General features: G+C 69.6%; 104 protein-coding genes, 7 pseudogenes and 1 riboswitch (1 of these 112 running past the window's edge). Of the genes and pseudogenes, 34 read left to right on the top strand and 77 right to left on the bottom strand.

From position 1 onward, the window contains the following. The 18 genes from ABZ453_RS29715 to ABZ453_RS29630 all read right to left on the bottom strand — a co-directional run. On the bottom strand, nt 1-1,011 hold the 5' end (the start) of the coding sequence (locus ABZ453_RS29715) for an SDR family oxidoreductase (protein WP_359019527.1). It extends 1,332 nt beyond the left edge of the window; only the first 1,011 of its 2,343 coding nucleotides appear in the window; its start codon is at nt 1,009-1,011; the stop codon falls past the left edge of the window. A gap of 2 nt (nt 1,012-1,013) precedes the next feature. Further along, on the bottom strand, nt 1,014-1,955 hold the full coding sequence (locus tag ABZ453_RS29710; protein WP_359019525.1) for an aromatase/cyclase: 942 nt from the start codon (nt 1,953-1,955) through the stop codon (nt 1,014-1,016). Between the two features lie 45 nt (nt 1,956-2,000). After that, nucleotides 2,001-2,786, bottom strand: a complete 786-nt coding sequence (gene fabG, locus ABZ453_RS29705) for a 3-oxoacyl-ACP reductase FabG (protein WP_359019523.1) — start codon at nt 2,784-2,786, stop codon at nt 2,001-2,003. Nucleotides 2,787-2,925: 139 nt separating this feature from the next. Next, the gene (locus tag ABZ453_RS29700; protein WP_359019521.1) at nt 2,926-3,195 is read right to left on the bottom strand and encodes an acyl carrier protein; all 270 of its coding nucleotides are present in this window, start codon (nt 3,193-3,195) and stop codon (nt 2,926-2,928) included. 66 nt (nt 3,196-3,261) lie between these two features. Then, the gene (locus tag ABZ453_RS29695) at nt 3,262-4,476 is read right to left on the bottom strand and encodes a ketosynthase chain-length factor (protein ID WP_359019519.1); all 1,215 of its coding nucleotides are present in this window, start codon (nt 4,474-4,476) and stop codon (nt 3,262-3,264) included. Next, nucleotides 4,473-5,744: a beta-ketoacyl-[acyl-carrier-protein] synthase family protein gene (locus ABZ453_RS29690; protein ID WP_359019517.1), complete on the bottom strand. Its 1,272-nt coding sequence runs from the start codon at nt 5,742-5,744 to the stop codon at nt 4,473-4,475. The genes ABZ453_RS29695 and ABZ453_RS29690 overlap by 4 nt, the downstream gene beginning before the upstream one ends. Further along, nucleotides 5,741-6,070 (bottom strand): TcmI family type II polyketide cyclase, encoded by a 330-nt coding sequence (locus ABZ453_RS29685; RefSeq protein WP_359019515.1) that lies wholly within the window; start codon nt 6,068-6,070, stop codon nt 5,741-5,743. The genes ABZ453_RS29690 and ABZ453_RS29685 overlap by 4 nt, the downstream gene beginning before the upstream one ends. A 77-nt stretch (nt 6,071-6,147) precedes the next feature. After that, the gene (locus tag ABZ453_RS29680) at nt 6,148-7,638 is read right to left on the bottom strand and encodes an FAD-dependent monooxygenase (protein ID WP_359019513.1); all 1,491 of its coding nucleotides are present in this window, start codon (nt 7,636-7,638) and stop codon (nt 6,148-6,150) included. Between the two features lie 281 nt (nt 7,639-7,919). After that, nucleotides 7,920-8,624 carry a class I SAM-dependent methyltransferase gene (locus ABZ453_RS29675; protein ID WP_359019511.1) on the bottom strand — a complete coding sequence of 235 codons (705 nt, stop codon included), beginning with the start codon at nt 8,622-8,624 and terminating at the stop codon, nt 7,920-7,922. Further along, the gene (locus tag ABZ453_RS29670; RefSeq protein WP_359019509.1) at nt 8,621-10,954 is read right to left on the bottom strand and encodes a hypothetical protein; all 2,334 of its coding nucleotides are present in this window, start codon (nt 10,952-10,954) and stop codon (nt 8,621-8,623) included. The genes ABZ453_RS29675 and ABZ453_RS29670 overlap by 4 nt, the downstream gene beginning before the upstream one ends. Before the next feature lie 100 nt (nt 10,955-11,054). After that, a complete protein-coding gene (locus tag ABZ453_RS29665) occupies nt 11,055-11,177 on the bottom strand; it encodes a hypothetical protein (protein WP_359019506.1) in 123 nt (40 codons plus the stop codon). Nucleotides 11,178-11,340: 163 nt separating this feature from the next. Next, on the bottom strand, nt 11,341-11,991 hold the full coding sequence (locus ABZ453_RS29660) for an antibiotic biosynthesis monooxygenase (RefSeq protein WP_359019504.1): 651 nt from the start codon (nt 11,989-11,991) through the stop codon (nt 11,341-11,343). An 85-nt stretch (nt 11,992-12,076) separates the two neighbouring features. Further along, nucleotides 12,077-13,657 carry an MFS transporter gene (locus tag ABZ453_RS29655; RefSeq protein WP_359019502.1) on the bottom strand — a complete coding sequence of 527 codons (1,581 nt, stop codon included), beginning with the start codon at nt 13,655-13,657 and terminating at the stop codon, nt 12,077-12,079. 68 nt (nt 13,658-13,725) lie between these two features. Continuing rightward, entirely contained in the window at nt 13,726-14,703 is a 978-nt protein-coding gene (locus ABZ453_RS29650) for a DUF6081 family protein (protein WP_359019500.1), read from the bottom strand. A gap of 2 nt (nt 14,704-14,705) precedes the next feature. Next, the gene (locus ABZ453_RS29645) at nt 14,706-15,863 is read right to left on the bottom strand and encodes an acyl-CoA dehydrogenase family protein (protein ID WP_359019498.1); all 1,158 of its coding nucleotides are present in this window, start codon (nt 15,861-15,863) and stop codon (nt 14,706-14,708) included. 46 nt (nt 15,864-15,909) lie between these two features. Further along, nucleotides 15,910-16,494 carry an NAD(P)H-dependent oxidoreductase gene (locus ABZ453_RS29640; protein WP_358607142.1) on the bottom strand — a complete coding sequence of 195 codons (585 nt, stop codon included), beginning with the start codon at nt 16,492-16,494 and terminating at the stop codon, nt 15,910-15,912. A gap of 190 nt (nt 16,495-16,684) precedes the next feature. Next, a complete protein-coding gene (locus ABZ453_RS29635) occupies nt 16,685-17,149 on the bottom strand; it encodes a nuclear transport factor 2 family protein (protein ID WP_359019496.1) in 465 nt (154 codons plus the stop codon). Nucleotides 17,150-17,257: 108 nt separating this feature from the next. Then, nucleotides 17,258-17,941 (bottom strand): response regulator transcription factor, encoded by a 684-nt coding sequence (locus ABZ453_RS29630; RefSeq protein ID WP_359019494.1) that lies wholly within the window; start codon nt 17,939-17,941, stop codon nt 17,258-17,260. A 451-nt stretch (nt 17,942-18,392) separates the two neighbouring features. On the opposite strand from ABZ453_RS29630, the gene ABZ453_RS29625 reads away from it, so the two are divergent. Next, nucleotides 18,393-18,959 carry a TetR family transcriptional regulator gene (locus tag ABZ453_RS29625; protein WP_359019492.1) on the top strand — a complete coding sequence of 189 codons (567 nt, stop codon included), beginning with the start codon at nt 18,393-18,395 and terminating at the stop codon, nt 18,957-18,959. Between the two features lie 138 nt (nt 18,960-19,097). Here ABZ453_RS29625 and ABZ453_RS29620 read toward each other — a convergent pair whose 3' ends face one another. After that, a complete protein-coding gene (locus ABZ453_RS29620; RefSeq protein ID WP_359019490.1) occupies nt 19,098-19,778 on the bottom strand; it encodes a ScbR family autoregulator-binding transcription factor in 681 nt (226 codons plus the stop codon). Between the two features lie 168 nt (nt 19,779-19,946). Here ABZ453_RS29620 and ABZ453_RS29615 point away from each other — a divergent pair, with 168 nt between their 5' ends. The 3 genes from ABZ453_RS29615 (at nt 19,947) to ABZ453_RS29605 (ending at nt 23,755) form a co-directional block, all read left to right on the top strand. Then, nucleotides 19,947-20,933, top strand: coding sequence for a ScbA/BarX family gamma-butyrolactone biosynthesis protein (locus ABZ453_RS29615; RefSeq protein ID WP_359019488.1), 987 nt, complete (start codon nt 19,947-19,949; stop codon nt 20,931-20,933). A 238-nt stretch (nt 20,934-21,171) separates the two neighbouring features. Next, nucleotides 21,172-22,422: an NAD-dependent epimerase/dehydratase family protein gene (locus ABZ453_RS29610; protein ID WP_359019486.1), complete on the top strand. Its 1,251-nt coding sequence runs from the start codon at nt 21,172-21,174 to the stop codon at nt 22,420-22,422. Nucleotides 22,423-22,492: 70 nt separating this feature from the next. After that, nucleotides 22,493-23,755: a cytochrome P450 gene (locus ABZ453_RS29605; protein WP_359019484.1), complete on the top strand. Its 1,263-nt coding sequence runs from the start codon at nt 22,493-22,495 to the stop codon at nt 23,753-23,755. A 194-nt stretch (nt 23,756-23,949) separates the two neighbouring features. On the opposite strand, the pseudogene ABZ453_RS29600 reads toward ABZ453_RS29605, so the two are convergent. Next, nucleotides 23,950-24,495: pseudogene (locus tag ABZ453_RS29600) on the bottom strand (glycoside hydrolase family 43 protein); the annotation flags it as partial. Between the two features lie 101 nt (nt 24,496-24,596). Continuing rightward, on the bottom strand, nt 24,597-25,139 hold the full coding sequence (locus ABZ453_RS29595) for a hypothetical protein (protein WP_359019482.1): 543 nt from the start codon (nt 25,137-25,139) through the stop codon (nt 24,597-24,599). Between the two features lie 218 nt (nt 25,140-25,357). Here ABZ453_RS29595 and ABZ453_RS29590 point away from each other — a divergent pair, with 218 nt between their 5' ends. Together ABZ453_RS29590 and ABZ453_RS29585 are read left to right on the top strand one after the other, a co-directional pair. After that, nucleotides 25,358-26,041, top strand: a complete 684-nt coding sequence (locus ABZ453_RS29590) for a hemerythrin domain-containing protein (RefSeq protein WP_359019480.1) — start codon at nt 25,358-25,360, stop codon at nt 26,039-26,041. An 84-nt stretch (nt 26,042-26,125) separates the two neighbouring features. Then, entirely contained in the window at nt 26,126-27,034 is a 909-nt protein-coding gene (locus tag ABZ453_RS29585) for a TIGR03619 family F420-dependent LLM class oxidoreductase (RefSeq protein ID WP_359019478.1), read from the top strand. Nucleotides 27,035-27,039: 5 nt separating this feature from the next. Here ABZ453_RS29585 and ABZ453_RS29580 read toward each other — a convergent pair whose 3' ends face one another. Both ABZ453_RS29580 and ABZ453_RS29575 read right to left on the bottom strand, forming a co-directional pair. Next, entirely contained in the window at nt 27,040-30,444 is a 3,405-nt protein-coding gene (locus ABZ453_RS29580; RefSeq protein ID WP_359019476.1) for a BTAD domain-containing putative transcriptional regulator, read from the bottom strand. 47 nt (nt 30,445-30,491) lie between these two features. After that, a complete protein-coding gene (locus tag ABZ453_RS29575) occupies nt 30,492-31,019 on the bottom strand; it encodes a hypothetical protein (RefSeq protein ID WP_359019474.1) in 528 nt (175 codons plus the stop codon). Nucleotides 31,020-31,469: 450 nt separating this feature from the next. On the opposite strand from ABZ453_RS29575, the gene ABZ453_RS29570 reads away from it, so the two are divergent. Beyond that, entirely contained in the window at nt 31,470-31,844 is a 375-nt protein-coding gene (locus tag ABZ453_RS29570; protein ID WP_356767181.1) for a hypothetical protein, read from the top strand. A gap of 152 nt (nt 31,845-31,996) precedes the next feature. Next, complete coding sequence (locus tag ABZ453_RS29565; RefSeq protein ID WP_359019472.1) at nt 31,997-32,350, top strand: hypothetical protein; 354 nt, start codon at nt 31,997-31,999, stop codon at nt 32,348-32,350. Here the strand turns inward: ABZ453_RS29565 and ABZ453_RS29560 are convergent. After that, nucleotides 32,309-33,508 carry a transposase gene (locus ABZ453_RS29560; protein WP_359019470.1) on the bottom strand — a complete coding sequence of 400 codons (1,200 nt, stop codon included), beginning with the start codon at nt 33,506-33,508 and terminating at the stop codon, nt 32,309-32,311. The two genes, ABZ453_RS29565 and ABZ453_RS29560, sit on opposite strands and share 42 nt — an antisense overlap. A gap of 52 nt (nt 33,509-33,560) precedes the next feature. Here ABZ453_RS29560 and tnpA point away from each other — a divergent pair. From tnpA to ABZ453_RS29540, 4 genes and pseudogenes are all read left to right on the top strand, one after another. Then, a pseudogene (gene tnpA / locus ABZ453_RS29555) lies at nt 33,561-33,983 on the top strand (IS200/IS605 family transposase); the annotation flags it as partial. 73 nt (nt 33,984-34,056) lie between these two features. Further along, complete coding sequence (locus tag ABZ453_RS29550; RefSeq protein WP_359019541.1) at nt 34,057-34,617, top strand: ATP-binding cassette domain-containing protein; 561 nt, start codon at nt 34,057-34,059, stop codon at nt 34,615-34,617. Between the two features lie 142 nt (nt 34,618-34,759). Further along, nucleotides 34,760-35,563: pseudogene (locus ABZ453_RS29545) on the top strand (lysophospholipase). A 180-nt stretch (nt 35,564-35,743) separates the two neighbouring features. Further along, nucleotides 35,744-38,161, top strand: a complete 2,418-nt coding sequence (locus tag ABZ453_RS29540; protein WP_359019468.1) for a helicase C-terminal domain-containing protein — start codon at nt 35,744-35,746, stop codon at nt 38,159-38,161. Between the two features lie 36 nt (nt 38,162-38,197). On the opposite strand, the gene ABZ453_RS29535 is transcribed toward ABZ453_RS29540, so the two are convergent. The 4 genes from ABZ453_RS29535 to ABZ453_RS29520 all read right to left on the bottom strand — a co-directional run bounded on the left by ABZ453_RS29535 (nt 38,198) and on the right by ABZ453_RS29520 (nt 43,848). After that, the gene (locus ABZ453_RS29535) at nt 38,198-40,063 is read right to left on the bottom strand and encodes a ricin-type beta-trefoil lectin domain protein (protein WP_359019466.1); all 1,866 of its coding nucleotides are present in this window, start codon (nt 40,061-40,063) and stop codon (nt 38,198-38,200) included. Between the two features lie 253 nt (nt 40,064-40,316). Further along, nucleotides 40,317-41,075 (bottom strand): hypothetical protein, encoded by a 759-nt coding sequence (locus ABZ453_RS29530; protein WP_359019464.1) that lies wholly within the window; start codon nt 41,073-41,075, stop codon nt 40,317-40,319. Beyond that, nucleotides 41,072-42,718: a serine/threonine-protein kinase gene (locus ABZ453_RS29525; RefSeq protein WP_359019462.1), complete on the bottom strand. Its 1,647-nt coding sequence runs from the start codon at nt 42,716-42,718 to the stop codon at nt 41,072-41,074. Before ABZ453_RS29525 ends, ABZ453_RS29530 begins: the two co-directional genes overlap by 4 nt. Nucleotides 42,719-42,945: 227 nt before the next feature. Continuing rightward, nucleotides 42,946-43,848: a helix-turn-helix transcriptional regulator gene (locus ABZ453_RS29520; RefSeq protein ID WP_359019460.1), complete on the bottom strand. Its 903-nt coding sequence runs from the start codon at nt 43,846-43,848 to the stop codon at nt 42,946-42,948. 179 nt (nt 43,849-44,027) lie between these two features. Between ABZ453_RS29520 and ABZ453_RS29515 the strand changes: the two genes are divergently transcribed. Next, nucleotides 44,028-44,792, top strand: a complete 765-nt coding sequence (locus ABZ453_RS29515) for an SDR family oxidoreductase (protein ID WP_359019458.1) — start codon at nt 44,028-44,030, stop codon at nt 44,790-44,792. 291 nt (nt 44,793-45,083) lie between these two features. After that, entirely contained in the window at nt 45,084-45,314 is a 231-nt protein-coding gene (locus ABZ453_RS29510; RefSeq protein WP_359019456.1) for a 4-oxalocrotonate tautomerase family protein, read from the top strand. Nucleotides 45,315-45,515: 201 nt separating this feature from the next. Here ABZ453_RS29510 and ABZ453_RS29505 read toward each other — a convergent pair whose 3' ends face one another. Then, the gene (locus ABZ453_RS29505) at nt 45,516-45,848 is read right to left on the bottom strand and encodes a hypothetical protein (protein WP_359019454.1); all 333 of its coding nucleotides are present in this window, start codon (nt 45,846-45,848) and stop codon (nt 45,516-45,518) included. A gap of 18 nt (nt 45,849-45,866) precedes the next feature. On the opposite strand from ABZ453_RS29505, the gene ABZ453_RS29500 reads away from it, so the two are divergent. Beyond that, complete coding sequence (locus ABZ453_RS29500) at nt 45,867-46,643, top strand: maleylpyruvate isomerase family mycothiol-dependent enzyme (RefSeq protein WP_359019452.1); 777 nt, start codon at nt 45,867-45,869, stop codon at nt 46,641-46,643. Nucleotides 46,644-46,880: 237 nt separating this feature from the next. On the opposite strand, the gene ABZ453_RS29495 is transcribed toward ABZ453_RS29500, so the two are convergent. The 6 genes from ABZ453_RS29495 to ABZ453_RS29470 all read right to left on the bottom strand — a co-directional run bounded on the left by ABZ453_RS29495 (nt 46,881) and on the right by ABZ453_RS29470 (nt 51,812). Then, the gene (locus ABZ453_RS29495; protein WP_359019450.1) at nt 46,881-48,092 is read right to left on the bottom strand and encodes an alpha/beta fold hydrolase; all 1,212 of its coding nucleotides are present in this window, start codon (nt 48,090-48,092) and stop codon (nt 46,881-46,883) included. A 318-nt stretch (nt 48,093-48,410) separates the two neighbouring features. Then, nucleotides 48,411-49,169 (bottom strand): DUF2182 domain-containing protein, encoded by a 759-nt coding sequence (locus ABZ453_RS29490; RefSeq protein ID WP_359019448.1) that lies wholly within the window; start codon nt 49,167-49,169, stop codon nt 48,411-48,413. Continuing rightward, a complete protein-coding gene (locus ABZ453_RS29485; protein ID WP_359019446.1) occupies nt 49,166-49,780 on the bottom strand; it encodes a DUF1326 domain-containing protein in 615 nt (204 codons plus the stop codon). Before ABZ453_RS29485 ends, ABZ453_RS29490 begins: the two co-directional genes overlap by 4 nt. A 427-nt stretch (nt 49,781-50,207) precedes the next feature. Continuing rightward, nucleotides 50,208-50,531 carry a transcriptional regulator gene (locus tag ABZ453_RS29480; protein WP_359019444.1) on the bottom strand — a complete coding sequence of 108 codons (324 nt, stop codon included), beginning with the start codon at nt 50,529-50,531 and terminating at the stop codon, nt 50,208-50,210. Continuing rightward, nucleotides 50,528-51,007 carry a hypothetical protein gene (locus ABZ453_RS29475; RefSeq protein ID WP_359019442.1) on the bottom strand — a complete coding sequence of 160 codons (480 nt, stop codon included), beginning with the start codon at nt 51,005-51,007 and terminating at the stop codon, nt 50,528-50,530. Before ABZ453_RS29475 ends, ABZ453_RS29480 begins: the two co-directional genes overlap by 4 nt. 292 nt (nt 51,008-51,299) lie before the next feature. Then, nucleotides 51,300-51,812 carry a MarR family transcriptional regulator gene (locus ABZ453_RS29470; RefSeq protein WP_359019440.1) on the bottom strand — a complete coding sequence of 171 codons (513 nt, stop codon included), beginning with the start codon at nt 51,810-51,812 and terminating at the stop codon, nt 51,300-51,302. A 146-nt stretch (nt 51,813-51,958) separates the two neighbouring features. On the opposite strand from ABZ453_RS29470, the gene ABZ453_RS29465 reads away from it, so the two are divergent. Together ABZ453_RS29465 and ABZ453_RS29460 are read left to right on the top strand one after the other, a co-directional pair. Continuing rightward, on the top strand, nt 51,959-52,564 hold the full coding sequence (locus tag ABZ453_RS29465; protein WP_359019438.1) for an NAD(P)-binding oxidoreductase: 606 nt from the start codon (nt 51,959-51,961) through the stop codon (nt 52,562-52,564). Between the two features lie 60 nt (nt 52,565-52,624). Further along, complete coding sequence (locus ABZ453_RS29460; RefSeq protein ID WP_359019436.1) at nt 52,625-53,065, top strand: DUF6069 family protein; 441 nt, start codon at nt 52,625-52,627, stop codon at nt 53,063-53,065. Nucleotides 53,066-53,256: 191 nt separating this feature from the next. Here ABZ453_RS29460 and ABZ453_RS29455 read toward each other — a convergent pair whose 3' ends face one another. The 4 genes from ABZ453_RS29455 to ABZ453_RS29440 are packed head-to-tail and all read right to left on the bottom strand — an operon-like array spanning nt 53,257 to nt 57,331. Then, nucleotides 53,257-54,024 (bottom strand): SDR family NAD(P)-dependent oxidoreductase, encoded by a 768-nt coding sequence (locus ABZ453_RS29455; RefSeq protein WP_359019434.1) that lies wholly within the window; start codon nt 54,022-54,024, stop codon nt 53,257-53,259. Nucleotides 54,025-54,062: 38 nt separating this feature from the next. Next, entirely contained in the window at nt 54,063-55,055 is a 993-nt protein-coding gene (locus tag ABZ453_RS29450; protein WP_359019431.1) for a transketolase C-terminal domain-containing protein, read from the bottom strand. Continuing rightward, the gene (locus tag ABZ453_RS29445) at nt 55,052-55,963 is read right to left on the bottom strand and encodes a transketolase (RefSeq protein WP_359019429.1); all 912 of its coding nucleotides are present in this window, start codon (nt 55,961-55,963) and stop codon (nt 55,052-55,054) included. The genes ABZ453_RS29450 and ABZ453_RS29445 overlap by 4 nt, the downstream gene beginning before the upstream one ends. Nucleotides 55,964-55,978: 15 nt before the next feature. Beyond that, nucleotides 55,979-57,331, bottom strand: a complete 1,353-nt coding sequence (locus ABZ453_RS29440) for an MFS transporter (protein ID WP_359019427.1) — start codon at nt 57,329-57,331, stop codon at nt 55,979-55,981. Nucleotides 57,332-57,528: 197 nt separating this feature from the next. On the opposite strand from ABZ453_RS29440, the gene ABZ453_RS29435 reads away from it, so the two are divergent. Next, nucleotides 57,529-58,218: a GntR family transcriptional regulator gene (locus ABZ453_RS29435; RefSeq protein ID WP_359019425.1), complete on the top strand. Its 690-nt coding sequence runs from the start codon at nt 57,529-57,531 to the stop codon at nt 58,216-58,218. Between the two features lie 389 nt (nt 58,219-58,607). Here ABZ453_RS29435 and ABZ453_RS29430 read toward each other — a convergent pair whose 3' ends face one another. From ABZ453_RS29430 to ABZ453_RS29360, 15 genes and pseudogenes are all read right to left on the bottom strand, one after another. Continuing rightward, nucleotides 58,608-58,832, bottom strand: a complete 225-nt coding sequence (locus tag ABZ453_RS29430) for a hypothetical protein (RefSeq protein WP_359019423.1) — start codon at nt 58,830-58,832, stop codon at nt 58,608-58,610. Nucleotides 58,833-58,848: 16 nt separating this feature from the next. Next, a complete protein-coding gene (locus ABZ453_RS29425) occupies nt 58,849-60,096 on the bottom strand; it encodes an MFS transporter (protein WP_359019421.1) in 1,248 nt (415 codons plus the stop codon). 210 nt (nt 60,097-60,306) lie between these two features. Then, nucleotides 60,307-60,507 (bottom strand): annotated as a pseudogene (locus ABZ453_RS29420) (helix-turn-helix domain-containing protein); the annotation flags it as partial. Between the two features lie 93 nt (nt 60,508-60,600). Further along, nucleotides 60,601-61,668, bottom strand: coding sequence for an acetamidase/formamidase family protein (locus tag ABZ453_RS29415; protein ID WP_359019419.1), 1,068 nt, complete (start codon nt 61,666-61,668; stop codon nt 60,601-60,603). After that, nucleotides 61,665-62,429 (bottom strand): isochorismatase family cysteine hydrolase, encoded by a 765-nt coding sequence (locus tag ABZ453_RS29410; protein ID WP_359019417.1) that lies wholly within the window; start codon nt 62,427-62,429, stop codon nt 61,665-61,667. The genes ABZ453_RS29415 and ABZ453_RS29410 overlap by 4 nt, the downstream gene beginning before the upstream one ends. Further along, nucleotides 62,422-63,951 carry an amidase gene (locus ABZ453_RS29405; protein ID WP_359019415.1) on the bottom strand — a complete coding sequence of 510 codons (1,530 nt, stop codon included), beginning with the start codon at nt 63,949-63,951 and terminating at the stop codon, nt 62,422-62,424. Before ABZ453_RS29405 ends, ABZ453_RS29410 begins: the two co-directional genes overlap by 8 nt. Nucleotides 63,952-63,953: 2 nt before the next feature. Then, on the bottom strand, nt 63,954-64,385 hold the full coding sequence (locus ABZ453_RS29400) for a cupin domain-containing protein (RefSeq protein ID WP_359019413.1): 432 nt from the start codon (nt 64,383-64,385) through the stop codon (nt 63,954-63,956). 11 nt (nt 64,386-64,396) lie between these two features. Next, nucleotides 64,397-65,182, bottom strand: coding sequence for a creatininase family protein (locus ABZ453_RS29395; RefSeq protein WP_359019411.1), 786 nt, complete (start codon nt 65,180-65,182; stop codon nt 64,397-64,399). Continuing rightward, nucleotides 65,179-66,564: an FAD-binding protein gene (locus tag ABZ453_RS29390; protein ID WP_359019409.1), complete on the bottom strand. Its 1,386-nt coding sequence runs from the start codon at nt 66,562-66,564 to the stop codon at nt 65,179-65,181. Before ABZ453_RS29390 ends, ABZ453_RS29395 begins: the two co-directional genes overlap by 4 nt. Next, the gene (locus tag ABZ453_RS29385) at nt 66,564-67,736 is read right to left on the bottom strand and encodes a hypothetical protein (RefSeq protein ID WP_359019407.1); all 1,173 of its coding nucleotides are present in this window, start codon (nt 67,734-67,736) and stop codon (nt 66,564-66,566) included. The genes ABZ453_RS29390 and ABZ453_RS29385 overlap by 1 nt, the downstream gene beginning before the upstream one ends. 54 nt (nt 67,737-67,790) lie before the next feature. After that, nucleotides 67,791-68,669 (bottom strand): ABC transporter permease, encoded by an 879-nt coding sequence (locus ABZ453_RS29380; RefSeq protein WP_359019405.1) that lies wholly within the window; start codon nt 68,667-68,669, stop codon nt 67,791-67,793. Continuing rightward, nucleotides 68,666-69,424: an ABC transporter ATP-binding protein gene (locus ABZ453_RS29375; protein ID WP_359019404.1), complete on the bottom strand. Its 759-nt coding sequence runs from the start codon at nt 69,422-69,424 to the stop codon at nt 68,666-68,668. Before ABZ453_RS29375 ends, ABZ453_RS29380 begins: the two co-directional genes overlap by 4 nt. A gap of 139 nt (nt 69,425-69,563) precedes the next feature. Next, nucleotides 69,564-70,769, bottom strand: coding sequence for an amidohydrolase family protein (locus tag ABZ453_RS29370; RefSeq protein WP_359019402.1), 1,206 nt, complete (start codon nt 70,767-70,769; stop codon nt 69,564-69,566). 1 nt (nt 70,770) lies between these two features. Then, on the bottom strand, nt 70,771-71,655 hold the full coding sequence (locus ABZ453_RS29365; RefSeq protein WP_359019400.1) for an MBL fold metallo-hydrolase: 885 nt from the start codon (nt 71,653-71,655) through the stop codon (nt 70,771-70,773). Then, entirely contained in the window at nt 71,652-72,173 is a 522-nt protein-coding gene (locus ABZ453_RS29360; protein ID WP_359019398.1) for a flavin reductase family protein, read from the bottom strand. The genes ABZ453_RS29365 and ABZ453_RS29360 overlap by 4 nt, the downstream gene beginning before the upstream one ends. Before the next feature lie 139 nt (nt 72,174-72,312). Between ABZ453_RS29360 and ABZ453_RS29355 the strand changes: the two genes are divergently transcribed. The 4 genes from ABZ453_RS29355 to ABZ453_RS29340 all read left to right on the top strand — a co-directional run bounded on the left by ABZ453_RS29355 (nt 72,313) and on the right by ABZ453_RS29340 (nt 78,380). Further along, the gene (locus tag ABZ453_RS29355; protein ID WP_359019396.1) at nt 72,313-72,951 is read left to right on the top strand and encodes an XRE family transcriptional regulator; all 639 of its coding nucleotides are present in this window, start codon (nt 72,313-72,315) and stop codon (nt 72,949-72,951) included. Between the two features lie 976 nt (nt 72,952-73,927). Further along, nucleotides 73,928-75,094, top strand: coding sequence for a histidine kinase (locus tag ABZ453_RS29350; RefSeq protein ID WP_359019539.1), 1,167 nt, complete (start codon nt 73,928-73,930; stop codon nt 75,092-75,094). Continuing rightward, the gene (locus tag ABZ453_RS29345; protein WP_359019394.1) at nt 75,091-75,768 is read left to right on the top strand and encodes a response regulator transcription factor; all 678 of its coding nucleotides are present in this window, start codon (nt 75,091-75,093) and stop codon (nt 75,766-75,768) included. Before ABZ453_RS29350 ends, ABZ453_RS29345 begins: the two co-directional genes overlap by 4 nt. Nucleotides 75,769-76,169: 401 nt before the next feature. Next, entirely contained in the window at nt 76,170-78,380 is a 2,211-nt protein-coding gene (locus tag ABZ453_RS29340; RefSeq protein ID WP_359019392.1) for an MMPL family transporter, read from the top strand. Here ABZ453_RS29340 and ABZ453_RS29335 read toward each other — a convergent pair. Continuing rightward, nucleotides 78,381-78,563, bottom strand: a pseudogene (locus tag ABZ453_RS29335) (transcriptional regulator); the annotation flags it as partial. An 84-nt stretch (nt 78,564-78,647) separates the two neighbouring features. Here ABZ453_RS29335 and ABZ453_RS29330 point away from each other — a divergent pair. Then, complete coding sequence (locus ABZ453_RS29330; RefSeq protein WP_359019390.1) at nt 78,648-79,310, top strand: NAD(P)H-binding protein; 663 nt, start codon at nt 78,648-78,650, stop codon at nt 79,308-79,310. 108 nt (nt 79,311-79,418) lie between these two features. Here the strand turns inward: ABZ453_RS29330 and ABZ453_RS29325 are convergent, their stop codons facing one another. From ABZ453_RS29325 to ABZ453_RS29295, 7 genes are read right to left on the bottom strand one after another with little or no spacing between them, the layout of a single operon-like run. Beyond that, nucleotides 79,419-79,805, bottom strand: a complete 387-nt coding sequence (locus tag ABZ453_RS29325; protein ID WP_359019388.1) for a carboxymuconolactone decarboxylase family protein — start codon at nt 79,803-79,805, stop codon at nt 79,419-79,421. Between the two features lie 42 nt (nt 79,806-79,847). Continuing rightward, nucleotides 79,848-80,225: a carboxymuconolactone decarboxylase family protein gene (locus tag ABZ453_RS29320; protein ID WP_359019386.1), complete on the bottom strand. Its 378-nt coding sequence runs from the start codon at nt 80,223-80,225 to the stop codon at nt 79,848-79,850. After that, a complete protein-coding gene (locus ABZ453_RS29315) occupies nt 80,218-81,693 on the bottom strand; it encodes an aldehyde dehydrogenase family protein (RefSeq protein WP_359019384.1) in 1,476 nt (491 codons plus the stop codon). Before ABZ453_RS29315 ends, ABZ453_RS29320 begins: the two co-directional genes overlap by 8 nt. A 36-nt stretch (nt 81,694-81,729) precedes the next feature. Beyond that, complete coding sequence (locus ABZ453_RS29310; protein WP_359019382.1) at nt 81,730-82,557, bottom strand: NAD(P)-dependent oxidoreductase; 828 nt, start codon at nt 82,555-82,557, stop codon at nt 81,730-81,732. Between the two features lie 17 nt (nt 82,558-82,574). Continuing rightward, nucleotides 82,575-83,354: an SDR family oxidoreductase gene (locus ABZ453_RS29305; RefSeq protein WP_359019380.1), complete on the bottom strand. Its 780-nt coding sequence runs from the start codon at nt 83,352-83,354 to the stop codon at nt 82,575-82,577. Continuing rightward, complete coding sequence (locus ABZ453_RS29300) at nt 83,351-84,136, bottom strand: SDR family oxidoreductase (protein WP_359019378.1); 786 nt, start codon at nt 84,134-84,136, stop codon at nt 83,351-83,353. Before ABZ453_RS29300 ends, ABZ453_RS29305 begins: the two co-directional genes overlap by 4 nt. A gap of 59 nt (nt 84,137-84,195) precedes the next feature. Further along, entirely contained in the window at nt 84,196-84,846 is a 651-nt protein-coding gene (locus ABZ453_RS29295) for a TetR/AcrR family transcriptional regulator (protein WP_359019376.1), read from the bottom strand. Between the two features lie 122 nt (nt 84,847-84,968). Here ABZ453_RS29295 and ABZ453_RS29290 point away from each other — a divergent pair, with 122 nt between their 5' ends. Further along, nucleotides 84,969-85,229, top strand: a complete 261-nt coding sequence (locus ABZ453_RS29290; protein ID WP_359019374.1) for a fibronectin type III domain-containing protein — start codon at nt 84,969-84,971, stop codon at nt 85,227-85,229. Nucleotides 85,230-85,247: 18 nt separating this feature from the next. Here the strand turns inward: ABZ453_RS29290 and ABZ453_RS29285 are convergent, their stop codons facing one another. Both ABZ453_RS29285 and eboE read right to left on the bottom strand, forming a co-directional pair. Further along, the gene (locus ABZ453_RS29285; protein ID WP_359019372.1) at nt 85,248-86,615 is read right to left on the bottom strand and encodes a nucleotide pyrophosphatase/phosphodiesterase family protein; all 1,368 of its coding nucleotides are present in this window, start codon (nt 86,613-86,615) and stop codon (nt 85,248-85,250) included. Then, nucleotides 86,612-87,475: pseudogene (eboE, locus tag ABZ453_RS29280) on the bottom strand (metabolite traffic protein EboE); the annotation flags it as partial. The pseudogene eboE and the gene ABZ453_RS29285, both read right to left, overlap by 4 nt. A gap of 74 nt (nt 87,476-87,549) precedes the next feature. On the opposite strand from eboE, the gene ABZ453_RS29275 reads away from it, so the two are divergent. Beyond that, on the top strand, nt 87,550-88,176 hold the full coding sequence (locus ABZ453_RS29275) for a response regulator transcription factor (protein ID WP_356351196.1): 627 nt from the start codon (nt 87,550-87,552) through the stop codon (nt 88,174-88,176). Nucleotides 88,177-88,534: 358 nt separating this feature from the next. Further along, complete coding sequence (locus ABZ453_RS29270; protein WP_359019370.1) at nt 88,535-88,981, top strand: hypothetical protein; 447 nt, start codon at nt 88,535-88,537, stop codon at nt 88,979-88,981. A gap of 72 nt (nt 88,982-89,053) precedes the next feature. On the opposite strand, the gene ABZ453_RS29265 is transcribed toward ABZ453_RS29270, so the two are convergent. The 7 genes and pseudogenes from ABZ453_RS29265 to ABZ453_RS29235 form a co-directional block, all read right to left on the bottom strand. Beyond that, a complete protein-coding gene (locus tag ABZ453_RS29265) occupies nt 89,054-90,661 on the bottom strand; it encodes an MDR family MFS transporter (protein ID WP_359019368.1) in 1,608 nt (535 codons plus the stop codon). A 69-nt stretch (nt 90,662-90,730) separates the two neighbouring features. Continuing rightward, nucleotides 90,731-91,348 carry a TetR family transcriptional regulator gene (locus ABZ453_RS29260; protein ID WP_359019366.1) on the bottom strand — a complete coding sequence of 206 codons (618 nt, stop codon included), beginning with the start codon at nt 91,346-91,348 and terminating at the stop codon, nt 90,731-90,733. A 212-nt stretch (nt 91,349-91,560) separates the two neighbouring features. Further along, nucleotides 91,561-91,628: riboswitch (guanidine-III (ykkC-III) riboswitch) on the bottom strand. A 29-nt stretch (nt 91,629-91,657) separates the two neighbouring features. Then, a complete protein-coding gene (locus ABZ453_RS29255) occupies nt 91,658-93,031 on the bottom strand; it encodes an FAD-binding oxidoreductase (RefSeq protein WP_359019365.1) in 1,374 nt (457 codons plus the stop codon). A 58-nt stretch (nt 93,032-93,089) separates the two neighbouring features. Continuing rightward, nucleotides 93,090-94,139 carry an alcohol dehydrogenase catalytic domain-containing protein gene (locus ABZ453_RS29250; protein ID WP_359019363.1) on the bottom strand — a complete coding sequence of 350 codons (1,050 nt, stop codon included), beginning with the start codon at nt 94,137-94,139 and terminating at the stop codon, nt 93,090-93,092. Between the two features lie 491 nt (nt 94,140-94,630). After that, nucleotides 94,631-96,076, bottom strand: a complete 1,446-nt coding sequence (locus tag ABZ453_RS29245; protein WP_359019361.1) for an aldehyde dehydrogenase family protein — start codon at nt 96,074-96,076, stop codon at nt 94,631-94,633. A 236-nt stretch (nt 96,077-96,312) separates the two neighbouring features. Continuing rightward, nucleotides 96,313-97,764, bottom strand: coding sequence for a menaquinone biosynthesis decarboxylase (locus tag ABZ453_RS29240; protein ID WP_359019359.1), 1,452 nt, complete (start codon nt 97,762-97,764; stop codon nt 96,313-96,315). A gap of 584 nt (nt 97,765-98,348) precedes the next feature. Beyond that, nucleotides 98,349-99,188: pseudogene (locus ABZ453_RS29235) on the bottom strand (amidohydrolase family protein). 533 nt (nt 99,189-99,721) lie between these two features. Between ABZ453_RS29235 and ABZ453_RS29230 the strand changes: the two are divergent. Then, a complete protein-coding gene (locus ABZ453_RS29230) occupies nt 99,722-100,849 on the top strand; it encodes a histidine kinase (RefSeq protein WP_359019357.1) in 1,128 nt (375 codons plus the stop codon). An 11-nt stretch (nt 100,850-100,860) separates the two neighbouring features. Further along, the gene (locus tag ABZ453_RS29225; protein ID WP_359019355.1) at nt 100,861-101,526 is read left to right on the top strand and encodes a response regulator transcription factor; all 666 of its coding nucleotides are present in this window, start codon (nt 100,861-100,863) and stop codon (nt 101,524-101,526) included. A gap of 130 nt (nt 101,527-101,656) precedes the next feature. On the opposite strand, the gene ABZ453_RS29220 is transcribed toward ABZ453_RS29225, so the two are convergent. Genes ABZ453_RS29220 through ABZ453_RS29205 form a run of 4 tightly spaced genes read right to left on the bottom strand, consistent with a single transcriptional unit; the run spans nt 101,657 to nt 103,864 of the window. Further along, complete coding sequence (locus ABZ453_RS29220) at nt 101,657-101,893, bottom strand: dihydrodiol dehydrogenase (protein WP_359019354.1); 237 nt, start codon at nt 101,891-101,893, stop codon at nt 101,657-101,659. 10 nt (nt 101,894-101,903) lie between these two features. Further along, nucleotides 101,904-102,437 carry a 3-phenylpropionate/cinnamic acid dioxygenase subunit beta gene (locus tag ABZ453_RS29215; RefSeq protein ID WP_359019352.1) on the bottom strand — a complete coding sequence of 178 codons (534 nt, stop codon included), beginning with the start codon at nt 102,435-102,437 and terminating at the stop codon, nt 101,904-101,906. 21 nt (nt 102,438-102,458) lie between these two features. After that, nucleotides 102,459-103,670, bottom strand: a complete 1,212-nt coding sequence (locus ABZ453_RS29210; protein ID WP_359019350.1) for an FAD-dependent oxidoreductase — start codon at nt 103,668-103,670, stop codon at nt 102,459-102,461. 2 nt (nt 103,671-103,672) lie between these two features. After that, nucleotides 103,673-103,864, bottom strand: coding sequence for a ferredoxin (locus ABZ453_RS29205; protein ID WP_359019348.1), 192 nt, complete (start codon nt 103,862-103,864; stop codon nt 103,673-103,675). A gap of 146 nt (nt 103,865-104,010) precedes the next feature. On the opposite strand from ABZ453_RS29205, the gene ABZ453_RS29200 reads away from it, so the two are divergent. Then, nucleotides 104,011-105,465 carry a Rieske 2Fe-2S domain-containing protein gene (locus tag ABZ453_RS29200; RefSeq protein WP_359019346.1) on the top strand — a complete coding sequence of 485 codons (1,455 nt, stop codon included), beginning with the start codon at nt 104,011-104,013 and terminating at the stop codon, nt 105,463-105,465. Between the two features lie 84 nt (nt 105,466-105,549). Then, on the top strand, nt 105,550-105,801 hold the full coding sequence (locus tag ABZ453_RS29195; protein WP_359019344.1) for a hypothetical protein: 252 nt from the start codon (nt 105,550-105,552) through the stop codon (nt 105,799-105,801). Nucleotides 105,802-106,265: 464 nt separating this feature from the next. On the opposite strand, the gene ABZ453_RS29190 is transcribed toward ABZ453_RS29195, so the two are convergent. Continuing rightward, the gene (locus ABZ453_RS29190) at nt 106,266-107,135 is read right to left on the bottom strand and encodes a p-hydroxycinnamoyl CoA hydratase/lyase (protein ID WP_359019342.1); all 870 of its coding nucleotides are present in this window, start codon (nt 107,133-107,135) and stop codon (nt 106,266-106,268) included. A 132-nt stretch (nt 107,136-107,267) separates the two neighbouring features. On the opposite strand from ABZ453_RS29190, the gene ABZ453_RS29185 reads away from it, so the two are divergent. Further along, nucleotides 107,268-108,110, top strand: a complete 843-nt coding sequence (locus ABZ453_RS29185; protein WP_359019340.1) for a PaaX family transcriptional regulator C-terminal domain-containing protein — start codon at nt 107,268-107,270, stop codon at nt 108,108-108,110. A gap of 204 nt (nt 108,111-108,314) precedes the next feature. On the opposite strand, the gene ABZ453_RS29180 is transcribed toward ABZ453_RS29185, so the two are convergent. Continuing rightward, complete coding sequence (locus ABZ453_RS29180; protein WP_359019338.1) at nt 108,315-109,259, bottom strand: SDR family NAD(P)-dependent oxidoreductase; 945 nt, start codon at nt 109,257-109,259, stop codon at nt 108,315-108,317. Between the two features lie 288 nt (nt 109,260-109,547). Between ABZ453_RS29180 and ABZ453_RS29175 the strand changes: the two genes are divergently transcribed. The 3 genes from ABZ453_RS29175 (at nt 109,548) to ABZ453_RS29165 (ending at nt 113,951) form a co-directional block, all read left to right on the top strand. Beyond that, entirely contained in the window at nt 109,548-111,182 is a 1,635-nt protein-coding gene (locus tag ABZ453_RS29175; RefSeq protein WP_359019336.1) for an AMP-binding protein, read from the top strand. 35 nt (nt 111,183-111,217) lie between these two features. Beyond that, nucleotides 111,218-113,299, top strand: coding sequence for a thiamine pyrophosphate-binding protein (locus ABZ453_RS29170; protein ID WP_359019334.1), 2,082 nt, complete (start codon nt 111,218-111,220; stop codon nt 113,297-113,299). A gap of 70 nt (nt 113,300-113,369) precedes the next feature. Then, a complete protein-coding gene (locus tag ABZ453_RS29165) occupies nt 113,370-113,951 on the top strand; it encodes a hypothetical protein (RefSeq protein WP_359019332.1) in 582 nt (193 codons plus the stop codon). The last annotated feature ends 54 nt before the right edge of the window (nt 113,952-114,005 follow it).

Below are 114,005 nucleotides of genomic sequence, written 5' to 3'. Positions count from 1 at the left end.
GGCCTTGATGTTGCCCAGGACCCTGCGGCCGACCGGGTGGCGTTCGCCGTGGTACGAATCCAACAGCGCATCGTCCGCCCGGCCGGTCACCCGGGCGGCCAGCTTCCAGCCGAGGTTGACGGCGTCCTGGAGGGCCAGGTTGAGGGCCTGGCCGCCGATCGGCATCTGCCGGTGCGCCGCGTCCCCGGCCAGCAGGACGCGTCCCTTGCGGTAGGCCGTCACCTGACGGGAGGCGTCCCCGAAGGCGTTGACCCACAGGGGGGTGCCGTGGCCGATGTCCTCGCCGGTGACGCGGCGCCAGACGGCCACGATCTCGGCGAAGTCGGGGTCCGTGGTGCGCGGCCGGGCGACGCTGCCGAACTCGTGCACCATGACGCGGGTGACGCCGTCGGGGCGGCGGGCCGCGATCGCCAGCCCGCGCCGCAGCCGCTCGAAACGCCGGTTGGGGATGTCGACGCTGGCCACGTCGGCCCGCACCAGTTCCCGTTCGGCGTCCGTCCCGGCGAAGTCGAAGCCCGCGAGGCGTCGTACGGCGCTCTGCTCGCCGTCGCACCCCACGACGTACTCGGCGCGGACCTCGACCGTCCCGTCGGAGCCCGACAGTTCCGCCGTGACGTGATCGGCGGCCGCGGTCAGTCCGCGTAGTTCATGGCCGCGCAGCACGATCGCGCCCAGGCCGGTGCCCCACTCCTGCAGTACCCGCTCGACGTCGGCCTGCAGGATCTTCCACTGCCCCGGATGGGAGCCGGGAAGGGTCAGGTCGAGCGGGATGCCGCCGAAGTGGCCCATCAGCTCGTTCGGTGGGGTGCCGAAGCCCTCCAGCAGGCCCCGCGCGTCGAAGGTCTCCATCGTCCTCGCGTGCAGCGTGGAGGCCCGGGACTCCGTCGTGGGGGCCTGAAGGCGCTCCGCGACCAGGACCTCGGCGCCGCCGAGCCGCAGTTCCCCGGCGAGCATCAGGCCCGCGGGACCGGCGCCGACGACGAGTACCTGGGTGCGCAGGGTGCCGGCCATGGTCAGCGCGCCTCGGCGTAGGTCTTGGCGTGCCCCAGCGTGGCCCGGCTGTTGGTGCTCAGCGCGGTGCGGACGTACTCGCGGGCCTCGGCGACACCGGCGTCCGGACCGAGGATTTTGGTGATGTTCTCGGTGTTGAGGACGACGGTGTGCTGGGAGGAGGCCGTCGTACCGTCCGCGTCCTTGGTGAAGGTCCAGTAACCCGTGTGCAGGGTCATCAGCGCCGGCAGCGTCACCTGCTTGTAGGCGATCTTCCGGCCCTCGAAGCAGACCCGGTAGGACTTGGTCAGATGGGTGGACCCGTCCTTGGCGCGGGTCTCCATCTCCAGGGTCTGCAACCCCGGTACGTCCTCGTCGAGCCGGACCGAGGCGACATGGGGCAGGCGCTCCTGCCACAGGTGCGCCTCGTTGACGAAGTCGTACAGGTCCTTCGCGGAGCCGGCGACACGGACGGAGTCCTCGAAGGAGAACGTCACCTCCTCGGCCGCGTGGGCGAGTTCGACGTTGGTCTTGAGGGCGGCCAGTTCGGACCGCGAGTTGCGGTCGACGGCCTCGTCGATCCAGCGCAGGCCGTCCGGGTCGTCGTCGACGGCACGGTAGTCGTGCAGCAGGCGGATGCGGGACGTCGCGTCGTCGAGGGGCTCGATGATCCAGGTGCCGCCCATGGCGGCCACGGGAGGTGCGGAGACCTCCTGGCGGAACTCGATCCGCAGGTTGTCGGGGTCCAGGACGCGGCGGGAGGTCCAGTTCTTCGCCTCGCCATTGGCCGTGGCCCAGATCCGGATGCGCTCGGCGTTGCCCGTGCTCTCCAGATGGTCGACGTAGATGGTGGGCGGGAAGATGCGCGGCCAGTTCTCGACCTCGGCGATCAGACGGTAGACGGCGGCGGCCGGAGCCGAGACGGTGATCTCGTGCTCCACCTCGCGCAGGCCGGGCTGCGACATGGTCGGGCTCCTTGGGATGAGTGCGTGGGCGGCGGGCGGGGCGGCTCAGAAGTTGCCCAGGCCGCCGCAGACGTTCAGTGCCTGGGAGGTGATGGAGGCGGCCGTGTCGGAGGCCAGGTAGCCGACCAGGCCCGCCACCTCGTCCGGCGTGGAGTACCGCCCGAGCGGGATCTTGGCCTGGAACTTCTCCCGGATGGTGTCCTCGCTGACGTCGTACGCGGCGGCGTAACCGGCCCGCACCCGCTGCGCCATCGGCGTCTCGACGTATCCGGGGCAGACCGCGTTGACGGTGATGCCGGTGGGGGCGAGCTCGTTGCCGAGGGCCTTGGTGAAGCCGACCACGCCGTGCTTCGAGGCCGAGTAGGGGGCGCCGAGGACGACGCCCTGCTTGCCCGCGGTGGACGCGATGTTGATGATCCGGCCCCAGTCCTTGTGGCGCAGGCCCCCGGTGTTGAGGACCGCGTTGGTGAGCCGGAAGACGCTGTTGAGATTGGTGTCGATGACGTCGTCCCACAGCTCCTCGGCGATGTCGGCCGTGACACCGCCGCCGCTGCGGCCCGCGTTGTTCACCAGGATGTCGACGCCGCCGAAGCGGTCGACTGCCCCCTGGACGAAGGCGTGCGCCGAGTCCGTGGAGCGCACGTCGAGGGTGGTGCCGTCGACGTCGATGCCCTCGCTCTGCAGCTGCTTCACCGTCTCCGTCACCTTGTCTGCGGTGCGGGCGCCGATGAACACCTTGTGTCCCGCGGTGCCCAGAAGGCGGGCGACGGCGAGGCCGATTCCGCTGGTGGCGCCGGAGATCAGAGCGACCCGGCCGTTTTGCTGTGTCATGTTGCGTCTCCTTGCGCGGCAGCCGCGCGGGAAGTGGAGGGACGAAGTCCTCAAGGGGTGCAAGCGGGCCGGGCGGTCGGGGGATGGCCGTCCCGGCCCGCTTCGTCGGTCTGATCGAGGACGTCAGACCGAGTCCGGATCAGGCGGCGATGTCGGCCGTGAGGAGGGCGTTGACGGCTGCGACGAGGGCCCGCGGGGTGGTGATGTCGGACAGGTTGACGTCGTCGAGGCTGACGCCGAACTCGCGCTCGATGCGGCCGCCGGTCTCCAGGAGCGCCAGGGACTCGTAGCCCAGCTCCTCGAAGTCGCTGTCCTCGATGTCGCCGTAGAGGTCGACGCCCTCTTCCGTGCCCGCGCTCTCCAGCAGGATGCGGCGCAGGTCGTCCAGGGTGAATATCCGGTCGGACATGTCGGTTCCTTCATGGTGAGGTTCGTACTGAGGGGGTGGGCGCTGTTCGTGTCGCGGGCCGGCGGGTCACTGCGCGGCGCGGACGACCACCGCGGAGTTGAAACCGCCGTGGCCGCGGGCGATCACCAGCGCGGCGCGCAGGGAGGCTTTGCGCGGTTCGCCGGTGACCAGGTCGAGGTCGTACTCCGGGGCGACCTCCACGTTGGTGGTGGGCGGGACGACGCCGTCCGCGATCGCCAGCAGGGCGGACGCCACGTCCAGGGGCGCGGCGCCGGAATAGAGCCGTCCGGTCATCGTCTTGGGCGCCGTCACGGGCACGGCGCGCGGGCCGAAGACCTCCGTGATGGCGTCGGCCTCGACACGGTCGAGCGCGGGCACCCCCGCCGCGTCGGCGAACACGACGTCGATGTCGCCCGGTTGGGTGCCGGAGTCGGCGAGAGCCGCGCGGATCGCCTGGCCGAGGCCGGGTGGCCGGCCGCTGCCGGTCCGGGGGTCGAAGGTCGCCCCGTAGCCGGCGATCTCGCCGTAGATCCGCGCGCCCCGGGCACGGGCGGCCGTGAGGTCCTCCAGGACGAGGATCGCGCCGCCCTCGCCGGGCACATGGCCGCCGGCGAGCGCGTCGAAGGGCAGGTACGCGCGGTCCGGGTCGTCCTCCTTGCTCAGCCGTTCGCCGGCGAGCTGGGCGACCCAGCCCCAGGGGCAGATCGAGGCGTCGACCGCACCGGAGACGATGAGCCGGGTGCCCTTGCGGATCTGTCGCCGCGCCTGCGCCAGCGCGTCGAGACCGCCGGCCTGGTCGCTGACCACGACACCGCTGGGGCCCTTCATGCCGTTGCGGATCGAGATCTGGCCGGTGTTGACGGCATAGAACCAGGCGAACGACTGGTATGCGCTGACGTGTTGACCGCCCTTGCTCCACAGCTTCTGCAGCTCGTTCTGACCGAACTCGAAGCCCCCGGACGAACTGGCGGTGATCACGCCCATGTCGTAGGCGTTGAGTTCCTGCGGAGTGACCTCGGCGTCCTCGAGGGCCCAGTCGGCGGCGACCAGCGCGAGCCGGGTCATCCGGTCGGTCTGCGGCAGCAGCCGGCCCGGCAGATGGTCCTCGGCGACGAAGCCGGGCACCTCCCCGGCCAGCCGCGCCGGATACTGGTCCGGGACGAAGCGGGTGACGGGTCCGATGCCGCTCTCGCCCTTCAGCGTGGCCGCCCAGAAGTCCTTGGTGCCCAGACCGTTGGGAGCGGCGATGCCCAGGCCCGTGACCACGACCGGGGTCGTCATGCGATGCTCCTGTCGGGTCGGGCGAGCACCATGGCGCTCTGGAAGCCGCCGAAGCCGCTGCCGACGGTCAGGACGGTGTCCGTGCGCCACTCCCGCGCCGTGATCGGCACGTAGTCCAGGTCGCACTCGGGATCCGGGGTGTGCAGGTTGGCCGTGGGCGGAACGACGTGGTTCTCCATCGCGAGCGCGGAGGCCGCGATCTCGATGGAACCGATCGCGCCGAGCGAGTGGCCCACCATCGACTTGATCGAGCTCACCGGCGTCCGGTAGGCGTGGTCACCGAGGCTGCGCTTGAACGCGGCGGTTTCGTGACGGTCGTTCTGCTTGGTGCCGGAGCCGTGCGCGTTGATGTAGTCGATCGCGTCCGGGTTGACCCGCGCCTCGTCCAGGGCGACACCGATGGCCTCGGCCATCTCGGCGCCGTCGGGGCGCAGCCCTGTCATGTGGAAGGCGTTGCAGCGGGAGGCGTAGCCGGCGATCTCGGCGTAGACGTGCGCCCCGCGGCGCCGTGCGCTCTCCAGCTCCTCCAGGACGAACACCGCCGAACCCTCGCCCAGGACGAAGCCGTTGCGGGTTCCGTCGAAGGGACGGGACGCCTGCTCCGGGTCGTCGTTGCGCGGGGTCGTCGCCTTGATCGCGTCGAAGCAGGCGACGGTGATCGGGGAGATCGGGGCGTCCGAGCTGCCCGCGATCATGACGTCCGCGGTGCCCTCCCGGATGATGTCCACGGCGTGGCCGACGGAGTCGAGGCCGGAGGTGCAGCCGGTGGAGACGACGGTCGAAGGGCCTTCGGCGCCCACCGCCCAGGCGACCTCGGCCGCGAAGGAGCTCGGCACGAAGTGGTTGTAGAGGTGGGGTACCGCGTAGCGGTGGTCGACCAGGTCCAGCCGCCCGCCGTCGCTGACGACGCGGTACTCCTGGTCCAGCCCGGTGGTGGCGCCGACCGCGCTGCCGATGGTGACGCCGGTGCGGTACGGATCGAGGTCCGCCAGGACGATGCCGCTGTCGGCGACGGCCTCCCGGGTCGCCACGACGGCGAGTTGGGCGGCGCGGTCCATGCGGCGGATCTCCTGGGGGCTCAGCCCGTGTTCCTCGGGATCGAAGTCGATCTCCGCCGCGACCCGTGACCTGAAGGAGGAGGGATCGAAGAAGGTGATGCCCCTCGTCGACGTCCGGCCCTCGCTCAGCAGATTCCAGAAATTCTTGGCGCCTGTTCCGCCCGGAGCGAGCACTCCGATTCCGGTGATGGCGACACGACGACCGCTCACGAGGACGCTTCCCAGTGGTAGAACGACTTGGCCATGGCATCGGCGGGCGAACGCCATGTGGCCGGGTCGTAGGCCTGAATGTAGGGCTTGAGGTCCTCGCTGATCCGCACGAAGCGCGGATCCGTCTTCGCCTCTTCGATGAGCTCTCCGCCGTTGTCCGTCTCGAATTCCTGGAGGTGGAAGTAGAGACCCTTGTAGACGAAGAGCTGACGGCGTTTGGTCCCCATGATGTGCGGCATTTCCGTGCCGTCGAACTCCCGGAAGAGCCGGGCGACGTCATAGCGTGCTCCGGGTTCCATTCGGGCGACGATCAATGTGCTGTGCATGGTCTGTTTCTTCTCCTTCGCGGCAGCAAGGCGCCAGAAAGGCCGAGCGGCCCCGGCGTGCGGATCGAAAAGGGGGGTCAGCGCGGCTGGCCCGCGCGGGCGGGGCCGAACCAGCGTTCCAGCGCCATCGGCAGGTCGTGGTGGCTGCCGGGGGCGGCCCAGGCGACGTAGCCGTCCGGGCGGACGAGGATCGCGGCCGTGTCCGTCAGGGGGCTGTCGGCGGGTACGCCGACCGGCGCGGCGGTGACGATGTCCACCCGGTCGGCCCACGGCAGCGCCCGCGCCCGCAGGGCGGGGGTGTCCTCCAGGTCGAGCAGCACCCCGCGACCGGCGGCGAGCAGGTCGAGGCTGGTGGTGGGCCGTGAGGTCGCGGCGGTCGTCAGCTCCAGCCGTGGCATGCGCCGGCCGAGCAGCGGGTGCCTGCCCGAGCCGGTGTCGTAGCGGATCTCCAGTCCACTCACCATGGCGGCCAGGTGCCGGGAGACCTCCGGGTAGGCGATGAGCTCGGAGAGCACGTCGCGGACCGGCTGCACCTCGGCCCCGCTCAGGAAGAGCAGGCCCTGGGCCCTGGTGTTCATCAGCAGGCGCCGGCCGACCGGGTGGCGCTCGTCGTGGTACGTGTCGAGCAGCGCTTCGGGCGCCCGCCCCCGGACCACCGCCGCGAGCTTCCAGCCCAGGTTGACCGCGTCCTGGATGCTCGTGTTCATGCCCTGGCCGCCGGCGGGCAGGTGGATGTGCGCGGCGTCACCGGCGAGCAGGATGCGCCCCTTGCGGTACTGGGTCACCTGTCGGGTGGCGTCGCCGAACGCGCTCACCCACACCGGCTCACCGTGCGCGATGTCGACGCCGGTCAGGCGCTTCCAGGCGGCCGCGACCTCCTCGTAGGCGGGGGCCTCGGTGCGGCGCTGCGGGGGCGTGCCGCGCTCACAGACGATCAGCCGGGTGATTTCACCGGGCAGATGACCGACCATCACCATGCCGCCGGGCAGGGTCTCGCCGATCATGCGCGGTTCGAGGTCGAGTCCCCGCACGTCGGCCAGGTACATCTCCAGCGTGGCGGCGGTGCCGGGGAAGTCGAAGCCGGCCTCCTTGCGGATCTTGCTACGGCCTCCGTCGCAGCCGACCAGGTACTGGGCGCGCAGTTCGTGCACGCCGTCCGGGCCGCGCACCTCCACGAGGGTGCTGTCGCCGTCGTCCTTGACGGAGAGCACCTCGTGACTGCGGCGGATGTCCGTGCCGAGGTCGCCGACCCACTGCTCCAGCACCGCCTCGGTGTGGGACTGCGGAACGGTCTTCGCCGCCTGATGGGCGCCGTCCAGGACACCGAAGTCGACGGGCAGGCCACCGAAGTGACCGAAATTGCTGACCTCGATCTCCCCGAACCGGGAGAGCAGACCGCGTTGTGCGAACACCTCCATCGTGCGTGCCGTGAATCCGAGTCCGCGCGACTCACCGGTGCGCTCGGCGAGCCGTTCCAGAAGGACGACGTCGACTCCGGCCAGGCGCAATTCACCGGCGAGCATCAATCCTGCCGGACCGGCTCCCACGACTATGACTTCGGCGTCCATGCCACTCTCCTCGGTCGTCCTGGGGAAATTGATTTCAGCATCGATGGACCGTAAATGGTCATCGGATATGGCATCCGCCGGACACTTGCGCCGCCTCCGGAAGCCGACTAAATACTCCTTCGAACCGACCGGCCGGTTCAAGGAGATTCGACCGGAACCTCGTCAGGGCTGTGCGAAGTTGCGTCATGTTTTTGTGAAGTGACGCGGGCGCATGACAGTCGTGTTTCCGCGGAATTGAATTCCGTGCACCGCCGGGCATCGGCGGTGCACGGACGGGGAGATCAGCCCGGCCAGCGGCTGACTTCGAGGCCGCAGTCGTCCACCGGAAGGGTCGTGGTGGCGAGAGCCCCTCGGTCCTTGGCGAAGGCCGCGTAGTCGCGCAGGTCCCACGCGAAGACCGGGTGGCAGACGTCGTGGGCGATCACCAGCGCTCCCGGCGCCAGATGGGGCAGCCAGCGCTCCAGCAGCCGGGCGTATCCGGACTTGCGTGCGCCTGGTACGTCGATGTCGATGAGCAGCAGGTCCCATGTGTCGTCCGCACTGTGTGCCGCGGCATCGAAGGCATCGCCCAGGACGGCCTCGACACCGGGCGTGAACCCGGCTCTCCGCAGGTTCGCCGCGGCGAGCGCCACCGGCTCGGCGGCCACGTCCAGCCCGAGGGACCGGCGGCCGGGATAACGGGACCCGGGACCGAAGCCCGGCCCGGACACCCAGGCCATGAGGTTCCCGGCGAAGCAGCCGAGGGTGGCGACCGTGGCGGGCCGGTGGGCCGCCGCCAGGCCGTACAGCACACGGGCGGCGAGCGGGGTGAGCGTGGTGGTCGGCACCTCGAAGGAGGAGGTCAGCCGAGCACGGAAGGCATGGAACTCCGGCCACGACACGGCGGGTGCCTCGGCCTCCAGCACACCGGCCGCCCGGCAGTGCTCGAGGAACCGCTCGGCCAGCGCGTCGGCCTGAGCGCCGGTCAGTCGCGGCAACGAACTCATCGCCCGACACCGCCGCTTACGGAGGGCCCGGGAGCGTGCGCCCTCTCCGCCTCGGCATGCCTGGACGGGGGCGCCGTCTCCGCCGGGGCCGGCCGGGCCCCGGGGGCCGCCTCTGCCACGACAGCCTCCGCCACGGGCTGGGACCCGGCCGGCCCGGTCCCTGACGCCGCCCCCGACCCGGCCGCCACGGGCCCACGCACGGCTTCGGACCGCTCCTGCCGTGAAACAGGCGGCTCTACCGCCCCGGCCTGCCAGACCTCGGGCCCTCCCCCAGACCCCCCGCGCAGAGACGGGGGCACCTCCTTCGCGACTGCCGCCGCTGCTTCGCCCTCCTCCACGACCGCTCCGGTCTCAGGCACACCCACCGCGTCCACCGCGACCGCTTCCCGCTCCCCCACGCTCCGGCCCGACAGCTGTCCGGGGTTCTCGCGTGACGTGATACCTGCCAGGAAGCGGTTGAGGTCGCGTTCGGGCAGTCCCTCGAGGTCGACGGCGGGCAGATAGGAGGGAAGTTTGGAGGACGGGGGTGCGACCTCCGCGCCCGCCGTGGTGAGCGCCTCGGCAAGCCTCTCCTGGCCGGCGCCACGGTCGTACGCGCCGGCCGCCTCCGGGTACCAGATCCGGGCCGCCGCCAGCGCGTGCCGGTCCCACTGGGACCGCCCGAGGGTCAGTGCCCACAAGAGGCCCGCCAGGTCCTGCGCGAACGCCTTCTCGTCGCACAGCCGGCGGGCGGTGCGGGCCGCGTCCCGATAGTGCCGGGCGGCAGCCGTGTGGTCGCCGCGCCGCATGTCCGTGTACCCGGCGGCCGCGAGCAGCTTCTCCAGGTGGAAGGGGTCGCGCAGCGTTCCGGCGACACGGACGGCCGCCGCGAAGGACTCCGCCGCCTCCGCGTGACTGCCCCTGCGCAACTGCAGCACGGCGATCGCATAGTGGTGCGGTACGTAGAACTCCGGCCTGCCGGTGCCGAGCATCGTCGCCGAGACCGAGCGCAGGAAGTCCTCCGCCTGGCGGTGCCGGCCGGTGATCTGGAGCAGGAAGGCCAGGTTGTGGCTCAGGTTGTAGCGCAGATAGAAGGCACTGTCTCCGGGCATCTCGCGGACCAGCCGAAACGCGTCAAACTCCAGTTCGAAAGCGGCCTGGAACAACTGCTCCCGTCGCCCGCTCTCCTCGGCCTCCCGGGCATCGATGGCCGCGGCGAGCGCCAGGCCGTTGAGAATCCACGCCTTCTCCACCTGCGCGTCCACTCCCGGCTCGGCGAGTGAGGCGAGGCATTCCAGTCCCCGCAAGTAGTAGGTGCGCGCCGTGTCCGTGTCGTCCCTGCGCTTGGTGACGAGCAGCGCGAGGAGGTAGTTCAGATGGGCCCTCAACTCGGGCCTCTCCGCCAACCGCAGGGACTCCTCCAGCTTGGCCACGGCGCTGTCGATCCGCCCGGTCTGCGCCTGAGAGATGGCCTGCAGCCTGATCAGGTCGGCCAGGTCGTCCACCCGCCCGCCCGCGGAGCCCACCGCCGCCAAGTGCGCGGCGATCAGCAGGTCGGCCCGCTCGAAGTTCTGCAGGGCGATCGCGTCGCCGATGGCACGCAGCGGTCCGATGGGTTCCGCGGAGCGCCACGGTTCGACCGCCGGAGAGGGAGCGGCGCGCGGCGCGTCCGGCACCGACGGCGTCCCACACACCCGCACGGCCCGCTGCCGGGAGAGCCGCTGGAGGAACTGGGTGCCGCCGTCCCGCAGCAGTCCGCGGACGGTGATGGGCCGGCCCTGCTGGTCGGCGATCAGGACGGCCCGGTACAGGATGCGGACCGAGATACGGTCCCAGTGGTCGAAAGCCTCGATGACCAGGACGGGCCGCTCGCCCAGCACCGGCAGGGCGTCGACGAGGAAGCGGGCCGCGCGGTCGATCCAGCCGGCGGTGGTGTGGGACTCCCGGCTGATGCGCCGGGTGGTGCCGAGCGACGCGGTCTCGGACACGGGGACGAACCGGCCCCGCGGTACGTGCCCTTGGCCGTTCGGCCTGTCCGGTCCGTCCGGTCCGTCCGGCTCGTTCGCGCGGGTGAGCAGGGAGAGCACCTCGGCGTGCCTTTGCAACACCTCCGGCAGCGCGGCGCGCGCCGCGGGCAGCAGAACGGCCAACAGCTCCTGGACACCGCACAGATGGTCGTAACCGGGCGGAGGCGGGCCGATGGCCACAGCCGCCAGCACGGCGTTCGGGCCCAGGCAGCCGGCGAGGTCATGGGGGTGGGCGCAGAGCACCACGCCGCGTACGGCGGGACGCCATGCGAGGGTCGGATCCTGCAGCCAGGCGGGACGGGCTGCCACGGCGGACGAGTTCACGGCGCGCTCCTGTCGGTCGGTCGACGAAGTCTTTTGTCCGGGGGAAGAGACCGGCCCCCGCTGCTGAGGCAGCGAGGGCCGGTGACAAGAGGACCCTGGGCTACCAGGTCTCGTTGCCCAGGGCGAGCTCGAATTCGCTCTCGGTCAGCTCGTTCTCGGCCGAGAACGTGGCAAGGACCTCCTCCAGAGCAGCGCTCAGCGCGGCTTCGGTCATGGCTGTCACCTCCTCCCTTCGGTGTCGTGAATGGGCTGGGGAACTCCCGGCCACATCCCGCGCGCCGTCCCTGACGGACGGCGCGCAAGGGGCGTACGGGAGGGTCTGTGTCGTTCCACCCGACCGGCGGGTCATCGGTTGCCGGTCTCGGCGGCCGGGTGCCGTCGGACCGTCAGACGGTGGTCGCCTCGGTGACGTAGGCGATGCGCAGGGTGTACTCGCGCAGGTCCACCCCGTCGAGGGCGGCGGGGCGTGCGTCGCGGTCGGCGCGGAAGGCGTCGTACGCCTCCTGGCTCTCCCACTGCGAGTAGCTGACGACGGCCTCGCCCTCGAAGTCGCGGTGCACGCTGTGCGATATGTAACCGGGCGTTGTGTCGAGGACCAGGTTGGGCTGTGTCACCACGGCGAGCAGCTCGTCCTGCTGGAACTTCGACCGGGTGCGGGCCACCTCGACGACCGTGAAGACGTCCTGCTGCTCGGATATCTCGATGGTCGAGTCGCCCAGTTGCGGGTTGCGCTGGGTGTGGACGACCTCGCAGTGAATGCTGTCGAAGGTCGCGAAGGTCAGGACCTCCTTGAAGCGCTCCTGCCTGCCCGGGTCGCTGAGTATGCCCTCCCAGGCGGCCTTGTCACGCCACTGTATGTAGCTGATCACGGAGTTGCCGTCGTGGCTGAGATGGGCGTTGACGGACACGAGCCCGCCGCGCTCGTCCGCGGGGCCGAGGCTCTGCCAGATCTCGATGAGCCGGTTCTGGTGCTCCGGGGACGTCTCGAAGATGTTGACCAGCGTGTAGTACTGGTCCTTGACACTGATCCTCGTCATCCGAGGAACCTCCTTGTGGTGGCCCACCGGTGCCTGGTCGGCACCGGTGGGCGGTTCGCAGACGAACGGGCGGAACCCGGGGGCGCTACGCGCCGGAAGGCAGCGTCTCCTCGGCGGCGACCGGCTGCTGGGCCGGAGGCTGGGCGGCCGGCGCGGGAAGCGCCCGGCGCAGCAGTACGGCGACCAGGGCGGCCATCGCGAGCAGAACGCCGATGGAGACGTAGGAGGCGATCTCCATACCGTGGGCGAAGGCGTCGTGGGCCGCCGAGGACAGCTCGCCGCCGACCTTGCCGGGGAGGTCGCGGGCCACGGCGGCCGCCTCGGCGACGCTGTTGCGCGCGGCGTCGTGCGCCCCGCCGGTGACTCCGGAGGGCAGGTGGTCGTCGAGGGTGGAGCCGTAGACGGCCGTCGCGAGGCTGCCGATGAGGGCGATGCCGACGGCGCCGCCGAGTTCGTTGGTGGTGGAGGCCAGCGCGGAAGCGGCGCCGGCCCGCTCGACGGGAGCGGCCTGGACGATGGTGCCGATCCCGAGTGCCATCACGGGGGCGAGACCGACGAACATGATCGCGGACGAGGTGATGACCAGCGCCGTACCGGAGTTGCCGTCGACCTGGGTCAGCACTCCGAAGCCGACGGAACCGATCAGCAGGCCGACGATCAGGACCGGCGGCGTGCCGATCTTCTGGGAGATGCCGGTGCCGACCACGGCGGCGACCATGCCGGGGATGATGACCGGCAGCTGCCACAGACCCGCCTCGGCCGGCGTCATGCCCAGGACGATCTGCAGGTAGGTGGCGAGCAGGTACTGAATGCCCATCATCAGGCCGGTGGTCAGCAGCAGGGTGCCGACGGAGACCGAGAACGCGGCGCGGGAGAACAGAGTGACGTCCATCAGCGGCACGGACAGGCCTCGCTGGCGCAGTACGAAGACCACACCGAAGACCAGGCCGACGACGAGGCTCACGGTCGGCCAGGTCTCGAACCCGTTGCGGGCCAGTTCCTTGACGCCGTACACCGCCGGCAGGATCGCCGCGAGCGACATGCCGACGCTCAGCAGGTCGAGGCGGCCGCCGGAGGGGTCCTTGTACTCGGGCAGCAGGATCGGGCCCGCGATCAGCAGCAGGACCATGACCGGCACGGCCATCAGGAAGGGCGCGCCCCACCAGAAGTGGTCGAGCAGCAGGCCACCGGCGATCGGGCCGACGACACCGCCGACCATGAAGGACGTCGTCCAGACGGTGACCGCGGTCGTGCTCTCCTTCTCGTCCCGGAACATGACGCGCAGCAGCGACAGTGTCGACGGTGCGAGGGTGGCGGCCGAGACACCGAGCAGGGCTCGGGCCGCGATGAGCATCTCGGGGCTGCTCGCCTCGGCCGTGAGCACGGAGGCGACCCCGAAGAACACGGCTCCGGTCATCAGCAGGCGACGGCGTCCGATGCGCTCACCGAGCGTTCCCATGGTGATCAGGAAGCCGGCGATGAGGAAGCCGTAGATGTCGCTGGCCCACAACAGCTGGGTGCTGGAGGGGTTCAGATCGGCCGTCAGTTTCGGGACGGCCATGAACAGGAGCGTCAGGTCCATCGTCGTGAGAAGGGCCGGAAGGCACAGGACTGCCAGGCCGAACCACTCACGGCGGCCCGCCTTCGCGGGCGTTACTGCGGTCACAACTCTGTCCTTTGCAATTCATCGGGGATGGCGGAGTTGTACGGGCCATTGAGCACAGCGACCCGCACTCAGGCAGTGGTGACGGAGACGTCGCGCACGTTCAGCGCGACGCCCTGCCCCCACAGGCGGCTGGCGGTGACGCTCTGTTGGTCGAGGAACTTCTGCGGCCAGGGCGCACCGCGTCGCGGGTCGACGTAGTGGGAGGGCGCCGAGTCGATCCGCACCAGACCGGCGGAGTCGGCGCCCAGGGCCCCGTCGAGCAGGGTGAACATGCCGACGCCGGTTGTCAGTTGGCGCGGCATGACGTCCTCGGGCTCGCCCGCGTGGTCGAGCAGCTGGTGTGCGCGGTCCAGGACCGGGTGTCCGATCCGGTCCACCGCGAGGACCTCCGTGCCGTTCACCGCCCACGTCACGGTGGAGCGCGCGCGGTCCAGGGTGATCCGCAGGGTGTCGAGGTCCCCGGGCGCCCGCTCGGCGACCGGGACGGCATAGGTGTACGCCGCGTACGTCGTGCCGGGTATGCGCAGCCGCTCGTAGTTCGCGTAGACGCGGGTGTTGGTGACGAAGAAACCGAAGATGGACGCCGTCTCCACGTCCGCGGTGATCACCGAGCCGCAGGCCAGCCGCGGGTCGGCCTGCGGGTCGTCGACCGCCTCGCCGAAGGGGTGGTCCTCCGTTCCGTACGTGGACACGGCGAGGGTGGTGGTGCACACGAGCTGGCCGGCCGCTGGGACGTCGAAGCCCGGCAGGCCGGTCCCCGCCGAACGGTTCGGCATGGCCGTCCACTTGACATGGTCCCGGGTGCCCTCGCCGCCGTCGGCCTGCTGACCGGTGGTGGAGACGAAGGCGGGGGCACCGGTGCGCGGGTTGACTCCGGTGGGGACCACGGCGAGCCCGAGCTGCGAGATGTGGGCGACTCCGTCGCCGCCCGCCACGCCCGCGGTGTCCTGGGTGTGCCAGCCGGCGTCCGGTGCGTTGACGGCGAAGCCGCCGCGGAAGTCCTCGTGGAAGAGCAGGCGGCTGCCGATCGCGTCCGTTGTGGTCATGGTCAGGAGCTCTTCCCTGCTCGGGCGGCGTCGAGAAAGCCACGGGTGAAGGCCAGCGCCGCGGCATCGAACTGCAGCACCATGTGGCTGGCGGCGGAGTTGACGTCCCGCCAGATGCGCTGGAGCGGGTCGGACATGGACTGGCTGCGCGTCCCGCCGGCGTGGAAAAGCGCGTCGACGGCGGCGCGGAGCAGCCGGGTGGCGAGCGCGCAGTCCCGCCGGTTGCGCACCAGGACGTCATCGCCGGCCCGGGCCCGGTCGACGCTCTGGGCGGCACGGGACAGCAGCAGCGCGGCCGCGTCGATCTCTCCGGCCGCCCGGGCATGGGCGATCTGCAGTGCCTCGGCGGGCTCAGTGCCGCGGGCCACCTTGTCGGCGAGAGCATTCCCCGAGAGCTTCAGTGCCGCCCGGGCCGCGCCCAGGACGGGTGCGGCGAAGGTGAGGCCGTTCACGGCGAACAGCGGCTGCACGTGGCGCAGTTCGTCCGACACGGCGCCCTGTCCCGTGAACATGTCGTCCATGAGGAAGGTCCGGTGGGCCGGCACGGTCACCTCGTCCACCACGACGGTGTGGCTGCCGGTCGCCCGCATGCCGACCGTGTCCCAGGTCTCCTCGATCCGGTAGGCGGAGCGGGGTATGGCGAAGAAGCGTGCCTGCTCCGGTCCTTCCACGCCCGGTGCCAGCGTCATGACGAGGGCCCAGTCGGAGAAGTCGACACCGCTGGCGTAGGTCCAGGTCCCGGTCAACCGCCAGCCGCCGTCGGCCGACAGCGCGGTGGCGCCGGTGGAGACCAGGGAGCTCACCAGCCGGGTGTCGGGCCCCTCCGCCCAGATCTCCGCCTGTCCCTCGGCGGGCAGACAGGCGGCGAAGCGCGCGGTGTAGGCGAGCAACGAGCCGATCCAGGCGGCGGAGGCACAGCCCTCTCCGACCGCGGCGACCGCCTCGGTGAGCGTGGCGAAGTCGGTGCCGACTCCACCGTGGCGGGCCGGGACGAGCGCCCTGCTGAAGCCGGCCTCGACCAGCGCCGCCACGACGTCGGCGGAGAGCCGTCGTTCACGGTCGGCACGGGCCGCGTCGTGGCCGGCCGGCACGCCCGCCGCCCGTGCGGCGGACAGGAAGGCGTCCGGGGTGGTGCGGGGAGCGAGGAGCATCCCGGTCATGGCTGTCTCATTTCGTCGACGTCGCAGCGGCGAGCGGCGGGGCGGATCACGCGCGGTACGGGCGCCTGGCGCGGGCCTCGCGCAGTGCGACGCCCCACCACACGAGCTGGTCGAGCATGGTCTTGGCCGCGGCGGCGCAGCCCTCTGGCTCCTTGGGGTTTCCCTCCGCGTCGAAGGTGGCGCGGGCGCCGTGGAAACTGACCGTGTCCCGCAGGGTGACGGCGTGCATCTCGGCGTAGACCTGGCGCAGTTGCTCGACCGCTCGCAGACCTCCGGCGAGACCGCCGTAGGAGACGAAGCCGATCGGTTTGGCCTGCCACTGCGTGTAGTTCCAGTCGATGGCGACCTTGAGCGGGGCGGGGAAGCTGTGGTTGTACTCGGGCGTCAGGACGACGAAGGCCTCGGCCCGTTCCAGGCGTGCGCTGAGGGCCTGCGCTGTCGCCGCGTCCGCGGGCTCGGGGGCTTCGGTCACCGCCACCGGCAGCGGGTAGTCGGCGAGGTCCACGACGTCCAGTTCGACGGCGTCGTTCTGCCGCGCCTCTTCGGCGAACCACTGCGCGATGGTGGGGCCGAACCGTGTGGCACGGGTGCTTCCGATCACCAGTGCTACTCGAAGACGTTCCTCGGACATGGGGATCCTCACGGTCGAAGGTGTGCTGTGTGCGCTTTTCTGAACTACCGGGCCTTCTCGGCCCCTTGGAGTGCGGTGCGGTGCGGCGGGCCGTCCCCACGTCACCGCCGCACCGCGCCGGCACCGTCAGCCGGTACGGCCGTGGCCTCCGCTGCCGCCGCGGCCGTACCGGCGTCTGTGTGGCGGGACGTCAGACGACCTGGCGGCGGGCGCCGGCGGCATCCCGCGGGGACCACCACAGCGCGGTGGTCTCGGCACCGGGCCCGAGCACGGTCCAACGGCCCTCGACGATGCGGCCGTTGCTCCAGCGCAGCAGGTGCAGCGCCTCGATCTCGAAGGTGTCGTAGGGCGAGGTGCTGTCGGCCTCCGCCCCCGCACGCACCGCCGAGATGTGGTTGACGTCGACCGAGTAGCCGGCCTCGGGATTCACCAGAACCGTGATGTTCTCGCCGTGCATCGTGCCGCCGGACAGCCGGAACATGTTCCCGAAGAACTCAAGGAACGCGTCGAGACCTTCGTACCAGCCGGAATACGCGTGCAGTCCGGGAACCTCGAAGCGCACCTTCTCGTCCCAGAATTCCGTTATTCGCGCGCGGTCCCCTGTGGCCAGGGAGGCCCAGGCTGCGCCGACGCGCTCGGGAGTGAGATCAGACATGGATATGGATTCCTTTGACGTGTGCGGTTCGGTCGCCCTCCTGCTCAGGAGGGCCAAGAAAGAGGGATATCTCGGGCGCCGCCCGGTCAGGGGCAGGGCATTCGGGATTCAGTGAGTAACGGCGGGCTGGAAGCACAGTCCGACTCCGCGGATGGTCGTTATCCACTCGTCGGGTCCGAGTTTTCGTCGCAGACTGGCGACATGCGTGTCGATCGTGCGGCTCGGTGGCGACCAGTGGTCTCCCCACACCTGGCTCATGAGCCGGCGCCGCGACACCACGGCTCCCGGTTGTGAGGCCAGCAGGCACAGCAGGTCGAACTCCTTTCGGGTGCACTCGACGCGCTCGCCCCGCAGCGTGACCTGACGCAGCTTCATGTCTATGCGCAGCGGGCCCCATTCCATGACATCCGGCGCGTGAACCTGTCGCACACTGCGCCGCATCACCGCACCGATCCGCGCGGTCAACTCCCGCAGGTCGTAGGGCTTGAGGAGGCAGTCGTCCGCCCCGGCCTCGAGCACCAGCACCTGGTCCCACTCACTGCTGCGGCAGGTGAACGCGATGATGGGGGTGTCCCCCGCGGCGCGGATCGCGGCACACACGTCCAGGCCGTGCAGGTCCGGCAGTTCCAGGTCCAGCAGGACCAGATCCGCGTGCTCGTACATCTCCAGCGCCTTGCCGCCCTTGTCGACAGCGACCACCTCGCAGCCCTGCCGCCGGAGGCTGTGGGTGATTCCCCGCTGAGCATGCGGGTCGCCCTCGACCACGAGCACACGCCATCTCTCGACAGCCACGTCCACCCCCGGTATGTGACCCTCCACCCCCCGCGAGGCGCCGCGCTGCGCCTCGGATCCGCGATGACGGTGATGCGTGCCGTGCCTTCGGTGCAGAACCGTGCCCTGCTGACTCATGTCGTCGTTCCCCCGTTCCTGCGTGGAAGCCCACGCCGAAAACCGATCGAGCACTCTGAGATTACAAACCGACACGCATGCATGTCAACGCGCTTCGAGTGGCGTGAATCACGCCTCCGATGTCCCGAACAGCCTCATGCAACATGGACTAATCGTGCGTATCGGACATGACTGTTCGTTCAACAACTGATCCAACCGCCGAAATGCTCCCGCGCGAGCGGGGTAAAGATACAGCCATGAATGTTATCTTCATGGTCTCCTGCAGGGCCTCACGGATCGATCCGGACCGTGCCGGCACCTGCAAGGCCACCTGCACGGACGTGAGGAGTCGGCATTGAGCGACAAAGCGACCCGGACCCGTTCCCAGTTGATTCGTTCCGCCGCGACGGTCTTCGCCGAACACGGCTATTCGCGGGCGAAGTTGTCCACGATCGCCATGGACGCGGGAGTGAGCCGAGGGGCCCTCTACTTCCACTTCCCCAGCAAGGACGCCCTGGCGGACGCCGTTGAAGCGGCAGCCGCCGAGCAGTTCGGGAGAGTGACGAGCGGCGGGCGGGAAAGCGGTGCGCAGGGCCTGGCATGGGCGGTGCAGATGTTCGCCGCGCTGTACCGGCGCGATGTCACCTTTCGCGCGGGAGTACTGCTGAGCTGCGAGAAGGACAGGAAGCCCACGGTGAACGTCATCCAGCAGTGGGAGGAGTACGTACGGGATGCCGTCGCGCTCGCGGAGCGCCGGTATCCTTTCGCCCGCTCCGTCACGGCGGGGCATACCGCCAACGCGGTCGTCGCCATGACCGTGGGACTGGCGTATCTGTGGCAGGAGGGCGAGCAGTGGCTCGCCGAGTCAACCGTCACTGGTGTATGGAATCTCCTGCCGCCGTCGGTGGGCCGCATGGAGTGAGACGGCGGCCGGGGCCCCTCCCACGAGCTGGGTCCCTGACGCGTAAACCCTGCACAGGCCGGGCCCGCCCGATGTTCCGGCGGGCTCGCGCGCATGGTGGCTCGTCCGAAGGAACGGACACGCACGGGGAGGGCCGGATCAGCCCCCCACGGGCTCTTCCTCACTGTTGGCCGCCCGTTCGGCCGCCAGGGCACCCAACTCCGCCCCGACCTTGATGCCTCGGTCCGGGCTCAGGTCGAGCTGGAGCAGTACCACGGGCTCCGCAATGTTGGCCAGCACATGCTTCAGCAGCACCCTGACCCGGGCGTCCAGATCCGTCCAACCCGTCATGACCTGCGAGAACAGCTGCACTCCCGTGAAACAGGAGCACAGCAGCTCGGCCGTCTCCACCAGGTCCACGTGCGGACGCAGTTCACCCCGCGCGCCGGCCTCCTCCAGGATGCTGAGGTTGCGGTCGACCCACCCCTGGAAGGGAAGCTTCCGGTCCAGTCCCACCGAATCCAGCTCCAATGACAGCCTGACGCTGCCCTGGAGCACGGGATCCCTGGCCAGCTGGCAGGCGAACACCAAGCCCAGGTCGATGAGTTCCTGAAGCTTCAGGTCCCGGACGACGGTCGGGACGTCCGCCTGGCTCGCCAGCACGGCCCGTGCGAGTTCCTCCTTGGAGGAGAAGTGGAAGTACACGGCTCCACGCGTGAGGGTGAGCTTCTTGAGGACGTCGGCGACCGTCGTGGCGCTGTAACCCCGTTCAGCGAAGACGGACCCAGCTGCCTCCAAGATCATGCGCCGGGTCGCGAGAGCCCGTTCCTGCGTCACCATTGACTTCCCTCCAGAGCATTTCGCCTGTTTGTGCAGGTGGAACGGATGTTACTCATCATTAATCTCATCATGCGAGACAAGTCATTGAGCCACATACCGACTCACACGTATGTTACGTCCCGCTCGAGCTCACCTCGAGCTCGGCTATGGCATACCTAGGGGGAAGGCGTGCAGGCTACCCATGTGCAACAGGAGGGCAGACAGCCCTCCTGGCACACAGAACCTGACATATCGCCCGACGCGACATCCCATCCGGTCTTCAAAGAACTGGTGCATCGCTCGACCTCGCTGGATGTTCTGCCTGTCCGATGGCGGCCTCAGACGAAGAACCGCTATCTCATCAACGTCGCCTGGCCCCACGACCACCCTTTCTATACAACCGTGAAGGGTAATCACGCGGCCAACCTGACCGCAGAGACCATCCGTCAGTGTGGACTCCTGCTTGCTCACGCCGCCTACGACGTACCTCTGGATCACCACTTCGTCATGTGGAACCTGGCGTACACCCGGGAGCGGACCCGCCCAGCTCCGGCCCCCGGGCCCCGCCGCATCGAGGTGGAGACAGCCTGCTCGGATCTCCGCTTCCGCGGCCGCCGACTGGCGGCCATGACCTGTGACATGACGCTGCGCACGGAACAGGGTGAGACCCTGGCACGGGGCGGCGGTCGCTTCGACATCATCAGCCCCGCCGTCTACCGCAGACTACGCGGTGAGCAGATCGAATCGACCGCACCCCCCGCGCAGCGCGAACCCGTACCACCGGTCGTCGTCGGCCGCGCACGACCGATGGACGTGTTGCTCGCCCCGGCTCCCGGGCCCGCGCCCACCGCCGCCGGATCGCAGAGACGCTGGCAACTGCGCGCGGACCGCGCCCACCCGACCGTCTTCGACCACCGCAACGACCACTTCCCGGGGTTGGTCCTCGTCGAAGCGGCACTCCAGGCCGCGAACGCGGCCACCGCACCAGTCCGCCAGCACTGGTCCTCGGTACAGGTGGCCTTCCACGGCTACGTCGAGTTCGGATCGCCGTGCTGGATCGACGTCCGCACCGTGCCCACCGACCTGCCGCACCGTACCGAACTCGAAGTCACCGGTCACCAGAGCGAGCGCCCGGTGTTCAGGGTTCTGCTGGCGGGCACTTCGATGCACGGCTGACGGTTTCTCCGTCCGCGGACGCGCCATCGGACACGGCCCGCGTCACGGTCGACCGAACAGCGATTCACCCGACGCGTCGCCGCCGCAGCCGACGCCTCCCGCTCTCCGGCACACCCCGTATCACGGCCATCGACCGCCGCTCGCGTCCGGCGGCCACCCTGCATGCCCTGTACACGGGCGTGCCGCCGGGCGTGCCCGAACGCCGCGCAACCATGTGTCCCACGGCTCATGTCGCGGCATGTGCATCAACGATCCCGATCAGCAAAGGCAACCGACTCTCATGACACCCGAGTTCCCGGCCGAGACCATCGGCCGACCACCCCCGCACACCCTCACCCCGCACCCGTCAGGCCTCATTCCGTCGTGGGCCGCGTCCCGTGCAGCACGCACTACAAGAGTCAGCACAGCACCATCATGCTATCCGGCGGGAGGGGCATCGCCGCAGACCGTTCACAGATCCGGCTTGTCTCTTTCGCAAACAGACGCATTCGTGAAGCCGGTTGAAGCCGGCGTGAAGGACCGCACACCGACTGTCCTCATCACGGGTGCGACCGGCTTCGTGGGCCATCAGGTCGTCCATCGACTGCGCGCACACCCGGCCCAGCCACGTCTGCGGCTGCTCACGCACAAGAAAAGCCTCCCGAACTGCTGCACACAGACAGCCGGCGTGGTCACTGCCAGCCTCACCGACCCCGCGTCCCTGCACGAGGTGTGCCATGGCGTGGACACGGTGCTGCATTTCGCCTCGGTGATCACCAATGACCCGGTCACCGCCCACGCCGTCAACACGGCCGGGACGCAAGCCCTGTTGGCCGAGGCTGGACGGTCGGGTGTCCGGCGCTTCGTTCGGCTCAGCACCACCGCGGTCTACGGGCCGGGCCCACACCGGGGTGAGCCCCGGTCGTCCGATCTCCGGCCGTCGGTGACCAGCGCCTCGCGGCTGGCGGGTGACAGAAGCGTCCTCGCCGCCGGCGGAACCATCCTGCGCCCCGGGCTGGTCTACGGCGCCGGTGACGTGTGGGCCGTACCCGCCCTCGCTCGGATGATCAGCGGGTTCCCGCACTGGATCAACGGCGGGCGGGCCAGGCTGTCGTGGATCTCTGTGGACGATCTGGCCCGGACGGCCGCCGCGCTCGCGACCCGACCCGAGCCGCTGCCCACGTCCGTCGTGCTGCACGCGGCGCACCCGGACCCGGTCACCGTGCGCGAAGTCGTCGCGACCCTGTGCCGGCACCTGGGCCTGCGACTGCCGCGCGGGGACGTGCCCCCGACGGACCTGGCGAAACGTCTCGGCAGCCGGACCGATGCGGCTCTGCTGCAGCGGTTCACCCAACTGGGCGAGGACCACTGGTTCGACTGCACCCCGTTGTGGTCCCTGACCCGACTGGAACCCGGCCCCGGCATCGCCGAGGGCTTCGCCACCTGCGCGCCCTGGTACCGCGGACACCTCGACGACGTGATGCCCGCACCTCTGCCGTCGGCCGGCTGAAACGCGCGCACAGCACGGACGATGCTCCACCAACCCTCCCCACCACCGAATGCAGAAGGCGGAACCAACGATGCAGACCACATCGTCCACGCGGCAGCCCTCAGCCTGCCCCTTCGCGATCGACCCCACCGGAAGCGATATCCAGGGCGAGATCGAACACATCCGCGCACGCGGTCCCGTGACCCGGGTCCAACTCCCGGGCGGCGTGCCGGCATGGTCGGTGACCAGCGCCGACCTGATCAAGCGACTCCTGCTTGATCCGCGGGTCTCCAAGGACGCCTACCGGCACTGGCAGGCCTGGATCGACGGCGAGGTGACAGGTGACTGGCCGCTGTCCATCTGGGTCTCCGTGCAGAACATGGTCACCGCGTACGGCGCCGAGCACACCCGGCTGCGCCGGCCGGTGGCCGGAGCGTTCGGCATCCGGCGCGTCAACGCGCTGCGACCCGGCATCGAAAGGATCGTCGAAGATCTGCTGGACGGACTCGCGCAGCAGGCGGCCCGCACCCCGGACTCGGTCGTCGACCTCCGGGAGCACTACGCGCACCCACTGCCCAGCAGCGTCATCTCCGAACTCTTCGGCGTGCCCGAGTCGGCGCGCGGCGAGCTGCACCGGATCATCAAGGGCTTCTTCGCGACGACGGCGTCCAAGGAAGACGCGCAGAGCAATGTCCTCCACCTCTACCGGACCATGAACGACCTCATCGCCCTCAAACGGCGCGAGCCCGGCGACGACCTGACGACGGATCTGGTCACCGCCCGCGACGACGAGGGCACGGCGATGACCGACAAGGAACTGGCGGACAACCTGATCCTGCTGCTCACCGCCGGCTACGAGACGACGGTGAACCTCCTCGACAACGCGATCACCCGGCTGCTCGCCCACCCCGAGCAGCTCCGGCTGGTCCGCGCCGGCCGGGCATCGTGGGACGACGTCATCGACGAGTCACTCCGCCTGGACGCGCCCGGCGCGCACTCGATTCTGCGTTACGCCGTGGAGGGCCTGGAGATCGGCGGGGTCACGATCGCCCGGGGCGAGGCCATCACCATCTCGTACGCGGCCGCGGGCCGTGACCCCGCGCTGCACGGAAGCGACGCCGACCGTTTCGATGTCACCCGCGCCACACGGGGCGAGCACCTGTCCTTCGGCCACGGCGTCCACTACTGCCTGGGAGCTCAGCTGGCCCGCCTGGAGGCGTCCATCGCCCTGTCGGCCCTCTTCACCCGTTACCCGGACCTGAACGCGGCCGTGCCCATGGCCGACCTGCGCCCGCTGCAGTCCTTCATATCCAACGGCCACCGGGAGGTGCCTGCTCGGCTGGGCCCCGTGTGAACCATCCACGTAAGCCGGCCGACGGGGCGGGCGTAGGCGGGCGGTTCGATCCGGGGAACGCCCCAGTGACCGGCGGTCGGGGTCACTGGAGCGCCGGTCGCACGGCGGTGCCAGGGCTGTGTCGACGTGCCTCGTGGTCTGCGCCCTGCGGGAGCATCGCGGCTTAGCAGGCACCAGCAAACCATGACCATGGATCAGCGATCGAGCGGCTCGTAGTCGAACCAGTCGAAGTGAAGGGAACCGGCTGATGCGAACATCCCTAGGACTCGGCCGGTGAAACCGCCGGCGACCTCCGTGGACAGGTACTTCCCGTCGAGCGCGGTGAGTGCGACGAAGGTTCCGTCCGGTTCCTCGATGCCGATGTGACGGTATCGGGACCGGTGCGTGCGTGGTTCAGTGTCTCGATGGCGGCCACTTCGACGCGCAGGACGACGGGTCCGGGTGGTACCGGCCGGGCCGCCACGACGGTAACCAGGGGGCCGATACGGGCACGCACCCGAACCTCGCCCGACGTGGCCTCGATGTCGTAGTGGTGCTGTTCGTCGAGGCGAACGGCCACACCGCCACGCCCTTCCGCCACATCGACCAGAGCGCGCCACCCGGCAGGAGGCGTGCTGCTGCCGACGGCCGACGAACGTCACGTCGGTGTCGTCCAGGGACGCGCCCCGGGCGCGCAGCGTGAGCCAGCCGGGCCGTTCCTTGGTGGTGCAGTCCTCAGCGGGGCGATGACGCAGCGAGACCGACGTCGCCGGCACAAGCGGCACACGGAGCGGAGACGGTCTGCTTGGCCATCGAACTCCGCCCCGATTCCCGCCAACGGCTTGCCACGAGCACCGGCCGTTCAGCGAAGCAGCCGGGAGCGTGCTGGTCGTCGGGTCCGGGCCATTGCGTCGAGGACGTGTTCTGGTGGTAGCGCTGCCGCCAGTCGCGCCAGCTCCTCAAAGATCGACATGTATGAGCCTCGGCCGGTCTCGCCGCGCAACTCCCGCTCGCGTTCAACGAACGGCCGCACGGCCTGCCAGACCGAGACGATCCGGGTCCGCAAAACCGTGACCATGAGGGTTTCGTCGAGCATGTCGAACACGGCGAGGTTCGCGAAGGACTGGTAGTAGTACACGACGTTGTAGAAGGCCGCCTTGGCTTCCGAGGGTAATCCCCGTACACCGCCTTCCGGATCGTGCTCTGCGCCCAAGCGCGTGCGGAGGTAGTCGTGCTGCTCATGGAAGTCTGCCGAGCGGAACTCCTGGAGCAGGTCGACCATGACGGATATGTGGTTGGCGTGCTGCGCGGTGCGGACCTGTCGGGCGTTGAAGACGACGGAGGTCACCACTGCGACAACGGCGATACCCGTGGTGACGACATTGAAGATGACGGAACTGTCCATGCGATCACCGTATGGAGCGCTCACCCGTGGTGCATACAGGGCGTGGGACGGGTCTTGACCGGGCCGTCGGTTCCGAGTGATCTGGACGATGCTCGCTGGGAGTTGATCGAGCCGGCCCTGGTGCCCTCAAGCGGCAACTACCGGTTGGTGCCGACGCGCGACGGGGACGGCAAGTGCCGTGCAAGTGGGCGGCAATTACCGTCAGCAGGCTTGCGGGCATGACGACGAGCAATGCTTCCCATTCCACCGCCCACCCCTACACCCGCGAGATGGCGATGATCCACCGGGTGTTCCGCCGTGAGTCGCGCTTGCTGGCCGAACTCGTACAGGACGTTGCGCCATGGGACACCGTCCGCGCGGGGATCCTCGCCGAGCACTGGCGCGAGTACACCGTGGGGCTGCACGCCCATCACACCGGGGAAGACCAGGTGCTGTGGCCTGCCCTGCTCCCCCGCCTCGACATGGACGCAGAGCAGGTGCTGGCGATGGAGGCGCAGCACCACGAGCTCAGTACGGGGATGGACGAGGTCCAGGTGCTCATGGACCGGTGGCGGACGCAGGCGCCGGCAGCCGACCGTGACGAGCTGGCCGAGGCGCTGCGCCGACATCACCGCCAGTTGAGCGCCCACCTCGATGAGGAGGAGCAGGTGGTCATGCCGCTGGTCGTGCGCCACGTGAACGAGAGCGAGTGGCGCACGGTCGGGGAGCGGGGTCTGGCCGAGACGCCGAGAAACCGCCTGATGATCGCGCTGGGCGCCATCTTGGAGGACTGCCCGCCCGATGAGCGCCGAGAGTTCCTCGCCCGCCTGCCGGTCGCCGCGAGGGTGATGTGGAAGGTCCTCGGGCAGCGGCAGTACCGGCGCGAAACCCGCCGCATCCGCGGCCGGCACACGTCCGTCTGAGCCGCCAGGCCCTGCCGCGCGGCCCGGACGCCCGGCCGCCGTCCGCCCTGTACCGACCGACCCGCTTGAGGAACCTCCTGACCGATGCGCATCGGATTCTCCGTCCCCCAATTCGGCCCCTTCGCCGACCCCGATCACACTGCCGCCATGTGCGCGGCCCTGGAGGCGCTGGGCTGTCACAGCCTCTGGGTGGCCGACCGGCTGCTGTCGCCGCTGACTCCGCCCGAGGGCTACCCGGGCGGCACGATGCCGGCCCGGTACGGTACGCACCTCGATCCGCTGCTCGCGCTCGGTGTGGCGGCCTCGGTGACCGAGCGGGTGCGCCTGGGCAGCAGCACCCTCAACGCCCTGTGGCAGCCGCCCCTCGTTCTCGCCCGAGCGCTCACCACCCTGGACCTGATCAGCCGAGGGCGTCTGGACGTCGGGCTCGGGCTGGGCTGGATGCGTGAGGAGTACGAGGCCGTCGGAGTGCCCTGGCACGGGCGCGGTGGCCGGCTGGAGGAGACGCTGGACGTCCTCGAGGCCGTGTGGCGGTCCGGCACGGTCGTGCACACGGGGCCGCTGTGGACCATTCCCTCGTCCACCGTCCTGCCCCAACCGTTGCAGAGGCCGCGACCGCCCGTCCTGCTGGGCGGTTTCACCCCGGTCGCCCTGGAGCGGGTCGGCAGGCGTGCGGACGGCTGGCTCGCGGCCGCGATGCCGCTGCCGTACTTCGACGCCCTGTGGGCAGTGGCCCGCGAAGCGGCCGAGCGGGCGGGGCGCGACCCGGACGTGCTGCGTCGGGTGTTTCGCATCAACGCCCATGTCACCCAGGCCGCGGCGAATCCGGCGGAGACCTACCAGCGGGGAACGGTGCGCCAGCTCTGCGACCACCTGAGAACGATGTGCCGGGCGGACACCGACGAGGTACTGGTGGACCTCCAGCTGACGACGGACTCGCCGGAGGAGTACCTCGATCTGGCGGCGGAGTTCATGGCCCAACTGGTCCCGTAGCGTGGCTAGGAGGTGGGCGCCGCCGGCAGAGCGGCCAGGGCAGCTCGGGCGGAGGCCTCCCAATGGGGCGACTCCCAGGCGGCGGCCACCTGTACGGCGTCCAGGTAGTGACGCCTGGCCCGGTCCGGGCTGCCCAGGAACCGGGCGAGGTCGCCGAGGGTCTGGGCGATGGGCCGGTAGACGATGCTGAGGCTGCTCGCACCCCCTGCCCGCCCCTGGAGGGGCAGCAAGTCCGCGTAGACCCCGGCGGCGGCCTCCCGATCAGCGAAGGCGATCGCGGCCACACCGCGCAGGCCGGCCAGTATCGGATAGGCGAAGTCCCGCAGCAGCGGCGCGCGCCTGCCGAAGACTTCCCGGGCCTCGTCGGGCCGGTCTGCGGCGAGCAGGGCCAGGGCCGTGAGGGCTTCGTTGTGCGGCTGGTACTGCTCCCACACAGCGAGGAGCATGGGGAGGACCTCGGCGAGGCGGCCCTGCTGGAGCCGGATGCAGCCGATGGCCAGACCCGCGAGCCCGCTGAGGTCCACCGCCCCGGCCGCCCTCAGGTCCGCCACCGCCGCGCCCAGTTCCTGCTCCGCCTCCTCGAAACGGCCCTGCGCCATGGCGAGCAAGGGGCGGCGCAGCCTGGCCACCGCGAACGCGCCCTGCAGCTCATAGGTACGGGCGATCTCGTCAGCCCGTACGAGGCACTGCTCCATGCGCGCCGGCTCGTTGCCCGCTGCTGCCAGGCGGGCGGCGGTGTAGGCGCTCATCCAGGAGAGCTCGGGAATGTCCTGGGAGTCGGCCACCTCGGTGAGTTCCTTGTGCAGTTGCTCGTAGGCCACGGGATCGAGCTCGCAGTCCACCCGGCGCAGCAGCGAGGTGAGGGTCAGGCCCCGCATCCGGGGATCACCCAGGGCACGGGCGCGTTCGACCGCCTGGCGTGCGACGGCGACGGCCCGTGGATCGCTGTCGTCGAGGGCGTCGGCAAGCTGGTCGAGGAGCAGGACCCGCTGCCGGTCGTCCGGGCAGCCGGTCCGCAGCAGCCTGTCGAGCTCCTCGACGGCTTCGGGGTCGGAGTCCGCGTAGGCGCGGACGCGCCAGGGGGTCGGTTCGGTCCAGCTCGTGTACGCCTCGGTCAGCAGATCGTCCCTGCCTTCGGCACGGGCGATCCGCACGGCTTTCAGCTGGGCGTCGCGTGCGGGCACGACGGCACCCATCCGGATCCGGCAGTCGACCAGCTGGCCCAGTAGGCGGACCCGCAGCAGCGGGACGTCCTGGCCCGCGAAGGCCGCCGGGTGAGCAGCCAGCAGGTTCAGGGCCGCGTCGAGAAGCGTTTCGGCGTTCTGTGGGGCGTAGCGGCGTACGGCCTGCTCGCCCGCGAGGCGGGCGTGGTGGACCGCGGGCTCGGCGTCGTCGGTGAGCACGGGGGCCGCCTGGAGGAGGTGGTGGGCGATGGCGGCGACGTCGTCGGAACCCAGGGCGATCAGGCTGCGGCCCAGCCGGGAATGCATGCGGGCCAGCCGCAGGCGGGTGAGGTCGGCCTCCAGCGCGTCCCGTACGAGGGCGTGGGTGAACCGGATGGTGCCCGGTCTCGGTTCGGTGAGCAGTCCCGCGCTGACACCGGCGTCCAGGGCGTCGAGGAGCTGGTCGGCATCGTGGTCGGCCGCGTGGATCAACAGCGAGACCGGTGCCTCGCGTCCGGCGACGGCGGCCAGGCGCAGTCCGGCCGTCGCGGTCGGCGCGAGCAGGGCCAGCCGGCGCCGCAGCACGTCCTGGACCCCCTGAGGAATGCTGGCCAGGGCCCGCTCCTCGCCCTCGCCGGCCAGCAGCAGGCAACTCTCGCGCAGGTAGAAGGGGTTGCCGCCGGCCCGTTCGGCCAGGGCCACGGCGGCCCGCTCGCTCATGCCGGCCGCCGCGCGTCTCAAGAGGGCCTTCGCCTCGGTGTCCGACAGTCCGCCGAGTGCCAGCCGTACGGGGGCGCAGGCGGCCAGTCGGGCCAGGGCCGCGGTCAGATCACCCTCGCCGGTGCGGAACGAGCCGACCAGGAGCAGGGGCACGTCACGCAGTTGTTCGGCGCACAGCAGGAACAGCTCCACGCTCTCCTGGTCACCCCGGTGCAGGTCGTCCACGAAGATCGCCAGGGGCTGCCCTCGCCCGGCGTCCCGGAGCCACCCGAGCAGGGCCTTGTGGAGGCGGAAGCGTCGCGCCGGGCTGCCGTCCGGCTGCTCGGGACCGCTCAAGGTGCCGGGAGCGAGCAACGCCGCGAGTTCGTCGGCGTACGGGCCCGGCGGAGCGCTCTGCGCGAGGCGCGGAAGCAAGTCGAACCAGGCGCGGCCGGGCGGGGCGCCCTCGCTCTCCGGGCACCGCCCGATGGCGGACAGCCAGCCCTGGGCGGGCAGTTGCCCAAGGGCGGCTTCCAGCAGGCTCGACTTGCCGATGCCTGCTTCGCCGGAGACAAGGACCACCTGTGACCGTCCGGTCCGGGCCCGGTCGGCGGCCAAGGCCAGCCGGGTCAGCTCCTCGTCGCGGCCCAGCAGACGGTCCGTCGTCAGCACCGTAGGGGTGGCCCGCGCTCGGTGTTCCTCGGCCGCGACCAGCTCCTTTGCAGCCTGCGTGGCTCGGGGCGTGCCGGGGTGCACGGAGACCGCCGCGGGCACGCCGGTCTCCCGGTGCAGGAGGTCGAGACGCTGGTGCAGCAGTGCGTGCTCCAGCTCCAGCAGGGCGGGACCGGGGTCGATGCCGAGTTCCTCGCCGAGGACGCGCCGGGCCTGTCGCAGCACCGTCAGGGCGTCTCCTTGGCGGTCGCGGGCCCACAGCGCCAGCGCCAGCAGCCGCCACCCCTCCTCGTGCAGGGGCTGGTCCCTGGTCAGCGCCCGTGCCTCGGCGAGCGCTTGCGCGGCCTGACCGCAGCGCAACTGTGCCGCGGTGAGCCGCTCGCGTGCGGTGCGGCGGATCTCCTCCAGCCGGGTGCGCTCACCCGCGGTCCACGGCTCGTCCGCGAACTCGGCGTACGGCTGCCCGCCCCAGCCGGCGAGCGCCCGGGACAGGCGGTCGGCAGCCAGGTGGGCGGGCAGCCCCGTCGTGGAACCGGCCGCCACCCGGTCTTCGAACACCCAGGCGTCCACAGCGTCTCGCTCCACAGCGAGGGCGTAGCCATAGGGTGCGCTGAGCAGGATCCGGGCTGCAGCCCGCGGCGCCCGTCCCGGCTCCAGGGTTCGCCGCAGGCGCGCGATGTAGGCGTGCAGCGATGCCTGCGCGCTCGGTGGGACGCGGCTCGGCCACAACCTCTCGACGATGCGATCCGTGGGCACGACCGTGCCTTGCGCGAGCAGCAGTTGGGCCAGGACCATACGTGGGAGTCGGCCCCGCGTGTCCGCCGGTTGTCCGTCGACCTCCACCTGGAACGGACCGAGCACCTCAAAAGTGATCATGACAAGAACATCTTGACGTGCTCCCTGGCCGAAGTCCAGGGAGCACGTCAAGCACCACCCCTCCGCGGCTGAACCGCGTCGATCACACTGTCCACCACCTCGTTCACCGGCTTGGAGGCGTCGATGACCGTCGCGCCAAGGCTCTCGTAGATCGCTCGCATCCGAGGATTCCACTCCAGGGCCGCCGCGAGCTCTTCGGGATGTTGACCGAACGCATTCGTCGTGCGGGTCGCAAGCCGGTGGCGGAGGGTGTCCTCGTCGATGACCAGACAGACGGTGACGTCGAAAAGGTCGCGGACGTCTTCCTCGTTCTCCGCCGACCCACACAAGAACGCGATACGGGAACGCGACTCCTCGACGAGTGCCTCAACACGCTCGCGGACGATCACCCACCCGTATCGCTCCAGCCAGCCCTCGGGGACCGGATACGGAGGATCCATCACGACCTCGCCGCTGGACCGGTCGATCCAGCGGCTGAAGCCGTCCTCGTCGGCGTCGAACGCCACGTAGCCCCACGCGCGCAACACCCCGGAGACCGTGGACTTACCGGTGCCCGAATTGCCCGTCACCCACACGACTGTCACGCGGCCAGCCTAGCCACGACAGTCCCGGGCCAACGACGCAATTCGCCGCGATCACGCGAGGCGAAGCTTCCACCCCGGACACCTCGCCCGTTGCCGGACATCTCTGCGAGGGCACCCCGTTGCACCCCGCTCCGAAAGCTGCCGGACCGCCGAATCGCTTTGAACAGGATCGAATTGCTGGACCAGGCGCCCCAACCGCCGCAGGGTCGGTGCGATCACGGCAGGTCGGGACCCGTCAGTCGACCAGGTCGCCGATCCCGGCTCGCCGCGGGCCAGTACGAGTGCAATCACCAACGGGAGACCGGCGGCCTGAGCCTGACGGGCAGCCGCAGAAGGAAACCGCCTTTCCGGTCACGTCACCGGGAAGAACCGGCCCGGCATCCGCCCGGCGCCGGTGGGGAGGGCCGGCAACGCGCCCGGCCGCGACGGAGGGACACCACCATGCGCACCATCACGCGAGGCGCCGCCGCGCTCGCCATCGCCACGGCCGCCGTGGCAGCGATCGGCACCAGCTCGGCACAAGCGAACGACCGCACCGTGTACGGCTGTCCGGGCGGGGCGGTCTGCATCTACCCCCGGGACGCCGACATCCACAACAGCACGCCGACCAACATCTACTACAGCTACGGCGCCCACAACCTGAGCAACCAGTTCGGCAACCACTACGTGCTCAACAACCAGTACGGCGGCGCCAATGCCACCGCCCAGCTGTGCAACGGCTACAACGGCGCCGACTGCGTGATCACCATCGGGCTGAACGAGTTCGGCGTCTACAACCTCACGCCGATCAACTCGGTCGTGCTGAACCGACCGTAGCACCCGCCGACAGGCGTGATGGGGGCACGTTCCGGCACACCGATCCACCTCCAGACTTCCTGGTCTCACCATGTGTGGACGGCAGCGACCGGCCGCCTCACTGGCATTGACCGACACGGCACCTCATCGAACACATCAGCAGGGGGAAAACCATGAAGCTGTCCCGTCGCGCCACCACCGCCATCGCGCTGGCCGGGCTGGCCCTCGGAGGCACACTCGCCGCGACCACCCCGGCCTCGGCGGCCACGACCCACACCACCACCCAGGCAGCGCCCACGGCAACGTACAACGGTGCCTGCGGCACCGGCTACACGGTCATCGACTCCACGCCGGTCGGCAACTCCGGCAAGGTGTTCCTCACCTGGAACCAGTCGACCGGCAAGAACTGCGCCGTGACCGTGCGCAACACCGTGGGAAGGCAGATCAACGTGACTCCTCCCCCTCGTAAACGAGGCGGCTTCTCGTTATGCCGGTTTGGCTTCGCGACGGACCAGCCCGGCCCGTAGAACGTTGATTGCTCCCACCGTGTCCGCGTGCGCCGAGTGGCCGCACGAGACGCAGTGGAACCTTTCCTGAGTGGGCCGGTTCTCGTTGGCGGTGTGCCCGCATGCGGGACACCGCCGTGAGGTGTTGCGGGGGTCCACCGCCATCACTTGCCGTCCGGCTCCTTCCGCCTTGGCGGCCAGGATCGCGAGGAACACCCCCCATCCGGCATCGGCGATAGAGCGGTTGAGCCCGGCCTTCGCGGCGGCCCCGTTGGGCAGGAAGCTGCCCGGCTGTTCGGGGTCCGACTTCGGCGTGGGGGCCTTGCTCATGTTGCGGATCTTGAGGTCTTCGTGCGCGATGAAGTCGTGCTCACGCACGAGAGTGAGCGCGGTCTTGTGTGCGTGATCCAGGCGCTGACGGCGAACCTTGCGGTGCAGGCGAGCCACTGTTTCCACGGCCTTGCGCCGCCGTCTGCTTCCGCGCTTGCACCGGCTGAGGGCGTGCTGTGCGGCTTCGAGCCTCTTGGCGGCCTTCGCCCCGTGGCGGGGGTTGGCAACGAAGGCGCCGCCCGAGTCGGCGAGGAAATTCGCGATGCCCAGGTCGACGCCGACCACGCTGCCCGTGGCGGGGAGAGGTTCGGGCTGGGCCTGGTCAGCGGTCAGGATCACATACCAGCGGCGGCCTTCGCGCTTCACCGAGATCGTCTTGACCTTGCCGGCCACGGGCCGGTGCTGATGCACGCGGACGTGGCCGACGCCCTGCAGGCGGACCCGGGTCGTGGGGTTGTGCGGGGCGGAGTCCCAGCGGCAGCCATCGCCGTCCCTGGGAAAGTCCACGGTGTCGAAACGCCTGGACGACCGGAAGCGGGCATAGCCCGGCTTGCCTCCGGCCTTCACGCGGCGGAAGAACGCGACGAACGCCTTGTCGAGACGGCGCAAGGTGGCCTGCTGTGAGGAGAACGACCAGCGGCCCTGACACTCCGGGTCGAGGGCGCGGATGTCCTTGAGCTGGGCGGACTGCTGCCCGTACCGGACGGTGGTTTTCGAGGCGTGCCGGTAGGCGTCGCGGCGTTCCTGCAAAGCCCCGTTGTAGAGCGAGCAGTGATCACGCAGCATGTCCCCGAGCGCGGCGGCCTGGCCCACGGTGGGCCGCATGAGGAACTTGTACGCACGGATCATCCGGCCCACCCCCTTTCCTGATCAGCCTCCAAGATCCTACTGCGTTGGGCGTATGTCACCGCGCTGGGAACCAAATCCCGATGTCCGTGCCGGCCGTCACGTTGTCTGCAGCCTTCACGTTCATTTGGTGTTCGTCACCAGGTGCCGGCGTGGCGTCTTCGATGACGCGATGCTGGATCGCTGCGAAGAGATCATGCGCGAGGGGTGCGGCAGCTTCGAGGCGGAGTTGAAGGAGTTCAACGGCGAAGCCGATCACGTACGCCTGCTGATCCACTATCCGCCGAAGATCGCCCTGCCCAAGCTGATCAACAGTCTCAAGGGCGTCAGCTCCCGCTAGCTGTGGGCTGAGTACACCGGCCGCATCAACCGCATCGGCATGGGGTCAGTGTTCTGGTCCCGCTCCTACTTCGCAGCCTCGTGCCGCGGCCCACCACTCACCATGATCCGTCAGTACATCGAGCAGCAAAAACGTCCGCTCTTGAATGCAGGCCAGAGCAATCTCAGGATGCGTTTCCCTCCCCGGCTGACACCGGGGATACCCACGCAAGATCAGAGATGGAGGTGACCCTGGACGCCCTCGGCGACTCCGACGAGCCCTCCGTCGACGAATCCCGGCCGCCACCCGCGCCCGTCTCGGCATTGCCCATGTCCCCGAGGGACGGGGCATCTTCTCCGCTCTCACCCTGGCGGAACATCTGCGCCTCGCCCATCGGGGAGAGCGCCTGGACGAGGCCGCCGCCTACCGTTACTTCCCGGTCCTGTCCCGCCTCAAGGACCGCAGGGCAGGCCTGCTCTCGGGCGGCGAGCAACAGATGCTCGCCATGGGGCGCGCACTGGCCCGGCGCCCGAAACTGCTTCTGCTCGACGAACTGAGCCTCGGCCTGGCGCCCATCATCGTGGAGGAGCTGCTGCCCGTCGTACGGCGCTACGCGGACGACTCCGGCTGCGGCGTCCTGCTCGTCGAACAGCACGTCGGCCTGGCCCTGGAGGTCGCGGACCACGGCTACGTCCTCTCCCACGGCGAAGTCACCACCCACGCCGCGGCCCGGGAACTCGGCGCCGACCAGGCCAGGATCGTCGCCGGCTATCTCGGCGAACACCCCGCCTGACCCATCCCCCGGGCCTCGAACACGGCCTCTCAGCCGCGGCCGGCCACGCAGGACAGCCGGCCCGGCACTCGAGGCTGCCCGGATCCCCACGACAGGAGTTGCGTTGTTCACTTTTCCCAGCACCGACGGTGTCACGATCCACGTGCACGAATGGCGGCCCGGCACACCACCGCGTGCCGTCGTGCAGATCGCCCACGGCATGGGCGAACACGCGGGCCGCTACGCGCCGCTCGCCGCGGCACTGACCGAGCAGGGCTACGCCGTCTACGCCAACGATCACCGCGGACACGGACTCAGCAGACATGCCGCACCCGGCCATCTCGGTGACAACGGCTGGAACCGGCTCGTCGACGACATGGCCGCCCTGTCGGCAGTCGCCCGCGAACGGCACCCGGGTCTCCCGCTGGTGCTGATCAGCCACAGCCTCGGGTCCTTCTCCGCCCAGCAGTACATACTGCGGCATGCCGCCCTCATCGACGCTGTCGCGCTGACCGGCACCACAGCGGTCGACCTGATGCTCGCGGGACAGACCGCCTAAGAAGACCCCCTGCGCGCCCTCAACGCGGCCTTCGAGCCCGCCCGGACGCCCTTCGACTCGCTCAGCCGCGACGAGCGCGCCGTCGACGCCTACCTCGCGGACCCTCTGTGCGGCTTCAGCCTCGACGCGCAGGGCATGGCGGACCTCGCCGCCGCACTGCCCACGCTCGCCGATCCCCAGGGCGTTCCGGCCCGGCTTCCCCTCTGCGTCATGGTCGGAGACAGGGACCCGCTCAACGAACAACTCCAGCTCAGTGACCTGCTGGTGAAGCGCTACCGCACCGTCGGCGTCACGGACATTACGTACCGGACATATCCGGGAGCCCGCCACGAACTGTTCAACGAGACCAACAGCCAGGAGGTCATCAGGGACCTGCTGACCTGGCTGCACCAGACCCTGCCCCGCTGACCTCCCTTGCACGATCGGATCCACCGTGCGGTCAATCCCTTTCCTGCTTTCGCCCATCAGTGAAGACACACCCCCATCACCCGCTTGGTGCGCGACACTTGGTACGCGTACGGCGTGCCACGCTTCACCCAGCCCGACGGCGCGAAGCGTGACGTTCCCCTACATGAGGTGCTGTGATCAGTGAAGTCCGGTAAGTCGAGCCTGGCAGCGTGGCTGCACCACCTCGACGTCGAGGTTCTGGAGCAGGTACTCGCAGCACGGCCGGACGCCGTGGCCCCGCCTCAGCCCCGCTCGGTCAGCGAACTGGCTGAACGCTTACAACGCCCGGGCTCGGTGGCGCTCGCGCTGCCCCCGCTCCCGCTGCCCGCCCTGCAGGCGGCCGAGGCGCTGGCGGTCCTGAGTTCGCCGGCATCTCGACATGTCGTTGCGGATCTGCTCGGCGCGAGCGAGGGAGAGGCCGCCCGCGGACTGGAAGCTGCGCTCCAGACATTGTTCACTCGCGCGCTGGTCTGGCCGGACAGCGAGGGAAATCTGCACATGGCGTCCGCGCTACGGCGGGCGTGGGACGCCCCTCTCGGACTGGACAAGTCGCTGGCGACGCTGTTGAACGATGCGACGTCCGAGGAGTTGCGGCGCATCCTCGCGACCCTGGGTGTGCGGCCTCCGAGCACCAAGTCGCAGCGTCTCGCGACACTCGTGGAGCACCACACTGATCCGGCACGTATCACCGAGATGGCCGCCCGGGCGCCGGCCGACACCAGGCAACTGCTGGAGCGGCGGGCGGACCCCGCGTACCGACCGGAGGTATTCGGCGCCTTCGGAGTGCAGTCCGTCTCCGAGCCGGGTGCCCGCTGGGCGCTGGAACGGGGACTGCTGGTCCAGAGGCGCTACGACTACGGCCCCGCGCACATGCCCGCGGAGGTGGCTCTCGCACTGCGCGGGCCGGGCTGGCACGCTCCGTTCGACCCCACACCGCCCGTCCCGCTCCTTGCCCCCATCACCCCGGCGGAGGTCGACAGCGAGGCGGCCTCCGCGGCCACGGCGTTCGCCGCCCACGCCGCCTCGGTGTTGTCGGTGTGCGCGACGGCTCCGCCCGCCCGGTTGAAGTCCGGCGGTGTCGGAGCCCGCGAGCTGGCCCGGCTCGGCAAAGCGGCACGCTGCGAGGACACCGTCGTGCGCCTCACCCTGGAAACGGCGTACCAGGCCGGACTCCTGGCCCGGGACGGTGACCGGGTCACGACGACGGACGCCTACGACACCTGGGCCGAGGCGGAACCCGCCGAGCGGCTACCGGTGTTGCTGCACGCTTGGTGGACGCTTGGACTCACCCCCTCGCAGACCCGGGACGAGGACAACAAGACGCTGGCAGCCCTGGCCGGTACTCACTCCTGCGTCGGTTGTCTCCAGGCCCGGCAGGGGCTGCTCACCGCCACTTCCCATCTGCCGGCCGGGCAGGGCGCGAAGGACGCGGCCGAACTGGGCCCTCTCACCCACTGGTCACGGCCCCTCGCCGAGGTCCTGCCGCAGGACACGACACCGTTCGCCACGGCGATCCGGGAAGGCGAGCTGCTCGGCGTCCTGGCTCGCGGAGCGTTGTCCCCGATCGGCGCCGCCCTGCTGGCCGACAGCACCGAAGAACTGGCCACGGCCTGCGATCGGCTGCTGCCCACCGCCACCACAACGGCCCGCTTCGGCAGCGACCTGACCGCCGTCGTCACCGGCACACCCGCCGCACGTCTGGTCACGCTCCTCGACTCGGTCGCCGAGCGGGAGACCAGCGGTACAGCCTCGACGTGGCGGTTCAGCCCGGCAAGCGTCCGCCGCGCCCTGGACGCCGGCCGCGGCCCGGACGCCATCCAGGCCGACCTCGCCGCCGTAGCCGCCAACCCGCTGCCCCAGCCCCTGGCATACCTGATCACGGACACCGCACGCAGCCATGGACGGATCCGCGTCACCTCGGCCGCCTGCGTCATCCACGGCGAGGAGCCCGCCCTTCTCACCGAGATCGCCGCCCATCGCAAACTCGCCAAACTGGGCCTGCGGCACCTCGCCCCCACCGTCCTCGTCAGCCGCACCCCGCTCGAGAAGACCCTCACGGCACTGCGCGCCGAGGGATACTCGCCCGTGGCGGAGACGGCCGACGGAACCGTGCGCGTCGAACGACCCCGCAGCCACCGGGCGACGCCGTCGGTACCGACCCAGCGGACAGCGATCGGCGGACCCGGTGTCCGGTCCCGCACGGCTGCCGCCCCACGGCGGGCCGAACTGACCGCGCTTGCCACCCGGCTGGCGGACGCGCCACTCGCCCAACCCGCCCCAGACCCGCACAACGACGCCCCCTCCGCCACCGGTACCGAAGAGATCATCGCCGGGCACGCGACCCACCTCTCCCACACCGACGTCCGCCAACTCGCCCACGCCGTCGACAACGACACGGCAATCACCATCGATTACGTCGCCGCCTCGGGCAGCCGCACGATCCGCACCGTCAGCCGCCTCGAGCTCGACCCTCCGTATCTGTACGCCTGGTGTCATCTGCGCGACGACGAGCGGGTGTTCACACTGTCACGCATTCACGGGGTGATGCCCCCGGCGTAGTGCCGAGCGGCGGAAACCGGGCGCGACCGGCCGCACCTACTGAAGCCGCCACTTCTGGTTGGCGGCGCCTGTGCAGCTCCAGATCTGCGCTCGGGCCCCGTTCGCCGAGGAGTTGTCGGTCACGTCCAGGCACTTGTTCGCCGCGGTGTTCACAATGTCCCCGGTGGCGGGGTTGTACGACCACTGCTGGGCACCGGTGCCATTGCAGTCGTACAGCTGCACCGTGGCCCCGTCCGAGGTCGACGCGGACGTGACGTCGAGGCACTTGCCCAGGGCGCGGACCGATCCGTCGCCCTGCACGGTCCACTGCTGGGCTGCGGAGCCGTTGCAGTCGTAGAGCTGGACGGCCGTGCCGTTCGCGCTCGAACCGCCCGCCACGTCCAGGCACTTGCCGGCCAGGCCCACGAACGACCCGCTCGTGCTGCCGCCGCCGGACTGGGTGCCGTTCCAGGTGAAGGTGGCCGAGGTCTTACCCGGCAGCGAGTAAGTGGCGTGCTGCGAGCCCCAGTTGATGGTCACCGTCTTGGCACTGGCGGCGTCGTTGTAGGCGATCAGCGCCTTGGAGCCGTCGGGGTTGCGCCAGGCCACGTTCGGCACGCTCGTGGACGCGGTGGAGGCGATGCGCTGGGCGCCGGGCCGGACGAACTTCGTCAGCTGGCCCATCGTGTAGTACTCGATGGTGTAGTCGACGGTCCCGCCGGCGCCGTCGCCGTTGTGAACGGTGATCAGTCCGGTGCAGGTGCCGCAGCCGCCGTTGTGCGGGCCCATGTTCTGGTCCACCGCGAGAGACCATTTGGTCACCGACTTCGCCCAGTTGCGGGTGTAGTCGATGATGTTGTTCATATCCTCGCGCTGCTGGTTGGCGATCCAGGTGCCGCCGGAGTGCTCGGTGCCGAACGCGTCCAGGTTCGGGTACTGGTTGTGCACGGCGGTCTGCTTGGAGACGTCCCCGCCGTAGCCGTGCCAGGCGATGCCGCCGAAGTTGGGGTGGTTACGGATGGCCGGGTCGTCGACGGAGGCGGCCGCGTAGGAGTCGTAGACGTCCCAGTTCCAGTCGTGCGCGAGGACCTTGGTGGACAGGCCCGCGGACTGTAGCTTCGGCAGCAGTTCGCTCTTGAGGAAGTACTGGAGGCCGGAGGCGTTCCAGCTCATCGACGGATAGCCGGAGCAGCAGGTGGGCTCGTTCTGCGGGGTGACGTAGGAGACGTTGACGCCCTGGTTCTTGTACGCCTGGAGGTACTTCACGAAGTAGTTCGCGTAGGCCCCGTAGTCCTCCGCCTTCAGCCAGCCGCCGTTGAGCGAGCCGCTGTCCTTCATCCAGGCCGGAGCCGTCCATGGCGAGGCCATGACAGTCAGAGAGGGATTGAGCTGGAGAGCCTGCTTGGTCAGCGGGAGGACGTCCGCGAGGTCGTGCGCGATGGAGAAGCTGTTCAGGTTCGGGTCGGTCTGCCCGGACGGGACGTCGTCGTAGGTGTAGCCGTAGCGTGCGAGGTCCGAGGCTCCCATCGGATTGCGCAGGAACGACAGCCCGATGCCGTCCGTCGGCGAGAACAGCTTCTTCATCGTGGCGTCGCGTGTCGCCTGCGAGAGCGCGCCGCTGGAGTTCATCAGCCAGGCCGCGGTGTCCGTGAAGGACGCGCCACCGCCGGTAAAGGTCTGGTACCGGGTGTTCTCGTCGACGGTGATGTTCTCACCGCCGCCACCCGTTCCGGACTGGAAGGTGAACGGCGCCTGCGGCTGAAGTCCGCGCGTGACGTGGCGTCCGGCTGAGTCGTCGGTGGTAGTGAGCCAGGCGGTGACCTGTTCACCGGCCGCGTGCGCGGGGGGAACGAACGCGGTGAAGCCGGCCGCGGAGAGCACGCCGGCCAGCAGCAGCCGCAGTGCGTGTGGGGGGCTTCTCACGGGGCATCCCTTCCTGACGGTACGTCCTGACGGGTCTGCGGGGCATAGATAACTCACGTCATGAACAAAGTCATGAGTGAACTGCTCGAGCCAGAGTGAACCAGAACGGCGGGAAAAGGTCCATACCAAGAACCCGAGAGCCGAGCCGTGCGCGGGCCCTCCACGATTTTCAGGTCAAGACGGCAACGGCCCATGGCTGCCAGGCCGTCTCACGGCCGGAGAGGTCGGCGGCGCCGGAGTTGACGTAGGTCGGTCAAGGACAGTCGTAGGTGAAGTGGGCAGTGGCTGCGCGGGCGGCAGGGGCGAGGAGGCGCAGCTCGGCCCGGGCCGTGCGATGTCCTCGCCCTTGATACGTCCACCGCAGGTGCAGACGCGCGTGTATCTGCCCGCGGACCATCACCTCGTGCAGGACGCCGGACGACGTGCCGTCGCTTCGAACCCAACGGTAGGAAAGTGTGCCGGAACGACCGTTGGTGGTGACGAGGCCGACGACATCCGCGGTGTTGTCGCATCGCAGAACTGTCGGCCGGGCCGTGACCGTCACCCCGGTGACCTCAAGGGAATGCCCGAAGCGCTGCCAGGCCAGGAACGCGAGGACGGCTGCCACCACGAGCGCCGGCAGAACGTGTCGGCGCAGCTTCCGACCGGCGAGAGGGGGAGGCGACGACGCAGTGGGCGGTGTCTGCCCGGTCCGGTGGGCGACGGCGGCTGTCACACCGGGACCGAAACGCAGCACGCTCCCCTCGACGCGATCCGGCCGTACCGAGGGAACGCTCACCGACGGCCGGTCGACGAGAGTGTCGTCCGACTCGGGGCGCTGGATCCAGTGGCTGGCAAGCACGGTGGCGCTGTACTCGCCGTCGGAGGAAGAGGAGGATTCGACGTCCGGTGCGCTGGCGTCAGCAGGGCCGAGGTGGAGGGTGGCGCTGTGCGCGTCGACGGGCGCGAGCACCTGGGTGGACTCCTCCGCCTCCTCCGGGGACGTGGGACCGGTGTCGTTCTGAGCGGTCATCGGAGCTCACACTGTCTGGTCAGGATCTGCTGGGAAGCACCACCGGACGCGGGCGCCGGACTGGTCGTGGCCTGAACCGTCCAGTAGCAGCCGTCGTTCTGGAAGGTGTGGTCGACGGTGATCGAGTACTGGGTGGCGCCGCTGCGCTCGAAGGTCTGGGACGTACCGTCGGCAGAGCCGGGCTGCCCACTGGTGCTGCCCGTGAGCCACGAGACCGTGACGGACAGCGGTCCGGTCCCGTCCGTGGTGACGGTGATGGTCGCGGTGGCGGTCGTGGGACCTGTCTGCTGGAAGGCCGACACCGCGACATCCTTGACGGCGGGGCCGGCCGGCGTGGTGGCGGTGGTGACCGTCGGTGTCGCTGTCGTGGACGTGGTTGCCCCGCCGGGCGTCGTCCCGTCGATGGGAGGCGTGGTGGCGGAAGTCGGGGGCTCACCGGTCTCGGTGGGCGGCGCGCCCGAGGGCGAGAGACCGGGGGACGAAAGGCCGGGGGACGGCGACAGGTCGGCCGGCGTGGTGGGCGTTGCGGGGGCTCCGGTGGGTGCCGCCGAGTCGGTGCTGGCCTGCGCGGCGGTGGTGGCCAGGGCCTCGGCGGTCCGTTGCGCGGCGCCTGCCTGGGCCTGGTGGATGCCGTACGTGAGCAGGATGCCCAGGAGCACGACGGCAGCCGAGACGAGCATCCCGGGTCGGCCGGGTAGCCACGACCGGGTCCAGTGGTGGCGTGGCGGCTGAGTCAGGACCGTGCGCGCGGTGTCCGTGGTGCTGCGGGGGGCGCGGGCCGAGGGCAACAGCAGTGCCAGCAGGGCCACCAGAGCAGCGAGCCGGGCCCGGCCGCGTTCCTCCCAGTCGGCACCGTAGGCGGCACCTGCGACCGTCTCCAGTTCTCGCACGAAGGTATCGGCGTCCGCCGGCCGCTCCTCCGGTGCCTTGGCCAGACCGCGACGGACCAGCTCACGGACCGCTCCTGGAACCTGTTCGACAGGGACGGGTGCGTCGACGTGCTGCAGGGCGAGTTCGGCGATGTTGTCGCCCGCGTACGGTTTGTGACCCGTCAGGCACTCGAAGAAGGTCGCAGTGGCCGCGTACACGTCCGCGGCGCGAGAGGCGGGGGCGCCCGTCCACTGCTCGGGAGCCATGTAGGACGGGGTCCCGGCCACGCCGGCGCTCGTACCGGCATCCACTGCGATTCCGAAGTCGACCAGCTTGGACGATCCGGCCGTGTCGACCAGGACGTTCTCGGGCTTGTAGTCGCGGTGGACGACTCCGACGCGGTGCGCGTCGGCCAGGCCGAGCAGCGACCCCTTGAGAAGAACGAGTGCGGCCTCGGGTTCGAGCCGTCCCTGACGGGTCAGCAGCGTTCGCAACGAGACGCCGTCCACCAGTTCCATCACGATGGCGGCACCGTCCGGACTCTCCACGTACTCATAGAGGCCGGTCACGTACGGGCTCTGGAGCCCACCAAGCAGACGCGCCTCCGACCGGAACTCGTACACGAAACCCGGTCGGGTACGCAGGGACTCACTGAGGTACTTCACCGCGACCGGCACGCCGGTCTCCGCGTGCACGGCCAGCACTACGCGACCGCTCGCTCCCGCCCCGAGCTCAAGAGACTCGGTGTATCCGGGCACCACCCACGTGCTCACATCATCCCCCCGGCCGGTGTACCGCTGTACGTGACCGACTCCGCAGCGCTGGAACCTTGGATTGAGAGACACATTTTCAGCCACCGCGGTTGCCGGCACAGGACCTTACTCCTCCCCCGGTCCACGCATCCCGCCTCACGCACCATGGACAGAAGGCGGCGGCACCGAGGGTGTCGCGGAGGGGCGGCCGTGTCACGAGCTCAGACTGCGAGTTTCCGGGGAGCGGCTCAGTGCGATCCGGATTCCGCCGTGGGGAGCCCCTCCGGCGCCGTGCCGTCCGTGACGCTCAGCTCCTGGGTCCCTACGACGGACAGCAGTTCGAGCTGTTCGGCTCCACGGCTTCCGGGCGGTGCGGTGAACCACAGCAGGCGTTGCCGTCCGTCCTCGCTGAGGAGGTTGTGGCAGTCGAGTTCGATGACGCCGAGCAGGGGGTGGATGATCTTCTTGCGGTCCATTCGACGCACCGCGACGTCGTAGGTGTCCCAGAGCGTCGAGAACTCCTGGCTGCGGCGGCGAAGGACGGCGATCATCTTCGCGACCTCCGCGTCCCGGCCGCGCCGGGCGGCTGCCGCCCGGAGGTCGGTCACGAACACCCGGGAGTGGTGGGGGTGATCCTCGGGCGGGTGGATCTCGCGTGTCCGCGGGTCGGTGAACCAGCGGTAGACGAAGCTCGCCGTCGGGCCGCGCTGGGCGGGGGACCCGCCGAGCAGGTTCCGGGCCAGGTCGTTTTCCACCAGGGTCTCGTGCAGGTCGGTGATGACGCGTGCCGGTGTGTTGGAAAGGCGGTCCAGCAGGCCCAGTAGCGCGGGCTGTACGTGGGCCGATGGTCCGTGCGTCGACCGGGGGATCGGGCGTTCGGCGAGGTGGAACAGGTGGTCGCGCTCATCGCCGTTGAGGCGCAGTGCTCTGGCGAGGGCGGCCAGGGTCTGGGCCGAGGGCTGTACGCCATGCCTGCCGCCGCCGCGTTCCAACTCGGTGTAGTAGTCGGCCGACAGCCCTGCGAGCTGGGCGACTTCCTCGCGGCGCAGCCCGGGGACGCGCCGGCGCGGGCCGTGGGGCAGACCGACGTCGGCGGGGCGGATGCGGTCGCGGCGGGTCCTGAGGAATGCGCCGAGTTCGGGAAGGTTCACCCCTCCATGGTCGTAGACGCGCGGGACCGTAGCCAGGGGGTGGCAACCCCTGGGTGGACGCAGCCCTGGCTTGGGGTGGGGAAGGGGGCGATCGTGGAGGACGCAGCAGGGGCGACGGCAAGCACCTCGCCGCCCCCGAGCCTCCACCACCCCCCTCGCATCGATCACAGGAGTCAGCCATGCCCACCCGCACGTCCCTCGACCAGACCACCGCCCCACCCCGTGTCGCGATCGTCACCGGCGGCTCGCGTGGCATCGGCCGCCGAACCGTCGGCCGGCTGGCCGCCGACGGCTACATGGTCGTGGTCGGCCATGCCGGCAACCAGGAGCAGGCCGAAGCCGCCGTGAAGGAGGCCGTCGAGGGTGGCGCCCAGGCGATCACGGTGCGCGCCGACGTCGCCGACGAACGCGCCGTCGCGGCCCTGTTCGATCTGGCCGAAGCGGAGTTCGGTTGTGTCGACGTCGTCGTGCACGCGGCCGGGCGGGCCCAGATGGCGCCGATCGCCGAGCTGGACCTGTCCGTCCTGGACGACCTGTATCGCACCAACGTTCGCGGCACCTTCGTCGTCGCTCAGCAAGCCGCCCGTCGGGTGCGCCCGGGCGGCGCGATCGTGATGTTCTCCACGTCCGTGGTGGGGCTTGCGTTCCCGACCTACGGCGCGTACTCCGCCAGCAAGGGCGCGGTCGAGGCGCTGACGCCGATCCTGGCCCGGGAACTGCGGGGACGGGACGTCACCGCGAACACCGTGGCACCCGGCCCCACGGCCACCGACATGTTCCTGGACGGCAAGGACGAGGAGACCATCGCCCGCCTGGCCGCCCAGCCCCCGCTGGAACGGCTCGGCACCCCGGCCGACATCGCCGAGGTCGTCGCGTTCCTGGCCTCCCCCGCCGGCCACTGGATCAACGGGCAAATCATCCGCGCCAACGGCGGAATCATCTGAATCTCCCTCAACGACCCATCCCTATAGGCAATTTGGGCAAGCGCCTCGCCGTGCTCATCCCTTCTGCGCGACGTGACCGAGGTCGCTGAAGCCGTCGTAGCGACTGGTCGCGACGAAGCACGGCACTGAGCCTCTGCGCACCCTCATGAACCCCAGCCGAGACGGCAGCGAAGTCGTCTCCGCGGTGGCCGACCGCCTCCGCGCTGACTTCTTCCGCGGCATCGGACTGGACAGCCTGCTCACCGCAGGCAGCTCCCTGCAATATCCAGCTGAGAGAAGGAACGACCAATCATGCCTTTCGCGAACTTCAAGGTCCCCGAGAAGACCCTCACCCCGAAGCAGAAGGAGGAGATCGTCAGCCGCACCACCGAGCTGTATGTCGAGATCTACGGTGAGCGCGCCCGCAACAACACGATGGTTCTGGTCGAAGAGGTCGCCGACGGCGGCTGGGGCATCGCCGGCAACGTGCTGACCCTCGCCCTGCTCGGCGAGGCGTCACCGACCGACACCAGCGGAGTCTGACCGCACCGGCTGGGTCGTTGAGATCAGCGAAGCCCTGATGTGTCCTCGTACCCGATCGGCCGGCGGTGTCACCGGGGTACGGGGACGGGGCACGACCGCGGTCAGCCCCAAGTCGAGCCGCTTGCCTCTGCCAGGCGGAAGGTTGCCGGTGGCGGCTCGGGGCGCGTGCTGTTGCGCCCGGCAGGAGGGGGGAGTCGATGTTCACCGTTCCCTCCTGCCGGGGCACTGCCGGGACTCCTCCTCGGTGGCCACGGCGGCTACGGCGGCTACGGCGATGTCGGTACCGAGGGGGCGGGCGAGGACCCCGGCAGGCAGTTCGCCAGCGAGCTGGAACAGCGCGGTCGAGCGGGTCTCCGCGAGTCGGATGCCGCGTTTGCGGAGCCTTCGCCCAGCTGTGCCGTCGACGTGAACCGAAGGTCTATGAGCTCCCTCACCCGACTCCTTGCGGGCGACGTGTGGATCGTGGGGCTGCCCCCTGAGCCGGAACTCCCCGCCGTGCCGGCTGGGAAAACCGCTGTCGGGCAAAAAGATCAAGATGATAGAACTACCGCCGTGCACAAGACTCTGGAGTTTCCCGATCTGCTGCGGCTGATCGACGAACGTGCAACCGCCTTCCGCGCCGCGATCGCCGCCGCGCCCAGCCTCGACCTGCCGGTGCCGACCTGCCCGGGGTGGACGCTGTCCGACCTGGTGCAGCACATCGGCGAGGGCCGCCGCCGCTGGGCCGCCACGGTCGCCGCCGGGCCGGACGCCACGGCCAGGACCCCGGCCCAGGGTGACGCGGTCGCGCCGCAGGAGCGCGAGGCGGTGCCGGCCTGGCTGGCCGCCTCGACCGAGGTGTTGCTGGCGGCCCTGCGGGAGGCCGGTCCGGACCAGGGCTGCTTCACCGGCTGGGGCAACACGCAGACGCCGCACACCGCCGGTGGCGTCGCCCGGCATCAGGTCCAGGAGATCGCGGTGCACACCTACGACGCCCAGCTCACCGTGGGCGAGCCGGTCCCACTGCCGGTCGAGGTGGCGCTCGACGGTGTCGAGGAGACCCTGTTCATCACCTGCTTCACGACGAGCGCCTGGCCGCACAAGCCCACCGCCTTCGACTTCCATGCCACCGAGGGCCGCTCCTGGCGCCTGACGGCCGACGGCGACGGTGCGCGGACCACCCGGCTGCCCACCGCCGCCGAAGACCCCGACGCGGCAGGCGTCTCCGTTCGCGGCACGGCCAGTGACCTGGTCCTCTACCTGTACGACCGCATCTCGTCGGACTCCCTGCAACTCGACGGGGACCCGCAACTGCTCGACCTGCTTCGCGCCTGGGAACCGGAGGACTGAGCGTAACGGCACGCCACCGCGCACAAACCAGCCGTTTGCATCGCGAACGGTCTCGTACCGAACAGTGCCTGTTTCACCGAATGATCGATCCCAAGGGTCGGCCGCGCGCATGAGACGAGGGAGTCCACAGTCAGGTGGTGACGCCGGACATGGGCTCCCTCGCGACCGCACCCTCCGTCAGGAACGACGACCTCGTGCGGGATTCGTCGCAGCTCGCCTCGCGCGCCGCGTGGAGCTCTACTCCACTTCTGTCACCACGCCGTCCGCGTCCATGAACCAGCTTCCGGTCTCAACGCCGTACACCTTCTTGTCGTCGAGCCACTTCCAGGACATCTGCTGCAGCATCTGGTTGGGCCGGCGTTCCCAGACCGGCTGGTGGTCCCAGCCCTCGACCCGGATCATCAGCTTGTCGGCGCCCGGAATCGCCTGGTAGAGGTCCGGAACCGAGAAGTGCAGCACGGGCCCCAACTCCACAGCCGTATTGGCCGTCTTGTCCTGGTCCCCGTAGACGATGCACACCGGCACAGCGGTGCCGAGCGTGGAGCCGTACGGCGCGGTGCTCGAGTTCCAGCCCCACCAGTAGGAGTTACGCCACCGCATGACGCCTTCCGGCGCCCCGGCTGTGGTACCGCCCCACTTCTGGCCGACGCTGTCGCAGTCCATGATGGACCGCCACACGTGGCCGGCCAGCTCCTTGTCGCTGATGGTGGCCTGCAGGCTGGCCTTGCTGGTCAGGTTCATCGGGAAACCGAAGACCGCGGCCGGCTTGGACTCGGGCTGCTTGGGCAGGCCCGTGCCTGGAGGTGGATCGAAGGGTGCCTCGGGGTGCGTCGACCAGCGGCCGGCCGGAGGGAAGATGGGCGCGAGAAGGAACATGCTCGCCACGTCCCCGGGATGCTGCAGCGCGTACGGGCCCATGACGAACGAGGCCGCGGACCAGCCGATGAAGGAGACCTTCTCGTTGTCGCACCGCTCCCTGATGAACTTGACGACGGTGGCCAGTTCGTCCCATTCGCTCTGGGAGTTGCCCAGTTGGTGCGGGTAGGGCGCCGTCGGGGAGCAAGTCCCGGTACCGGGATTGGTCTCCAGCAGGCCTCGCTGTGCGGGGTTGGCGTTGCATGGCTCGTCCATCTTCGGGCGGGGGGAGAGCCCGGAGCCCTGGAGGTCCATGATGTACACGTCGTAGCCCTTGCCCGCCAGGAACTGCGCCCAGCTGTAGCTGGTGTCCGCGTTCGGGGAACCGCCCTTGGGAGGGAGCACGAGGTCGAAGCCGGGGAGGGCCGGAACGCTCCTGCCGTGGAGCATGAGGACCGGCTTGGGGGTGTCGGTGGGCCCGGTCGCCTTCTTGTATTCCCGTACGAAGAGCTCGATCTCTACGTCTGCGTTCGCCGGGATGGTCGATTTGTGCTTGACCTTGTGGTCAAAGGTATTCAGCTGCGGCTGCGGCATGGTCGCCTCCGATGTCTGTTCGCCCTGAGGAACGGTTGTTCCCCAGGGGTGGTCAGCATCTCCGCGTCCCGTGGGCCGTGCAGGAAGCATGACAGCGTGGCGCACGGACAGTGACTGATCGGGTGGGCGCCGCTCCTCCGATCGGCGGGGCGCACCCAGGGGTGCACGACGACTGCGCACCGAACAGTTGCGGTGGCGGGCGGGGGCCGGGAACCGGCGGGGCGCGAGTCGATGCAGCCGACGCGGTCCACGGCAGTGCGGCGGAGGCGACCGCCCGTCGGCGCTGCGTGTGCCTTCTCGGCGGGGACGGCCCCGTCCTCACATCCCGGTCGTACCGCTACCCGTGAGTCCCGGAGCCAGCGCCGGCACCCAAAAGACGGCGACGGCCAGAGCGATCGAGGCGACCCCTACAGCACGGGCCACAAGGCGGCCGGCCGGAGCGAGCTTCTCGGTGGTGATCACGGCGGTCAAGGCCACCATGGCCCACAGGTTCATCACACCGAACGCGGCCAGCAGCACCATGAGCGACCAGCAACAGCCCAGGCAGAAGGCGCCGTGGTGGGCTCCTGCGCGCAGGTCGCGCGAGGGCCCCGGGTACGAGGTGTAGCGCAACATCAGCCCGATCGGTGAGCGACACCTCGCCAGGCAGCGGTCTTTGAGGGGCGTGAGCTGGTAGACGCCGTTGACCGCGAACACGGCTGCGGCCAATGCGGTGCCCGCCGCGGCGGGGAGGCTCACCGCCTGTTCCAGGCCGACGGCCAGCCCGTACGCCGGCAGCCCGGCCGCGGCCCAGACCAGCAGGTAGGCGACGGTGAAAACGACCATGCGCGAGGCCCGGTGCACGACGATGGTGCGTGCGTACAGCGCGGCGACGGACGTGGTCGCGGGCAGCATCATCGCAGCCATCATCAGTGTCCACACGGCCAGGAAGGCGGGGAGGCCAAGGCCCATGGTGCCCGGCATCGCCTCCATGCCGCCCCAGCGCGTCACCACCCAGACCCAGGCGGCAGCCGCCACGACCAGCAGCAATCCGGCGGGGCCCACCCCGCGCCGGACGGTGACCGGCCGACCGGTCACGCCGACCACGTGAAGGGCGCCGCGTGGCCGTTGCCGCCGGAGAAGTCCCAGGACCGGCCGTACACGCTGTCGCCCGTCGCTCGGGTGGAGCGGGCGATGGTCAGCGTGCTGTTCACCGGGTGGAACATGCCGGTCAGGCTCATGACCGGACCGTCCTCGCCGAACTGCGGGGCAACCTGGTCCACGATCTCGATGTCGATGGCGTCGCCCACTCTCGCGGAGTGGTGACGGCCGTCATCGCGGTAGTCGATGGGAACGCGCTCCACGCCGAGGACCTCGCCGATGAGTGGGGTGAGCGCCGCCATCGGCCCGCCGGCCTGGCCGGAGAAGACCTTGCCCAGCGCATCCGCCTGGCCGTCGTCAGCCCCACCGTCGAGGTACAGCGCCACCTGCCAGCCGCCCTCGGCCATGACCCGGGGTGCGTCGATGAAGACGGCGACGCTGCGGTCGGAGACGTCCACGCCGTCCACGTTCCCGCTGTCCACATGGAACGCGAGGGTCACTTGGCAGCGCTCGTGGTCGGCCGGTGCAGTGAGGCCCGAGGTGGTACAGGGGCACACCACGTCGCAGTTGCAGCTTTCGAGATACGTGCCGTTCAAATTCCAGGGCATGGCTCTTCGCCTCCCTCTATTGCGTCCCCCTCGGTAAGAAGATGCATCGGAGGAGTCCGTCCGTCCCGGTGCCGCTCTTCTCCAGGCTAAGCTTCAGCAACCCCGGCGCGCAGATCCGCTGCCTGCGCAGCTCACCATCCTCACACCGGGAAGCAAGGGCACCCGCGGCCTCGGATTCGTCATCGACGATGTCTTCCCCATGGTTCATTCGGACTCTGAGCCATGGTCGTCGTGGCCGATGCGCTCATCGCCCTCACCGTCAGAGCACGAGGTGGCGAGCCGTAGCACGGGATGCGATCCGGCCAGTACGCCGCCTTCCCGAACCGGTGCGCGAGACAGTCACCTGTCGGTGACGGCGAGTCGGACTCCACGGACGCGAGCACGAGCGACACAGGGTGCACGTGGCGTCTGAGACACCACCTGCGGGTCAGTTGCGTCGCCTGTCGCCGACGGAGCCCGTGGACGGGGCGTTCGCGGTGGCCACGATGGCCTGCAGTGCGGCTACGTGGCCTTGGAAGGCGGCTCGACCGTCGGTGGTGAGGCGGGCGCGTACGCGGCGTCTGATGGAGCGGTCGACGGTGACGTAGCCGGCCTGCTCCAGCGTCGAGAGCTGTTTGGACAGCGCGGAGTCGGACAGACCGAGTTGGCCGCGGATGTAGCCGAAGTCGGCCCAGTCGGCAGCCGCAAGCAGGGAGACGATGGACAGCCGGGTGCTGGGATGGATCAGCTCGTCGAACCGTGGCGTGGTCATGATGCCGCGCCGGTCCGTACGGCGCGGCGGCGTGCCGCTGCCAGCAGCAGCGGCCCGCCCAGCACGAGCATGACCGCGGCCAGGACGGCCGCCCCGGTGACCGGGTGACGCGCGTCGTCGGCGTTCAGGATGAGAGCTGCGGCGATGGTGACTCCGACCAGCGCGACCAGACTGCCCAGCACCCAGGCTGCCAGCCGTGGGCCGGCGATGTCAGCACGCACGCTCATCTGGCTGTTGCGGTGCCGTCCGTTGACCACCCGGGGCGCGATCGAGGAGTGCGCGGCCCCGAAGGCGAGGGTGACCAGGGTGGTCACCAGCGGATGATGCAGGTCGGCGATCACGCCGAGCGCGAGCCAGCCCGTGGCCAGGCCCGCCCAGTACCAGCGCGGCACGTCGATCTCGTCGATCACCCTGCGGCGGGATCGCTCCACGGTGTCCAGAGCGGCTTGTGCCTGCTCAGGTGTCAGCTCGTCCATGACGCCTCACTTTCCTGCCTGGAAAGCTCAGCATTGGCTTTCCGGCCAGGAAAGTCAATACTGCCGGCCGGGGGCCAGGGACGGGGGTTCACGCGGCCGGACACGGCTACCGCAAGATCGTTCATCTGCCGAATGAAGCGGATCACCGAACAGGTGATGCCGAAGTCCGCGCCGCCGGGACTTTCGTCCTGGCCCTACCGGCACTCCACGAGGCGTTCAGCGTCTCCACCTGTCCGGCGGCGACTTTTCGGCGTCCTTCGACAAGGACGCCGCGGGCCGCGTTGTGGTGTTGTCAGCGGTGCTTCGAGGGAAGGCCCAGCGATGTCGAGGGGGCGGTGGGATCGATGGCGCGCAGGATACGTCGACCGATGTTCTCGAGCTGTCGTACCTGCGCCTTGGTCAGCGGGTCGAACACCAGTCGGCGTACTTCCGCGACGTGGCCGGGAGCAGCGCTGACGATCTTCTCGTATCCCGCGTCGGTCAAGGTGGCCAGGGTGTAGCGCCCGTCGGCCGGATCGGGCCGGCGGTGCGCGTATCCCTTGCGTTCGAGGCGGGTCACGACCTGGGAGAGGCGCGAGAGCGAACCCTCGGCGAAAGCCGCGAGGTCACTCATGCGCAGTTGTCGCTCCGGCGAGTCCGACAGCGCCGCCATCACCCCGTACTCGAAGTGCGTCAGCCCTTCTTCGCGCAGCTGCGCGTCCAGCGCCTGCTCCAGACGCCGCATGACGCCCACCAGAGCGAGCCAGGCATGACGCTCCTCCTCGTCGAGCCAGCGGGGCACGTCGTCAGCAGGGCTGTTCGTCATGCGCTCCAATGTACCGAGGCTTCACGCTTAAAGTTAATCCGCCCGGCCTTCACTTGAACCTTTAAGTCATTGACGCTACGGTCTAACTTAAACCTTGAAGTGACTGCCCGGGGTGCCGAGCAGCAACGCAACCTTCAGGAGCCGCCGTGAAACTGCTCGTGCTGGGCGCCACCGGCGCGACCGGACGTCTCGTGGTCGACCAAGCATTGGCCGCAGGCCACACCGTGCGGGCCCTGGTGCGCTCACCCCAGAAGCTGGACGCACGGCCCGGCCTTGATGTCGTTGCCGGTCAGGCCACCGACGCCGACGATGTCACCCGGGCCATGACGGGCGTCGCCGCAGTGATCAGCACACTCGGCGCGACCGGCGGATCGGTCATCACCGACGCCACGCGCGCCGTCATCTCCGGCGCCGCCACCACCGGCGTCACCCGGTTTGTCGAGTTGTCATCCTTCGCCGTGCTGCGCGAGCGTCTGAGCGCGCCCGCCAAATTCATGTCCAGCACGGCCATGGGTGCCATGGTCAAGGACAAGGCGGCCGCCGAGGACGCACTGCGTGCCGGCGGCCTCGACTACACCCTCGTCCACGCCGTCCGCCTCACCAACGGCCCCGCCACCGGCGCCGTCAAGCTGCTGCCTGAATCAGCCACCTTGCGCCTGGGCGCCATCAGCCGCGCCGATGTCGCCGCCTGGCTGCTCACAGCCGCCACCGACGGCACTGCCGGACGCCGATCCGTCGTCATCGCCGGCTGACCTGGCCCACTCCCCCGCCCTTGCCCCAGCCCCCGCCCGATACCCCTTCCGGAGAACTCCTTGAGCCACCAACTCGCCACCCGTCCGGCCCGCCCCAGCGCCCTTCTCGTCACCGGCGGCCTGATCGGCACCGCGGTCGTCGCCGTCGCTCTCAACGCCGTCGTCGCCACGACGGCCCACGCTGCGGGCGCCTCGCACGATTTCCAGCCCCTCCAGCTGTCCGCCTACGCGCCCCTCACCGTGTTCGGCGTCCTGATCGGCGCTGCCGCCTGGGCGGTCGTTCGCGCCCGTTCGGCGCGCCCCGCACGCCTGCTGCGCACCCTCGTGCCCGTAGTCGTGCTTCTCAGTCTGATCCCGGACATCATGGTCGGCGTCTCCGACAGCCGGGCCGGTACCAGTTGGGGTGCCGTCGTCGCGTTGATGGTCATGCACGTCGTGGTCGCCGCCGTCGCCGTCCCGGCGTTCCAGCGACTTCTTCCCCTTCCTGCCGCGCAGGAATGACCCCTTGCGCCCCGAAAGGGCGCAAGCCCTCACACGGTCGTACGGCAGTCAGCAGACACCGTACGACCATGGCCCGTGCGCCGTGTCTCGACAACGGCGCGCGGGCCCAGCAGGTGATCTCCCGTATCCGCTGATGCCCCGAGGACGGCACCCGGTGTTCCGGCGAGCGGTGTGCTTCGGGCAGGGGCGGGTCAGTGGATGTGCGCGCCGCCGTTGACGTCGTACGTCGTACCGGTGAGATAGCCCGACTCGGGCCGGGCCAGGAAGGCGATGGCGTCGGCCACGTCGTCGACGGCGCCGATGCGGCGTACCGGAATGTCCGCGATCATGGCCGCCTTGCGCTCCTCGTCCAGCTTGCCCTGCGTGATGTCGGTGTCGATCAGGCCCGGGGCGACGGAGTTGACCGTGACTCCGAACGGGCCGAGTTCGCGGGCGAGCGCCTTGGCGAACCCCAGCAGGGCGGCCTTGGCCGCCGAGTAGGCCACTCCCCCGAACACGCCGCCCCCGCGCTCGGCCGACACGGACGACAGGAAGACGATGCGGCCGAATCCGCGCTCGGCCATCCCGGAAGCCACACGGTGGGTGACCACGAAGCTGCCGCGGACGTTGACTTCGAAGATCCGGTCCCACTCGGCGGGAGTGACGTCCACGAAGGGGGTCGGGGAGGTGATCCCCGCGTTGTTGACCAGGGCACCGATCGGCGCGAGCGCCGCTTCGGCCGTCCCGATGGCGGCGTCCACGGCGTCGGCATCGCAGACGTCCGCCGCCAGGCCCAGGGCCTCCACCCCGTGCCGGGCCACGACCTCCCGGGCGGTGTCCTCGGCGGCCTCCTTGTCCAGGTCGAGAACGGCGATGTGGTAGCCGGCGGCTGCCAGGGCGTGCGCGGTGGCGCGTCCGATGCCGCGGCGGGAGCCTGCTCCGGTGATGACGGCGGTGCGAGGGGTGGGTTCGGGGTTCAAGTCGTGCTCCTGAGATGTGGCGAGAGAGGTTGACGGGTTCAGAGTTCGCGGCGGACGCGTTCCTTGATCGCCGCGACGGAGAGGCCGTAGCGGTCGTGAAGCGTCGGCAGCGCACCCGCGGTGAGGAACTCGTCCGGCAGCCCGATCGGGACGATGTGTGCCGTCTGCCGGGCGAAGGCCAGACAGGACGCCACGGACTCGGCAAGACCTCCGATGACGCTGTGGTTCTCCAGCGTCACCACCAGGCGTCCCCCGGCGGACTCCCGCAGTACCGTCTCCCGGTCGAAGGGCTTGATCGTCGGCACATGGAGGACGGCGACGTCCACATGGTCGGCTGCGAGTTCGCGGGCCGCGGCAAGGGCCCGTACCGTCATCAGTCCCGTGGAGACGAACAGCACGTCCCGGCCGCCACGCAGCAGCGCCGCCTTGCCGAGCTGGAACCGGTAGTCGTACTCGTCCAGGACCGTGGGGACGGCGCCGCGCAGCAGCCTCATGTAGGTCGGGCCGGGGTGGGCCGCCAGGGCCGCGACGGTCTGTTCGATGTCGACGGAGTCCGCGGGGTCGACGATGGTCAGGCCGGGCATGCCGCGCAGGATGGCGAGGTCCTCGGTGGCCTGGTGGCTGGGGCCGTAGCCGGTGGTGAGGCCGGGCAGGGCGCCGACGACGTTGACGTTCAACTGGGGCTCGGCGATGTCGAGGCAGAGGAAGTCGTAGGCGCGTCGGGTGGCGAAGACGGAGTAGGTGGTGGCGAACGGGGTCATGCCCACCTCCGCCAGACCCGCGGCGGCGCCCAGCATCACCTGTTCCGCCATGCCCATCTGGAAGAAGCGGTCGGGGTGGGCCTCGCGGAAGATGTGCATGTCGGTGTACTTGGCAAGGTCCGCGGAGAGGCCGACGACATCGGGGCGTTCGTCGGCGAGACGGGCGAGTGCGTGGCCGAAGGGCGCCTTGGTGGTGCGCTGTCCCTCCTCGGCGATGGAGGCGATCATCGCGGAGGTGGTGAGCTTGCGCATCGGAGCCTGGGTGTTCATCGAGCGGTCCCCTCGTTCCGGGGGGCCGTACGGTGCCCCTGCCTCAACTGGTCGCGTGCCTGCTGCCATTCGTCTTCCTCGACGCGCAGGAAATGCGCCTTCTCCCGGCTCTCCAGCATCGGTACACCGCGGCCGATCCGGGTGTCGCAGATCAGGACCGCCGGTGATCCTCGGTGTCCGCGCAGGGCGTCGAAGGCCGCGAGGAGCGCCTCGATGTCGTTGCCGTCCACGCGGAGGGCGTGCCAGCCGAACGCCTCCCACTTGGCGGTGACCGGCTCGGTGCGCAGGACGCCCTTGGTGGGGCCGTCCGCCTGCAGGGCGTTGACGTCGACGATCGCGGTGACGTTGTCCAGGCCGTGGTGGGCGCAGGCGAGCGCGGCCTCCCAGGTGGAACCCTCGTCCAGTTCGCCGTCGGAGAGCAGGGTGTAGACGTGTGCGTCACTGCCCTGGTGGCGCAGGCCGAGCGCCATGCCGGTGGCCACGCCCAGGCCGTGGCCGAGGGAGCCGCCGGAGATCTCCATGCCGGGTGTGTAGGAGGCCATGCCGGACATGGGAAGGCGTGAGTCGTCGCTGCCGTAGGTGGCGAGTTCGCCGACGTCCAGCACGCCGGCCTCGGCGAGCGCCGCGTACAGGGCGATCGCGTAGTGGCCGATGGACAGCAGGAACCGGTCGCGGCGCGGCCAGTCCGGCTCGGCGGGGCGGTGGTTGAGGACGTCCTGGTAGACGACGGCCAGGATGTCGGCCACCCCGAGGGCCTGTCCTATGTAGCCCTGGCCTTGGGCCTCTCCCATGTCCAGGGCATGCATGCGGATGCGGTGGGCGGAGTCCTTCAGGGCGTTGACACGCCGGGTGTACGACGTGGCCGGTGCGGGCGACGCGGCTGGCGCGAGCGCCTGAGTGGGCTTCACGGTGATCCTCATTCTTCAGTGGGCGGTCGAAAGGGGCGGTTCGATGACCGTGGTCATGGCCCGCTCGGCCTTACCGCGCTCGTCCGCACCCCAGGTCTCGCGCGTCACCAACGCCGCCACGAGGCCCAGCAGCCCGTAGCAGCTGAACAGGACGGCGGGGCCGGCCCAGCCGGTGGCGGAGTAGAGCGCCGTGGCGATCATGGGGGTGAATCCGGAGACCACCGCGGACAGCTGGTAGGCCAGGGAGGTGCCGGCGGTACGGGTCCTGGTGGCGAACAGCTCGCAGAACCACGCTCCTTGGACACCGGCCAGGGAGTTCTGGCAGACGGCGTAGCTGATCAGGAAGGCGATCAGGACGAGCGCGGCGGCTGCGGTGTTGACCAGCAGGAACAGCGGGATGCCCCAGACGAGGCTCACGGTGCAGCCCAGCAGGTACACCGGGCGGCGGCCGATCCGGTCGGACAGGCGGCCCCACAGGGTGGTGGCGGCGATGCCCACGGCCGCGGCGGTCACCAGGGAGGTGAGTGTGGTGGTGCTGGTGACGTCGGGGGCGTCGCCGTCGTGCAGGTAGGACAGGACGAAGGTGACCGAGACGGCGTAGCCGGCGGTCTCGGTGATGCGCAGGCAGAACGCCCGCAGTACGTTGCGCCAGTCGTTCCGGATCACCTCGAGCAGTGGGTTCTTGACGACTTCGCCGGACTTCTTGAGCTCCTCGAACTGCGGGGATTCGTCGATCTTGAGCCGGATGAGGATGCCGACGGCGATCAGGACGGAGCTGAGCAGGAACGGCACTCGCCAGGCCCAGGTGTCGTCCAGCGTGTGGCGGCTGAGGAGGAAGGCGAGGTTGGCGAGCAGCAGGCCGACCGGGAACCCGGCCTGGGTGATGCCCGTGTACAGACCGCGTCGCCGCCAGGGGGCGTGTTCAAAGGTCATCAGGATGGCGCCGCCCCATTCGGCGCCGAAGGCGAGCCCCTGGATCACGCGGACGACGACCAGCAGGACCGGCGCCCAGATCCCGACCATCTGATAGGTGGGCAGGCACCCGATGAGTACGGTCGCGATGCCCATCAGCAGCAGCGATCCCACCAGCACGGGCTTGCGCCCGAGACGGTCTCCCAGGTGACCGGCGATGACACCGCCCAACGGACGTGCCGCGAAGCCGATCCCCAGGGTCGCGAAGGACAGCAGGGTGGCGGAGAGCGGGTCGGAGTCGGGGAAGAAGACGTCCCCGAAATAGAGGGCGGCGGCCGTGCCGAAGCCGATGAAGTCGTACGTCTCGATGGTCGCGCCCACGCCGCATCCAACGGCCACTCGCAGACGCTCGGGCGATCCCTGTGCCGCCTGGTGCGGCGCGTTGGTCTCAGCCATGCCGATCCTCCTTGATCGCGAGCGGGCCGTCCCGGGCCCATTGTCGGCTGTTGACTGTTAACAGTCGAGAGTGATGCTGAGCCCGGCGACCGAAGGGTGTCAACCCCCGGGAGGGAGGCCGGCCGATCTGCCGACTGTCAACAGATGACAGCGGCGGGCTACTATGACCGTCCCTGGACCCGAAGGAGGGCTGCACCGTGGCAGGTCAGGGGCTCGCGAGCCTCCCCCGATCGACGACCCTCCGAGAGCGCGCCCTGGTGGCGCTGCGCACGGCCATCACCACGGGCCAGTACCGCCCGGGCGACCACCTCGGCGAGGTGGAGATCGCCGAGCACCTGTCGGTGAGCCGCGGCACGGTACGCGAAGCACTACGCCATCTCCAGCAGGAGGGGCTCGTCACTCCCGGGGCCCGCGGCATGCTGCGCGTGTCCCAGCTGACGCCGACCGAGGTACGCGAGCTCTTCGAAGTCCGCGAGGCGCTGGAAGGGCTGGCGGTGGTACAGATCATCGCCTCCCCGCGCCGGCAGGAGGCAGCCGCGGCACTGCGCACGGCGCTCGACAAGCTCCACGATGCCTTCACGTCCGGGGCGGACCTGACCACCAAGGTCGAGGCCGACCTCGGCTTTCACCTCCTGCTGTGCGAACTCTCCGGCAACTCCATCCTCGTCAAGACCTGGCGGCAGCTCGAGGGACCGATGCGCGTGGTCATCATGAGCGCGGCCGGCGAACGCCGCGATGTGGCCATGTCCGCGACCTCCCACGCCCCCATCGCCGACGCCATCGCGCGCGGAGACGCCGAGGCCGCCCGAGAGATCCTGCACACACACATGGCCGCGGCCATCGAGCAGCTGGACATCGAGCGTTCAGGCACCCGCCCGACCTCGTGAGGACCGGGTCATCGGCGACTCCTGCGCGGTCCGGACGGCCAAACGGCCATGACATCGCCGTCGGCGGGTGATGAGTGAGCGCGGAAAGTTCGGCCAGTCGGCGCCGCCCTCGACACCGTCCGCGGTTCGACAAGCCGGATGCGACGGAGAATCGGACCCGGTACGACGTCGACGGGGCCGAGGCGAGCTGCCGGGAAATCAGCCGCCTGCCGCGTGTCGCACGGCAGGCGGCAGGCGGCAGGCGGCAGGCGGCTGATCCCAGCCCTCCGGTGCCGTCAGGCAGAATCCGGCGTCCTCGGCCGTGACACCGGTCCGGTCCTGGCTGGTTGCGGGACGTCGCCGGTCGTCCTCTCGGTCTAGCGGGGCGACCGGCGACGGATGGCTTCGGCTCAGGCAGAGATGTCGGATTCCCTTCGCTGCCTCGCGCTGGTGGCGACGGGGGGGCTGAGGGCGGGGCTGAGGGCGGGGCGGCGCAGGATGAGGGCGATCGCGACGCCGAGGAGGGTGAGGGCGACGGCGGTGAGTCCCGCGGTGCGCAGACCGGGGACGAGATCCGGGCCGGTGGTGGTGTGGACGCCCGCGTTGGCGATGGCGACCAGGATCGCCAGACCCACGGCGCCCAGTGACCGGCTACCCCGCACCCCTGTCATCGGCCCGGGCGGGGAGATCGGCATCGGCGGCGCCCCTCGCGGCGGGACGCCGGGTGCCGGCCCCGGTCTCCACCGCGGGGGCCAGGAAGGCTGCGCAGGCGACACACGCGAGGACGACGAGCATGGCGGGGCGCAGGCCGACGTGACCCCCGAGGAAGCCGAGTCCGGGCGGGCCGACGAGAAACGCGACGTAGCCGATGACGGCGACGAGACCGACCCGCGCCGTCTGGTTCGGGCCTGACTCCCCGGCGGCGGACAGGGCCAGAGGAAAACCGAGCGAGGCGCCCAGCCCCCACAGCAGCACGGCCGCTCCGGCCAGGACAGTGTTGTCGGAGACGATGACGATGAGCAGGCCGAGCGCACCGGACAGGGCACTGGCACGGACGGCGACGGTGCGGCCGAAACGGTCCAGGAAGTAGGTGCCGCCAAAGCGGCCCAGCGTCATCGCGGCGGCGAATCCCACGTACACGAGGGAGCCCGCTGTGGCGTCCATGCCGTGTCCGTCGACCATCAGCAGGGGCAGCCAGTCGTTGGCGGAACCCTCGGCCAGCGCCATGGCCAGAACGATCGCACCGATGAGCAGAAGCCGTCCATCCTTCCACACCGCCGGGCGACGGTTGCCGGTGCCGGCTTCCTGCGGCTGTTCGGACGCGGCGCGGCCGGTGCCCGCCGGGATGGCGCGGGCCGCGTAGAGGAGGAGGCCTGCGGTCAGCAGGACGATCGCCGCCAGGTGCCATTGAACCGGTACGCCGGCGGCCGTTGCCGCCATGCCCGCCCCGGCGCCCAGCACCGTGCCCAGGCTGAAGCAGCCGTGCAGCGCGGGCAGGGTGGTCCTGCCGCCGACCCGTTCGACGTCGGTGCCGTCGACGTTCACCGCCACGTCACCGACGCCCATCCCGGCGCCGAAGGCGTACAGACCGGCGACCACCAACGGCACGGAGGCGGCAGCACTCCCCCAACAGATCAGCGCCATCCCCGCGATGAGGAGCCAGGTCCCCCAGACGATCACAGGCCGCGTCCCGAACCCGGACACCAGGCGTCCCGAGCAGGAGATGCCCGTCATCGAGCCCAGCGACAGCCCGAACAGCACGAGCCCCATGTGCTCGGTGGACAGTTCCAGCCGGTCCCGGATCGCCGGCGTCCGCGTTACCCAGGAGGACATGGCAATCCCGGCCAGCAGAAAGAGCAGGAACAGCGCATGACGCCGCCGACGCACGGCCTGGTCCATGAGAACGCTTCTCCGTCCGAGGTGGGGCGGTTCCCGGCAGGTCTGCAGGCACTCCACCCCGGCCGGGACACATGTAGGCGTTATTCCACCACGCCAGAGAGCGCTTTCAACAGTGAGCGCGACGCCCGTCGAGTTGCCGTACGGGCCGAGCCCGCGGGAACTCCAAGAGCGGCCCCGTGCGGGTGGTGCGGGGTCGCCACGCCCCGCCCCTCACGCACTTCGCGTGTGCCCGCGAACCGCGCCGCGGAAGGCGATCGGGGTCTGTCCAGTGCGTTGGTGGAAGTACTTGCTGAAGTGGGTCGCGCTGGAAAATCCGAGGCGGTCGGCGATTCGGGCGGCTGTCTGATCGCTGTGCGCCTGGAGGCGCTTGGCTTCGAGGACCACGCGGCGGTCGATGAACTCCTTGGCACCTTGAGCACGGCGTTGCGCGACACACGGCGTGGTGCGGGCGGGCTCCTGGACGGCATCGGATCGCATCGGATCGCCGCCGGGTGAGCGGAGCCGTCAGCAGGTCAGGTCTGCCTTGGAGATGCGGCCGTGGACGCCCTTGACGATGTCGACCACCTGGGAGACGTGGAAGTCGGCGGCGGCGCTGAGGTAGGCCAGGCCGACGGGTCCGGGGATGCCGAACCGCTCGGTGAGCAGGGTGAGGGCGTCGCGTACGGCGTTGCGCAGGGCCTCGTCGAGGTCGTGGTCGAGGCCGAGGACGATGTGCTCGGTCGCGGTCTCGGCGAAGGGGGCGCGCAGCCGGGCGGCCAGGGAGCGGGTGGCCTCGTCGCGGTGGACGGTGAGGCGGAGGGTGGCACGCAAGGGGGCTTCGAAGGCGGTGAGGGAGACTTCGCCGTCGCCTTGGGAGAAGTGGGGGTCGCCGACGTAGCAGAGGGCGTCGGGGACCTGGACGGGCAGGAAGAGCCGGGCGCCGGTGCCGATGTGGCGGACGTCGATGTTCCCGCCGTGCGGGCCGGGTGGGACGGAGTGGACCGGGGACTCGGTGGCCGGGGCGACCCCCATGATCCCGAGGAACGGCCGCAGTGGGAAGGCGAGTTGGCGGCCGTCGCCGACGGGCAGCCGTCCCCGTCCGTCCTGGCCGACGGTCGCGACCAGGCTCGACGGCTCGCCCGGAGGTGTCAGCGGGTATTCGCCCGGGAGGGCTCCCTTGCCGTGCCGGTTGCTGATCACTCCGTAGGGCGCGCGACGGTGCAGGCTCAGGACCTCGACCTCCAGGACGTCGCCCGGCCGTGCGCCCTGGACCGCCACGGGTCCGGTGACGACGTGCGGGCCGTGCAGTGACGGCTCGTGCTCGCGTGCGGAGGCGGCCAGTTCCACGGCATCCCGCAGCAGACCGCCCTTGGGGATGCCGGCCTCGCCGAAGAAGGCGGCCGGGTCGCGGCCCTGGTCCTCCAGGATGCCCTCGTGGCTGATGGTGTCGAAGGTGACGGTCTCGCCCGTGCGGACGGTCAGCGCCGGTTTGGCGGTGGCGTTGGGCAGCAGGCCCCAGTGCACCCGGGAGGGGTCGGCGGGCAGGTAGTGGTCGCCGTCGAGGGGGCCGAGCCCGGGCTGGAGGAGGTTCACTTCAGGGCCTCCTGGAGGGCGTGCGAGGTGAGGGTGAAGCCGAAGCACTGGCGGACGTTGTAGAGCGTGGCGTCCATGCAGTACGCGGGCGAGGTGGTGGCCACCGCGTCCTCAAGCATGAGGACGTCGTAGCCCAGGTTCGCGGCGTCCATGAGCGTGGCCAGGACGCACTGGTCGGCGTTGACGCCGGCGAAGAGCAGGGTGTCGACCCGCAGATTGCGCAGCACGCTGTCCAGCTCGGTGTCCTGGAAGCCGCTCATCCGGTACTTGGCGACATGGAGCTCGCCGTCCGCCGGCTCGAGCCCGTCGACGATCGCGGCCGAGGGACTGCCCTGCTCCAGGACCCGGCCGCCCGGCAGCGGGGCCCCGATGCCACCCCCGGTGCCGTCGGGGTCGTAGACGTGCAGAACACCGGGCGGGAGGTTGGCCCGGTCGGGGCGGTTGCCCCAGTTGAGCCAGATCACCGGGACGCCGGCGGCGCGCAGGAGCGGCAGCAGACCGGCGATGACGGGGATCGGGGCGCGGGCCGGGTTCACGTCGACGCCGATGGAGGCGAGCCAGCCGTCGGGCGAGCAGAAGTCGTTCTGCATGTCGACGACGATCAGCGCGGTGGCCGCGAGGTCGGCGGTCACGCTCTGCGGCAGCGCCTCGACGGTGACGGGGTGCGGGGCGCGGTGGGGGCGGGCCAGGCTGACCACTCCCCCGTCCACCCGCCAGGCGTTGCGGAAGTTGGGTCCGATGAGACGGTGGACCTCAGGCATGCGCGGGGCTCCTCCTTTCGGTGATGAAGTCCAGCAGGTCACGGTCGCTGCCGCGGGCGCCCAGCGCGCACAGCCCCACGGGCAGGGAGCGCACCCGCAGCCACGGGGCGACGACCGCCGGGAGACCGGCCAGTGAGGCGAGGCAGGTCAGGCGCAGGGTGGCGGCGCGCACGGCCTCCACCTCGGCGGGGGTTGCGTCGACGAGCGGGGCGGGGCCGCTCGTGGCGGGCAGCAACAGGGCGGTGCCGGGCGGGACGACGACGTCCAGCAGCTTCCCCGCTTCCGTCAACTCCCCCTCCGCCTGGGCGCGTTGGGCCGGCGTGACCCGGCGTCCGCTGTCGAAGCGTGCCGCCACGTCCGGGGCGAGCGCGTCCGGGTGCGCCGTGATCCAGGCACCGTGTCCCTCCCACGCCTGGGCCGCCTGCACGGTACGGAAGGCGGCGAACCAGTCGTCCAAGTGCTCGCAGATCCCGGTGGACGCGCGAGTCACCGGCAGGGCCGATGCTCGACATGCCGCTTCGAAGGAGGACCGCACCTCGGGTTCGGCGAGGGCCACCAGGTCGTTGTCGACGAGGAGTTGCGTCACCGGTGCGGAGGGCTCGTCGGTGGTCAGCAGCGCCTGGGCCGCGGTGCGCAGGAGGTGCGGATCGCGGGCCAGGAGCCCGGTGGTGTCGAAGGAGGGCGCAAGCGCCAGCAGGCCCCCGGTGGGCGTGGCCGCGTGCGTGGGCCGCCAGCCGTACAGGCCGCAGTAGGAGGCGGGGACGCGGATCGAGCCGGCGGTGTCGGTGGCCAGCCCCAGGTCGGCCCAGCCACGGGCCACGGCGGCGGCCGGGCCACTGCTGGAGCCGCCGGTGATCCGGCCGGGCGCGGCGGGGTTCACGGGGGTGCCGTAGTGCGCGTTGGTCCCGGCGAGGCTGAAGGCCAGTTCGTCGGTCTGGGCGATGCCGGTGAGTTCGGCACCCGCGTCGAGCAGACGTCGTACCGCGTCCGCGTGCGCCTCTTCGGTGCGGGCTTCGGCCAGCCAGGCCGGGTTTCCCGCGCCGACGCGCTGTCCCGCCACGGCGAACAGGTCCTTCACGGCGGTGCGGACGTGTGCGAGCGGGCCCTGGCCGGTCGACTTGACCAGCGGACCGGTCACGCGCCACACCGCCGGATCGGGGCGGTCGTCCGGCACGGGTGCGGCTGTAGCGCTGACGTGTGCGGCGGCGATCCGCCACCCGGCGTCGGTGTGCTGCCACACCTGGGTCTGCAGCCCGCGAGTGCCGTCCTTGCGCCGTGTCTCGGCGGTGACGACCGCGACCGACGGCGCCGGGCGCACGACGTGCACCCGCTCGACGACCCGTGCCGGGGCCCCGTCACGACCGCGCCGGAAATCGGCGATCGCGGCGCGGCCCACCAGGACGGTGTCCCCTTCGGCGCGCAGGGTGTCCGGCCCGTGGAGGAACCAGTGGTCCAGGCCCGCCAGGTCGTTGGCCATCAGAGCCCGTTCGTACGCCCAGAAGGCGGCGAGAAGATCATCCATGGTCAGGATGTTCCCGCGCGCAGCACGGCGAGGTCCTGCTCATCCAGCGTGGCGGCGGGTCCGCGTTCGATGAGGTCGGCGAAGCCCTCGTCGGGGGACATCACGGTGATCGTGTAGAGGCGTTCGGTGGCGGAGGTGTTGAGGATGCGGTGCTTGGAGCCGGCGGGCAGCACCAGGACGTCGCCCGGGGCGAGGTCGCGCTCGTGCTCGTCGCTGGCGGCACGGCCGTGGCCGGCGAGGACCAGGAACGTCTCGACGGACTCCGGGTGCCAGTTGAGGGGCTGGGCGCCGCCGGGTTCCCACACCTCGAAGACGACCGTGGTGGGCGAGCCGTCCCGGGGGCCGGTGAGGACGGCGAGCTTGACGGTGTCGCCTGCGGTGATGTGGTGGGCGGTGATGTCGCGCAGGGGGGTGTGCAGCGGGGGGTTGGCCATGGCGGGTTTCCCTAGCGGGTGGTCGGGCGGTCGGGGCGGAAGCGCGCGCATTCGCGCAGGGCGGCGGCTGCCGCGGCGACGGAGGAGTCCACGAGTTTGCGGCCGAGTTCGGGCGTGGCCCCGGTGGGGTCGCCGATCACCCCGTCGGGGGTGGCGAAGTCGTCGCTGGTCCAGCCGAAGGAGACCGGCTTGCCGAAGCCGATGTGCTCGTACTCGGTGAGGTGTTCGGGGACGCTGCGGCGGGCCCGCGTCATGTCGACCAGGTCGGGGTGGAGGTGGAGCATGGCGGCGGTCTCCTTGATCCCGCCGTGCACGCCCATGCCGAGTTCGGTGGCCGGTGAGGCGCCGCCCTGGTCGGCGGGGAGCGAGGCGTGCAATAGGAAGGTGCGCAGGCCGTGCCGGGTGCGCAGTTCGCGCAGAGCGACGCCGAGCAGGGCGCTGTTGCCGCCGTGGGCGTTGAGGAAGGCGAGGCGGCGGACGGGGCCGGCGGCCAGCGAGCGGCCGATGTCGTCGAGGACGGACAGCAGGGTGCGGGCGGTGAGCCACAACGTGCCCGCGGACCAGGCGTGTTCGTCGGACTTGGTGTAGGCGAGTCCGGGCAGCAGGGTGATGTCGCAGCTCTCCCCCGCGAGCCGTGCGGCGCCATCGGCGACGGCCTCGGCCATGTAGTAGTCGGTTGCCACGGGCAGATGGGGGCCGTGCTGTTCGATCGCGCCGACCGGCAGTACCGCGACGGTGTCCTCGTCGAAGCGCGCGATCTCGGGTCCGCTCAGGTCGATGAACCTGGTGAAGGTCATGCGCTTTCCTCCGAACCGGCGGGAATCTTGCCCGGGTTGAGCAGGCCGAGTGGATCGGCGCTACGGGCCGTGTCCCGGACGAGGTCGAGGCGGCGGTCGACGTACCAGTTGTGCGGGCTGTGCACGCCGACGCCCAGTGCCTGCAGGGCGGCGATGCCGTCGTAGACGGTCGTCTCGTCCTGGTAGCGGGCCATGAGCATGCCGACCGTGCCGGAACGCATGCCCTCCAGGTGGAGCACGGTGTCGGGGAAGACCTCTTTGATCTCAGTGGTGTCACCGAGCAGGACGTCGCCGGCGACCTCCAGGTGGAACCAGCCGTCCTCGGCCTTCATCAGGTGGTAAGTGGGGTGGTTGAAGGACATCGAACTGATCAGGGCGGGACCGTCCGGCGCGGGCCGGACCTCGCGCACCTCCCCGCCGTAGGAAGCCACGATCGCCCCTGCCGCGTCGACGGCGTCCTCCTCGATGATCGCGCGCAGGCTCAAGGCCGTGGGGTCGAGGGCGGGGTCGGGCTGGTAGACCCGCACGAGCCGGGCCTCGTCCAGCGATGCAAGGCGCGGCGCCGGTTCGAGGTGTACGAGTGCGGAGAGCGCGGCGGTGGCGGAGTGCCAGTCGGTGAAGGCGGCGAACAACCCCGTCCAGGTGCGGGCCGGTTGAAGGCGCACAGTGGCGGTGGTGATGATGCCGGTGGTGCCGTAGGCGTGGATGTAGGGCAAGGTGTCCGCGTCCCGGACCGTGAAGGGGGTGGCGTCGGCCGTGCAGGGCGCGACGGTCAACTCGGTGACGAAGCCGTCGCTGTTGGTCTTGTGCACCAGCGAGCCGGTGCCGCCGCTGCCGCCGGAGAGGAAGCCGCCGAGCGTCGTGCCGAAGGTGGAGGGGAACATCCACAGCTCCTGGCCGATGGTGCGGGCGTGGGCCTCCAGGTCGGACATCTTCACCCCGGCCTCGGCGCGGATCCAGCCGTCGCCCGCGTCGAGGACGTTGCCGCAGCCGGTGAGGTCGAGCACGGCGCCGTCGGACAGCGGGATCGCCTGGCCGTAGTTGCCGGTGCCCTTGCCGCGGGGGGTGAGGGGGATGCGGTGGCGGTGGGCCAGGGCCAGGAGGTGGCGGATCTGCTCGTGCGCGGTGGGGCGCAGGACGACCTCGGCGTGGCCGGCGGGGAGTTTGGCCGAGAGGATGGGCGACATGTGGGCCCAGTCGCAGGAGGCCTTCTCCCGTGCGGCCGGGTCACGGATCACCCCGTCGGTGCCGAGGAGTTCTTCGGCCTCGGCGCAGAACTCCTCGATGCCGGGCGTTGCCTGACGCGGCGTCGGATCCGGGGTGGCTGCCGTGCCTTCGTCGGCGACGAGTCCGGTGAGTGCGGTCAGGTTCGCGGTCGTCATCACTTCAGTCCGATCGAGGGGTCGATGAACTCGTCGGTCGCCAGATCCCGGGCCGTCAGACCCGGCTTCACCTTGGCGCCGCTCTGCTCGACGAGGGGCGTGAAGGTCTTCTGGGCGGAGGCGACGCGCTTCATGTCGAAGCTGCCGAGGCTGCCGTCGGTGTCGTTGCCGAGGATGCCGAGCTTGACCATCTGCCGGGCGGCGAAGGTGCCGGTGCCCTCGGAGTAGACCCAACCGGTGTTGTACTGCTGGACCAGGTCGCTGATGAGTTTGACGGTCGCCGAGGGCTTGGCTGCGAAATCTGCGGCCGACTGCTGCAGGACGGGGACGAGCTTCTTCAGGCAGGGGCTGAGCGACGTCAGCTCGCCGCTGCGCACGGACAGGGACTCCGGGTAGACGTTGAAGCCGACGTCGGAGAGCAGCTGGTACTTGATCGGCTTCTTCCAGGCCGCCACCTCGTGCTGGTAGATGTACGGCTCGGCGGTGGCGAAGCCCTGCTGCGCGATGCCGGGGCTGGCGACGAAGCGGGCGGGCGCGCCGTCGTAACTTCCGTCCAGCTGGCCCTTCTTGATCAGGCCCTTGGAGACCAGCAGCGCGGCGTAGGTGCTGCCGTTGACGTAGACGACCTTCTCGTTCGACTTGCCGATGTCGGCGATAGTCTTCCAGTCGGGGTGGGTGGCCGGGTCCCACATCAGGACCTGCGGGCTCTTCTTCATCAGTGCCGCGACGGCCGTGACCGGCTGCTTGGCGGACGCCGAGATGGCCACGTCGGTGGTGACCGTGCCGAGAGTGATGCTCTTGTCGACGTACATCTGCGAGGGGACGCTCTGGTAGCCGATGGCGGAGCCGCCGGCCCGGATCTGGATGTCGACACCGGTGTCCTTGCCGCCGATGACCAGCGGTCCGGTGACCCGCTTCTTGTCGCTGTCGACGGTGTAGCCGGGGCCCACGAGGTTGTAGAGCGGGCCGTGTTCGGCCTCGGGCTCCCAGTCGACCTGGACGACGACCGTCTTGGGGCAGACGCCGGCCAGGCGCTGCGCGGCGGGGGCGGCCTGGATCTTGGTGGCGGAGCCGGTCGAGGTCGTGGAGCTGCCACCACAGGCGGTGGCTGATACCAGGATGATTGCGGAGGAAACGCCCGCGACGGCGACACGTCTGGTGGATGTGGGCATGGCTGAGCTCCCTGAGGGACGGGGCGGGGGAAGGAGAGAGAGGAGAGCGGGGGGTTACGGCCGTTCGGCCGAGGCGTGCCAGGAGCCGACGGCGAGCCGGGCGATGAGGGTGAAGAGGGCGAAGACCGCCACGCCGAAGAGCGAGGCGAGGATGATCGCGGCGAACAGGTCCTCGGACTGCAGCCGGGAGCGGTAGACGTCGAGCAGGGTGCCGATGCCGGGCTCGCCCTGCTTGAAGAACATGTCCCCGACGATCGCGCCGATCACGGAAAGGCCGGAGGAGGTGCGCAGACCGGTGAAGATCGACGGGAGCGCGGCCGGCAGTTCCAGCTTGCGCAGGCGGGACCAGCGGCCAGCGCGCTGGAGGGTGAACAGGTCGTGGTGGGTGCGGTCGACCGACTGGATGCCGAACAGGGTGTTGGCGATCATCGGGAAGAGGGCGATCAGGACGCAGACGACCACCCGGCTGGTGAAGCCGAAGCCGAACCAGAGGCCGATCAGCGGCACGATCGCGAGGATCGGCACGGTCTGCAGGATCACCGCGTACGGATACAGCGAGCGTTCCAGCCAGCGCGCCCTGCTCATCAGCACCGCCACCGTCATGCCGAGCGCGGAGGCGATGAGCAGCCCGACGAGCGCGACCTGGGCGGTGAGCCACAACGCCTGGAGCATCGGCTGCAGATGGGTCCAGTCGAGGAACGACACGGTGAGGACCTGGTCGGGCGGCGGGACGAGGAACCGCCGGGCAGGGCTGAGCAGCAGATAGGTCACGGCGTACCAGACGCCGACGGCCGCACCGAGGGATCCGAGCGGAGTGAGCAGTGCGGCGGCCCGGAACCGGCGGCGCCGGGCGGTCGTCGTCGGCCCGGCCTTGGGCAGGGGGTTCGTCACGGGAACGGCCACGTCGGCACGGGTGGTGATGTCCGCGCTCACTGGACTCCTCCTCGCAGAGCAGCCGAGACCTCGCCGGCGATCCGGCCGAACTCGGGGTCGTAGCGCAGCTCGGCCGGACGGGGATGGGGGAAGGGGACGTCGAAGGAGGCGGTGACACGGCCGGGCCGCGCCGACATCACCACGACCCGGCTCGCCAGGAAGACGGCCTCGGTCACCGAGTGGGTGATGAACAGGGCGGCGAAGCCGGTCTCGGCGTAGATGCGCTGGAGTTCCTCCTGCATGCGCAGGCGGGTCATCTCGTCGAGGGCGCCGAAGGGCTCGTCGAGCAGGAAGAGCGAGGGTCGGGTCATCAGGGCCCGGGCCAGGGACACGCGCATCCGCATGCCGCCGGACAGCTGCCTGGGCAGCTGCTTCTCGAAGCCTTCCAGACCCACCAGCCGCAGGGCGTCCCGGGCCCGTTCCCGGCGTTCGGCCTTCGCCGTCCCGGCGAGTTCGGCGGGGAGTTCGACGTTGGCCAGGACGCTGCGCCAGGGCAGCAGGGTCGGGTCCTGGAAGACGTAGCCGACGGAGTCGACAGGGGCGTGGACAGTGCCTCCGGTGGCGGCGTCCAGGCCGGAGGCGAGGCGGAGCAGGGTGGACTTGCCGCAACCCGAGGGGCCGACGACGGCGACGAACTCGCCGGGGGCGACGCGCAGTTCGACGCCGGTGAGGGCGGTGGTCCCGTTGGTGAAGTGCTTGTCGACACCCTCGAATCGCAGCGTCGCGTCGAGCGTCTTTTCGGCGGTGGTCGGCACATCAGCTCCCTTCAGTGCCACAGTCAGGAATGTTGATAGCATGAACATTGATTGTTTCCGGCCAGTATCCTGGCCGTATCTGTTCGCCGTCGCGATCCGGGGCGTTCGTCGCGGTACAGGGCGTTCGACGCGATCCTGATCAGAAGAACTCGCGGTGCACCGACGTACGGCTGACCAGCCGTCCGCCGGCGAAGACGAGCCGGTCGGGGCAGGACGCGCCGAGGATCTCCGACACCGAGTCCGCCCGCACCGCCAGAAGATCGGCCACGGCGCCCTCGTACGGCCCCGCCGCAGGCAGCCCGAGCACCGCGCGGGCACCCGCCGTGACCGCGTGCAGGGCCTCGTCCGGCGTGAGGTGACCGGCCGTGACCAGCAGCGACGCGGTCTCCAGCGGGTCGGCTCGGCCCACGGGATTGAAGGGGTCCCGGACGTTGTCGCCCCCCGCCGCGACCTGTACGCCCGCATCCAGCAGTGCCCGGACGGCGGTCAGCCCGCGCGGTGTACCGGACGGGTGCCCGCGGCCCTGGAGGTAGAGGTTCGTCAGCGGCAGGGCAACCACGCCGATCCCCGCCGCCGCGACCTCCTTGGCCGTGCGCATCGCCTCGTCCGGTTCCACCATGCCGAGACTCACGCAGTGGCTGGCGGTGACACCGGCGGCCAGGCCGCGCTCACGCACGCTCCGGGCGAGCAGGCGCAGGTCGCCCGCGTCCGCGTCGAGGGTCTCGTCGGCGTGCAGGTCGACACCGACGTGGTGTTCGGCGGCGATGCGCAGGGTGCGCGACAGGGAAGCGGCGGGGTCGGCGGACAGGTGCGGACAGTCGCCCAGCAGGTCCGCGCCCAGGTCGAGGGCCTCGTGCAGCAACTCCTCCGGGGCGTCGACGTGGAGCACGGCGATCTGCAGCCGTACGCGTCCCCGCACTTGCTTCCGCAGCCGGAGCAGGGCCCGCAGACCGCGCAGCGGATCGCCGCCCGCGGTCAGGAGGTCCACATGGGACCTCACCGCCGTCACCCCGTTCGCGCACAGATCGTCGACCGTCTTCGCGGCCCGCCGGAAGACGTCCTCCTCGGTGACGAGCAGGGTGTGGGCGCGCCAGGCCTCGACGGCGGCGAGCAGGTCTCCGGCCGGTGCGCCCACGCGGTCCCAGGTCAGGGCCTTGTCCAGGTGGGCGTGCGGTTCGGCGCCCGCGGCCATGAGCAGGTAGCCGGTCAGGTCGAGTTCGTCCGGAACGGGCGACAGCAGACCGGCCGGTGCCACGCGGTCGACGAGCCCGCTGTCCGGGTCGAGCAGGACGTCGCGGACGTCTCCACCCGGCAGCCGTGCGCCGCGCAACAGCAGTGGTGGCATGTCAGTGGTCCGTTCCGTGCGGCGCGGTGAGCACCGCGAACCCGTCGAAGTCATGTCGTCGTACGGCGGCGCCGAACATGTCGGTCGAGGCGTGCGGGCGGGTTGTGCCGTCCCGTACGGCCGCGAAGGCGTCGGCGACCCGGGCCACGAAGTCCGCCGACTCCCGGTGGCGCAGGTTGTGGCCGAGCAGGGCGGTGGTGACGGGCAGTTCGGCGAGACGGCGCGTGGAGCCCGCGAACGCTGTCACGTCTGCGCCGGGCACGTGGGCGAAGAAGGTTCCGCTGATGAGGGTGTCCCCGGCCAGTAGCAGCCCGGTGGCCGGCTCCCACAGACAGATGCCGTCCGGTGAGTGCCCTGGGGTGTGCAGGACTTTCAGGCTCCGGCCGCCCAGGTCCAGTACGTCCCCCTCGCGCAGCAGCCGGGTGGGGCGTACGGCCTCGATCCGCCAGTCGGCCAGGTCGGGCACCGGCCGTACCTCGACGCGGGAGTCGGTCAGGAAGAACCCGCCGGCGTCCACGGCGTGGAACTCCTCGTACCGTTTGCGGAGGTCGTGCGCGATGTGCGCGTACGACTCCAGCCAATCGTGCGGGGCCGGAGCCGTGTGCAGCGGGGCTCCGTCGGCGTGTACGGCGATGTCCGCGGCGTGCGCGGCCAGGGAGGCGTTGCCGCCGCGGTGGTCGAAGTGGTGGTGGGAGTTGACGACGAGGAGCGGCAGCCGGGTCAGCTGCCGGACCTGCTCACCGATGTCGGCGATGCCCATGCCCGTGTCGTAGAGCAGGGCCAGCTCGTCGCCGAGCAGGAGGTAGCTGTTGACGTGGCCGGGCTCGGCGATGACGAACGCTCCCGGACCCGTCTCGGCGACCTGGAACCAGCCGGGGCGGCTCACGCGGCACCGAGCGCGTGGTACCGGCGGTCGTGGTGCACGAGCGCGGTCGGTCCGCCCGTACCGGTCACCACGTCGTCGACGGCCGCGACGATCAGATGGTGGTCACCGGCCCGGAGTTCGGTCACGACGCTGCACAGCACGGTGTACGAGCTGTGCGCGAGCAGCATCGGCAGCCCGCTCCCCTCCTCGGCCGACCACTCGATCCCCGCGAACCGGTCCACGGTGCGGTCGGCAAAGCGCCGGGAGACGTGCTCGCCGCCGGAGTGCAGGATGTTCAGGGCGAACCTGCGGCCGTCGAGCAACGCGGGCAGTGAGCGGACGCCGCTGCCCACGCCGATGGCGAGCAGCTGCGGTTGCCTGCTCAGACTCATGACGGCGGTGCTCGTGAAGCCGACCGGGCGCCCCTCCCCGGTCAGCGCGGTGACGACACAGACGCCGCCGGCCAGGGCCGCCATGGCGTCGAGGAAGGCGGAGTCGGGCGGGGAGAGGACGGAACGGTCGGATCTGGCCGCGGCCATGGGGGCTCCCTGGAAGCGAGGGATGTTCATACCATCAACATTCAGCGTAGGACCCTCGTGTTTCACCGGCGTAAAACCCTCCGCCACCGACCCTCGCACCCCAGTGGCACACCCACCTCCACCCTTTAGGATTCCTGCCATGCCGGCCCGAACCGCCAACACCACGCCTCCCGCCACCGGAGAGACGGACGCGCTGCTGCGCGCCGAACTCGGCGGCGCGATCCGGAAACTGCGCAAGGAACGCGGCCTGACCCTCGTCCAGCTCGCCGAGCGCGCCGGGCTCTCCCACCCGTTCCTCAGCCAGTTGGAGCGCGGGTTGACCCGGCCCAGCATGCCCTCCCTGCACCGGATCGCCCGCGCCCTCGGCACCACCCAGCAGGCGCTCATGGCCACGGCGGCTCCGCACACCGACGGCGCGGCCGACACCGTCCACCTGGTGCGCGCGGGCGCGGGCCTGCCCGTGAGCAACACCGGCGGCACCGCACGGATGCTCGGCACGCCCGCCTACTCGTTCCATCCCGTGGAGTACACGGGGGTCGGGGAGGTGTTCGCCGACTTCTACGACCACCCCGGTGACGAGTTCGTCTACGTCATCGCCGGCGAGATCGAGATCGAACTCCGGACGGACGGAGCGTCCGGCCTGCACAGGCTCGGCCCCGGGGACAGCATTCACTACCCCGGCGGCACCTCCCACCGCTGGCGCGCTGTCGGCGACGGCTCACAGGTCCGGCTGCTCACCGTCCAGAACGCGACGGGCGAGGCCGATCATCACGGCTGAGCACACCGCGCACCGAATCACCGGATTCACCTGCCCGAGCAAGCCGTTGTGACGCCGCACCCATGTCGGAGCCACAGCGGGCTGACTCGGCGCACATACTCGGTATGGCGCTACGAACCCACCGGTGTCGTCGAGTTGTGCGTGCTGGATCATCCGGGCGCGGGACCGGGCGCCTGCTGGGGGCCGTGTGGAGAGCGACGGAGACCGACCGGCTGCCGCTGGCCCACAGCGAGCGCCTCGACCGGCTGGTCAGATAAACGCCGCTCCCCGCCGCCGTACGACAGCTCGCTCCCCCGCCCAGCGGCATCGCCTCCTTCGCCGGAGAGGCGGGAGGCGGGCCGGGACCGGCGGTCGGTCCTCACCAAGCCGTTCTGGGCGCCGGGCAAGCGCGCGCTGGAGTGACGGCAGGGCCGTGCGGAGGCCCTGCCGAGAAGAATGTTTCGCTCCAGGTGGTACCGCGGTACCACCTGGCCCGCGTCAATGCCGTCCTGGGTACCAGGATTCGCGGCTGTCAGCCTCCTAGCGTTCCTGTTTGACGGAGTCCGGTAGGGCCGACAGCCAATGCGAGGTAGTGACCATGCTCGAGGCGGAGCAACCGACGAAGCGGTACGGAGAGAAGACGGCAGTCGGGAGGCGGGCCGGTGCCATGGGCTGGACCTCGCTCGCCCTGGCTGGGGCCGCGTACCGTCAGGTGCGCACGGATGCGTGACGCGGCCCTCGGTCCCGGTCGGTGCGGTACCGACTCAGGCGGTCACCGTGCCGCCAGGCGCCGGGCCATGACGGGCAGGGGACATCCATGAGCGCCGACGACAGGCCCCTGCCGGGGACAGCCCCCCACTCGTCTCACGCGGGAACCGAGGCCATATGGGATCACCCGCTGGTCAGACGGGCGACCTGTGCCGGGAAGCACATCGGGGAGATCGACCGGGACCGTCCATGGCTGCTGGACGCCGGTGCGGTCGTCGTTCTGATTCTGATGCTGTGCGTGCCCGACCTGATATCCTCGCAGCGCCCGCTGGAGTTCAACGTGGACTTCACCCGCCTGCCCTGGCCGGGGACGATCGCGTTTCAGGCGGGTCTGCTGCTGCCCCTGCTGTGGCGGCGCAGACGGCCTGCCATGACCTTCACCGTGACCGCCGCGGTGTTCCTCCTCGTGTGCGCTCTGGGAGTCTGGCTGCGCGCCGGAATGGCCGTGCTGATCGCCCTTTACCATCTTGCGCTGCGCGGGCGCCCGCGCCACCTGCCCGTGGCCTGCGCGGCGCTGGCCCTCGGCCTGGGACTGATCGCCCTGCGGCTGAGGGGCGAGGTGTCGATGGTGGACGGGATGTTCTTCCTCAGCACCACCCTGGTCGCCGCGGTCGCGCTGGGGCTTGCCGTGCGCGTGCGGCGGGCTCAGCTGGCGGCCCTGCACGACCGCGCGGCCCGACTGGAGATCGAACGCGACCAACGTATCCAACTGGCCGCCGCCACCGAACGCACCCGGGTCGCCCGCGAGATGCACGACATCGTCGGCCACAACCTCTCCGTCATCATCACCCTCGCGGACGGCGGGGCACGGGCGGCCGACATCACCCCCGAACGCGGCAAACAGGCCCTGCTCATGATCAGCGACACCGGACGCCAGGCACTGGGTGAACTGCGCCGCACGCTCGGCGTCCTGCGCGACCAGCGCGCCGCCTCCGACGCCGCCCAGCTCAGCCCGCAGCCCCGGATCGTGGACATCAACGCCCTCTGCGCCCGCATCCGCGCCGCCGGCCCACAGGTCGTCTACCGCACCAGTGGAGATCTGGACAACCTTGATCGTGGTGTCCAGCTGACCGCATACCGAATCGTCCAGGAAGCGCTCACCAACGCCCTGAAACACGCGGGCCGTGACACACGCATCGACCTGACGCTGACCGCGGGTGACATGGATCTGCGCATCGACGTCCACGACACCGGCCCAGGCGCGCATGCCGCCCACCCCGAACCGCCCCACGACCAGGGACAAGGTCTCACCGGTATGAGAGAACGCGCCGCCCTTTACAACGGAACCGTCACCGCGGCGCCCGCTCCCGACGGAGGCTGGGCGGTGCGAACCGTCCTCGACCTCACCCCGATCACCGGTGTGCCCCAGCCCTCCCCCGCGGGCGGTGCGCAGTGACCACCGTGCTCATCGTCGATGACCAGCCGCTGCAGCGCTTCGGCTTCCGCATGCTGCTGGAGAGCTCTCCCGGCACCGAGGTCGTCGGCGAGGCGGAGCACGGCGGCGAGGCCGTCCGCATGGCCGCCGAACTCCGGCCCGACGTCATCCTCATGGACGTCCGGATGCCCGGCATGGACGGAATCGAGGCAACCCGCCGCATCATCGCCTCCGGCGGCCGCTCCCGGGTCCTCGTCCTGACCACCTTCGACCTGGACGAGTACGCTCACGCGGCCCTGCGTGCGGGAGCCAGCGGCTTCCTCCTCAAGGACGCCCAGCCGGATGAGCTGCTGGCCGGCATCCGCGCGGTCGCCGGGGGCGACGCCATCATCGCTCCGGCACTCACCCGCCGACTGCTCGATGCCTACGCCCATCACCTGCCCCAGACCTCGCCCAGCCGCATGCCGGAGCACGACCAGAGGGTCCGCTCGCTGACAGAACGCGAGCGCGAGATATTCGGCGCCATCGGCCGGGGCTGGACCAACAGTGAGATCGCCGAGCGTCTGGTGCTGTCGGAGTCCACGGTGAAGACGTACATCGGCCGCGTCCTGGCCAAACTCGGGGCCCGCGACCGCGTCCAGGCCGTCATCCTCGCCTACGACCTGGGGCTGGCCCATCCGCGCCCGCCCGAGTGAGGCACCGGGGCCTCGCAACGCCTGCCGCCACTCCTTGTACGGCCGCTGCCCTCGCCCCGTGTCGGCCGGCCGCGCCAGTCAACCACCGGAGCGGGTACGGACGTTCCACTCCCTGTAGTACCGCGGTACCACAGCGAGCGGGTCATTGCTCCCCTGGGTACCAAGATTCGCGGTTCCCGGACTCCTAACGTTTCCGGTCACGAAGCCCGGTAGGGGCCCCGGACGTGCGGTAGTGACCATGATCGAAGCGCAGCAACCCACGAAGCGGACACGTCGTCGAGAGTCTCCCGTGCCCCCGCAGCCTGCCGCATGGCGCAGGGAGCCACCCAGCCGGCCGACGAGCCGGCCCCTTCCACCTATCGGCACCTGCCGAACCAGCCACTCCTGAACGCGGAGCCCCATTGTCTACTCTCGCCCGCTGGTGCTATCAACACCGGCTCGTCGTCGTCCTGTTGTGGCTCGGCCTGCTCGGCGGACTGGTCGTCGCCTCGCAGAGCGCCGGCAGCGCCTACAGCAACAGCTTCTCCCTGCCGAACACCGAGTCCACCCGTGCCCTCAACCTGCTGAAGTCGTCCTTCCCGGCGCAGGCCGGTGACACCGACACGGTGGTGTGGCACGTCGACTCCGGCTCCGTCCGCGACAGCGCGACGAAGGAGCGGATGACCGGCACCCTGGACAAGATCGCCAAACTGCCCGAAGTCAGCGGTGTCACCAGCCCCTACAGCCCGCAGGGTGCGGCCCAGATCAGCAAGGACGGCCGCACCGCCTACGCCCAGGTGAACTTCGCCAAGGTCCAGCAGGACCTCGACAAGGCGAACATCCAGCGGGTGATCGACACCGCCGAGGCGGCCAGGACCGACGGCCTGAAGGTCGAACTGGGCGGCCAGGCGATCAAGAGCACCGAGCAGACGCCACCCGCCACCAGTGAACTCGTCGGCGTGGTGGCCGCCGCCGTGGTGCTCTTCGTCGCCTTCGGCTCGCTGTTCGCCATGCTCCTGCCGATCCTGACCGCGGTCGCCGGCGTCGGCACCGCCATCCTCACCACGGGCCTGCTCAGCCATGCGGTGACCATCGGTGAGATCGCCCCGACCCTGTCCGCCCTCATCGGCCTCGGCGTGGGCATCGACTACGCCCTGTTCATCGTCACCCGGCACCGCAAGGGACTGCAGGCCGGACACGACGTCGAGGAGTCCTTGGCCAGGGCCGTGAACACCTCGGGCCGTGCCGTGCTGTTCGCTGGTGGAACCGTCTGCATCGCCCTGCTCGGCATGCTCGTGCTGCAGACCAAATTCCTCAACGGAATCGCCATCGCCTCGGCGGTGACAGTGGCGCTGACCGTGTTCGCCTCGCTGACCCTGCTTCCGGCCCTGCTGTCCCTGCTGGGCAACCGGGTCCTCGGCAGGCGGGCACGGCGCCGTCTGGTGGCGGGTGAGCCCCTGCCCGAGAACGTCGTGTCGGGCCCCTGGGTCCGCTGGGCCGCCGTGGTGCAACAGCGCCCCCGAGTGCTGTCCGCAATCGCGCTGGTCGTGATGGTCGTCCTGACCATCCCCGTCTTGTCGCTGCGTCTGGGCTCCTCCGACTCGGGCAACGACCCGGCGTCCAACACCACCCGCAAGGCCTACGACCTGCTGGCCGACGGCTTCGGCCCCGGCTTCAACGGGCCGCTGCAACTGGTCGCCCAGGCCCCCACGGCCGCGGACAAGACCGCCCTGACCGAACTGTCCGCCCAGTTGAAGGACGTCCACGGGGTCGCGAGCGTCGTCGCGGCGCCGATCCGGCCCGGCTCCACGGTGGGGATCGTCCAGGTCTTCCCCACCACCTCCCCGCAGGCCAAGCAGACCTCCGATCTGATCCATCACCTGCGTGACAACGTGGTACCGGCAGCCGAGAAGGGCACCACCCTCAAGGTCTACGTCGGTGGGTCGACCGCGATATTCACCGACTTCGCGAGCGTGCTCTCCGGCAAACTGCCGCTGTTCATCACGGTGATCGTGGTCCTCGGCGGGCTGCTGCTCCTGCTCGCCTTCCGCAGCCTGCTGATACCGCTCACCGCGGCGGTGATGAACCTGCTGGCCGCCGGAGCCTCCTTCGGCGTCCTGGTCGCGGTGTTCCAGTGGGGCTGGGGCTCCGACTCGCTGGGGCTCGGCAAGGCCGGACCGGTGGAGGCGTTCCTTCCCGTGATGATGCTGTCCATCCTCTTCGGCCTGTCCATGGACTACCAGGTGTTCCTGGTCAGCCGAATGCACGAGGAGTGGGTGCACACCAAGGACAACGCCCGAGCGGTGCGGGTCGGCCAGGTGGAGACCGCGCGGGTCATCACCGCCGCCGCCGCCATCATGGTCTGCGTCTTCATCGCCTTCGTCTTCGGCGGCCAGCGCGTGATCGCCGAGTTCGGCATCGGCCTGGCCTCCGCGGTCGCCCTGGACGCGTTCATCCTGCGCACCATCCTGGTCCCCGCCGCGATGCACCTGTTCGGCAACGCCAACTGGTGGCTGCCCGCCTGGCTCGACCGCAGACTGCCCCACCTCTCCGTCGACCCGCCGGACGAGCCCGTCGAGGAGGCATCGGCGGACAGCCCGACCCTCGCACCGGAGCCGTCCAGCAGTTCCTGATCACCCTCCCGCGCGGCGAGAGGGAACAGGCGCCCGCGGTGGGGCGTCCCGGAGGTGATGAACCGGGGCGCCCCAGGCGGGACTTGGGTTCGGGACAGCTCCGCGCAGGCTGCGGCCGAGGGGGATGAGTGCGTACTCCGGGCGTGGGGGCACCTCCGCGTAGGCGGTACGTGTCACCAGCCCGACCAATGTGTGTTTTGTATGGCGCCTGCACGTCAAACCGTGGTCGCCCCCTCCTCCCACGCCCTTCACCACCTAGGTGGCACCATGACCGATCTGCTCGTTCTAGGCGGCAACGGCCGCACCGGAAGCCATGTGCTCACTCAGGCCGTCGCACGCGGCCACCGCGTCCGCGCACTGGTGCGCGATCCTCACACCCTCCAGGCCCCGCACGGCGTCGAGCTGATCCAGGGCACGCCCTCCAACATCGACGACCTCCGCAAGGCCGCCCAGGGCTGTGCGGCGGTGATCAGCGCGCTCAACAACTCCCGCGCCTCCGACAATCCTTGGGCCAAGCCCGTCAGCCCGCCCATGTTCATGACCGAGGCCACCCGCAACACCCTGGCGGTAATGAGCGAACAGGACATCCGCCGGGTCGTCGTGACCTCCACTCAGAACGCCGGGGACGGCAGGGCCGACCTCAACCCGGTCTTCAAGGCCGTCGTCAGGTTCTCCACCCTCAAGGCCGGCTTCGACGATCACGACGGCGTGGACGAGGTCGTACGCGCCTCCGACACCGACTGGACCCTCGTGCGGGCCGTCCTTCTCACTGAAGGGTCCATCGTCACCCCGGTGCGGGCCGCCGAGGCCGGAGCCGATAAGCCGGGCACACGGATCAACCGCGCCGACCTCGCCGGCTTCCTCCTGGACACCGTCGAACAGGGCACATGGATCCACAAGGCACCGCTCGTCTGGAACGCACGCGGCTGACCTGGCGAGACTCCGTTCGTTGCGCCGGTGAGGGCGGTTGGTCTCCCGCCGTTTCACGGTGCTGACGTACACGGGCCGTCGCCAAGGTGGATGCCTGGCCGGCTCTCGTCAGCGGGGCTTGGACGCCCACGCCGTCTCGACCGCGTCCGCGAGCGCCTCGCCCTTGGCGAAGCCGTAGTAGGCGGCGAACTGGAGCACGATCTCGTCCATCTCCGCCTTCGTGATCTCACCGGAGTGGAGGGCGGCGGTGACGTGGGAGTGGAGAGGGACGGGTGAGTCGTCGAGGGCGACGCAGGCGACGGTGATGATCCTGCGCTCCCTGCGGGTCAGCCCGGGGCGCTGCCACACATGGCCGAAGACGAAGCTCAGGATGCCGGCCTGTCGGTACGGCGAGTTCGGGGGAGGCGCGGGGACGAGGTTGACGTCGACGAACTCCTCGGCGCCGCGCTTGAGTCGCTCCTCCCAGACGTCGGATCCGAGCGTGTCCGTCTCCAACTGCGGCCAGACAGGGGCCTGTTGGCCACGGTCGCGGTGGATTCAGTCCCACTGCCGGGCGATCGCACCCTCCAGGTGGGAGGCCTTGGGCCAGCCGCAGTAGACCGCGAAGTGCAGGACGAACTCCAGCATGGCCTCAAGTCCGATGTCGCCGGAGGCGAGCGCCGCGTGGACGTGGTCCTCGATCGGCTGCGGTGCGTCGGCGGCGGCCACGCAGGTCAGCGTCACCCAGCGGCGGTCCCGCCGGCCCAGGCCGGGACGCGACCAGACCTCGCCGTACAGGAAGTCCCGTGCGGCCCGGCCGAACGGCGTTGCCGTCGGGGGTTGATGGCCGGGGAGCACTTCGGTCAGGGTCCGTTCGGCGGCCCTGTCGTCCATCTCGGTCTCCTGGAGGGGGAGTTCGGGTGCGTCGTCACGCACGGATGAAGACGTTCTTGGTCTGGAGGAATTCATAGAGGCCCTCTTTGCCGCCTTCACGGCCGTAGCCGCTCTGCTTGTAGCCGCCGAAGGGAGCACCCGGCGGCTGCCCCGAGGCGCCGTTGACGAGGACGGTGCCCGACTGGAGGCGAGGGACGATGCGCTGGACGCGGGACACGTCGCGGGTGTGCAGGGCGGTGCCGAGACCGTAGGGCGTCGAGTTGGCCAGTTCGACCGCCTCGTCATCGCTGTCGAAGGGGATGATGGACAGCACGGGGCCGAAGACCTCGTGCCGGGCGACCTCGCTGTGCGGGTCGACGTCGGCGAGGACGGTGGGGTCGATGAAGTAGCCGTCGCGGTTGTCCGGCGGCAGCCGGGACGGGTCGGTGGTGTGGCCCCCGGCTATCAGACGGCTGTCCTTGGCGGCCCGTTCGATCACGCCGAGGATCCGTTCGTGGGCCGTCGCGCCGACGACCGGGCCGAGTGCCGTCGCCTGATCGAAGGGATCGCCGACCCGGAATCCGGCGGCGGCCTCGCCGGTGGCGGCGACCACCCGGTCGTACACCTCGCGGTGCACCAGCATGCGGGTGGTCAGGTTGCAGCCCTGTCCGGAGAGGGTGAAGCAGGAGCGGACGGTCTCGGCGACGGCCTCGTCGAGGTCGGCGTCGGGGAAGACGATGGTGGCCGTCTTACCGCCCAGTTCGAGGACGACGGGTTTGAGGGTGTGGCGGGCCGCGTCGAGGATCTTCTTCGCGGTCGGAATGCCTCCGGTGAAGGAGATCTTGGCGACGTCGGGGGGGCGGACCAGCCGCTCGCCGGCCTCCGGTCCACCGGGCAGGACGTGGAGCACACCCGGAGGCAGCCCGGCCTCCAGGGCGATGTCGGCGAACCGGGCCACGGTGAAGGGGGCGAGATCGGGGGCCTTGACCACGACGCAGTTTCCGGCCGCGAGCGCGGGGGCGATCTTCATGCCGACCGACATGATCGGGCCGTTCCAGGTGAGGATGACACCGATGACGCCGTACGGCTCGGGCACGGTGTAGTCCAGGCCCGGCACCATGCGCGGGCTGGGCGGGATGGTCGCGCCCTCGAGTTTGTCGGCCCAGCCGGCGTAGTAGCCGAACCATCCCGCGCTCAGGTGCGCCAGCGCCGCCGAGGTACGGAACGGCACGCCGAGTTCGAGGGTGTTCAGGCGGCCGAGCTCCGGCACCCTCTCCAGCATGAGTTCCTCGACGCGCTGGAGGATGCGGCGGCGTTGGTCGGGCGACATCACCCGCCACTGCGGGAAGGCTCGCCTGGCCGCCGCCACGGCCGCGTCGATCTCCTGCGGCCCGGCCAGGAGGACGGTGCCGTTGGTCCGGGCGGTGGCCGGGTTGATGTGGTCCTGTGCGCCGGCGGAGGTGGCTGGGAGCCAGGTGCCGTCGATGAGGGGGCCGGTGGTGCCGAGGTCGCGGGAAAGGGATGTGGTCATGTCGGTGCCGCCTTCGGGTCGTCCTGGTGGGCGTGGTCAGGGCGCCGGACGCCGGCCCAGCGTCGACAGCGTGTGCGCGGCGAGGTCCGTCAGGGTCCGGAGCCGCGGCGCCCCGGCTGCGCCGGCGACGTCGAGCAGAAGGTCGACGTCCTTGCGCAGCAGGGGCAACGCCTGGCGCAGTCCGTCGGTGTTGAAGCCGGACGCGGCGAGGATGGTCGCGGCGCGGCTGCCACCGGTGCCGTGGGCCAGCACCTGCGCGACGACCGCGCGATCCATGCCGAGCGCGTCGGCGAGCGTGAAGGTGTCCAACGCCAGGCCGACGTGGGCGGTGAACACGAAATTGTTGACCAGTTTGGCGAGTTGGCCGCTGCCGAGGGGGCCGAGGTGGACAACCGGGTCGGCGAAGGTGCCGAACACCGGGCGGCAACGGGTGACGTCCGCCTCCCTTCCACCCGCCATCACCAGGAGCCGGCGTTGCGCGGCGGCGCCCCCTCCCCCGCTGACCGGGGCGTCCACCACGGAGATCTCCCGCTTGGCGGCCTCGTCGGCGACGCGTCGGCAGGTGTCGGGATGGACAGTGGAGTGGATGGCCACGATTCCACCCGGCGACATGCCGGTCAGCACTCCGTCGGCGCGGAGGAGTACGTCCTCGACGTCGGCGTCCGCGACGACGCACAGGCACACGATGTCGCTCGCGGCTCCCAGATCGGCCGGTGTCGCGGCCACGGTGGCGGCCGTGTCGGCGAACGCGTCCGTGGCGGCGCGGCGGCGCGCCCACAGCGTCAGGGGGAAGCCTTCCTCGGTGATCCTGCGCGCCATCGGTGCGCCCTGGCTGCCCAGCCCGACGAAGCCCACCCGCGTCATGGGGGTTCCGGTGCCGGTCACAGCCGGGTGACCCAGCCGCCGTCGACGCTGATCGTCTGCCCGTTGATCCATTCACCGGCCGGGGAGGCGAGCAGGAGCAGCGTGCCGAGCAGGTCTTCGGCGGGCGCGGACTTCTTGCCCGGTATGGCGGCTGTGAGCGCCGCGCGTGCGGGGTGGTCGGCGGGAAGGCTGCGCAGGCCCGGTTCGTTCTCGACCAGTCCGGGGGCGACGGCGTTGACGTTGATGCCGAGGGGGCCGAGGGAGCGGGCGAGGCCGACGGTGACGTTGACAAGAGCGAGCTTGCTGACGCCGTAGACGCCGCCGCCCATGAAGGCCCCGGCGGAGACCTGGTTGATGATGCGTCCACCGCCCCGCTCGACCATCGCGGTCTTGACCGCGCCGGCGCAGACGACGGCGCCGAACACGTTGACGCGCATGACCCGGTCGAACCAGTCGACGGGCAGGTCCAGGATGTCGACCTGGGGTATCCCGGTCATGAGGGCGGCGTTGTTGACCAGGATGTCGATGCCGCCGAAGGCCTCGACGGCCCTCGCGGCCATGTGGGCGGCCGAGGCACGGTCGGTGATGTCGACCCGCACGCCGAGCGCCTGCCGGCCGTCGGCCGCCAGGGTCTTGGCGGCCTGCTCTGCGCCTTCGCCGTTGAGGTCCGCCAGGACGACCGAGGCACCGGCCTCCGCCAGGGCCCGGCCGTAGACCTGGCCGATGGCACCGGCACCGCCGGTGACGACGGCGACCTTGCCGTCCAGACGGAGCCGGTCGATGGTGCTGCTGCTCATGGGGCATCCTTCGTCAGGCGGGACAGGTAGGCGTCGATGTCGGCACCGTGCTCGCGCAGTTCGTCGGCGGCCTGCGGCGCGGTGAGGATGAGAAAGCGGTCCTGGGCGACGCCGTCGGCGACGAGTTCACCGACCGCGCGGGCGTCCAGGACCGGGAAGTCGGGTCCGCGGGGCGGGGCCGGTTCCCCGTAGAAGCTGATCTGTTCGACGATGTTGGTGGCGACGCCGGCCGGGCAGAGGCATGAGACACCGATGCCGCGGGGGCGCAGGTACAGGGCGAGGGCCTCGGACAGGCCGACGATCGCGTGCTTGGTTGCGGTGTACGGCAGCCGGTCGAAGCCGTAGGGCAACAGGCCCGCCGTGGAAGCGGTGTTGACGATGTGTCCCGAGCCCCGCTCCAGCAGGTGGGGCAGGAAGGCGAGGTTGCTGCGTACGACACCCAACAGGTTGACGTCGACGACGCGTTGCCATGCCTCCAGGGGGATGGCCTCGGCGGGACCGACGGCGAGGATGCCGACGTTGTTCATGACCAGGTCGATACGGCCGAAGCGCTCAAGGGTCAGCTTTCGGACCGTCTGGAGGTCGTCGAGGCTGGTCACGTCGCAGACCGCGGGGACGCCCCGCTCGCCGAGTTCGGCGGCGACGGTACGGGCCCGATCGCCGTCGAGGTCGGTGACGACCACGCGCGCGCCCCGGCCGGCGAAGGCGTGGGCCGCGGCGCGGCCGATGCCGCTGCCCGCGCCGGTGACGACCGCCACGGCGTTGTGCAGATCGAAACTCATCGGAGCGTCGCTCCTCCGCTCGCGGGTGGGAAGACTGACTCGCCGGGAAGGCGGATGAATCAGGGGTGCAGCGGCAGGACTGGTTCACTCGCTTCGCTCTCGCCCAGCACGGCAGCGGTGGCGGCGGAGAGCGGAGCGTTGAGGAAGCCGACCAGGCCGTCCAGGAGGTCGCCGACGTGCACGGCGAAGGGCAGCACCCGCCCGCCGTGAGCCCGGGTGCGCTCGCGCTGGGAGGCGGCGTGCACACCGAAGGACAGGACCTGTGCGACGCGGTGGCCGCGCAGGGGCTCGGGCAGGTGGGGAAGCATCGTGCCGATCCGCTCGACGAAGTCGGTGGTGGGCCTGGCCAGTTCGGGTGGGAGCCGCTCGAACAGGTCCCGGTGGCCGTACTGCTGAAGCATGGCGACGAAGCTGAGGTAGTGGCTGCCCTCCTGTTCACCCTGTTCCAGGACGGGCAGCATGTGGCACTCCACCCACGTCCTGAGATCGTCCGGACGCTGACGGGCGATCAACAGCCGACGCCGCTCGTTCAGGCCGGGCAGGCGGTACTCGAAGATCTCCTGGACCAGGCGTTCCTTGGTGCCGAAGTGGTACTGCACCGCCGTGTTGTTGCCGTTCCCGGCCGCCGCGCTGATCTGGCGCAGTGACACTCCTTCGAGACCGTGCTCGGCGAAGAGCCGCTCCGCGGTCAGGACGATCTGTTGCTTCACGGACGGCTGAACCACGGCACAGGCCTCCGATGAGATCACTGCTGCGCGGAATTGAGAATCGGATTTCCGTAAGAGGAAAATTTAGTTAACGCGGTGTGCGGGTCTTCGGCACGGGTGACGCCGTGCCTCCGCACCCGGTTTGTCCTAGGACCCGCCGTGTCGACGGCCGCACCGCCGGCATCGAGTGGGACGCGGCGACCGGGGCCATCGGCTACAACATCCGCTACGGCCGCCATCCGGAGAAGCTCTACCACAGCTGGCTGGTGTACGAGCGGACCTCTCTCGACCTGCCCTCTCTCAATGCCGGCGCGGAGTACTGGGTGGCGGTGGACGCGTTCGGCGAAGGCGGCATCGCAACCGGCGAGACGGTGCCGGTGGTGTGATGGAGGGCGGTGGCCGCCTCATATACCTGCCAGACGCAAGAGCAGTGACTTCACCTCGGTGGCCGCGTAGGCCTCCTGCTGCAGCTCCGGTTCTGAACACAGCAGTACAGGGGCGTGGTCGGGGTTCGTCGGCAGGCGCCCATGGCTTCCGCTGACGCCCGAGGGGTCCAGCGGAACCGTACGGATCCGGTAGCGGAAGCCGGCCTTCTTGCGCAGCACGGAGCCGACGGCGCGCAGTTTCACCGCGGGGACCGTGTCGTCGTAGAGCAACTCGGCAGGGTCGTAGCCGGGTTTGCGGTGGATCTCGACCTGGCGGGCGAAGTCCGGGGCGCGGGCGTCGTCGAGCCAGTAGTAGTACGTGAACCAGGCGTCGGGGTCGGCGAGTGCGACGAGGTCGCCGGAGCGCTCGTGGTCGATGCCGTGGGCCGCTTTGCCGTCGGCGTCCAGCAGTTGCTCCACTCCGTCGAGTTCACCGAGGAGCTTGGCGACAGCAGCAGTGTCAGCGGGGTCCTTCAGATACACGTGGGCGATCTGATGGTCGGCGACCGCGAACGCGCGGGAGGCCCAGGGGTCGAGGTACTCCATGCCGTCCTGGGTGTGCACTTCCAGCAGGCCGGCTCGGCGCAGGGCGCGGTTGATGTCGACGGGTCGGGAGACGGGGGTGATGCCGTACTCGCTGAGCACGACGACGGTGGCACCCGCGCGCTGGAGGTGCTCGATCAACGGAGCCAGTGCGGTGTCCAGTTGGCGGGCGGCGCGGATGGTCTGGGGTGAGTCGGGGCCGCTGCGCTGGGGTTCGTAGTCGAGGTGGGGGACGTAGACGAGGGTGAGGTCGGGGTGTTTCTCGTCGAAGATCTGGCGGGCGGCACCGAGGATCCACTGGGTCGACGGCAGGCCTGCGTTCGGGCCCCAGTACGTGAAGAGGGGGAACGGGCCGAGGCGGTCGGTGAGTTCGTCGTGCAGAGTGGGCGGCCAGGTGTAGCAGTCGGGCTCCTTGGCCCCGTCGGAGTAGTAGATGGGGCGGGGGGTGACGGTCCAGTCGACGTCCGCGCCCATGGCGTACCACCAGCAGACGTTGGCGACGGTGTAGCCGGGCTCGCTCCTGCGTGCTGTGTCCCAGATCTTTTCACCGCCGACGAGGGCGTTGTGCTGCCGCCACAGCATGACCTCGCCGAGGTCGCGGAAGTACCAGCCGTTGCCCACCACCCCGTGCACCGAGGGGAGTTCGCCGGTGAGGAGGGTCGATTGGACGGTGCAGGTTACCGCGGGGAGCACGGTGTCGAGACGGGTCCGGGCGCCTTGTTCGCCGAGTGCGGCGACGGACGGCATGTGCCGCAGCAGATGGGGGGTGAGACCCACGATGTCGAGGACGACGAGGCGTTTCATGAGTGGTCCTCCTTGAGGCCGAGTCCGGTCAACCGCTCGCGGGCCCAGGCGAGTTCGGTTGCGATGCCGCCGGCGAGGTCGGCGGGGGGTCCGGGGAGGACGGACCAGGTGTAGGTCTCGACCTCGATGTGGTCGCAGAGGGCGGTGAGTCCGCCCAGCACTCCGGCGAGTACATCGGTGAGATGGCCGGCGGTGGTGCGCAGCGGCGGTTCGGGGTCGGCGTGCAGCGGGGCATGGAAGTGGGTCCGCCAGGGGCCGGAGCCGGTGGGCAGCCCGCCGTCCAGGGCGTCACCCAGGTCGTCCACGCCGAGCACCGTACCCAGGTGGGTCGTGCGCGTCTGGTGCAGGAAGCGGGGTTCGGCGAGGCGACGCAGAGCCTTCCGGGCCATGGGGTCCGCCGGGTCGGCCGCCTCGACGGCGCAGGATGCCTGGAGCTTCACCAGGGGCAGGCCGGCGGCGGACAGCTGGTCGAGCGCGGCCCTCGGGTCCTCGAACTGGACGGCGAGGTGACAGGCGTCCAGGCAGACTCCGAGCCGTTCCGGGTCGAGGCCGCCCAGTTCCCGTACCGCCTGTGCGGTGGTTTCGACGACGCAGCCGGGCTCGGGCTCGAAGCCGACCCTGATACGGCGGCCGGTGTCGGCCTCGATGGCGGCGAGCCCGTCGGCCAGCAGGTCCAGGGCGCGTCGGGCGGTGTCGGCCCGCTCCGTCGGCCAGGGATCCCGCCAGGCCAGGGGCAGCGTGGAGACGCTTCCGCGCTCGGCATCCTGGGGCAGCAGGCCCGCGAGCACGCGGGCGCAGTCGAGGGTGTGCCGCAGCCGGGCCTCGTCGGCCCAGTCGGGCAGGTAGACGTCCTTCCGGAGCCGGCGGTGCCTGGCCCGCACCCCCTGCCTGATCTCACCTCCGCCGCGACCTCCGAGCGGGCGGAACCGGGCCGATGACCGTCCATGTCCTGATCGTCGACGATCATCCCGTCGTCCGCTTCGGCCTGCGCGGCATGCTCGAGGCCTACGACGACCTGCGGGTCGTCGGCGAAGCGGGTTCCGGCGACGAGGCGATCGTCCTGGCCGCCGCCACACGCCCCGACGTCGTCCTGATGGACCTGCGGATGCCGGGTACGGACGGCGTGACCGCGACGGCGCGCATCCGCCAGGAACACCCCGGCATTCGCGTGCTCGTGCTGACCACCTACGAAGGCGATGCCGACATCCTGACAGCGATCGAGGCCGGCGCCACCGGATACCTGCTCAAGGACACCCCCATCGGCACGCTGACCGACGCGATCCGGGCAGCCGCCCGCGGTGAGACCGTCCTCGCCCCTCCGGTGGCCGCCCGGCTGGTGACACGCATGCAGGCGCCGGCCGGGGAGCAGTTGACGCCGCGTGAGGTTCAGGTGCTCGGCCTCGTCGCGCGCGGCCTGTCCAACAGCGAGATCGGTCGGCAGTTGTACATCGGCGAAGCGACGGTGAAGACGCACCTGCTGCGCACCTTCGTCAAGCTGGGTGTCAACGACCGCACCGCAGCCGTCACCGTCGCGCTCTCCCGGGGAATACTCAGTACTTGACGCCCCAGCGGTGCTTCACCGGCGTTCGCCGTTTCCGGTCCCTCAGCTCTTGGGCCGCCAGGGGCGAGTGCCGTATCGACCGCCATGGCCACCTTGTCGTCGTCGAGCCGCATGCCGTGCATGAAACGCCAGAACAGCAGCGGGCCCAGGATGCCGGCCACCAGGTCCCGGGCGTGCTCCTCGACGCCGGGGCGCAGTTCGCCCTGTGCGGCGGCCTTGGCCAGCACGGCGGCGAGATGCTCGTCCGCCTGCCCGAACATCTTTTCGCGCAGGCCTCAAACACCTCACGTCCACCACCGTCGAGGTCCGCGGCGCCGTCCTCCTCGAACGCCTGGAAGACGGCACGGTGCGCATCCCCATGGGCCTGGAGACCGAGGCCGGACGCAACACGGCCGTCGGCGGACTGGTGGGTTCACTCGTCGGTATCCTCGGCGGCCCTCTCGGCATATTGACGGGCTGGGGCATCGGCGCCGTGATCGGCGGCGGCTACGACTACAAGCGGGCCGAGGAAACCACCGGCACCGTCGCCATCGTCACCTCCAACATGCCGCCAGGGGGCACCGCGATCCTCGCCGAGGTCCGCGAGGCCGACCCCCAGCCCGTGGACCTGCTGGCCATGCGCTACGACGCCGTCCTGGAACGCCGCCCGTCGGACTCGGTCCGCACCGAACTCAAGGCGATGGAAAGGGCCGCCGACCGACTCAGGAAGGACGAGGCGAAGGAGAGGCGCGACCGCAAGCGTGCCGAGGCCGAGAGGAAGATAAAGGACGGAGCCGCGCAGCTGAAGCAGAAGATCGCCGGATAGCCGGCCCACGAGCGCGGGGTGACACCCCCCAGCCCCTCATGGCGGGGGCGAGCCCGCTCGCCCCCGCCGCCGTCACGGTCCGGACGGCGCCGCCGCCTCGGCGCCCGGAGCCGGAACGGGCGAGATCCCGGAGTCGTCGGCGTCCCCCTCGCCATGGCCGTCGGAGAGCTTCTTCTCGGGAAGGAGCAACGCGAGCACCAGGCCGAGGACGAACACCGGAACCAGGTATCGGAACACAGGCGTCAGCGCCTGTTGATAGGCCAGGATCACCTCGTTCTGGACCTTCTCCGGCAGGGAGTGGACGAGGGCCGGAGTGAGCGATTGCGTGTCCCCGACGGGACCCGCACCCGTACCTCCCAGTCGGGCGGCGAGTTGGTCGGTGAGGCGGTGGGTGAACAGCGACCCGACGGCGGCGGTGCCGAGGGTGGCACCGATCTCGCGGAAGAAGTTGTTGGCGGAGGTCGCCGTGCCCACGTCCGAACCGGGGAAGTCGTTCTGCACCGCCAGCACCAGGGGCTGCATCACCAGGCCCAGCCCCGCACCGAGCACGAACACATAGACGCCGACCACGACCAGCGACGTGCCGGTGTCCAGGGTGGACATCAGCAGTGCCGCGACACCGACGAGGATCGTGCCGACGATCGGGAAGATCTTGTACCGGCCGCTCTTGCTCATCAGCTGACCGGAGGGGATGGCGGTGGCCATGAGGCCGACGACCAGAGGGATGAGCAGCAACCCGGACTCGGTGGCACTGACGCCGTAGACCATCTGCAGATATGTCGGCAGGTAGCCGATGACCGCGAACATGCCGATACCGATCACCAGGAGACCGATGAGGGTGGCGATGTTGAAGATCCGGCTGTGGAACAGCCGCAACGGGATGATCGGCTCCGGGGCCCGGCTCTGGGAGTAGAAGAAGAGCACCCAGGCCAGCAGGCCGCCGGCGGCCATGGCGAGGATGACCGGGTCCGACCATGCGTAGTCCGTGCCGCCCCACTCGGCCAGGAGCACGGTGCAGGTCACCGCGGCGGCCATGAGAGCGAAGCCGAGGTAGTCGAAGACGACTTCGGCGGCCCGGCGCGGCAAGCGAAGTGCGAACGTTCCGATCGCCAGCGCCAGGACACCGACCGGCAGGTTGATCCAGAAGGCCCAGCGCCAGCCGGGACCGTCGGTGAACCAGCCGCCGAGCAGCGGACCGGCGACGGAGGAGAGGCCGAAGACGGCACCCATCGGAGCCATGTACTTCGCACGCTGTCGCGGCGGTACCAGGTCGGCGATGATCGCCTGAGAGGTGATCATCAGACCGCCGCCGCCCAGGCCCTGCACGGCCCGCCCGACGATCAGCCAGGTCATGTCCTGGGCCGCGCCCGCGATCACCGAGCCCACGAGAAACACCGCTATGCCGCCGAGGAAGAGACTCTTACGGCCGATCAGGTCTCCGAGACGGCCATAGACGGGCATGGCGATCGTGGCCGCCAGGATGTAGGCGGTGGTCACCCACGCCAGGTGGCTCACGCCATGCAGCTCGCCCACGATGGTGGGCAGCGCGGTGCTGACGATGGTCTGGTCAAGGGACGCGAGGAGCATCGCGGCCATGAGAGCGGCGAAGACGAGGCCGAAGTGGTGCGGCGGGCCGGAGGAGTTCTGCTCCCCCTCCGTGACCGGGGTCGAGTGACTCAAGGTGGCTCCTGAAACATCGGGGGATCAAGCAGGGGGAACGTCACGCCGCATGCCGCGAGCAGGGCGCGGTCACGAGGTCAGCAAAGTGCGGAGGAGTTCCGCCGAGCGCTCGACGTACGGCACCGGGGAGTCGTCGGTGTCGCCCGGACATTCGTCGCCCGCCCAGCGCTCCAGACCGGTACGCATCGCGGTGAGGGCGAGCGCGGCGATCAGGGCCGGCACTTCACCGTCCGGCGGCTGCCGGAGCCGTATGGCGACCGCCTCGGCGACGGAGCGCTGAAACGCCTCGAACCGGGCCAGCATCGTGGCCAGCAGCGCGGGGTGACTTCGTGTGAGGGCGAAGGCGGCGTGCATCTCCTGGCGGAGCGGCGGGTTGTCGGCCAGGTCCCGTACGAGCAGCCGGGTGAGGTCCGCAAGCACCTCCCGGGGGTGCGCGGTGCCGCGCGCGACGAACTCGTCGACCAACGACGACGGCAGCTGGAGGGGAGGCCCGGGCAGGACCGCCGCCTCCTTGTTCGGGAAGTAGTTGAAGAACGTTCGCGGCGAGACACCGGCCTCGGCGCTGATCAGGTCGACGGTGACGGCGTCGAAGCCCTGCTCCTGAGTCAGCCGCAGTGCCGCCGCGTGAATCTCGTGCCGGGTCTGCCGACGCCGACGTTCACGGAGCCCCTCACTCGTGGAAGCCATGAGGAACATTCTTGCATATCATGCAAACATTGCGCAGTGTGCAATCTGTCGCCCGCTCAGGCGGCGGCAGACAGTCGCCGTGCGAGGTTCGCGTGGACCGAACTGGTGTCGGGGGTGGCGGTCGGGCCGGCCGTCGACCAGCTCGTCCGCCATCCCGGCCGAGGAAGAACTCGCCAGGGCGAAAGGTGCGTCCGCGGCCAGGACGCCACCTGAGTGCGTCGTCCTGTCGGGCCCGGTACGGCGCACACCTCGTCCGGAGCCGGCACCTGTGAGCCTCCGCCGTGACGGTGCCACCCACGGCTCCGCAGTTCAGCTGCCCTGAAGGCTCGGAAAATCGGCGAACAGGCCCCAGTCGTCGTACTTGGACCGCACGGACCGCATTCTCGACCACACCTCGGGGGCGAACGAGTTACTGGCGCGCCCCGGATCCGCCAGCAGGTCCGCCTCGTTGACCCAGTATCCAGCCGTGAACGGCTCCAGCAGTGCCATCCCTTCGGCCACCCAGTCAGCGTTGGCCTCGTTCTCCTCCTCCGACTCGTGCAGTCCATAGATCGTTACGATGTTCGACCTCATCATGGAGAAGCACGCGTTGTCCCGGAGCGGGATACGCGGCGGCTGGAAGAGAAGGATGTTGTTCAGGGGCGAAGGACACGATGCCATGTGCTGTTCCAGCGCTCCGAGAAGCTGCTGAACACCGTCGTCACTCCACATCGAGTCGCAGTGGACGCGGGGCTTGTCGGGCGGGAGGAACAGATCGATCAGAGCGAAGAGATCCTGGAACTGTCGAGGAGAGGCGTGCTCGGCCATGAGGGGCTTCCGGGGGGTTGACCGGAGTGGACGCAGCGCGACTTCCGCGGCCTCCTCGTCCTCGTCGAACGCGAACGCCGCGACGGCGATGAACCGGGCCTCGGGCGGGGCATCCCCACCGAAGACGGGGCCGGCGAGGAAGGCGAACGGTTCCACCGTTGCCGACAGCCGCGGCGTCAGCTCATCGAGCCATGCGGAGACCACGGACGTGTCTTCCAGGGGGAAGACATACATGCTGACCCGGATGGCCGGCATCGGCTTGACGTCCAGGTAGTACGCGGTGATCACGCCGGGGAAGGACGGACCGCATCCACGCGCGAGCCACATGAGATCGCCGTCGTTCTCGTCGTCGACCTTCCGGACCGATCCGTCGGCGCCGACGACATCGAGCCCGGTGACCGAGTAGCAGGCGGGGCCCCACTGGTTCCAGTTGATCCCGAGCCCGCCCCCGAGGAGGTAGCCGCCCATCCCGGTGCTTCGACAATGCCCGACCGGAAAGGCCAGACCGTGCTGGGCGAGTGCCTCGGCCAGTTGGTCGCTCTTGACTCCGGGACCGACCTTGGCCTTTCGAGCGACCGGATCGATCTCCAGGTGGTTCATCGCCGCCATGTCGATCACGAGGGCGTCATCACGGATGCTGGACCCGATGTGGCTGTGTCCTCCGGATTTCGGAGCGATGAGCCACCCCTTGTCCACAGCGAACCTGACGGCGTTCTGAACGTCGGCCACATCGCGGGCGGGGACGATGGCGTTGGGATGCCGCTCCGGAACTGTCCGGGTCCACGACAGTCCGCGCCGACGCTGCTCGTAGTCGGGGCTGCCGCGGAAGACCGCGCCTCCGACGGGCAGGTCCGCATCGGAACGGTTCGTCTCCATTGGCTCTCCTATCAACAGTGGTTCGTTCACCACGGGCGTACCTGTCTCGGTCGGATCGTCACTTGGAGGGGTCCAGCACGACTTTGACCGCCTCGCGCCGCGCGAAGAGGTCATACGCGTCGGCGGCCTCGGACAGTGGGATCCGGTGAGAGATGATTGCGGAGGGCTTCAGCGCGCCCGCCTCGACCAGAGCGATGACCTCGTCGATGTAGTTCACGACGTTGCAGACTCCGCCCTTGACCGACACCTGCTTGATCCACAGCTCGCCCAACGGCAGTTCGAGGGATGGCTCGAGATGGGCTCCGGGAAGGGCGATCTGTCCGCCGACGGCGACGACCTTGCAGGCGCTGGACAGCGCCGCAGGCGACCCCACGGCCTCGACGACCACATCGGCTCCCCGACGGCCGGTCAGGTCGAACACGGCGTCCACCGCGTCCTCCCGGCTGACGTCGACCGGGGTCGCGCCGAGCTTCTCCGCGAGCGCGAGCCGCTCCGGCACCGTGTCCAGAACGGCGATGGTGCCGGCGCCGATCGCCTTGGCCGACATCACCGCACACAGCCCGACCGGGCCCGCACCGACGACGGCCACCGCGTCCCCAGGGCGGAAGGACTGGCGCACCGCTTCGTAGGCAGTGGTGAGGATGTCCCCCACGAACAGCATGTCCTCGGCCTTGCTCGCATCCGTGATCCTGCGCAGCGACCCGTCGGCGAACGGCGCCACCGCGAACTGGGCATGCACGCCCGGCAGATCGCCGAATCCGGCCCCCAGCCCGTAGACGCGCATGTCAGCGCAGACCGCGCTGTGTCCCCGACGGCACGACCGGCAGTTGCCACAGCTGGCGACGCAGGACCCGGCGACCCTGTCGCCGGGCTCGAACTGCCGTACCGCCGAGCCGACCGCCTCGACGGTCCCGACGAACTCGTGGCCCATGATCACGCCGGTCTCCACCGGCATGGTCCGCTCGTAGACGTGCAGATCCGTGCCGCAGATGGCGGCCAGATCGATCCTGACCAGTGCGTCCGTCGGACTCAGCTCGCCGGGCCGGCCCACCTTCTGTACCTCGACCGTCCGTTCACCGGTCAGGACGACCGCCTGCATGGTCGACATGTGTCCCTGCCTTTCCCGGCGCGTCTCCTCGTTTCCCCGGGGTGCGCCTGATCACTTCGTGCTCGTCGATGGGTTGAGGCGCATCCCGGGCCCCCGCCGGCCGTCTCGCACGGACGGGCTGCTGACGGATGTGGTCGGCCGTCTCACCGCGAGCGGAGCCTCGCCCCGTCGGGTCGCGCGTGCTGGAGCGGCCGGTCACTGCGCGGAAGTTGTGCGAAGTCCTGCGCTCGCTCGTGGTGGGCTTGGCCTGTCCGGGAGGGATGCGCGCTCCACTGGCTTGTCCCGGTCGGGTTTCGCGACGTCCGGGTCATGAACTCGTCGATCTGCGTGCGCTCAGCCGACGTCCGTAGAACACCGAGCGGCGGTCGGGGAGTTCGCGATCCGCCTCACAGCGGCGGCCACGTGTCCGCTCACGCCGCCCGGTGGTGCCGAGGCGACCATCGCCGCCGCCATTCCCTGCCCCGGACGCCGGTGCGGTCCTGGTTCCGGGTCTACTTCAGGAGACGGATCGAGTGGCCTTCCACGTACTCGGGCAGGCCGGCCGCCCCGAACTCGCGGCCGATGCCGCTCTGCTTGATCCCGCCGAAGGGCATGCGCAGGTCCAGCGATTCGAAGGAGTGGGTGTTGATGAACGTGCTGCCCGCCTCGATGCGGCGGGCCAGCTCCAGGCCCCGCTCGGGGTCCGCCGTCCAGACCGACGAACACAGGCCGTACTCGCTGTCGTTGGCCCAGCGGACGGCCTGGTCCTCGTCGTCATAGGCGATGAGTGGGACGACAGGACCGAACTGCTCCTCGTAGGAGACCGGTGCGGTGTGCTCGACGTCCCGCACGACGTGGGGAAGGACGTAGTAGCCGTTTTCCCAGGAGGAAGGGTCGAGTTTGCGGCCGAGCTCGACCAGCTGCGCCGAGGAGTTACGGGTGCGGTCGAGCAGGTCGAGGACCTTCTTGAACTGGGCCTCGTTGTTGAGCGGGCCGAAACTCGCCTGTGGATCGAGGCCGTGGCCGACCGCGTACTCGTTGACCCGGTCGCAGAACGCGTCCGCGAAGCGCTGGTAGATCCGGCGCGGCACGTAGATGCGCTTGACCGCGAAGCAGATCTGCCCGCTCCGGGTGTAGACGCCCGTCAGGATCCGGTCGAGGACCGCGTCGATGTCAGCGTCGTCGAGGAGTATGGCGGGGTCGTTTCCGCCGAGTTCCAGCGTGAGATTCTTGGTCGTCGACGCGGTCGCCTCGATGACCTTGCGCGCGGTCGCGGTGCCGCCGGTGAAGCCGACCTTGCGAACCAGCGGATGACCGCAGAGCGCGGCGCCCACATCGCCTTCACCATGGACGACATTGAGCACACCGGCGGGGAGTACGGCGGCGATCTTCTCCAGGGCGAGTGTCAACGCGGCGGACGCGAACGGTGAGGGCTTGAGCACGAGCGTGTTGCCGGTAGCCAGCGCGGGCGCGAGCTTCACCATGGTCAGCACGATCGGCATGTTCCACGGCACGATGGCGGCTGCGACGCCCCGGGGAACCTTCTCCACGCTGATGAAGCTCTGCTCGTCGTCGAACTGGACCGGGCGGAGGAACTCCTCCGTCAGGCCTGCGGTGTTCTGCAGCACACCGGTGCCCAGTGCGAAGTCGGTCTGGGCTTCCCACATAACACCGCCGTGCTCACCGACCAGCAGCGGGGCGAGCTCCTCGCTGCTGCCGGCAAGGATCTCCGCGGCGGCGAGCAGCTTCCGCGCCCGCTCGCCGGCCGGAGTGTCACGCCAGGCGGGGAAGGCGTCGTGCGCGGCGCGTACCGCGCGGTCCACGTCATCGGCGGTCCCGACGGCGACCTGCGCGACGACATTGTCGAGGTGCCCCGGGTCGTGCACCTCCCGGAGTCCGGTAACGGAAGTTTCCCCGGCGATCAGGTGCCCGACCTGCGGCACCATGGTCTGCGTCATGGTGCGGAATCCCTTCTTCGACGTGTGACGGACGTTAGCAGCGCACGCCGCGTGTCGGGACAGTGCGATTACGGATTCCCCTATGCGGCACGGACAGTGCCCAATAGCGGAACGCCGCGGAAGCACGGGCCGCGGACCCGCCGGTCAGGGCTGCTTCGACCCGAGCGCCACGACTTCGCCTTCCGCAGAAAGGCATCGCCTGATCGCTGTGCTCCCACGTCTCTGCACGGGTGGCGTCAAAGTCCGTACTGCTTCCAGCGGCGGTCGACCAGCGCCGTCGTGTCCGGGTCGGACTCAACCATCTGTGGCCAGCCTCCGTCGCGTACATAGCCTTCCTCGGGGAGTTTCCGGGTGGCGTCGATGCCCGCCTTGCCGCCCCAGAACTGCTGGTACGAGGCGTGGTCGAGGTGGTCCACCGGGCCCTCGACCACAGTCAGGTCGCGGGAGTAGTCGGCGTTGCCCAGCGCTCGCCAGGCCACCTGGTACAGATCGTGGACGTCGCAGTCCGCGTCCACCACGATGACGAGCTTGGACAGCGACAGCGAGTGCGCACCCCAGACGGCGTGCATCACCTTCTGCGCGTGCTTGGGGTACTTCTTGTCGATGGCGACGATCGCACAGTTGTGGAAGCCACCCGCCTCCGGCAGATGAAAGTCCACGATGTCCGGGATGATGATTTTGATCAGAGGCAGGAAGAAGCGCTCGGTCGCCCGTCCCAGCGGGCCGTCCTCCGTCGGGGGGCGACCGACAACGATCGACTGGAGCAGCGGGCGGCGCCGCATCGTGACGCAGTCGATGGTCAGGGCGGGGAATTCCTCCTGGGGTGTGTAGAAGCCGGTGTGGTCACCGAAGGGCCCCTCCGGCAGCATCCGCCCCGGCTCCAGCCAACCCTCCAGCACGACTTCGGCGCGCGCCGGAACCTGGAGCGGGACCGTCTTGCAGTGCACCATCTCCACCCTCTTGCCCTGGAGAAAGCCGGCCAACAGGTACTCGTCGATGCCCTCGGGCAATGGCGCCGTGGAGGCGTACGTCACCGCGGGCGGACAGCCGAAGGCAATGGCGACCGGCAGCCGCTCTCCGCGCTGCGCGGCCATCTGATAGTGATTGCGGCTGTTCTTGTGGATCTGCCAGTGCATTCCGATGGTGCGCTTGTCGTGCCGCTGGAGGCGGTAGAGGCCGAGGTTGCGGATGCCGCTCTCGGGGTCCTTGGTGTGGGTCAGGCCCAGATTGAAGAAGGACCCGGCGTCCTCGGGCCAGGTGAAGACCGCGGGCAGCTGCTCCAGGTCCACGTCGTCGCCGGTGAGGACCACCTCCTGCACCGGGGCGTCCTTCACCTTCTTCGGCGGTACGTGTGCGACGCTGCCGAGCTTGCCGAACGCTTCCCGCAAGCCCACGAAGCCCTGGGGCAGCTCCGTCTTGAGCAGCCCGCCGATCCGCTGGCTGATCTCGTCGTACGACTTCAGGCCGAGCGCTTTGAGCAGCCGCCGGTCGGTGCCGTAGACGTTCATGGCCAGCGGCATGGAGGAGCCCCGGACGTTCTCGAAAAGCAGGGCCGGTCCGCCTGCCTTGTTCACCCGGTCGGTGATCTCCCCGACCTCCAGATACGGATCGACCTCCGCCTTGATGCGCTTGAGGTCGCCGTCCCGCTCCAGCGCTCGCAGCAGCGAGCGAAGATCGTCGTAAGCCATGCGGCCCAGTATCCGCTGCTCCTCGCCCGATGCGTCATCGGGGCAGTCCGGTCCCTGTGACTGCCCCCCACCCCAGACGAGGCCCTCCTCCGGGGGGCATGTGGACCGTTCATTGAGCAAGTCGACGCCTGGCGTAAGTGACGTTCAGGCGTCCCGTTCCGACGGCCTGCCGGTTTCGGCCGTACCCGTGACCGATCCGCGCCTACGACCGTCAGCAGGTCGGCACGCCACGAGACCGCGCTTGCCCAGCGGTTGACCAAGCAGCTGCAGGATGTACAGGTCAGACGGGAGGAACTGGCGGTCGCGCAGGGCCGGTTGCACCGTCTGCCCGAGCAGGCCCAGGCCGATGTCGTGGCGGTCGCTCCAATCTCGGCGACGGTGGCCGGGACGACGGTACTGCTGCCCCCGCAGCGCCACGGCCGACGAGGGCGGACAGCCCGGTGCAGGTCAGGACGGTTGGCGAGCGGCCGGACTTGGACGCGTCGGTGCGCGGCAGGATGGCGTCGCCGCGGGCGAAGATGCCCAAGCTCGCCGAACGTGGCCGGCGGGGACCAGCCTTGCGACCCCGCCGAATGTGGGAAAGCCTACCGGTCCTGCGTCCGGCCCCCGAGCCTGAGCAGCCGCTCGGCGTTGGCGTGCGCGATCTTCTTCCGGTCCGGAGAGCTGACCGGCAGCCCGTCGAGGAACGCGCGCGCATCTTCGTTGCTGCTGTAGGGGTAGTCGACCGAGAACAGGATGCGATCGGTGCCCAGGGCATGCACGGCGGCGGCGAACGAGGCGTGGTCGAAGAAGCCGCTGGTGGTGACGTGGACGTTCTCGGTGAAGTACTCCTCGATCAGCCGGTCAAGGCCGCTGACCCTGTTCAGCATATGGTTCGCGCGCCAGATCATCGAGGGCAGACCTTCTCCCATGTGGCCGATGACGAGCTGCAAACGGGGGAACCGGTCGAAGACCCCGCCGAGGATCAGCCGGAGCACATGGAATCCGGTGTCGACGTGCTACCCCCATGATCCGTTGGCGAGGGCTGTGTTGACCATCGGGGAGAATCCGGTGTAAATCGCGTCGATCACCGGCTGAGGCGGCAAGGTGGGGTGGAGGTAGATCGGGACTTCCAGCGACTCCGCGGCCTCGAAGATCGGCCAGAAGAACTGGTCTTCGAGATAGCGTCCGTTGGCGTGTCCGTTCGCCATCGCCCCGACGAACCCCAGGCTGTTCACCGTCCGTTCGAGTTCCTTCGCGGCCGCGCCGGGATCGGGCGTCGGGAGCGTGGTGAACCCTGCGAAGCGGTCGGGATGGGCGGCGATCGCCTCGGCCGCGAGGTCGTTGGCCTCGATCGAGAGCCGTACGGCCGCGGCCGCATCCAGGTTCTCCGGGCCGGGCGTCGTCTGCGAGAGGACCTGCACATCGATGCCCGCCGCGTCCATGTTCGCAAGCCGCTGCTCCCCCAGATCGAGGAGCCGCGCGAGCCTCTGCTCGTCGGCCCACAAGACCTTCTGGCCGGTGGTCCGCCCGCCGGGCGCCCGTAAAAAGGGGTGGTCGGCATTCGCCTCCCGAAGGGCTTGCGTGCTGTAGTGCTCCTCCAGCGCGATGATCGTCATCGGGCGATCTCCACAGGAATGAACCGCATATACCGTGCCCCTCTCGTGCCCCACCGATGCCGGCTGCGCAACCTCGAAGACGCCGCAGACCAGTCGAGATTGTCCGGCCGCCTTGGTGGACCTGCGTTGCCATTGGGCGAGCGGTGTGCTCTTTTCATTCTCTGACGGTCCGTCAGGATTCCAGCGGCACGGGCAACGGTAGCGACCGGCCCCGGATCGGCAACACCTGCCAAGGAAGCAACGTGGCCCTACTTTTGGTCGGTGACCACTCCATGGTCAGCTAGCCCCCGCCGTGTTACGTTGCTGTCACTGTTACGTTGCTGCCCTGCGGCGGCGTCACCGTAGAAGAGCGGTACGTCATGAACCGTTATGCGCCCGTCAAAACCATCGTATTGCAGCGCACGTCGGCGGCTGTTATTCAGGCTGCCGTCGACATCGCACGAGACGCATTGGGCTCAGATGTCGCCTTCGCGGCGGTCGGGTCCGACTCCACGGAATTCCCGATCTCCTCGGCCAAAGGAATTCGCGACCCGCGCTGGAGCAGCATCGTCGTTCGCCCGCACACCGGACTCGGAGGCGAAGTCCTGGCGCGAGAACGCCCCATGATCGTCGCCGACTACGCAACGGACGCACACATCAGCCGGGACTTCGTCGAGATTGTGGCGCGGGGAGAGGGGCTGCGAGCGGTCGCCTGTGTCCCCGTGCTGGGCCCTGCCGGTGTCGAGGCCCTGCTTTATGCCGGCGCACACCTTGAGGGAGTGCTCGGCGACCGTGCGGTCACGGTTCTCGAACAGCTGGGCACGTTCGCATCAGTGGGGCTCGAGCAGGTTCGTGCGCGCGAGCTGGAACTCGAGCTCGCCCGCTTGCGCGAGCGGGAGCGCCTCGCCAGTCAGCTTCACGATTCCGTCGCACAACGGCTGTTCACGATCGGCGCGGTCGCGCAGGCATCTCGTGCCCAGGGCGACCCGACCGGTCTCATCGACGCGATCGAGGAGATCGAGACAACGGCGGCGGACGCGCGCCGGGAGTTGCGCGAGACGCTGCTCAAGCTCCACCGCGATCCCGAGAACCTCGTATTCGACGTGCAACTGGACGGTGAGGTACGCCTGTTGGAGACCATCACCGGTTGCACGGTGCGCGTTGTGCGGCGCGGTACTTTCACCCGCATGCCGGACCACATCGCCCGACTGGTGATCGACGCGGCGGTCGAAGGGACGCGGAACGCCGTGAAGCACGCTCATGCGGGTCTCGTCGAAGTTGAGATCGTCCACACGGAGGGAAGACTCTCACTCAAGGTCACCGCGCTGGCCGTCGATACGCCGTCGGAGCCACCGCACGAAACGCCCGCAGCGGGAACCGGGACTGGTATCCGCACACTGCGCACGCGCGCGGAGCGACTTGGAGGTTCGGTCCGACTCACGGGGGTCTCAGCCGGTCGGGCCACATTACGGCTCGACCTTCCGTACAACGATCTGGCGGTCACATGAAAGTACTCCTTGTGGACGACCATCCGGTGGCACGCCGCGGACTGAGCGTGGTCGTGAACTCCAATCTCGGGGAATGCGAGATTTTTGAAGCCGACGACGCGACAGCGGCTCTCGCTCTCGCTGACGACGAGCGTCCCGAAATGATCCTGATGGATGCCCGGATGCCTGGGTCCGTGCCGCCGGACGAGCTCTGCCAGGCGCTGCGTGCGCTACTTCCGAATGTTGTCATCGTTATCTTCACCGCCTTCGACGACATCACCGTCATTCATGCGTGTTTCGCCGCAGGCGCCAATGGGTGTCTGTTGAAGGACACATCAGAAATCAATATCGGCGCCTCCCTGCGGGCGCTCCTCGCGGGTCAGCTGGTGTGCGACCCGCGGATCGCCAAGCAATTCGCCCCAGAGTTCGCCAGGCGTTTCGCAAGCAGAACGGTCAAGCTCACCGATCGAGAACAGGAAGTGCTCGCGCTCCTCGCGCACGGGTGCTCGAACCGCAAGATCGCGCAACAGCTCTGTCTCTCCGAGACGACCGTGAAGGGATATGTGACCGGTCTTCTCCAGAGGCTGGACGCATCCTCCCGGCTGGAGGCCGTCGTCCGTGCCTACGAGCTCGGGATCGTCGTGCCCGGTGCTCTGACGCACTCGTGGTCTCCGGGCGGTGAGACGTCAAACCTGTGATCGTCGACCACGGTGCACGACCGCAGTGCTCGACGCTTCACCGTCTACCGTGCACGTGTCGGCGAGGGGCGCGCCAGGCTCCTCGAAGACTGGTCGGAGACGGCCGGCGCCACGTCCGGCGGGGCACATGTCACTCGTCTTCGGTGTCCCGCCCGACCGACCCGCGCAGGAAGCCGGAGAACGTCTCCGCGGTCTGCCACGTAAGGCTTTCGAGCTCGACGGCGTCGAGCAGGATCCGATATCCGCGCCGGTGGGCATGGATCTCCAGTCGCTCGCCGTTGCGCGTGTAGACCTTGCGGACACGTATGTCGGCGAACTCGTTGGAAATCCGGATCGGTGGGTCGTCGCTGTTGTGGTATTCGGGCATGAGGCCCCCTCTAGAGGAAAACGCCGAGATTCGCCGTGCCGAGGATGGTGTGGTTGAGCAGCACTTCGCGTCGCCGCAGGCGCCACTCCCCCGCCTCCGAGCGCAGCACGTCATGACGGTCGGCCACCAGCAGGTCGTAGTCGGCGGTGTCCCACTGGGAGCGGTGGAGCATCAAGTAGCTCTTCACCTCCACCTCACCCGGTCCCAGCTCGCGCACGCGCACATTGGTCACGACACGGCGCGTGCGCGAGGGCGGGTCCTCCGCCCATGCGTGCTCGGTCAGCAGCCGGTCGACACGCAGGCGGATGCTCCAGAAGGTGTCCCTCATGTGGAAGGCCTCACGGCTGAACTCCGAGACGCCCGCGGCGCGCTCGCGCGTCGTGCGGATCGGTACCAGGTACTCCAGATCCTGGGACACACACGTGTCGATCCAGCCTGTGTAGTCGGCCGCGTCCAGGAGCTCGGCCTCCCGGTACAGAAAGTGTGTGCAGGCCCGCTCCAGTTCCGCACCGGCCAGTGGGGTGTTCGTCTGTTCTACGGTCATCGCGTCGCCTTTCGGGCCTCGTCACGAAGATATGGATGGGGCGTCGACTCGCTCTGCGCGTGAGCCGTTCTGAGCGAGCAGACGCCGGAACTTGAGCATGCTCCGCGTCGAATTGAGCGCGAGGACGCCCGTCACCCGGCCCGCGTGCTCGTAGAGCGCCACGAACCGCTGCTCGGCGACCGATCCCTCGACGATCCTGGTCCGATCGGTCGGTTGCGGGACTCCCGCGATCTCGATCTTGACGCCGTACTGCTCGGACCAGACGAAGGGGACCGGCGAGTAGCTGCCGGACGTGCGACCGTCGAGGAGGGCCTGTGCGACGAACGCGCCCTGCTCGGAAGCGTTGGTCCAATGCTCGATCCTCATCGCCCGCTCGAACAGCGGATTGAACCACCGCGCCACGTCACCCGCCGCGTAGACGCCTTCGACCGAGGTGGCACAGCGGTCGTCGCACAGCACGCCGTCGTCGATGTTCACACCGGACCCGGCGAGCCAGTCGGTCACCGGCCGCGCCCCGATGCCGACGACAACGACGTCCGCATCGATCATGCGGCCGTCTCTGAGGCGTACGCGCTCCACGCGCGCACCTCCGTCGAACCCCTCGACCGCCGTGCCGCAGATCAGCCTCACTCCCGCGGCCAAGGGAATCTCGGCACACGCGAGCGCGATCTCGGACCCGAGCACCCGCGCCATCGGAGCTACGAGGGGCTCGATCAGCACCACGTCGCACCCGAGCCGACGGGCGGTCGACGCGACCTCGCAGCCGATGAAGCCACCGCCGACTACGGCGACGCGCGGCGAGCCCTGCAGCGCGGACCGGAGCGTGAGGCAGTCATCCAGGGTCCTCAGCGGGTGAATCCCCTCGAAGAGGTCCCAGTCTCGCGGCAGCCAGGGAGCGCTGCCGGTCGCGATCACCAGGCCGTCATACCCCAGCGTTTCACCGTCATCGAGTTCCAGTGCCCTTCTCGCCGGATCCAGGGCGCGCGCTCGACGCCCGAGCCGCAGATCGAGGTCGAGCGCGGTCACCTGGTCGCCGGACAGCAGCTGGATGTCGTCCAGCGAGGCCTGGCCCTCGAGGACGGCCTTCGACAGCGGTGGACGGTCGTACGGCAGGCGCTTCTCCGCCCCGACCAACACGACCTCGCCGTCAAAGCCGCGATCACGTAGGGTCTCGGCGGTTCGGACGCCCGCGAGCGAAGCACCGACCACGACGATGCGCCGTTGTCGGGACATCGTCAGCCTTCCACGTCCAGCGCACGCGCCGGACAATCGCGGACGGCATGCTTCACTTCGGCCCGCAGTTCGTCCGGGGGCTCGTCGACGAGGAGCTGGACGAACCCTTCGTCGTCGAGATCGAACACACGCGGCTCGGCGACGACGCAATTGCCGTAACCCTGACACTTCCCGCGGTCCACCAGTACCTTCATGTCTCCCATTCCCCGCCGGCGACGCATTGCCCGTCACCCGCTGCAAAGCGCTGAGGTCGATCGAAGCCGACTGTACGGCCGTGCTCCGTCGGCGAACAGCGTCCAAAGGTCGGGGACAACTTGCTTCTTTTGAAGGGGTTACACCGGTGGATCACCGGGTTAGCGTCGGCGATGATGTCGCCCTGAAAATCGACGGGCCTCTTTCGATCAGGCATCTTCGAGAAAGCGAACGCGAGGAGGATCTCATGGCTTCTGCTGACCGGCAGGCCATAACAGGCGGTTACGGTTCGCTGAACGGGTCGTTGCACACCTTTCTCTCGGAGGTCCGGACGGATCTCGAGCAAGGGGTGCTGTCGCCACGGGTGTTGAACGATCCGGATCTCCATCGCGCTGAACTGGACCGCATCTTCACCAAGTGCTGGGTGTTCGTCGGACATGTCTCGGAGATTCCCAGCCCGGGCGACTACGTCCTCCGCTATGTCGGCGAGGACCAGTTCATCCTCGTGCGCGACGAGCAGGGTGAGATCCAGCTGCTGCTGAACAACTGCGTTCACCGCGCCTCACCCGTGTGCCGGGCGGAGAAGGGGAACACATCGCATTTCCGGTGCCCGTATCACGGCTGGATCTACAAGAACTCCGGCGAATGGAACGGCGCACCGTATCGCGCCAAGGCATATCGCAAGCTCGACGCCGACCGCTGGGGGCTGCGCAAGGCGCCCCACGTGGACAGCTACCAGGGGTTGATCTTCGCCTGTCTGGACCCTGATGCGGTGCCTCTACGCGAGTACCTGGGCGACATGTGCTGGTACCTGGACGTGGTGTTCGGTCTCAAGGAGCAGGGGATGAGGGTGGTCGGCGAACCCCACCGCTGGATCGTCCCGTCCAACTGGAAATCAGGCGCCGAGAACTTCGTCGGCGACGGCTACCACGTACAGTCCGCACACCGCTCGCTCAGTGACATCGGGCTCGTCCCCACTGAGCGCTCCGCCGGCCTCCACGTCAGTCTCAACAACGGGCACGGGGTGCTCGTCATCGAAAGGACCGTCCCCGAGTCGTTCGGGGCCACGGACTTTCCGCCTGAGGTCGCCTCGACGTTCGAGCTGGACCGGTTGGACGACAACCAGCGCGCCTTCCTGACCCGACACTCGGTAGTCGGATTCACGATCTTCCCGAACCTGTCGCTCTTCCGGGCCGCCGGCGTCACGGAGGACGGCCGGCCTACGGCGGTCCAGATCAGTCTGCGACAGTGGCAACCGCGCGGGCCCGAGCAGATGGAGCTGTGGAACTGGCCCATGGTGTGGGACTCGGCGCCCGAGGAATTCAACCGGGCCTCGTACGACGCCAGCGTTTTCAGCTTCGGCCCCTCCGGAGTGTTCGAACAGGACGACACCGTGGTCTGGCGTGGCGGCCCCACGGTGGGCCGCTCGGTGTTCGCTCGTAAGGGCATGAAGCTCAACTTCCAGATGGGTATGGACGGGATGAGCGACTACGAGGACATCCCCGACTGGATGGGACCTGGCGAAGCCAGTACGACGTTCTTCGGCGAGCGAAACCAGCGCCGCTGGTGGCAGCGCTGGAGCGAGGCTCTGGCAGCGTCCTGACGCGCGAGGGCGTGGTGATGGCGGCGGCTCGTCGCCATCACCACGCGGGGCGCTCGCCGTCATCATGCCGGGGCGGTTATCGGCTTGCTGATCGAGCGCTCGATCGCCGAGGCACGGGACCACGACATCGACCGTACGATGGCGACGCTGGTGCAGGACTGCGTCTACCACTACTGGGGTGACCCCTGTCCGCTCAAGCAGACCGACCAAGAGGTCGTCGGCGCGGAGGCGGTGCGCGCGAACTACGTCGAGGGCATGGCGAACGGCGCGCTGGACATGGACAGCCTCGAAGTCGACGTCGAGCGTTTCTTCATCAACGACGGCACCATCGCCTGAGACGGGTGGGAGCTGTTCCGACTGCCCGGGGCGGCGCTGGTCGCGGCGGGTGTACCCCTGCCGGCCGGGGGAACGGTCGACGCCGCTTTCGTGTCCCTGGCGAGGTCGGCCATCGTCATCCAGTTCCGTGACGTCCTGCTGGCCGGAGAGGACTACTACTTCGACGGCCAGGACATCTGGGAGAAGGCGGCTCTTTGACCGTGCCCGGGTGTGAGGCCGTGCCCACGGTCTTCGTGGGTACGGCCCTCGTGGACGAGGTCCTCGCGGGCGCGGCCCCACACATGCGACAGGTCCCGCCGCACGCAACCTCGCCGGCCGCGGGGCGAGGCCCCGAAGCGCAGGCTTCCAGCGTGTACGGTGAGGGTGTCGGCCACCAGAGCGGCCTCGGGCCCGGGCCGGCCGCCGCCCTGCCGGCGGCGACGAGGGCTTCAGCGCTCCGGGAACGCACCTGTCCCCCGGCCAGGTCACCGCTTGTATGCCTCCAGGCCGGGACGGAACGACTTGTCGTCGAGGAACTGCTTGAGCCCCTGGGCACGCCCGTCTTCCGCGTCGGCGTACAGCGCCTCGGCGAACTTGGCGTTGATGTAGTTCTCCGCCTCGGTCCAGCCCATGCCCCGGATGTGACGGACTGTCTCCTTGGTGCCGCGAACGATTGCCGTGTTCTTGGTCTTCATCATCTCGGCGATCTCCAGCACCCGGGCACGAAGCCGATCTCGGGGGACGGACTCGTTCACCAGACCGACCTCAGCCGCCTTGCGACCGTCGAACGTCTCGCCGGTGATGCTGTAGTACATCGCGTCACGCAGGCTCATCGTGTGGGCCACCGCAAGGGGGACGTTACCCCCCGGGACGATGCCCCAGTTGACCTCCGACAGACCGAACATCGCGTCGTCGGCCGCGACCGCGAGATCACAGTTGCCCAGTGGGTGGAAGGCGCCGCCGAAGCAGTACCCGTTCACCATCGCGATGGTCGGCAGCGGGAACTGACGCAGCCGCGGCCCCTGCCACTCGAAGCAGGAACGCTGCTTGATCTCCCGCTCCACCGGTGACAGGGCGTCGGTGTCGCGGAAGAACTCCTTCAGGTCCATGCCGGCGGAGAACGCCTCGCCCGCGCCGGTGAGCACCATCACCCGGGCCTCGCGGTCCAGAGCGACCGCGTCCAGCACTTCGAGCATCTCGTCATTGAGGGTGGGGCTCATGCAGTTGCGCTTCTCGGGGCGGTTGAGCACCACCCACGCGATCTCGTTCTCGACAGAGGCCTTGACGGTGCTCCACGTGCCGAGTTCTCGGTGGGTCGAAGGAGCGGCGGAGGCGGTTTCGCCGGTGCTGGCCATGGTCGGGTCTCCAGTCCCTCGGGTGATTGGTCGTTACGGGGTTCATGCCGTCACCCCGATCCAACGTTAGTCTTTTTTCCATCCCAACAGCAAGGATGACGACGAATGTTTGGAGTGGCTATCATCCCTTGCATGGCGGGACCGCTGGACACGTCTTCATCGCTCGAACCCGAGGTTGCTCGTGCCCGGCGACCCAAGTGGATGGCCCTGATGCTGTTGGGGTTCCTGGTTCACGAGCGCCCGCTCGCGCTGTCCACCGGCACGTTCATCGAGCTGCTGTCACGGCTCGGCACATCCGCTCACGCGGCACGATCCACCCTCACGCGGATGGTGGACAGCGGGCTCCTGGAACGCCATCGGCGAGGCCGGGAGACCTACTACGCCCTCACCCCGCACGGATCCCGCACTCTCCGTGAGGGGAACGCCTACGCCTGGCACCACGCCGATCCCGAGTGGAACGGCACGTGGACCGTCCTCGCCTACTCCATTCCAGAGGAACGACGCGCTCTCCGGCTCCGGCTCCGGTCACGGCTCGCCTGGGGTGGGTTCGGCATGCTCCGCAGCGGTGTGTGGATCGCGCCCGGGTGCGTCGACGTAACCGGCCTTCTGGACGGCCTGGAGGTCCTCGACGACGTACGCGTCTTCTCCAGCACACCCGCCGCCGTGACGGAGACCACCGCTCTCATCGAAGAGGCCTACGATCTGGATGAGATCGCCGATCGCTACGTCCGTTACATCACCCGCTGGAGCGGCGACCCGTTGGCCGCCCTTCCCGACGAACTGTGTGCATTTCTCGTGTTGCGCAGTGAGTGGCAACAACTCGTGCAGGCCGATCCCCGTCTCCCCGCCGAGTACCTGCCGGCCGGATGGCCCGCCGCCGCGGCGGAGAAACTGTTCCGAGGCCTGTACCAGCAGTTGGAAGGACCGGCCACGCGCACAGTGAAGGATTTCGCGGGGTTCCTGAGCATCGAATAGACGGTCGTGTCGGGCGCCCGGTCAGCCGAGATCGAGTCCGATTGGATCGGGCCCGGCGAGGCCAGCACCTCGGGCCTTTGACGAGAGGAACCAGCGCCGCTGGTGGCAGCGCTGGAGCGAGGCTCCGGCCTCGTCCTGACACGCGAGAGAAAAGCTGAGGGTGGGCGGCGCCCCGCCCACCCTCGCTGAACATCACCCTGCTGCTCATGCGGTCCGTGGTGCCGTCTCGTACGGCTTGACGGCGTCGTAGATGAAGTCGCCACCGTCGGCATAAGGGGCTGATCCCGTGCGGTCGAGCGCTTGTTCCATCACGGTCGGCATGGCCTCCAGGGTCAGGTCCGGGTCGGGCTGCGTCTCGGCAGTCTGACTGATGTAGGCCTCACTGACCGCACCGCCGGCCGCGTTGATGATCTTGCCGGAGATCGTGCACTCCTCATGGGCCAGCCACGTCGCCACCGGAGCAACGGTTTCGGGGACCAGTCCTGCCGCCTGGTTGCGTTCGCTGAACTCCTGTTTGAGCATCGTTCGCAGCGCGACCGTGTCGGCGAACGGTGACAGGGCGTTCGCCTTGATCCCGTGCTTCGCTCCCTCGGACGCCAGCGAGCGCGTCAGCCCTATCACGCCGAGCTTGGCGGCGGAGTAGATCGACTGAGTCGGCATCCCCATCAGCGCGACGCCCGAGGTGACGTTGACCAGGCGCCCGTAGTTCTGCGCGGCCATGTGCGGCCATGCGGCGCGGCACATCCAGATGTGACCCATGAGATGCACGCCGACGACCCGTTCGATGTCCTGGTCGGTGATCTCGTCGAACATCGCGAACGGTGCGATGCCGGCGTTGTTGATCACGATGTCGAGACGGCCCCACGTCTCCACAGCGGTGTCCACGATCGCCCGCGCGCTGTCACGCTCCGCCACGGAATGCCCGTCCGCGACAGCCTCGCCGCCGGCCGAACGGATCTCCTCCACCACCGCCTGCGCGCCGGGGCCGATCTGCCCACGCCCGTCGGGCCCCACACCGAGGTCGTTCACCACGACCTTGGCGCCCCTCGATGCCAGAAGCAGCGCGTACGACCGCCCGAGCCCCGGGTTGGTGCCCGCGCCCGTCACGATCGCCACCCGTCCGTCGAACCGGAACTTCTCCGTGCTCATCCGTCCTCCACGGTGCCGTTGAAGTTGACCGAACCCCCGCCCCGGACGCACGACAACGCTCTGACAAGTACGTGTTGTGCCCGAACCCGTCGGGGGACAGCCAGCGACGCTAACCGCGCGCCCGGACCACCACCAGCGTCCGAAGGTAGGGCGCGGAGCGCTCCCTTTGGGGGGTTTACGGCCGTGCCTCCGCCGGGCGAGCCTCGGAGCGCCGCAGCAGGCAAGCGCTCCAGGAAGGAGAGACAGCCTATGCCGGTGACACCTCCCGGGCGGGATGCCGTTCCCAACATGACGGACTACGACGCCGAGCGGGCTCGGTTTCGCTGGGAAGTCCCGAAGCGGTTCAACGCCGTGCTGGACATCCTCGAACGCCGGGCGGAGCAGAGACCGGACGACCTGGCCCTGGTGACGCTGCGCCGCGACGGCGCCGTCGCCACGTCGTTCACGTTCCGCGAACTCAACCTGGCGAGCCGGCGCATGGGGCACGCCCTCGCCGGACTGGGCGTCGGCAAGGGCGACCGGATCTTCGTGGTGCTCCCGCGGATCGCCGAGTGGTACGTGGCAATGCTCGGCGCCATCCGGATCGGTGCCGTCCCCGTTCCCGGCACACCGCAGCTGACGTCCCGCGACATCGAGTACCGGATCGACCGGTCGGAAGCCGTCGCCGCCGTCACCGACGGCGACGGGGCGGTCAAGATCGACAAAATCGCCGAACGCCTGCCGACGCTCGCACATCGCATCGTCGTCGGCTCCGCGCCGTCCGCCGGCTGGCACTCGATGGACGGGCTGCTGGCGCGGGCGTCGGACGGGCCGACACCCGAGGACCCGACCGCCGCCGACGACATGATGCTCATCTACTTCACGTCCGGCACGGTCGCGTATCCCAAGATGGTCGCGCACACCCAGGCGAGCTTCGGGTACGGCCACGTGGTCACGGCCCGCTACTGGCAGGATCTCCGGCCCGGGGACCTGCACTGGACCCTGTCGGACACGGGGTGGGCGAAGGCCGCCTGGAGCAAGCTCTTCGGACAGTGGGCACAGGGCGCGACCGTCCTGGAGATGGACCTGGGAAAGTCCGACCCCGATCTGATCCTCGACACCCTCGCGCGCCACGGCGTCACGACGTTCTGCGCGCCGCCGACCCTGTACCGCTCGCTGGTCGTCGCCGATCTCACGCGCTACGACCTGTCCAGACTGCGCCACTGCGTTTCGGCCGGTGAGCCGCTCAATCCGGAGGTGATCCGGATCTGGGAGGAGGGCACACGCGGACTCGTCGTCCACGACGGCTACGGCCAGAGCGAGACAGTCAATGTGCTGGCCAACTTCCGCTGTCTGCCGGTGCGCAGCGGGTCGATGGGCAAACCCGTTCCCGGGTTCGTCGTCGACGTGGTCGACGACGACGGCACGCCGCTGTCCGTGGGTGACGAGGGCAACGTCGCCATCAGCGTGGAGCCCGAGCGGCCGGTCGGGCTGTTCTCCGGCTACTGGCGCGATCCCGACGCCACCGCCGCCGCGTTCAGCAACGGGTGGTACTTCACCGGCGACCGGGCACGCCGTGACGAGGACGGCTACTTCTGGTTCGAAGGCCGGCAGGACGATGTGATCACGTCCTCGGGATACCGCATCGGCCCGTTCGAGGTCGAGTCGGCGCTCGTGGAACATCCGGCCGTCGTAGAGGCCGCGGTCGTCGGGCAGGACGACCCCGCGCGAACGCAGATCGTCACCGCGTTCGTGCTCCTGCACCCCAGCGCGCAGGCCTCGCCGCAGCTCGCGAAGGAGTTGCAGGAGCACGTGAAGCGTCTGACCGCGCCGTACAAGTACCCGCGCGAGATCCGTTTCGTACCCGAGCTGCCCAAGACGGTGTCCGGGAAGATCCGCCACGGTGAGCTGCGCGACCGACTACGGGGCACCGCCGGTTCCTGAGATCCGCCGATACGAGCCACATGGAGGAGTATCCGATGACAACCGCTGACGAGGCCGCGACGCAGATCGACGGAAGGTGGGACCTCACCTGGCGCTCAGCCACTTTTCCGCCGCAGAGTGGCGTGTTCACCCTGACCCGGACCGGCGACTCGCTGTCAGTGCAGGTCGAGAGCAGTGTGGTCTCGGCCACCGTGGAAGGAACCGTCCAAGGGGGAAGCGCGTCGTGGACGGTCACCCTGGAGAACAACGCGGCTGCGATGAACTTCGTGGCCGATGTCGAGGGCGATCTGGTCTCGGGTTACGTCGAGCTGGGCTCCGGGCCCTTCCGGGAGAAGGCCCCGCTCGAGGGCGTGCGGGTCGGATCGGGCGCCCGGGTGCCGTACCGGGAGGGATCGGACGCGATCGCGGAGACGCTCATCGCGTGCGGGGTCGAGTACGTCTTCGGCTACACCGGCGGGGTGTCCACGAGCCTCGAGCGCAGCATCATCGGGCACGGCATCACGGACATGAACGCCCGCAACGAGCTGTCCGCGGCGTGGATGTCCTACGGCTACAACCGGGTGAAGCGGCGGGCCGCCTCCGCGACGCTGATGTGGTGTGTGGGCTCGATGCACGCCTCGCCGGTCGTGTACGCGGCCAAGCTCGACTCCACGCCCCTGGTGTTCATGATGATGGAGAACGCGGCGGCGTGGGACCTGCGGGACGCCCTGCAGGACGGGACGCAGCTGTATTCGGCGCTCAAACCCCTGTCGAAGTACATCACGCGTGTCGTCGACGGCCAGGATGTGCCGCTGGCCGTCCGGCAGGCGGTGCTCGCGGCGAGCACCGGCAAGTTCGGCCCGGCGGTGCTCGACCTCACCCACGACGCGATGTATCACAAGACCACGGTCAGGACGGAGGAACTCAGGCTGCCGGAGCCGCCGGCGGCGAGCGAGGCGAGCGTCCGGCGGACGCTCGAACTGATCAGGTCCGCCGAGCGGCCGGTGATACTGGCCGGTGCGGGTGTGCATCTGGCGGACGCGGGAGCCGATCTGCGCCGGTTCGTCGACACGAGCGGCATTCCGGTGGTGACGAGCGGGCCGGGCGGCCGCGGGGCGCTGCCGGACGACCACCCGCTCTACGCGGGCGACATGAGCGGCTGGGGGTACTTCGGGACCGGCACCGCAGTGGCCGAGGAGGCCGACCTGTGGATCGCGGTCGGGTTCTCCTTCTCCCAGACCGCCACCATGTCGTGGTCCCTCGCCAAGCCGGACGACGTCGTGCACGTCGACATCGAGGAGTCGCAGATCGGCCGGATCTTCCAGCCCACGCTGGGAGTCGTCGCCGACGCGAAGGCGTTCCTCGGTCAGCTCAACGGCCGGCTGGAAGCATCCGGCGGGCAGAGCCGGCACCGCGCGGCTGAGACGCGCGCGGCGGAGATCGCCGAGGTCAAGGACTCCTACCTCGAGACGCTGAAGTCCTTCGTCGGCGCCGACCCGATCGTGCCGGCCGCGCTCGGCCAGACTCTCTGCGAGGAGGTACCCGCCGGGACGATCTTCGTCAACGACGAGGGGTTCATGGTGCCGGGGATGGTGTACCAGGAGTCGAAGTATCCGTCCGGCTTCGCGTCACCACTGGGCTTCCACTACGCGTCGCTGGGATCGACCATCCCCGTGGCGATCGGCGCGAAGCTCGCCGCGCCCGACCGTCTGGTCGTCAGCGTCGGCGGCGACGCCGGCTTCTACTACGACTGCAGCGACCTCTCGGTACTCGCCGAGCGCAATCTCAAGGTCATCAGCATCGTCCTCAACAACGGCGGTCTGTACGGTGGCCGGCGTGCCCGTGAGCACGGTACCGGCGGCATGTCGGCGTCGGCGCACTGGACCGACCTTCCCGAGACCGACTACACCGCGGTCGCCCAGGGCATGGGCGTGCCGGGCGAGCGCGTGGAGAAGTCGGACCAGCTCGCCCCGGCGATCCGGCGGGCGATCGCCGCGGACGGCCCGTACTTCATCGAGGTGATCACGGCCGCCAGCACACTGCACCTGCTCCTCGGTGGAGGACCTGAGCAGAAGCCCAAGACCGCCCGCAAGTTCGGACACGGCGACCGGTTCGTCGAGGGCTCATGGCCGAACTGACGAACGGCGCCCCGATGCGCGCGGCCGGAGCACCTGGGACCGCGGCTCAACCGAAAAGAAGGAGAAGATCATGACTACCGTCGACCGGCATGAGGAATTGACCCGGGCGTCAGGGGCCCGTCTGCCCGATATGGCGCGGTTCGTCGAATTCCTCGAGGCCCGCAAGGCCGAGACGGAGAATCCGAAGCACGCCGCGATGATCAGCTTGTTGATCGAACATTCGATCGCCGAGGTGCGGGATCACGACATCGACCGGACCATGGCGACGCTGGTGGACGACTGCGTCTACCACTACTGGGGTGACGCCGGCGCGATCGAGATGAACGGCGGACGGGTCGCCCACCGAGAGGAGGTACGCGCGAACTACCTCGCACAAATGGCGAACGGCGCGCTGGCGATGGACAGCCTCGAGGTCGAGGTCGACCACTTCTTCGTCAACGATGACGCCATCGCATGGGACGGTTACGTGCGGATCCGGGTGCCGGGCGCCGCGCTGGCCGAGCTGGGTGGGCCCCTGCCCGACGGCGGAACCGTCGACGACGTCTTCGTGCAGAGGACGAGGGCCGCCATCTTCATCCCGTTCCGCGACGGCCTCATGGTCGGCGAGGACTACTACTTCGACGGCAAGGGCACCCTGGAGAAGGCGGCGTGACCTTGCCCGCGGTCTGAAAACCCTGCAGTGAGGCTCCCCCGCCGGGCGGCGGGG

It is taken from the genome of Streptomyces sp. NPDC005799 (assembly GCF_040630525.1).
GTDB lineage: Bacteria > Actinomycetota > Actinomycetes > Streptomycetales > Streptomycetaceae > Streptomyces > Streptomyces griseorubiginosus_B.
Note: the sequence above shows the minus strand (reverse complement) of the source record. Positions and strands in the feature narration are given on the sequence as shown.

Coding starts and splice junctions, on each gene's coding strand:
- ABZ453_RS29315 (WP_359019384.1), bottom strand. CDS start 81,693: ATGACCACATCCCTTTCCCGCGACCTCGGCACCACCGGCCCCCTCATC.
- ABZ453_RS29530 (WP_359019464.1), bottom strand. CDS start 41,075: ATGACCGCTCAGAACGACACCGGTCCCACGTCCCCGGAGGAGGCGGAG.
- ABZ453_RS29485 (WP_359019446.1), bottom strand. CDS start 49,780: ATGCCCTGGAATTTGAACGGCACGTATCTCGAAAGCTGCAACTGCGAC.
- ABZ453_RS29570 (WP_356767181.1), top strand. CDS start 31,470: ATGCGCACCATCACGCGAGGCGCCGCCGCGCTCGCCATCGCCACGGCC.
- ABZ453_RS29250 (WP_359019363.1), bottom strand. CDS start 94,139: ATGTCGACCATGCAGGCGGTCGTCCTGACCGGTGAACGGACGGTCGAG.
- ABZ453_RS29495 (WP_359019450.1), bottom strand. CDS start 48,092: ATGCCGCAGCCGCAGCTGAATACCTTTGACCACAAGGTCAAGCACAAA.
- ABZ453_RS29305 (WP_359019380.1), bottom strand. CDS start 83,354: ATGAGCAGCAGCACCATCGACCGGCTCCGTCTGGACGGCAAGGTCGCC.
- ABZ453_RS29330 (WP_359019390.1), top strand. CDS start 78,648: ATGACCGATCTGCTCGTTCTAGGCGGCAACGGCCGCACCGGAAGCCAT.
- ABZ453_RS29240 (WP_359019359.1), bottom strand. CDS start 97,764: ATGGCTTACGACGATCTTCGCTCGCTGCTGCGAGCGCTGGAGCGGGAC.
- ABZ453_RS29185 (WP_359019340.1), top strand. CDS start 107,268: ATGGCGGGACCGCTGGACACGTCTTCATCGCTCGAACCCGAGGTTGCT.
- ABZ453_RS29180 (WP_359019338.1), bottom strand. CDS start 109,259: ATGAGCACGGAGAAGTTCCGGTTCGACGGACGGGTGGCGATCGTGACG.
- ABZ453_RS29640 (WP_358607142.1), bottom strand. CDS start 16,494: ATGTCCGAGGAACGTCTTCGAGTAGCACTGGTGATCGGAAGCACCCGT.
- ABZ453_RS29370 (WP_359019402.1), bottom strand. CDS start 70,769: ATGCCACCACTGCTGTTGCGCGGCGCACGGCTGCCGGGTGGAGACGTC.
- ABZ453_RS29590 (WP_359019480.1), top strand. CDS start 25,358: ATGACGACGAGCAATGCTTCCCATTCCACCGCCCACCCCTACACCCGC.
- ABZ453_RS29210 (WP_359019350.1), bottom strand. CDS start 103,670: ATGTCCCGACAACGGCGCATCGTCGTGGTCGGTGCTTCGCTCGCGGGC.
- ABZ453_RS29675 (WP_359019511.1), bottom strand. CDS start 8,624: ATGAGTTCGTTGCCGCGACTGACCGGCGCTCAGGCCGACGCGCTGGCC.
- ABZ453_RS29410 (WP_359019417.1), bottom strand. CDS start 62,429: ATGCCTGAGGTCCACCGTCTCATCGGACCCAACTTCCGCAACGCCTGG.
- ABZ453_RS29260 (WP_359019366.1), bottom strand. CDS start 91,348: ATGGCTTCCACGAGTGAGGGGCTCCGTGAACGTCGGCGTCGGCAGACC.
- ABZ453_RS29645 (WP_359019498.1), bottom strand. CDS start 15,863: ATGACCGGGATGCTCCTCGCTCCCCGCACCACCCCGGACGCCTTCCTG.
- ABZ453_RS29405 (WP_359019415.1), bottom strand. CDS start 63,951: ATGGATGATCTTCTCGCCGCCTTCTGGGCGTACGAACGGGCTCTGATG.
- ABZ453_RS29350 (WP_359019539.1), top strand. CDS start 73,928: ATGCTGTGCGTGCCCGACCTGATATCCTCGCAGCGCCCGCTGGAGTTC.
- ABZ453_RS29610 (WP_359019486.1), top strand. CDS start 21,172: ATGTGCATCAACGATCCCGATCAGCAAAGGCAACCGACTCTCATGACA.
- ABZ453_RS29175 (WP_359019336.1), top strand. CDS start 109,548: ATGACGGACTACGACGCCGAGCGGGCTCGGTTTCGCTGGGAAGTCCCG.
- ABZ453_RS29580 (WP_359019476.1), bottom strand. CDS start 30,444: ATGATCACTTTTGAGGTGCTCGGTCCGTTCCAGGTGGAGGTCGACGGA.
- ABZ453_RS29650 (WP_359019500.1), bottom strand. CDS start 14,703: ATGACCACAACGGACGCGATCGGCAGCCGCCTGCTCTTCCACGAGGAC.
- ABZ453_RS29695 (WP_359019519.1), bottom strand. CDS start 4,476: ATGACGACCCCGGTCGTGGTCACGGGCCTGGGCATCGCCGCTCCCAAC.
- ABZ453_RS29255 (WP_359019365.1), bottom strand. CDS start 93,031: ATGGAGACGAACCGTTCCGATGCGGACCTGCCCGTCGGAGGCGCGGTC.
- ABZ453_RS29680 (WP_359019513.1), bottom strand. CDS start 7,638: ATGGACGCCGAAGTCATAGTCGTGGGAGCCGGTCCGGCAGGATTGATG.
- ABZ453_RS29390 (WP_359019409.1), bottom strand. CDS start 66,564: ATGACGACCGCGAACCTGACCGCACTCACCGGACTCGTCGCCGACGAA.
- ABZ453_RS29710 (WP_359019525.1), bottom strand. CDS start 1,955: ATGTCGCAGCCCGGCCTGCGCGAGGTGGAGCACGAGATCACCGTCTCG.
- ABZ453_RS29400 (WP_359019413.1), bottom strand. CDS start 64,385: ATGGCCAACCCCCCGCTGCACACCCCCCTGCGCGACATCACCGCCCAC.
- ABZ453_RS29270 (WP_359019370.1), top strand. CDS start 88,535: ATGGGCCTGGAGACCGAGGCCGGACGCAACACGGCCGTCGGCGGACTG.
- fabG (WP_359019523.1), bottom strand. CDS start 2,786: ATGACACAGCAAAACGGCCGGGTCGCTCTGATCTCCGGCGCCACCAGC.
- ABZ453_RS29275 (WP_356351196.1), top strand. CDS start 87,550: ATGACCGTCCATGTCCTGATCGTCGACGATCATCCCGTCGTCCGCTTC.
- ABZ453_RS29230 (WP_359019357.1), top strand. CDS start 99,722: ATGAACCGTTATGCGCCCGTCAAAACCATCGTATTGCAGCGCACGTCG.
- ABZ453_RS29440 (WP_359019427.1), bottom strand. CDS start 57,331: ATGGCTGAGACCAACGCGCCGCACCAGGCGGCACAGGGATCGCCCGAG.
- ABZ453_RS29450 (WP_359019431.1), bottom strand. CDS start 55,055: ATGAACACCCAGGCTCCGATGCGCAAGCTCACCACCTCCGCGATGATC.
- ABZ453_RS29425 (WP_359019421.1), bottom strand. CDS start 60,096: ATGGACCAGGCCGTGCGTCGGCGGCGTCATGCGCTGTTCCTGCTCTTT.
- ABZ453_RS29205 (WP_359019348.1), bottom strand. CDS start 103,864: ATGAAGGTACTGGTGGACCGCGGGAAGTGTCAGGGTTACGGCAATTGC.
- ABZ453_RS29700 (WP_359019521.1), bottom strand. CDS start 3,195: ATGTCCGACCGGATATTCACCCTGGACGACCTGCGCCGCATCCTGCTG.
- ABZ453_RS29560 (WP_359019470.1), bottom strand. CDS start 33,508: ATGATCCGTGCGTACAAGTTCCTCATGCGGCCCACCGTGGGCCAGGCC.
- ABZ453_RS29515 (WP_359019458.1), top strand. CDS start 44,028: ATGCCCACCCGCACGTCCCTCGACCAGACCACCGCCCCACCCCGTGTC.
- ABZ453_RS29355 (WP_359019396.1), top strand. CDS start 72,313: ATGCCGGCCCGAACCGCCAACACCACGCCTCCCGCCACCGGAGAGACG.
- ABZ453_RS29165 (WP_359019332.1), top strand. CDS start 113,370: ATGACTACCGTCGACCGGCATGAGGAATTGACCCGGGCGTCAGGGGCC.
- ABZ453_RS29585 (WP_359019478.1), top strand. CDS start 26,126: ATGCGCATCGGATTCTCCGTCCCCCAATTCGGCCCCTTCGCCGACCCC.
- ABZ453_RS29360 (WP_359019398.1), bottom strand. CDS start 72,173: ATGGCCGCGGCCAGATCCGACCGTTCCGTCCTCTCCCCGCCCGACTCC.
- ABZ453_RS29285 (WP_359019372.1), bottom strand. CDS start 86,615: ATGAAACGCCTCGTCGTCCTCGACATCGTGGGTCTCACCCCCCATCTG.
- ABZ453_RS29470 (WP_359019440.1), bottom strand. CDS start 51,812: ATGACGAACAGCCCTGCTGACGACGTGCCCCGCTGGCTCGACGAGGAG.
- ABZ453_RS29395 (WP_359019411.1), bottom strand. CDS start 65,182: ATGACCTTCACCAGGTTCATCGACCTGAGCGGACCCGAGATCGCGCGC.
- ABZ453_RS29385 (WP_359019407.1), bottom strand. CDS start 67,736: ATGCCCACATCCACCAGACGTGTCGCCGTCGCGGGCGTTTCCTCCGCA.
- ABZ453_RS29190 (WP_359019342.1), bottom strand. CDS start 107,135: ATGGCCAGCACCGGCGAAACCGCCTCCGCCGCTCCTTCGACCCACCGA.
- ABZ453_RS29620 (WP_359019490.1), bottom strand. CDS start 19,778: ATGGTGACGCAGGAACGGGCTCTCGCGACCCGGCGCATGATCTTGGAG.
- ABZ453_RS29220 (WP_359019354.1), bottom strand. CDS start 101,893: ATGCCCGAATACCACAACAGCGACGACCCACCGATCCGGATTTCCAAC.
- ABZ453_RS29475 (WP_359019442.1), bottom strand. CDS start 51,007: ATGGACGAGCTGACACCTGAGCAGGCACAAGCCGCTCTGGACACCGTG.
- ABZ453_RS29595 (WP_359019482.1), bottom strand. CDS start 25,139: ATGGACAGTTCCGTCATCTTCAATGTCGTCACCACGGGTATCGCCGTT.
- ABZ453_RS29170 (WP_359019334.1), top strand. CDS start 111,218: ATGACAACCGCTGACGAGGCCGCGACGCAGATCGACGGAAGGTGGGAC.
- ABZ453_RS29685 (WP_359019515.1), bottom strand. CDS start 6,070: ATGCACAGCACATTGATCGTCGCCCGAATGGAACCCGGAGCACGCTAT.
- ABZ453_RS29310 (WP_359019382.1), bottom strand. CDS start 82,557: ATGACGCGGGTGGGCTTCGTCGGGCTGGGCAGCCAGGGCGCACCGATG.
- ABZ453_RS29565 (WP_359019472.1), top strand. CDS start 31,997: ATGAAGCTGTCCCGTCGCGCCACCACCGCCATCGCGCTGGCCGGGCTG.
- ABZ453_RS29510 (WP_359019456.1), top strand. CDS start 45,084: ATGCCTTTCGCGAACTTCAAGGTCCCCGAGAAGACCCTCACCCCGAAG.
- ABZ453_RS29660 (WP_359019504.1), bottom strand. CDS start 11,991: ATGACGAGGATCAGTGTCAAGGACCAGTACTACACGCTGGTCAACATC.
- ABZ453_RS29480 (WP_359019444.1), bottom strand. CDS start 50,531: ATGACCACGCCACGGTTCGACGAGCTGATCCATCCCAGCACCCGGCTG.
- ABZ453_RS29300 (WP_359019378.1), bottom strand. CDS start 84,136: ATGAGTTTCGATCTGCACAACGCCGTGGCGGTCGTCACCGGCGCGGGC.
- ABZ453_RS29605 (WP_359019484.1), top strand. CDS start 22,493: ATGCAGACCACATCGTCCACGCGGCAGCCCTCAGCCTGCCCCTTCGCG.
- ABZ453_RS29245 (WP_359019361.1), bottom strand. CDS start 96,076: ATGACGCAGACCATGGTGCCGCAGGTCGGGCACCTGATCGCCGGGGAA.
- ABZ453_RS29635 (WP_359019496.1), bottom strand. CDS start 17,149: ATGTCTGATCTCACTCCCGAGCGCGTCGGCGCAGCCTGGGCCTCCCTG.
- ABZ453_RS29215 (WP_359019352.1), bottom strand. CDS start 102,437: ATGACCGTAGAACAGACGAACACCCCACTGGCCGGTGCGGAACTGGAG.